The 115,343-nt window shown below is 46.4% G+C and carries 96 protein-coding genes and 1 tRNA gene; 51 read left to right on the forward strand and 46 right to left on the reverse strand.

What is annotated here, in order from left to right:
* Nucleotides 1–25: 25 nt before the first annotated feature.
* The 6 genes from JWG88_RS00925 to ispH all read left to right on the forward strand — a co-directional run bounded on the left by JWG88_RS00925 (nucleotide 26) and on the right by ispH (nucleotide 7,842).
* On the forward strand, nucleotides 26–1,873 hold the full coding sequence (locus JWG88_RS00925; RefSeq protein ID WP_205231806.1) for a sensor histidine kinase: 1,848 nt from the start codon (nucleotides 26–28) through the stop codon (nucleotides 1,871–1,873).
* Nucleotide 1,874: 1 nt separating this feature from the next.
* The gene (locus JWG88_RS00930) at nucleotides 1,875–3,230 is read left to right on the forward strand and encodes a sigma-54-dependent transcriptional regulator (protein WP_205231807.1); all 1,356 of its coding nucleotides are present in this window, start codon (nucleotides 1,875–1,877) and stop codon (nucleotides 3,228–3,230) included.
* 368 nt (nucleotides 3,231–3,598) lie between these two features.
* Nucleotides 3,599–4,594, forward strand: coding sequence for a TRAP transporter substrate-binding protein (locus JWG88_RS00935; protein ID WP_205231808.1), 996 nt, complete (start codon nucleotides 3,599–3,601; stop codon nucleotides 4,592–4,594).
* A gap of 114 nt (nucleotides 4,595–4,708) precedes the next feature.
* Nucleotides 4,709–5,248 carry a TRAP transporter small permease gene (locus JWG88_RS00940; RefSeq protein WP_205231809.1) on the forward strand — a complete coding sequence of 180 codons (540 nt, stop codon included), beginning with the start codon at nucleotides 4,709–4,711 and terminating at the stop codon, nucleotides 5,246–5,248.
* Nucleotides 5,245–6,642 carry a TRAP transporter large permease gene (locus tag JWG88_RS00945; RefSeq protein WP_205231810.1) on the forward strand — a complete coding sequence of 466 codons (1,398 nt, stop codon included), beginning with the start codon at nucleotides 5,245–5,247 and terminating at the stop codon, nucleotides 6,640–6,642. Before JWG88_RS00940 ends, JWG88_RS00945 begins: the two co-directional genes overlap by 4 nt.
* A 270-nt stretch (nucleotides 6,643–6,912) precedes the next feature.
* Nucleotides 6,913–7,842 (forward strand): 4-hydroxy-3-methylbut-2-enyl diphosphate reductase, encoded by a 930-nt coding sequence (gene ispH / locus JWG88_RS00950; RefSeq protein WP_205231811.1) that lies wholly within the window; start codon nucleotides 6,913–6,915, stop codon nucleotides 7,840–7,842.
* 75 nt (nucleotides 7,843–7,917) lie between these two features.
* Here ispH and JWG88_RS00955 read toward each other — a convergent pair whose 3' ends face one another.
* On the reverse strand, nucleotides 7,918–9,141 hold the full coding sequence (locus tag JWG88_RS00955) for an LL-diaminopimelate aminotransferase (RefSeq protein WP_205231812.1): 1,224 nt from the start codon (nucleotides 9,139–9,141) through the stop codon (nucleotides 7,918–7,920).
* A 245-nt stretch (nucleotides 9,142–9,386) separates the two neighbouring features.
* Here JWG88_RS00955 and pepN point away from each other — a divergent pair, with 245 nt between their 5' ends.
* Nucleotides 9,387–12,002 (forward strand): aminopeptidase N, encoded by a 2,616-nt coding sequence (pepN, locus tag JWG88_RS00960; protein WP_205231813.1) that lies wholly within the window; start codon nucleotides 9,387–9,389, stop codon nucleotides 12,000–12,002.
* 175 nt (nucleotides 12,003–12,177) lie between these two features.
* On the opposite strand, the gene JWG88_RS00965 is transcribed toward pepN, so the two are convergent.
* Complete coding sequence (locus JWG88_RS00965; RefSeq protein WP_205231814.1) at nucleotides 12,178–12,441, reverse strand: hypothetical protein; 264 nt, start codon at nucleotides 12,439–12,441, stop codon at nucleotides 12,178–12,180.
* Nucleotides 12,442–12,726: 285 nt separating this feature from the next.
* On the opposite strand from JWG88_RS00965, the gene JWG88_RS00970 reads away from it, so the two are divergent.
* Complete coding sequence (locus JWG88_RS00970; RefSeq protein WP_205231815.1) at nucleotides 12,727–14,421, forward strand: long-chain-fatty-acid--CoA ligase; 1,695 nt, start codon at nucleotides 12,727–12,729, stop codon at nucleotides 14,419–14,421.
* Between the two features lie 170 nt (nucleotides 14,422–14,591).
* Here the strand turns inward: JWG88_RS00970 and JWG88_RS00975 are convergent, their stop codons facing one another.
* On the reverse strand, nucleotides 14,592–15,185 hold the full coding sequence (locus JWG88_RS00975) for a helix-turn-helix domain-containing protein (protein ID WP_504152892.1): 594 nt from the start codon (nucleotides 15,183–15,185) through the stop codon (nucleotides 14,592–14,594).
* A gap of 471 nt (nucleotides 15,186–15,656) precedes the next feature.
* On the opposite strand from JWG88_RS00975, the gene JWG88_RS00980 reads away from it, so the two are divergent.
* The 12 genes from JWG88_RS00980 (at nucleotide 15,657) to JWG88_RS01035 (ending at nucleotide 31,262) form a co-directional block, all read left to right on the forward strand.
* A complete protein-coding gene (locus JWG88_RS00980; protein ID WP_205231817.1) occupies nucleotides 15,657–17,627 on the forward strand; it encodes an ASKHA domain-containing protein in 1,971 nt (656 codons plus the stop codon).
* Nucleotides 17,628–17,804: 177 nt separating this feature from the next.
* Nucleotides 17,805–19,358 (forward strand): acetyl-CoA decarbonylase/synthase complex subunit delta, encoded by a 1,554-nt coding sequence (locus JWG88_RS00985; RefSeq protein ID WP_205231818.1) that lies wholly within the window; start codon nucleotides 17,805–17,807, stop codon nucleotides 19,356–19,358.
* A 67-nt stretch (nucleotides 19,359–19,425) separates the two neighbouring features.
* Complete coding sequence (gene cooS, locus JWG88_RS00990; protein WP_205231819.1) at nucleotides 19,426–21,456, forward strand: anaerobic carbon-monoxide dehydrogenase catalytic subunit; 2,031 nt, start codon at nucleotides 19,426–19,428, stop codon at nucleotides 21,454–21,456.
* A 53-nt stretch (nucleotides 21,457–21,509) separates the two neighbouring features.
* The gene (acsB, locus tag JWG88_RS00995; protein WP_205231820.1) at nucleotides 21,510–23,723 is read left to right on the forward strand and encodes an acetyl-CoA decarbonylase/synthase complex subunit alpha/beta; all 2,214 of its coding nucleotides are present in this window, start codon (nucleotides 21,510–21,512) and stop codon (nucleotides 23,721–23,723) included.
* Nucleotides 23,724–23,787: 64 nt separating this feature from the next.
* Nucleotides 23,788–25,131 carry an acetyl-CoA decarbonylase/synthase complex subunit gamma gene (gene acsC, locus JWG88_RS01000; protein ID WP_205231821.1) on the forward strand — a complete coding sequence of 448 codons (1,344 nt, stop codon included), beginning with the start codon at nucleotides 23,788–23,790 and terminating at the stop codon, nucleotides 25,129–25,131.
* A gap of 27 nt (nucleotides 25,132–25,158) precedes the next feature.
* A complete protein-coding gene (locus JWG88_RS01005) occupies nucleotides 25,159–26,052 on the forward strand; it encodes a dihydropteroate synthase (protein ID WP_205231822.1) in 894 nt (297 codons plus the stop codon).
* Between the two features lie 246 nt (nucleotides 26,053–26,298).
* Nucleotides 26,299–26,595 carry a DUF3110 domain-containing protein gene (locus JWG88_RS01010; RefSeq protein ID WP_205231823.1) on the forward strand — a complete coding sequence of 99 codons (297 nt, stop codon included), beginning with the start codon at nucleotides 26,299–26,301 and terminating at the stop codon, nucleotides 26,593–26,595.
* 21 nt (nucleotides 26,596–26,616) lie between these two features.
* A complete protein-coding gene (locus JWG88_RS01015) occupies nucleotides 26,617–27,396 on the forward strand; it encodes a nucleotide-binding protein (protein ID WP_205231824.1) in 780 nt (259 codons plus the stop codon).
* Nucleotides 27,397–27,847: 451 nt separating this feature from the next.
* Nucleotides 27,848–29,806: an anaerobic carbon-monoxide dehydrogenase catalytic subunit gene (gene cooS / locus JWG88_RS01020; protein WP_205231825.1), complete on the forward strand. Its 1,959-nt coding sequence runs from the start codon at nucleotides 27,848–27,850 to the stop codon at nucleotides 29,804–29,806.
* Nucleotides 29,807–30,113: 307 nt separating this feature from the next.
* On the forward strand, nucleotides 30,114–30,524 hold the full coding sequence (locus JWG88_RS01025) for a hypothetical protein (RefSeq protein ID WP_205231826.1): 411 nt from the start codon (nucleotides 30,114–30,116) through the stop codon (nucleotides 30,522–30,524).
* Between the two features lie 120 nt (nucleotides 30,525–30,644).
* Nucleotides 30,645–30,848, forward strand: a complete 204-nt coding sequence (locus JWG88_RS01030) for a hypothetical protein (protein ID WP_205231827.1) — start codon at nucleotides 30,645–30,647, stop codon at nucleotides 30,846–30,848.
* 240 nt (nucleotides 30,849–31,088) lie between these two features.
* A complete protein-coding gene (locus tag JWG88_RS01035; protein ID WP_205231828.1) occupies nucleotides 31,089–31,262 on the forward strand; it encodes a hypothetical protein in 174 nt (57 codons plus the stop codon).
* A gap of 60 nt (nucleotides 31,263–31,322) precedes the next feature.
* Here the strand turns inward: JWG88_RS01035 and JWG88_RS01040 are convergent, their stop codons facing one another.
* From JWG88_RS01040 to JWG88_RS01055, 4 genes are all read right to left on the reverse strand, one after another.
* Nucleotides 31,323–32,060, reverse strand: coding sequence for a phosphohydrolase (locus tag JWG88_RS01040; RefSeq protein WP_205231829.1), 738 nt, complete (start codon nucleotides 32,058–32,060; stop codon nucleotides 31,323–31,325).
* A 215-nt stretch (nucleotides 32,061–32,275) separates the two neighbouring features.
* A complete protein-coding gene (locus tag JWG88_RS01045) occupies nucleotides 32,276–33,034 on the reverse strand; it encodes an ATP-binding protein (protein ID WP_205231830.1) in 759 nt (252 codons plus the stop codon).
* 349 nt (nucleotides 33,035–33,383) lie between these two features.
* Nucleotides 33,384–34,316, reverse strand: coding sequence for a CoB--CoM heterodisulfide reductase iron-sulfur subunit B family protein (locus tag JWG88_RS01050; protein ID WP_205231831.1), 933 nt, complete (start codon nucleotides 34,314–34,316; stop codon nucleotides 33,384–33,386).
* The gene (locus tag JWG88_RS01055) at nucleotides 34,313–36,037 is read right to left on the reverse strand and encodes a 4Fe-4S dicluster domain-containing protein (protein ID WP_205231832.1); all 1,725 of its coding nucleotides are present in this window, start codon (nucleotides 36,035–36,037) and stop codon (nucleotides 34,313–34,315) included. The genes JWG88_RS01050 and JWG88_RS01055 overlap by 4 nt, the downstream gene beginning before the upstream one ends.
* 511 nt (nucleotides 36,038–36,548) lie before the next feature.
* Here JWG88_RS01055 and JWG88_RS01060 point away from each other — a divergent pair.
* The 4 genes from JWG88_RS01060 to JWG88_RS01080 are packed head-to-tail and all read left to right on the forward strand — an operon-like array spanning nucleotide 36,549 to nucleotide 41,767.
* On the forward strand, nucleotides 36,549–39,584 hold the full coding sequence (locus JWG88_RS01060) for an FAD-dependent oxidoreductase (protein WP_240194213.1): 3,036 nt from the start codon (nucleotides 36,549–36,551) through the stop codon (nucleotides 39,582–39,584).
* A 56-nt stretch (nucleotides 39,585–39,640) separates the two neighbouring features.
* Complete coding sequence (locus JWG88_RS01070) at nucleotides 39,641–40,129, forward strand: hydrogenase iron-sulfur subunit (RefSeq protein ID WP_371927030.1); 489 nt, start codon at nucleotides 39,641–39,643, stop codon at nucleotides 40,127–40,129.
* A 40-nt stretch (nucleotides 40,130–40,169) separates the two neighbouring features.
* Nucleotides 40,170–40,832, forward strand: coding sequence for a methylenetetrahydrofolate reductase C-terminal domain-containing protein (locus JWG88_RS01075; protein WP_205231835.1), 663 nt, complete (start codon nucleotides 40,170–40,172; stop codon nucleotides 40,830–40,832).
* A 2-nt stretch (nucleotides 40,833–40,834) separates the two neighbouring features.
* Nucleotides 40,835–41,767 (forward strand): methylenetetrahydrofolate reductase, encoded by a 933-nt coding sequence (locus JWG88_RS01080; protein ID WP_337833092.1) that lies wholly within the window; start codon nucleotides 40,835–40,837, stop codon nucleotides 41,765–41,767.
* Nucleotides 41,768–41,878: 111 nt separating this feature from the next.
* Here JWG88_RS01080 and JWG88_RS01085 read toward each other — a convergent pair whose 3' ends face one another.
* From JWG88_RS01085 to JWG88_RS01100, 4 genes are all read right to left on the reverse strand, one after another.
* Nucleotides 41,879–42,907, reverse strand: a complete 1,029-nt coding sequence (locus JWG88_RS01085; protein WP_205231836.1) for an NAD(P)/FAD-dependent oxidoreductase — start codon at nucleotides 42,905–42,907, stop codon at nucleotides 41,879–41,881.
* A 90-nt stretch (nucleotides 42,908–42,997) separates the two neighbouring features.
* Entirely contained in the window at nucleotides 42,998–43,753 is a 756-nt protein-coding gene (locus JWG88_RS01090; RefSeq protein ID WP_205231837.1) for a succinate dehydrogenase/fumarate reductase iron-sulfur subunit, read from the reverse strand.
* Between the two features lie 38 nt (nucleotides 43,754–43,791).
* Nucleotides 43,792–45,720: a fumarate reductase/succinate dehydrogenase flavoprotein subunit gene (locus tag JWG88_RS01095; protein ID WP_205231838.1), complete on the reverse strand. Its 1,929-nt coding sequence runs from the start codon at nucleotides 45,718–45,720 to the stop codon at nucleotides 43,792–43,794.
* A gap of 139 nt (nucleotides 45,721–45,859) precedes the next feature.
* A complete protein-coding gene (locus JWG88_RS01100; RefSeq protein ID WP_205231839.1) occupies nucleotides 45,860–46,507 on the reverse strand; it encodes a succinate dehydrogenase cytochrome b subunit in 648 nt (215 codons plus the stop codon).
* Nucleotides 46,508–46,761: 254 nt separating this feature from the next.
* Between JWG88_RS01100 and JWG88_RS01105 the strand changes: the two genes are divergently transcribed.
* Together JWG88_RS01105 and JWG88_RS01110 are read left to right on the forward strand one after the other, a co-directional pair.
* A complete protein-coding gene (locus JWG88_RS01105) occupies nucleotides 46,762–48,369 on the forward strand; it encodes a DUF445 family protein (RefSeq protein ID WP_205231840.1) in 1,608 nt (535 codons plus the stop codon).
* A 41-nt stretch (nucleotides 48,370–48,410) separates the two neighbouring features.
* Nucleotides 48,411–48,686, forward strand: a complete 276-nt coding sequence (locus tag JWG88_RS01110) for a DUF3781 domain-containing protein (RefSeq protein ID WP_205231841.1) — start codon at nucleotides 48,411–48,413, stop codon at nucleotides 48,684–48,686.
* A 174-nt stretch (nucleotides 48,687–48,860) separates the two neighbouring features.
* On the opposite strand, the gene JWG88_RS01115 is transcribed toward JWG88_RS01110, so the two are convergent.
* Nucleotides 48,861–49,028, reverse strand: a complete 168-nt coding sequence (locus JWG88_RS01115; protein ID WP_205231842.1) for a hypothetical protein — start codon at nucleotides 49,026–49,028, stop codon at nucleotides 48,861–48,863.
* Between the two features lie 127 nt (nucleotides 49,029–49,155).
* On the opposite strand from JWG88_RS01115, the gene JWG88_RS01120 reads away from it, so the two are divergent.
* Nucleotides 49,156–49,827: a dihydrofolate reductase family protein gene (locus tag JWG88_RS01120; protein ID WP_205231843.1), complete on the forward strand. Its 672-nt coding sequence runs from the start codon at nucleotides 49,156–49,158 to the stop codon at nucleotides 49,825–49,827.
* A 181-nt stretch (nucleotides 49,828–50,008) separates the two neighbouring features.
* Here the strand turns inward: JWG88_RS01120 and JWG88_RS01125 are convergent, their stop codons facing one another.
* On the reverse strand, nucleotides 50,009–52,309 hold the full coding sequence (locus JWG88_RS01125) for a nitric-oxide reductase large subunit (RefSeq protein WP_205231844.1): 2,301 nt from the start codon (nucleotides 52,307–52,309) through the stop codon (nucleotides 50,009–50,011).
* Between the two features lie 767 nt (nucleotides 52,310–53,076).
* Between JWG88_RS01125 and JWG88_RS01130 the strand changes: the two genes are divergently transcribed.
* A complete protein-coding gene (locus JWG88_RS01130; protein WP_205231845.1) occupies nucleotides 53,077–53,562 on the forward strand; it encodes a VOC family protein in 486 nt (161 codons plus the stop codon).
* 154 nt (nucleotides 53,563–53,716) lie between these two features.
* Here the strand turns inward: JWG88_RS01130 and JWG88_RS01135 are convergent, their stop codons facing one another.
* The 6 genes from JWG88_RS01135 to JWG88_RS01160 form a co-directional block, all read right to left on the reverse strand.
* Nucleotides 53,717–55,639, reverse strand: a complete 1,923-nt coding sequence (locus tag JWG88_RS01135) for a biotin/lipoyl-containing protein (RefSeq protein ID WP_205231846.1) — start codon at nucleotides 55,637–55,639, stop codon at nucleotides 53,717–53,719.
* A gap of 33 nt (nucleotides 55,640–55,672) precedes the next feature.
* Nucleotides 55,673–57,115, reverse strand: a complete 1,443-nt coding sequence (locus tag JWG88_RS01140) for an acetyl-CoA carboxylase biotin carboxylase subunit (RefSeq protein WP_205231847.1) — start codon at nucleotides 57,113–57,115, stop codon at nucleotides 55,673–55,675.
* Nucleotides 57,116–57,528: 413 nt separating this feature from the next.
* Nucleotides 57,529–58,587 carry a dual-specificity RNA methyltransferase RlmN gene (rlmN, locus tag JWG88_RS01145; RefSeq protein WP_205231848.1) on the reverse strand — a complete coding sequence of 353 codons (1,059 nt, stop codon included), beginning with the start codon at nucleotides 58,585–58,587 and terminating at the stop codon, nucleotides 57,529–57,531.
* Entirely contained in the window at nucleotides 58,588–59,454 is an 867-nt protein-coding gene (locus JWG88_RS01150) for a radical SAM protein (protein ID WP_205231849.1), read from the reverse strand.
* A 15-nt stretch (nucleotides 59,455–59,469) separates the two neighbouring features.
* Entirely contained in the window at nucleotides 59,470–60,555 is a 1,086-nt protein-coding gene (gene serC, locus JWG88_RS01155) for a 3-phosphoserine/phosphohydroxythreonine transaminase (RefSeq protein WP_205231850.1), read from the reverse strand.
* A 59-nt stretch (nucleotides 60,556–60,614) separates the two neighbouring features.
* Nucleotides 60,615–61,088, reverse strand: a complete 474-nt coding sequence (locus tag JWG88_RS01160) for a tRNA (cytidine(34)-2'-O)-methyltransferase (protein ID WP_205231851.1) — start codon at nucleotides 61,086–61,088, stop codon at nucleotides 60,615–60,617.
* 202 nt (nucleotides 61,089–61,290) lie between these two features.
* Between JWG88_RS01160 and JWG88_RS01165 the strand changes: the two genes are divergently transcribed.
* The 7 genes from JWG88_RS01165 (at nucleotide 61,291) to JWG88_RS01195 (ending at nucleotide 69,115) form a co-directional block, all read left to right on the forward strand.
* Nucleotides 61,291–61,731, forward strand: coding sequence for a ComEA family DNA-binding protein (locus JWG88_RS01165; RefSeq protein WP_205231852.1), 441 nt, complete (start codon nucleotides 61,291–61,293; stop codon nucleotides 61,729–61,731).
* Nucleotides 61,732–61,823: 92 nt separating this feature from the next.
* Nucleotides 61,824–62,729, forward strand: a complete 906-nt coding sequence (gene miaA, locus JWG88_RS01170; RefSeq protein ID WP_337833093.1) for a tRNA (adenosine(37)-N6)-dimethylallyltransferase MiaA — start codon at nucleotides 61,824–61,826, stop codon at nucleotides 62,727–62,729.
* A gap of 50 nt (nucleotides 62,730–62,779) precedes the next feature.
* Nucleotides 62,780–64,531, forward strand: a complete 1,752-nt coding sequence (recJ, locus tag JWG88_RS01175) for a single-stranded-DNA-specific exonuclease RecJ (protein ID WP_205231854.1) — start codon at nucleotides 62,780–62,782, stop codon at nucleotides 64,529–64,531.
* A 595-nt stretch (nucleotides 64,532–65,126) separates the two neighbouring features.
* Entirely contained in the window at nucleotides 65,127–66,569 is a 1,443-nt protein-coding gene (gene purB, locus JWG88_RS01180; protein ID WP_205231855.1) for an adenylosuccinate lyase, read from the forward strand.
* 6 nt (nucleotides 66,570–66,575) lie between these two features.
* The gene (locus JWG88_RS01185) at nucleotides 66,576–66,800 is read left to right on the forward strand and encodes a DUF4911 domain-containing protein (protein ID WP_205231856.1); all 225 of its coding nucleotides are present in this window, start codon (nucleotides 66,576–66,578) and stop codon (nucleotides 66,798–66,800) included.
* Nucleotides 66,801–66,821: 21 nt separating this feature from the next.
* Nucleotides 66,822–68,180 carry a tRNA (N6-isopentenyl adenosine(37)-C2)-methylthiotransferase MiaB gene (miaB, locus tag JWG88_RS01190; protein ID WP_306793030.1) on the forward strand — a complete coding sequence of 453 codons (1,359 nt, stop codon included), beginning with the start codon at nucleotides 66,822–66,824 and terminating at the stop codon, nucleotides 68,178–68,180.
* Between the two features lie 569 nt (nucleotides 68,181–68,749).
* A complete protein-coding gene (locus JWG88_RS01195; protein ID WP_205231857.1) occupies nucleotides 68,750–69,115 on the forward strand; it encodes a cell wall hydrolase in 366 nt (121 codons plus the stop codon).
* Between the two features lie 214 nt (nucleotides 69,116–69,329).
* Here the strand turns inward: JWG88_RS01195 and JWG88_RS01200 are convergent, their stop codons facing one another.
* The 4 genes from JWG88_RS01200 to JWG88_RS01215 form a co-directional block, all read right to left on the reverse strand.
* The gene (locus JWG88_RS01200) at nucleotides 69,330–70,532 is read right to left on the reverse strand and encodes a DegT/DnrJ/EryC1/StrS family aminotransferase (protein ID WP_205231858.1); all 1,203 of its coding nucleotides are present in this window, start codon (nucleotides 70,530–70,532) and stop codon (nucleotides 69,330–69,332) included.
* Nucleotides 70,533–70,561: 29 nt separating this feature from the next.
* The gene (gene panD / locus JWG88_RS01205; RefSeq protein WP_306793031.1) at nucleotides 70,562–70,912 is read right to left on the reverse strand and encodes an aspartate 1-decarboxylase; all 351 of its coding nucleotides are present in this window, start codon (nucleotides 70,910–70,912) and stop codon (nucleotides 70,562–70,564) included.
* Between the two features lie 146 nt (nucleotides 70,913–71,058).
* A complete protein-coding gene (panC, locus tag JWG88_RS01210; protein ID WP_205231860.1) occupies nucleotides 71,059–71,904 on the reverse strand; it encodes a pantoate--beta-alanine ligase in 846 nt (281 codons plus the stop codon).
* Nucleotides 71,901–72,596, reverse strand: a complete 696-nt coding sequence (locus JWG88_RS01215) for a YfgM family protein (RefSeq protein WP_205231861.1) — start codon at nucleotides 72,594–72,596, stop codon at nucleotides 71,901–71,903. The genes panC and JWG88_RS01215 overlap by 4 nt, the downstream gene beginning before the upstream one ends.
* 201 nt (nucleotides 72,597–72,797) lie before the next feature.
* Here JWG88_RS01215 and xseA point away from each other — a divergent pair, with 201 nt between their 5' ends.
* Nucleotides 72,798–74,156 carry an exodeoxyribonuclease VII large subunit gene (gene xseA, locus JWG88_RS01220; protein ID WP_205231862.1) on the forward strand — a complete coding sequence of 453 codons (1,359 nt, stop codon included), beginning with the start codon at nucleotides 72,798–72,800 and terminating at the stop codon, nucleotides 74,154–74,156.
* Nucleotides 74,157–74,379: 223 nt separating this feature from the next.
* Here xseA and ndk read toward each other — a convergent pair whose 3' ends face one another.
* From ndk to JWG88_RS01285, 13 genes are all read right to left on the reverse strand, one after another.
* Entirely contained in the window at nucleotides 74,380–74,793 is a 414-nt protein-coding gene (ndk, locus tag JWG88_RS01225; protein WP_205231863.1) for a nucleoside-diphosphate kinase, read from the reverse strand.
* Nucleotides 74,794–74,913: 120 nt separating this feature from the next.
* A complete protein-coding gene (locus tag JWG88_RS01230; RefSeq protein ID WP_205231864.1) occupies nucleotides 74,914–75,297 on the reverse strand; it encodes a hypothetical protein in 384 nt (127 codons plus the stop codon).
* A gap of 409 nt (nucleotides 75,298–75,706) precedes the next feature.
* Complete coding sequence (gene cbiB / locus JWG88_RS01235) at nucleotides 75,707–76,714, reverse strand: adenosylcobinamide-phosphate synthase CbiB (protein ID WP_205231865.1); 1,008 nt, start codon at nucleotides 76,712–76,714, stop codon at nucleotides 75,707–75,709.
* A gap of 36 nt (nucleotides 76,715–76,750) precedes the next feature.
* Nucleotides 76,751–79,333 (reverse strand): cobyric acid synthase, encoded by a 2,583-nt coding sequence (locus JWG88_RS01240; RefSeq protein ID WP_205231866.1) that lies wholly within the window; start codon nucleotides 79,331–79,333, stop codon nucleotides 76,751–76,753.
* A gap of 10 nt (nucleotides 79,334–79,343) precedes the next feature.
* Complete coding sequence (gene cobS, locus JWG88_RS01245; RefSeq protein WP_205231867.1) at nucleotides 79,344–80,096, reverse strand: adenosylcobinamide-GDP ribazoletransferase; 753 nt, start codon at nucleotides 80,094–80,096, stop codon at nucleotides 79,344–79,346.
* Between the two features lie 21 nt (nucleotides 80,097–80,117).
* Nucleotides 80,118–81,185, reverse strand: a complete 1,068-nt coding sequence (gene cobT, locus JWG88_RS01250; protein WP_205231868.1) for a nicotinate-nucleotide--dimethylbenzimidazole phosphoribosyltransferase — start codon at nucleotides 81,183–81,185, stop codon at nucleotides 80,118–80,120.
* A 112-nt stretch (nucleotides 81,186–81,297) separates the two neighbouring features.
* Nucleotides 81,298–81,849 (reverse strand): bifunctional adenosylcobinamide kinase/adenosylcobinamide-phosphate guanylyltransferase, encoded by a 552-nt coding sequence (gene cobU / locus JWG88_RS01255; protein ID WP_205231869.1) that lies wholly within the window; start codon nucleotides 81,847–81,849, stop codon nucleotides 81,298–81,300.
* Nucleotides 81,842–82,432, reverse strand: coding sequence for a histidine phosphatase family protein (locus JWG88_RS01260; RefSeq protein ID WP_205231870.1), 591 nt, complete (start codon nucleotides 82,430–82,432; stop codon nucleotides 81,842–81,844). Before JWG88_RS01260 ends, cobU begins: the two co-directional genes overlap by 8 nt.
* A 232-nt stretch (nucleotides 82,433–82,664) precedes the next feature.
* Nucleotides 82,665–84,419: a YcaO-like family protein gene (locus JWG88_RS01265; protein ID WP_205231871.1), complete on the reverse strand. Its 1,755-nt coding sequence runs from the start codon at nucleotides 84,417–84,419 to the stop codon at nucleotides 82,665–82,667.
* An 86-nt stretch (nucleotides 84,420–84,505) separates the two neighbouring features.
* A complete protein-coding gene (locus JWG88_RS01270) occupies nucleotides 84,506–85,762 on the reverse strand; it encodes an EAL and HDOD domain-containing protein (protein WP_205231872.1) in 1,257 nt (418 codons plus the stop codon).
* Nucleotides 85,714–86,196, reverse strand: coding sequence for a tRNA (adenosine(37)-N6)-threonylcarbamoyltransferase complex ATPase subunit type 1 TsaE (gene tsaE, locus JWG88_RS01275; protein WP_205231873.1), 483 nt, complete (start codon nucleotides 86,194–86,196; stop codon nucleotides 85,714–85,716). The genes JWG88_RS01270 and tsaE overlap by 49 nt, the downstream gene beginning before the upstream one ends.
* A 558-nt stretch (nucleotides 86,197–86,754) precedes the next feature.
* Entirely contained in the window at nucleotides 86,755–86,970 is a 216-nt protein-coding gene (locus JWG88_RS01280) for a cold-shock protein (RefSeq protein ID WP_205231874.1), read from the reverse strand.
* Between the two features lie 218 nt (nucleotides 86,971–87,188).
* A complete protein-coding gene (locus JWG88_RS01285; RefSeq protein WP_205231875.1) occupies nucleotides 87,189–88,994 on the reverse strand; it encodes an extracellular solute-binding protein in 1,806 nt (601 codons plus the stop codon).
* Nucleotides 88,995–89,232: 238 nt separating this feature from the next.
* On the opposite strand from JWG88_RS01285, the gene JWG88_RS01290 reads away from it, so the two are divergent.
* Together JWG88_RS01290 and JWG88_RS01295 are read left to right on the forward strand one after the other, a co-directional pair.
* Complete coding sequence (locus JWG88_RS01290; RefSeq protein ID WP_205231876.1) at nucleotides 89,233–90,519, forward strand: 3-isopropylmalate dehydratase large subunit; 1,287 nt, start codon at nucleotides 89,233–89,235, stop codon at nucleotides 90,517–90,519.
* A 149-nt stretch (nucleotides 90,520–90,668) separates the two neighbouring features.
* Nucleotides 90,669–91,205, forward strand: coding sequence for a 3-isopropylmalate dehydratase small subunit (locus tag JWG88_RS01295; RefSeq protein ID WP_205231877.1), 537 nt, complete (start codon nucleotides 90,669–90,671; stop codon nucleotides 91,203–91,205).
* 118 nt (nucleotides 91,206–91,323) lie between these two features.
* Here the strand turns inward: JWG88_RS01295 and JWG88_RS01300 are convergent, their stop codons facing one another.
* The 4 genes from JWG88_RS01300 to JWG88_RS01315 all read right to left on the reverse strand — a co-directional run bounded on the left by JWG88_RS01300 (nucleotide 91,324) and on the right by JWG88_RS01315 (nucleotide 95,390).
* Nucleotides 91,324–92,262 carry a DnaJ C-terminal domain-containing protein gene (locus tag JWG88_RS01300; RefSeq protein WP_205231878.1) on the reverse strand — a complete coding sequence of 313 codons (939 nt, stop codon included), beginning with the start codon at nucleotides 92,260–92,262 and terminating at the stop codon, nucleotides 91,324–91,326.
* Nucleotides 92,263–92,716: 454 nt separating this feature from the next.
* Complete coding sequence (locus tag JWG88_RS01305) at nucleotides 92,717–93,154, reverse strand: single-stranded DNA-binding protein (RefSeq protein ID WP_205231879.1); 438 nt, start codon at nucleotides 93,152–93,154, stop codon at nucleotides 92,717–92,719.
* 248 nt (nucleotides 93,155–93,402) lie between these two features.
* Nucleotides 93,403–94,536: an SPL family radical SAM protein gene (locus JWG88_RS01310; protein WP_205231880.1), complete on the reverse strand. Its 1,134-nt coding sequence runs from the start codon at nucleotides 94,534–94,536 to the stop codon at nucleotides 93,403–93,405.
* The gene (locus tag JWG88_RS01315) at nucleotides 94,533–95,390 is read right to left on the reverse strand and encodes a glycosyltransferase family 2 protein (RefSeq protein WP_205231881.1); all 858 of its coding nucleotides are present in this window, start codon (nucleotides 95,388–95,390) and stop codon (nucleotides 94,533–94,535) included. Before JWG88_RS01315 ends, JWG88_RS01310 begins: the two co-directional genes overlap by 4 nt.
* A gap of 138 nt (nucleotides 95,391–95,528) precedes the next feature.
* On the opposite strand from JWG88_RS01315, the gene JWG88_RS01320 reads away from it, so the two are divergent.
* Entirely contained in the window at nucleotides 95,529–97,061 is a 1,533-nt protein-coding gene (locus tag JWG88_RS01320) for an Rne/Rng family ribonuclease (protein WP_205231882.1), read from the forward strand.
* Nucleotides 97,062–97,081: 20 nt separating this feature from the next.
* Complete coding sequence (locus JWG88_RS01325) at nucleotides 97,082–98,458, forward strand: M23 family metallopeptidase (RefSeq protein ID WP_205231883.1); 1,377 nt, start codon at nucleotides 97,082–97,084, stop codon at nucleotides 98,456–98,458.
* Nucleotides 98,459–98,540: 82 nt separating this feature from the next.
* On the opposite strand, the gene JWG88_RS21810 is transcribed toward JWG88_RS01325, so the two are convergent.
* Entirely contained in the window at nucleotides 98,541–98,672 is a 132-nt protein-coding gene (locus tag JWG88_RS21810) for a hypothetical protein (RefSeq protein WP_306793032.1), read from the reverse strand.
* 178 nt (nucleotides 98,673–98,850) lie between these two features.
* A complete protein-coding gene (cutA, locus tag JWG88_RS01330) occupies nucleotides 98,851–99,180 on the reverse strand; it encodes a divalent-cation tolerance protein CutA (RefSeq protein ID WP_205231884.1) in 330 nt (109 codons plus the stop codon).
* Between the two features lie 187 nt (nucleotides 99,181–99,367).
* Between cutA and JWG88_RS01335 the strand changes: the two genes are divergently transcribed.
* The 3 genes from JWG88_RS01335 to JWG88_RS01345 all read left to right on the forward strand — a co-directional run bounded on the left by JWG88_RS01335 (nucleotide 99,368) and on the right by JWG88_RS01345 (nucleotide 101,885).
* A complete protein-coding gene (locus JWG88_RS01335) occupies nucleotides 99,368–100,162 on the forward strand; it encodes a type III pantothenate kinase (protein WP_205231885.1) in 795 nt (264 codons plus the stop codon).
* A complete protein-coding gene (locus JWG88_RS01340) occupies nucleotides 100,152–101,075 on the forward strand; it encodes a S66 peptidase family protein (protein ID WP_205231886.1) in 924 nt (307 codons plus the stop codon). The genes JWG88_RS01335 and JWG88_RS01340 overlap by 11 nt, the downstream gene beginning before the upstream one ends.
* Before the next feature lie 399 nt (nucleotides 101,076–101,474).
* Complete coding sequence (locus JWG88_RS01345) at nucleotides 101,475–101,885, forward strand: SH3 domain-containing protein (protein WP_205231887.1); 411 nt, start codon at nucleotides 101,475–101,477, stop codon at nucleotides 101,883–101,885.
* A gap of 81 nt (nucleotides 101,886–101,966) precedes the next feature.
* On the opposite strand, the gene JWG88_RS01350 is transcribed toward JWG88_RS01345, so the two are convergent.
* On the reverse strand, nucleotides 101,967–105,002 hold the full coding sequence (locus JWG88_RS01350; protein WP_205231888.1) for a DEAD/DEAH box helicase: 3,036 nt from the start codon (nucleotides 105,000–105,002) through the stop codon (nucleotides 101,967–101,969).
* 147 nt (nucleotides 105,003–105,149) lie between these two features.
* Here JWG88_RS01350 and JWG88_RS01355 point away from each other — a divergent pair, with 147 nt between their 5' ends.
* The 5 genes from JWG88_RS01355 to JWG88_RS01375 all read left to right on the forward strand — a co-directional run bounded on the left by JWG88_RS01355 (nucleotide 105,150) and on the right by JWG88_RS01375 (nucleotide 109,383).
* Entirely contained in the window at nucleotides 105,150–106,841 is a 1,692-nt protein-coding gene (locus JWG88_RS01355; RefSeq protein WP_205231889.1) for a prephenate dehydratase domain-containing protein, read from the forward strand.
* Nucleotides 106,842–106,891: 50 nt separating this feature from the next.
* On the forward strand, nucleotides 106,892–107,542 hold the full coding sequence (locus tag JWG88_RS01360; protein WP_205231890.1) for a zinc ribbon domain-containing protein: 651 nt from the start codon (nucleotides 106,892–106,894) through the stop codon (nucleotides 107,540–107,542).
* Nucleotides 107,543–107,645: 103 nt separating this feature from the next.
* Nucleotides 107,646–107,722, forward strand: a tRNA-His gene (locus tag JWG88_RS01365).
* 253 nt (nucleotides 107,723–107,975) lie between these two features.
* Nucleotides 107,976–108,803, forward strand: coding sequence for an alpha/beta hydrolase (locus JWG88_RS01370; protein ID WP_205231891.1), 828 nt, complete (start codon nucleotides 107,976–107,978; stop codon nucleotides 108,801–108,803).
* 73 nt (nucleotides 108,804–108,876) lie between these two features.
* Nucleotides 108,877–109,383 carry a deoxycytidylate deaminase gene (locus JWG88_RS01375; protein ID WP_205231892.1) on the forward strand — a complete coding sequence of 169 codons (507 nt, stop codon included), beginning with the start codon at nucleotides 108,877–108,879 and terminating at the stop codon, nucleotides 109,381–109,383.
* A gap of 40 nt (nucleotides 109,384–109,423) precedes the next feature.
* On the opposite strand, the gene thiL is transcribed toward JWG88_RS01375, so the two are convergent.
* The 3 genes from thiL to JWG88_RS01390 are packed head-to-tail and all read right to left on the reverse strand — an operon-like array spanning nucleotide 109,424 to nucleotide 112,495.
* Entirely contained in the window at nucleotides 109,424–110,398 is a 975-nt protein-coding gene (gene thiL / locus JWG88_RS01380; protein WP_205231893.1) for a thiamine-phosphate kinase, read from the reverse strand.
* 17 nt (nucleotides 110,399–110,415) lie between these two features.
* The gene (locus JWG88_RS01385; protein ID WP_205231894.1) at nucleotides 110,416–110,778 is read right to left on the reverse strand and encodes a hypothetical protein; all 363 of its coding nucleotides are present in this window, start codon (nucleotides 110,776–110,778) and stop codon (nucleotides 110,416–110,418) included.
* Between the two features lie 7 nt (nucleotides 110,779–110,785).
* A complete protein-coding gene (locus JWG88_RS01390; RefSeq protein WP_205231895.1) occupies nucleotides 110,786–112,495 on the reverse strand; it encodes a DUF3352 domain-containing protein in 1,710 nt (569 codons plus the stop codon).
* A gap of 410 nt (nucleotides 112,496–112,905) precedes the next feature.
* Here JWG88_RS01390 and JWG88_RS01395 point away from each other — a divergent pair, with 410 nt between their 5' ends.
* From JWG88_RS01395 to JWG88_RS01405, 3 genes are all read left to right on the forward strand, one after another.
* On the forward strand, nucleotides 112,906–113,793 hold the full coding sequence (locus tag JWG88_RS01395; protein ID WP_205231896.1) for a hypothetical protein: 888 nt from the start codon (nucleotides 112,906–112,908) through the stop codon (nucleotides 113,791–113,793).
* A 78-nt stretch (nucleotides 113,794–113,871) separates the two neighbouring features.
* Nucleotides 113,872–114,036 (forward strand): hypothetical protein, encoded by a 165-nt coding sequence (locus JWG88_RS01400; protein ID WP_205231897.1) that lies wholly within the window; start codon nucleotides 113,872–113,874, stop codon nucleotides 114,034–114,036.
* Between the two features lie 21 nt (nucleotides 114,037–114,057).
* The gene (locus tag JWG88_RS01405; protein ID WP_205231898.1) at nucleotides 114,058–115,131 is read left to right on the forward strand and encodes a cation:proton antiporter domain-containing protein; all 1,074 of its coding nucleotides are present in this window, start codon (nucleotides 114,058–114,060) and stop codon (nucleotides 115,129–115,131) included.
* Nucleotides 115,132–115,343 lie beyond the last annotated feature (212 nt).

The raw sequence follows: 115,343 nt of genomic DNA on the forward strand, positions 1-115,343 counted from the left end.
TTGATATCTCTTTGAAATCAGTATCATGAAACTGTTGAAAAAACTTATTTCTTTTTCCACGCTCTACATTATAGCCGTAACAGTTATTATTCTGATTATCCTTTACTACGCTTCTACCATCACTTATCAGAAAGGAATCGAAAATTTAGCAAATGAAGGCTCCGTTAAGCTGGAACTCCATGTGACCTACCTGGATGGAGTTCTGGAAAAATATGAAAGCCTTCCAGAACTTCTCGCCTCCGACGAACGGCTCATCAATTATCTTATCCACCCGGGAGGCCAAGACAGGATTGCCGCACTCAATAAATATCTAGAGACCATAAACCGGATCAGCGATGCCTCGGATACATATTTAATGGATCGTGATGGTCTGACGATTGCAGCCTCAAACTGGAATGAACCACGACCTTTCGTGGGCAGAAATTTCAGCTACAGGCCGTACTTCAAAGAAGCTATGAGAGGGAGGCTTGGTCACTATTTTGCCCTGGGAACCACTTCCATTCAGCGAGGCTATTACTTTGCTTATCCAGTAAGGCATAAGGGTGAAATAATAGGAGTACTGGCCATTAAGATAGGGATTGATTCAGTCGAACAGTCCTGGGGACATAAAAAGCAATCTTTTTTGGTCACCGATCCCGATGGTGTCATTTTCTTCACCACAAATCACAATTGGAGATTTAAGACCCTATTTCCACTGGCGGAAAAGACACGAAAAAGAATTGTCGAAAGCAGGAGGTATCCTAATACCACCCTCGAACCTATCAGCATGGTGTATGAGAATACAACTCCATATGGTCGTGTAGTAAAAATAAAGAATGAAAAAAATTCTCAGACGGATACGTATCTCCTTCAAAGCGTTTATATGGAACAAGCCGGCTGGAACGTGCAGATACTATCGGAAACCGTGGGGGTGGAAAGATTTGTACTTCTGGTTCTGGCGATGTTTAGTTCAATTTTTATTCTTGGCGGCCTTGTCCATCTACTGGTCCGGCAAAGAAAGCAACGTCTGCTTGAGGTAAAGAAATTTGAGGATAAATCGAGAAAGGTGCTGGAAGATGCCAATGAACGACTGGAGAGCAGGGTCAATGAGCGGACGAAGGAGCTTACCAAAACAAATCTGCTTTTGAGAGGTGAGGTAGAGGATCGGCGAAGGGCTGAAGCCGCTCTGAAAAAAACACGATCTGAATTGATTCATGCCGCTAAACTGGCAGCTCTTGGGCAGATGTCGGCAGGTATTAATCATGAATTAAACCAGCCTTTGGCGGCCATTCGGTGTTATACTGACAATTGCAAACTTTTCCTAAGCAAGGAAAGGTTTATGGAGGTGCAGTGGAATCTTGAGCAGATCAGTGAATTGACTGACAGGATGGCCCGAATCGGTGTCCAATTGAAATTATTTTCAAGAAAAACCAGCGGGCAGATCACAATTATTCCACTGCATAGTGTCATTGACGGTGCTCTGGAGATATTACGGCCTGCCCTGAGAAAAATTACAGCTGATATCCAAGTAAGCATTGAACCGGAATCATTGGAAGTTAAAGCAAATAACGTTCTCTTGCAGCAGGTTCTGGTGAATCTCATCAGCAATGCCTTGCAGGCCATTGAAAATCAAGATCTTCAGGAAGTCCGCATTTCCGCAAAACGAAGCAAAGGCAAGGTCATGGTGACGATCGAGGATACCGGCAGCGGTATAGATCCCAATCACCTCCCTCATATTTTTGAACCTTTTTATACCACCAAAAAATCGGGACAGGGACTGGGGCTGGGACTGACTATAACAGAGAGAATTCTCAAGGATATGAATGGCGAGATTCGGATTGGAAAATCCATCGGTGGAACCAGGTTTGAATTTTTTTTAGAGGAAGCTGAGTAGAATGGACAAAGGGAAAAAAGTCGTTTTTGTTGACGACGAAAAACATATACGCCAGGCCAATAAACAGACTCTCGAACTCGCTGAGTTGGAGGTAACCTGTCTTGAGTGTGCAGAAAAAGCCATGACCTATATTTCTATGGAGTGGCCTGGGGTTGTGATTTGTGATATTCGGCTACCTAAAATGGATGGGCTTGAATTCCTGCAGGAGGTTCAGAAAATTGATATGGACCTGCCTGTGATTCTCATAACCGGACATGGCGATATATCGACGGCGGTTCAAGCCATGCGTGACGGTGCCTACGATTTTATCGAAAAACCATATTCAACTGAGCGACTGGTGAAAACTGTGGAGCGTGCGCTTGAAAAAAGAGCACTAACTCTGGAAAACAGGACTCTTCGCAGAGAATTAGAAGCACATTCCACTCCGGGACCGAGGATAATCGGCAAGACTCAGGCGATGTTGAGACTACGGGAAACCATCGCTCAAATTGCCGATACCAGGGCTGATGTGCTTATTCTGGGGGAAACGGGCACAGGCAAGGAACTTGTGGCCAGATCTCTTCACGAGCAGAGTGAGCGAAGGGTCAAGAATTTTGTAGCGGTAAATTGCGGTGCTGTTTCAGAATCTATAATCGAAAGCGATCTTTTCGGACATGAGGCCGGAGCTTTTACCGATGCAAGGGAAAGGAGGATCGGCAAGTTTGAACATGCCAACGGCGGCACCATTCTCCTTGATGAAATCGAATCTATGCCGCTCCGTGTTCAAGTGCATCTCCTACGAGTCCTGCAGGAGAGATCTCTGGAAAGAATGGGCTCTAATGAACTTATATCGCTGGATGTCAGATTTGTAGCAGCCTCCAAGGTAGATCTTCTGAAGGCAGCGGAAGAGGGTGGGTTTCGGGAGGATTTATATTATAGACTTAATGTGGTTTATCTGGAAATTCCACCTCTTAGAGAACGCCGAGAGGATATTCCTCTTCTTTTCCATCACTTCTTATTGGTAGCCGGTCATAGATATCAGCAGGAAGTTCCCTTACCGGGCCCTTCTCAGATGAATTCGCTTATGTCCTACTCCTGGCCGGGTAATGTCAGAGAACTGCGCAACCTTGCCGAACGCTATGTTCTGCTTGGAAATCAATGTGGCTGGTCATTGGACCATTTGCTGGTAGGGGCTGAAAAACAACCAAAGCACAATCTACCTCAACAGGTGGAAGATTTTGAACGCAGTCTTATCGAGCAGGCTCTGGTGTCAAGCAACGGCACCATTAAGGACGTCATGGACACCCTGGCTATTCCCCGCAAAACCTTATACGACAAAATGAGAAAATACGGCCTGGATAAAAGTGATTATAAATAGCCAATGATGGTGTGGCCCAAAAAAAAACCTGATCTTCGGCGTTGCTCAATGTCTTCGTTTTTTTCTTACTTCCATCATAGCCTGGGCATTTCGGTGGAAATCCAGCCATTATGGTAAATATAAGGGTGGATATCCGCCGATTTTCTGATCCTTTTTTTTGCCGAAATTGTCCTCAACTATCAATATTCCAGCATCTTATCATAATTCTTTTTGTATTGGTCTATTTGTTGCACCTCTAAATATCGAGTTGAGAAGGAAATAATTTCTATTCTCTTTTTGATTATCCGTTCAGCTTGCGGAGAAATCAACCGTTCTTACCGACAAATATATTGTCGGTAGCACTTTAAACCGATTTTAGGAGGAAAAGTATGTTCCGTAAAGTAACTACCTCACTAGCAGCGTTCGCAATTTCAGCCGCGTTTTTAGCCGGTCCCGTTCTTGGGGCGGATCCTGTGGTAATCAAATTTGCTCATGTTGTCGCTGAGAATACCCCTAAAGGCCAGGCTGCTAACAAGTTTAAAGACCTTGTAGAGGAGCGTTTAAACGGTAAAGTTGTAGTAGAGGTATTTCCGAACTCACAGCTTTTTGGCGACAATAAGGTTCTCGAGGCAATGCTGCTGGGAGATGTTCAGCTTGCCGCACCGAGTCTGTCGAAATTCGAGCGTTATACCGAAAAATTAATGATATTCGACCTGCCTTTTCTGTTCAAGGATATGGCTGCAGTTGAAAAATTTCAAAAATCAGATGCCGGTGTTAAGCTACTTGAATCACTTGAAAGAAGAGGCCTGGTGGGCCTCGGGTATCTTCATAATGGTATGAAGCAGCTTTCCTCCAGTACAGCCTTGAGAGTGCCGGAAGATGCTGCCGGACTCAAGTTCAGAATCATGACATCCGACGTTCTTGCCGCTCAATTTCAGGCTGTGGGTGCGGTACCGTTGAAAAAACCGTTTTCTGAAGTCTTTACGCTGTTGCAGACCAAGGCAATCGACGGACAGGAGAATACCTGGTCCAATATTTATTCCAAGAAATTTTTTGAGATCCAGCCGTATATAACCGAATCAAACCATGGTGTTCTCGATTACATGGTTGTAACCTCAAAAGAATTCTGGATGGGACTGCCGGACGATCTGAGAATCGAGATCAAAAAAGCTCTGGATGAAGCCATCGTTTTCGGCAACATGATTGCGGAGAAGAAATCCGTTGAGGATCGTCAAAAAATCGTGGACTCCGGACGCAGTGAAATTATCCAGCTGACCGATGCCGAAAGGGCACAATGGGTAGAAGCGATGAAGCCTGTCTGGAAGCAATTCGAGGAGAAAATAGGCGAAGATCTCATCGATGCGGCTTACAATTCAAATATGTAAGCCAATATTAAAGAGTTGAAGAACGATGGGCGGGTCACCGTCCCATGAAGAGCTAAGGGGCCTCTCCTGGAGAGGCCCCTTAGCTCTTCCATCACAAAGAGAAGAGGTTCGTTTATGTTACGTATCCTGAATCATGCAGAGGAGGCGATAATTTCACTCCTTCTGCTGGCAACTACTCTGCTGGTATTTGCTGATGTCGTTATGCGTTTTGGTTTTGGGACCGGATTCATGTGGACGCAGGAGCTGACACTCCTTATGTCTGCCTGGTTCGTTCTGTTTGGCGCTTCTTATGGCATCAAGGTCGGCAGCCATATAGGTATGGATGCTTTTGTAAGACTCTTTCCTCCTGTCGGTCGAAGGATACTTACAGGAATAGCCTGTTTATTGGCGCTCACTTACTGCGGGCTGATACTGTACGGCAGTTTTATCTATTTGAAAAAAATGAAACAAATCGGTATCTTCCTCGAAGATATGGATGTAATGGCATGGCAGGCCCATTCCATTTTATTAATTGGTTTTGGTTTGATTACGTTTCGCCTGCTGATTGTTTTATACGATGTCGCCACCGGCAAAGCTGATGGCTTTAAGCATTCCGACGAGGCCAAGGAAAGTATGGAAATTGTGTCGGAACTTAAAAGGGAGGGGAGCAAATGACCACTGCCGCACTATTTATTCTTCTCTTTGGCTGTATGCTTTTGGGTATGCCTATAGCACTTGCCCTTGGCTTGTCCAGTATCGGTACCATTCTGATGTTTTCCAGTGACTCGCTTGCTTCAATTTCCTTAAAACTTTTTGAAGCGCTTTCGGAACATTATACCTTGCTGGCTATTCCTTTCTTCATTCTGTCGTCAGCATTCTTGTCAACCGGTGGCGTTGCCAAGCGGATTATTCGTTTCGCTTTAAGCGTCGTTGGACATGTTCATGGGGGTATCGCCATGGCATCCGTTGTTGCCTGTATGATATTCGCCGCCGTCTCCGGATCCTCGCCGGCCACGGTTGCGGCAATCGGCACAATTGTCATTGCGGGTATGGTACGGGCCGGATATCCCAAGGCATTTGCCGCAGGAGTTATAGCCAATGCAGGAACCCTTGGAATCCTCATACCACCGTCGATCGTTATGCTGGTATATGCAGCAGCAACTGAAGTATCTGCAGCCAGGATGTTCATGGCCGGCTTTCTGCCTGGATTGATGATGGGCCTTATGCTCATGATCGTTATATACATTGTTGCCAGAATCAAAAAAATACCCTGTCAGCCGTGGGCTGGTTTCAGCGAAGTTCTAGCTTCCGGAATCAGTGCATCGGGCGGATTGATGCTGATTATCATCGTTCTGGGATCAATTTACGGTGGTATCGCCAGCCCTACGGAAGCTGCCGCTGTTTCGGCGGTCTATGCGTTTATGGTAGCCGTCTGGGGGTATAGAGATATAGGTCCCTTAAAGGATTCACCCTGGCGAAAAAAAGGTGAAGGCGTGGGACAGATGCTTTTCAGGAATGGATATCGGATTGTATATGCAGTGCCTCAATGCTTTTTAGACAAGGAGGTTCGTAAGGTAGTTCTCGATGCCTCGAAGGTCAGCATTATGTTGCTGTTTATCATTGCCAACGCCATGCTCTTCGCTCATGTCTTGACGACGGAACGAATACCTCATACGATAGCAGCGCTCATTATTGAGATGGGCTTGTCACCTTGGATGTTCCTGGTTGTCGTCAATATTCTGCTTCTGATAGCAGGAAATTTTATGGAGCCCTCGGCTATTTTGCTGATAATGGCTCCGATTCTTTTTCCAATTGCCTTACAGCTTGGTATAGACCCTATTCATCTTGGCATTATCATGGTTGTCAACATGGAGATAGGTATGCTTACTCCTCCGGTTGGCCTCAACCTTTTCGTAACCTCCGGCATTACAGGAGAGAGTATGGGCTGGGTAATAAAAGCCGCATTGCCATGGCTGTGCGTCTTGCTCGTCTTTCTGATGTGCATCACCTATATTCCGCAGATTTCACTTTTCCTCCCGGAATTGATAGATAAGATTAAGGGGTACTAACAACTCTGCTGAGCAGCATAAGCAACAATCTGTAAGGTAGATACATACATATTTTATAAAAAGCCGGCCTCACATTGAAGCCGGCTTTTTCTGTTTTTCCTTATAACTCAGAAGCAAAATATCCTTTAGTTCGATTACGATTATTTCAAAATCCCAAAATAGAGTATAGTAAGCACAAGCTGATCTCAGAAAGTGTTACTACAACTCTCAGATGGACGAATGATAATGAACGTTAGACGATCCGTTCTTCAAGAAAATGCGGTATAAAAAATGGACAAATTTGCAAAAGAAATAATTGTCGCTTCTCCCAGAGGCTTCTGTGCTGGAGTTGTCAGAGCCATTGAGACTGTGCGCAACACCCTGGCAAAATATGGAGCTCCTGTATATGTGCTCCATGAAATCGTGCATAATAAGCATGTAATCCGTGAACTCGAGGAAAAAGGTGCTGTTTTTGTAACAGGGCTCGAAGATATTCCCGTAGGTAAGATATGTATATTTAGTGCCCATGGAGTATCTATCTCAATTGAGGAAAAAGCAAATTCTCTGGGTCTAAGGACAATAGATGCAACATGCCCGTTGGTCAGCTCGATTCATAGAATTGTTGAACGTTATAACAGACAGGATTACGATATTATTATTATCGGCCATCATAATCACCCTGAGGTCGAAGGCACCTCCGGCAGGATCAGCCGGAATGTCCATATAATTGCCAGTGAATATGAGGCAAAAGAACTGCGCCTCGAAAGACCGGAGCGATGCGCTTATGTAACGCAAACTACATTGAGTCAAGATGATATAGTAAAGATACGGAATATTCTGATTGAAAGGTTTCCCCGGATAGAAAGCTCAAAATCAAACACGTGCTATGCCACCCAGAATCGACAGGATGCCGTTAAGCGGCTGGCGCGAAATACAGATGTCATACTTGTAGTTGGATCGAAAAACAGTTCCAATTCGAACAGGTTGAGGGAGGTTGCTATTCAGTCTGGAGTTCCTGCCTATCTGATAGATGATAAAAATGATATCGAAACAGATTGGATGGAAGGACGCTACTCTATAGGAATAACGGCAGGAGCGTCCGCACCGGAGAGGCTGGTCGAAGGTGTTGTCGACTGGATCAGCAAGCGCTGGACTGTTACTTACAAAGAGATGGAAGGCAAAGAAAAGAAGATATATTTCAGGCCGGCTGACACTCGTTAATTACTGCCGACGACCTGATGCCGCTCCAAAAACAAATGCAGGGCAACAGGTCTATTCGAGCGAGCTGTGATAAGCTCAACCTAACTCACGGCGGATTCGCGTCATTGCTTCTGCAACATTTTCATAACTGTTGAAGGCCGACAGCCTGATGTAACCTTCCCCGCAGCTACCAAACCCTGCACCTGGAGTACAAACCACTCCCGTTGAATTTAACAGCAGATCGAAAAAGTCCCAGGAATTTCTTTTGCCGTCTATCCAGATGTAAGGAGAGTTTTCGCCCCCATCATATTCGTACCCCAGTGCCTTTATTTCCTTGCAGATGAGATCGGCATTGCGAAGATAATACCGGATAAGCTCCGCTGTCTGCTGCTTTCCCGATTCGCTGTAAACCGCGGCCGCGGCGCGCTGCACCGGATATGAGACACCATTGAATTTAGTACAGTGCCTTCGATTCCAGAGATCATGAACATGATGAATATTTCCATCTTTGTCAAATGCTCTGCATTCTTTTGGTACAACAGTATAGGCACAACGTGTTCCTGTGAATCCGGCGCTTTTCGAAAAACTTCTGAACTCGATGGCTACTTCCTTGGCGCCTTCAATTTCATAAATGGTTCTTGGCAGGCTTTCATCCCGGATAAAAGCTTCATAAGCGGCATCAAAGAGAATCAGCGCGTTATTTTCTTTTGCATATTCAACCCAGGTTTTCAGTTCATCCTTGGAAATTGTCGAACCGGTGGGATTGTTGGGAAAGCAGAGATAAATAAGATCAACTTTCTGTTTGGGCAGTTGAGGAACAAATCCGTTCTCTTTGGTTGCCTCAAGATACACTATTCCTTCATATCTTCCATCTTTGTATTTTCCGGTGCGACCAGCCATAACATTGGTGTCTAAATAGACAGGATAGACAGGATCCGGTATGGCAATGATGATATCCTGGCTGAAGAGTTCCTGGATATTGCCGGTATCGCATTTTGCGCCATCGCTTATGAATATTTCAGCTGAAGAAATATCTGCCCCTCGAGCACGAAAATCGTTTTCGGCGATGGCCTGACGGAGGAAGTCGTATCCCTGTTCGGGACCATAACCTCGAAAACCTGTATCTGAGGCCATCTCATCGACTGCCTGATGAAAAGCCTCCACGCAAGCCTGGGGAAGGGCCCGGGTGACATCTCCGATGCCGAGCTTGATGATATTTTTTTCGGGGTTCATTTCCTGAAATGCTGTAACCCGTCGAGCGATATCGGAAAAAAGATATGAAGCCTGGAGTTTTAAATAATGCTCATTAATGGTTATCATAGTTGATTCTCGTAAGTAATGGTGTTTGACTGCGTTGGTTTATGAGTGTAATTTAACATGAATAGTTGAAATATAATTGAATATCAGCACATGTCAACGGCAGAGTCCATCTCGGCAGCTAGCTTCGTTGATATCCATTACAATGGGAGATTGTCGGTCTTCGTTACGGCATCAGGAATCTCGTTGGTAAAACGCAAACTGCTTATTTTGAAATTTTTGCTGTAAATAATATCAAGGAAACGAGTATGAAAAAAACAGATCACCGAACTGTGTACAGGAAAGACTATCGACCATCTTCCTATCTTATAAGTACCATACATTTGCTGTTTCGACTCAGCCCCGAAAAAACGACCGTGGTGGCTACTACGGAATTTTATCGAAATGCTGCTGCCGGCAAATGCAATCGGCTGTCTCTGGACGGTGAATTCCTCAAATTGATCGATATTACCATGGATGCCGCCTCTCTGGATGATGAAATGTTTGCAGTCAGTGCAAAAGATCTGACACTCTATAATCCGCCGGAGAAATTTACTCTCAAGGTAACAACTGAAATCAATCCGCAAAGCAATACTGCCCTGAGCGGTCTGTATAGAAGCGGCGGCAATTATTGCAGCCAGTGCGAAGCTGAAGGCTATCGCAGAATTACCTACTCTCTTGATCGTCCTGATGTCCTGGCCTCATTTACCACCCGAATAGAAGCGGACAGGGATGAATGCCCGGTCATGCTTTCAAACGGCAATCTCATGGAACAGGGAAGACTTGAGAATAACAGGCATTATACAAGCTGGCATGATCCCCACCCGAAACCAAGTTATCTCTTTGCCCTTGTGGCTGGAGACCTATCTTCTATTCAGGATCATTTCTTAACACAATCAGGCAAAGAAATTCTACTGCAGGTCTTTGTCGAGCTGAAAAACATTGAAAAATGCGAATTTGCCATGGCTTCCCTGAAAAAGGCAATGAGGTGGGATGAAGAACAGTATGGCCGTGAGTATGATCTTGATAATTATATGATAGTAGCCGTTGATGACTTCAATATGGGTGCAATGGAAAATAAAGGTCTGAATATATTCAACTCCAAATATGTCTTAGCTTCACCGGAAAGTGCAACGGATCAGGATTATACCGGGATAGAAGGGGTAATCGCCCACGAATATTTCCATAACTGGTCCGGCAACAGGGTAACGTGTCGAGACTGGTTTCAATTAAGCCTGAAGGAAGGGTTGACTGTTTTTCGCGATCAACAATTTTCCGCCGCTATGAATTCTAGAGCCGTGCAGAGAATACATGATGTAAATATCCTCAGAAATAGTCAGTTTCGCGAAGACGCCGGCCCTATGGCACACCCGGTACGACCTGATTCCTATGTTGAAATCAACAATTTTTACACTGTCACGGTGTATAACAAGGGAGCTGAAGTGGTTAGAATGCTTCATACCATCCTTGGTAAGAAAAAATTCAGGCAGGGCATGGATCTGTATTTCTGCAGGTACGACGGAAAAGCAGTAACCTGTGATGACTTTGTTGATGCGATGGCGGAAGCCTCAGGGCTTAATCTTGAACAATTCAAGCTGTGGTACTCACAGTCCGGCACCCCTGTGCTGGAAGTGACGGAAGAGTGGAATGAGGACAAAAAGGAATATTCGCTTAAAATTACCCAGAAGTGTGATCCGACACCGGGGCAGCAGGACAAGATGCCTTTCCATATTCCGGTTGAGATTGCTTTGCTGCAATCCCAGCCCGAGCATGATGGAGGGGAGTCTCATCTACTGGAACTAAGAGACAGGGAGCAGGAATATATCTTTCCAGGTCTCCGGGAAAAGCCTGTTCTTTCATTTCTTCGCAATTTCACCGCACCGGTACAGGTTAAGATAGCCCAAAGCCGTGAGGAACTTTGCTTTCGCATGGCTCATGACAATGATCTTTTTAACAGATGGGATGCCGCTTTTCAGTTATCTGTACAAATCATAAGAGAAACTTACGATATCCTCTCCCGGGAGGAGAAACCTTGTGTGAATAAAAGGTATATGGATGCATTTTCCATTTGTCTGCGGGATTATACAGATGCGGCTCTGACTGCCCAGGCTCTCACCCTGCCAACAGAATCATATCTTGTTCAGCAACTGGAGGTCGTCGAACCGGAAGTGCTCCATCGTGCTGTAAATGAAGTAAAGAAATCATTAGCTGTCCACCTCCGGGAAGATTTTCGAAAAATATACACTGTCTGTAAGGGTACTGGTGAATATTCAATATCTCCGCTCGCCATGGGGAGACGGAGTTTGAAAAACCGTTGTCTCGCCTTTTTGATGACTCCGGATGTTGCAGATCAGGAAAGTATCCGAACCTGTTTGGAACAATATCAACGCCAGGAGAATATGACGGATGTCATTGCAGCATTATCCGCTTTGTCTCATTTGGATTGTAGCGAGAGAGAAGATGCATTCTCGGATTTTTACAATAAATGGCGCGATGATTCTCTCGTGGTTGATAAATGGCTGTCCCTGCAGGCTCTATCGTCTCTCCCCGGAACCCTGAAAAACGTCAGGAAATTAATGAACCATCAGTCCTTTTCCCTGGAAAACCCAAACAAAGTGCGTTCGCTTATCGGCTCTTTCTGCAGTTTGAATCATGCCCGTTTTCATGATCATAGCGGAGATGGTTATAAATTTCTGGCAGAGCAGGTCCTGCAGCTGGATCGAATAAATCCCCAGATAGCCGCAAGGCTGCTGACCCCCCTCAGCTCATACAGACGATACACCCCCAGGCTCAAGGTAATGATGGAGGAGGAGCTCCAGGCTATTATCTCCCATGAGGGTCTATCTGCCGACGTTTATGAAATTGTGGAAAGATGCCTCGATTAGGCCTTAGTGAGAGCCATCTCGGCAACTTTGATTTTTTACGAGTTTCATCTGTCAAAAAAAATAAGAAAATCGAAAGTACTTCAAAAGCTGACACCTGATTATACCCACACGATACTTATTCAGCTCTGCTGAGTTGGTACACCATGTTCAAAATGTGCGAGGTAGGCGGACAATATCAGGCATCCCTCTTATGACAAAAGAGGCAGCGATATTCCGGAGGGTGGTTTTCCGGCAAAGGCGCTTCTTTGCCGGAAGAGTGACACTCCGTGCAGAATTTTTCGGCTTCTTTTTTACTCTCAATAGAAAATAACCGTAGGTGATTATCATCTTTTGGGAGCTTGGCAGTTGTTTCTTCAGGGGCTTTGAGCAGAAAAATCAATAAAGCCGCACTCGTCAGGACAAAGGCAACATTCAAAATGGTAACGATAGATTTTTTCATAACTTACATCCTCTTCCTTTTTCAATTTCAATACCATTTCCATGGTGCGGTGACAAACTCTCACAACCATTTTAGATTTCTTGTAAAAGTAGAAATGCTCACCTATAATGAAAAAAAACTATTGAAATGCAAGCATTAATTTTCGCTTGAGCATTCCGGTTCGGGAAAAACGACATAAAAAAACAGAGAGATTTTATATCAGGGGTGTCGCCAAAGGAATATAACAGGAGAAGGTAAGCTGGCCGAAATACCTAACTTAAACTAATTGATACAGAAGAGGTATTTATGAACAATCCCGAAGAGCTGAATCAGGAATATCCCTGGTTGAAATCGTATGATTCCGGAGTGCCTTTTTATCTGAATTACGAAGATCTCCTCTTGCCTGATTTCCTCAAGAGAAGTGCGTCGCAATTTCCAGATACGGTAGCCCTTCAGTTTCAGGGATATGAAATGAGTTATAGGCAACTCGATGAGAGAGTCAACGCCTTTGCCGTTGTACTGCTCGATTTCGGTGTCAAGAAAGGCGACAGTGTTGGAATACTGCTGCCAAATACCATTCCCTGCGTTATCGCCTATTATGCAATTCTGAGGATTGGAGCGATTGCAGTCATGAACTGCCCTCTTTATTCCGACAGAGAGCTTCTGCATCAGTTTGGAGATAGTGGGATCAAGGTTCTGATTACCTTGGATCTGCTGGGAAACAGAATGATCGACCTGCGTGAGCAGACTCAAATTAAACAGATTGTAATAACCTCGATCGGTGACTATCTGCCATTCCCCCAAAATTTCCTTTTCCCGCTGGTAGCTAAAAGGAAAAAACTGGCAGCCAGCGTCAAAAAAGCCAATGATGTCTATATGTGGGGCGATGTAATGAACTCCACACAAAAAGGAGAAATTCGTGGTGACATTGGTTTCGCGGATATTGCAATGTATCAATATACCGGTGGGACTACCGGCCGTGCCAAAGGTGTGATCCTCACTCACGAAAACATGAGCAAGCAGGTGCAGCAGATTGCCGCTTGGTTCCCGGAGCTCAAGAAAGGCGCGGAAACATTGCTTGGAGCGCTGCCGTTTTTTCATGTCTTCGGCCTCAGCGGAGCAATGAATTTTTCGATCTACATGGCTTGGGGAAATATTCTGGTACCCAGGCCCGAGCCCGACAAGCTCCTTCAGACTATTAAGAAATACAGACCTTCGTTTGGGCCTTTGGTTCCAACCATGTATATCGGCTTGATCAATCATCCGGATATTAAAAAAGTGGATATGACCTGCTTCAAAGGGTTCTTTTCCGGAAGTGCTCCTTTGCCTCTTGAGGTTTTGCGGGAATTTGAAGAAATGACAGGGGCAGTTATTGCCGAGGGATACGGATTGACTGAATCTTCGCCGGTGACCCACATCAATCCCTTCAATGGACAGCGGAAGGAGGGCAGCATAGGCATTCCCATACCTGATACCCTGAGCAAAATTGTCGATGTAATCGACCCGCAGCTGGAAATCAGCTCTGGAAATCCGGGTGAGCTGCTTGTCAAAGGCCCGCAGGTAATGAAAGGATACCTCCACCTCGATGAGGAGACACACAATGTTCTCGAGGATGGCTGGTTGCGAACCGGCGATGTCGCCACTATGGATGAAGATGGCTACTTTTTTATAGTGGATCGGATTAAAGACATGGTTATTTCAGGTGGATTTAATGTCTATCCTCGTGAAATTGATGAAATTATTTATCTCCACCCGCAGGTGAAGGAGGTTTCCTCAGTAGGTATTCCGCACCCGACACGAGGAGAGCAGGTTAAAAGCTTTGTTGTACTTATGGAGGGGGCCGATGTCACGGCAGAGGAGCTCCTCGATTTATGCAGAAAGAACCTGGCAAAATACAAGCTTCCTACCAGCATTGAATTTATAGATGAATTGCCAAAGACCATAGTTGGTAAAATTCAAAAGGGTGCGTTGAAAAAGCGTTCTTTCAACATCCTAGAGTAAATAATAAGCAAAAAACTTCAATCAATTGTGCGAATTGTTCTGCCAGTCATGCATTTGTGCATAAGTTGGAAATAAATATAATTTATGAAAATTGACGGTGTTTCTTATATTGAGTTGCGTTCAAAAAAGAATATACTCCTGCGGCTGGATAGATCTATTTCTTAATAGCCTCATGATGATTCCTTCATGATCATGCTGTTAAGCGTGCTGTTGAGCCATTGCTGTGAGATATTACCTGTACGTTCAGGATGAAGCACCTGAGAGCAGCCCTCTATCCAGTACTCTTTCATGTTGGTTTTAGTGCTGTCCTGCTCACCTTCCGCGGTCGCCTTTCCAGGTTGCCGTTTCCAGCCGTGCCTTGAAAGTAATCTGTAAATAGTTGATTTTGGTACTTCCTTTCCGATGTGTTCCTGGTAGGCATCTTTGATCTCGGCAACTATCAATACCTTGCCTTTTTCTGCCTTTTTAAAAAACGGAGTCAGAAAAAGCTTTTCTTCCTCCTTGCTTAAATGGCTGTTTCTGCGGCCGCCGCGGTCTTTACCGATCAGGGATTTTTCACCCTCTTTGGCGAAGGATGACCAGATTTTTCGAACCGTACCGGGCTGCAGACCGGTAATCTTTGCCACCATAGATGCTTTCATGTTAAATTCAATGCGTAGCCAGATGCACTGTACTCTTTGAAAATCTGACTTTTTTTTAGTTGAAGAGAGCAGCTTTTTTAGCGCTGATCTTGCAGTATGATCGGCAAATGTTGGTGTTTTCATAGTTGAGTGCTTTCTGTAATGAGTTGGCTAATAAAACAATATTGTGAATTATTGAATGCTACTATTTTCAAAATATACAAGCAAGTGTCAATTTTAACATAAAAGCATTGATTTTTAGACGGAGAAAAGGTTATAGCTACTTTGTATCTTTCAATTAATGACTATGGAAGATGCACTCTTACATCTGATCAATGAAAACCACCATAAGTACTTTAAATTCGGGCGAGTATCAAGTGGAGATCAATGTTAAAAATAATGCTCACGGAGAAAATGCTGTGAACAATGCCTTCTCAAAAGGACTTCGTTTTTCGTCCTGTCTCTTACGTTCTGATGATTCACATGGTATCTCTGGTCATTTTTTTCTTAGAAAAAAATACGACAAGGGGCTGTCATCAAAGTTCGGAATGTGCTGTTGATAATTCAGAATGCACCGCCAGTATTTGCCGATAGACATAAAACATATAGGATGATATGCAAAAATGTGTAGTAAAATTCCTACCTCATGAGCGTGAGATTGAGGTTGAAGCAGGAACAAACCTGATCCGTGTTGCCATGGATGCCGGTATCCATATCAATGCCTCCTGCGGAGGAGAAGGGGTGTGCGGTAAATGCCGGGTTGTGCGGGAAGACGGCGAACTTGAAGGCGGTATCACGGAACGGATCAGTCAGGAAGACGTTGAGAAAGGATATCGTCTTGCCTGTCTTTCCACAGTTGTTGAAGACGTAACGATCATAGTACCTGTTGAATCCGCGGTAGATTCAAGCATCCTTAACATGCAGGCGGCGCCCAGAAGCACTGCGGCGACGCAGCATATGGACATTGAGAGTCTCAAAGAACAGGGGTTGTTTATCAACCCGGTTAAGAAGACTTTTCTTGAAATTCCTCCGCCGACCAAGGACGATAATCTCTCCGATGTCGGCAGGCTGGTGCGTTCCTTGAAAGAAAAGGCGGATTGGCATAAGCTCGAGCTTACCGTTCCGGTTATACGAAAGCTTCCTGAAATACTACGAGAAAATGATTTTAAGGTGACAGCTACCCTTGTCAGACCCGTCAGAGATAATGGCAAAACCAGAATTACCAATATTCAGTCAGGAGATACCACCGCAGAAAATTTTGCCATTGCCGTTGATATAGGGACTACTACCATTTATGGACAGCTGGTCAACCTGCAGACCGGCAAGGTTCTGGCCGAGAATGGACTCTTCAACGGCCAGATCAGTTATGGTGAGGATGTCATCAGCAGAATCATTGTTGCTGAAAAACCGGAAGGACTGAAGAAACTGCAGAAAGTTGTAGTGGCAACAATCAATGAAATTCTGGACAATATCTTTAATGAATCGGGAATAGACAGAGAAAACATTTCCACCATTACCATAGCCGGGAATACAACAATGACGCAGTTGCTGCTGCGCGTCAACCCTAGTTATATCCGGCGAGCGCCGTACGTACCCGCGGCAACACTGTATCCACCATTCCGGGCCGAGACCATAGGCATTGATTTAAACGAACACGCTATCGCATTATTATACCCACAGATATCAAGTTATGTCGGTGGTGATATTGTGGCGGGTATCATGGGTTCCGGACTCTATCGTTCAGAAGAACTTACCATTTATATGGATATCGGCACCAATGCCGAAATAGTCATTGGCAACAAAGACTGGCTTGCCTGTGCCGCCTGTTCGGCCGGACCCGCTTTCGAGGGTGGCGGTGTGGAATTCGGTATGCGCGCAGCCAAGGGAGCCATTGAAGATTTTCTCATTGATCCAGTGACGTATGAGCCGATGATCCTCACCATAGGTAATATGCGCCCCAAAGGTATCTGTGGATCGGGATTAATCACCATGATCGCGGTGATGTTTGAAATGGGAGTGATAGACAACAGCGGGAAATTGAACAGAGAGATGAAGACACCACGCATTCGTCAGCGCAATGATGTCTGGGAATATGTGATTTCCTGGAAGGATGAAACGCAGATAGACAGGGATATTTCCTTGAGCGAGGTCGACATCGATAATCTGATCCGGGCCAAAGCCGCCATTTACAGCGGCTGCATGACCCTCCTGGATGAAGTTGGTCTCTCCATGGATATGATGGAACATATTACTCTTGCAGGCGGTTTCGGCAGCTATATCGATCTTGAGAAAGCCATGACCATTGGGCTGTTGCCGGAAATAGATCCTTCCAAAGTAACATACCTCGGTAACGGTTCACTGCTGGGAGCCAAGATGAGCTCGTTGACCAACAGGATTCGAAAAGATGTAGTCGAGGTCACCAGGAAAATGACGAATTTCGAACTGTCGGAGACGCCTTCATACATGGATAATTATGTAGCTGCCATGTTTATCCCCCATACGGATGTCAACAAATTTCCGAAACTGAAGCAAAGGATGGAGGGCAGAAAAAGCAAATTGGAATCAATCCGGGGAATTGCCGATTGATCTTGAAGTTAAAGAGAAGGAAAGATATTGAAAAAACGAAGAACATTTTTCACATTGAATTTATTGGCGAATTAAAAAAAGGGAAGGTCAGAACCGATCTTATCGTTACCTTTACGTGAACGTTACATCGGCTTAGCGACCTTCAGGAGACTAATTTTCACTTTTAAGGAGGCTAAAGTGGGATTTGAAATCAAGAAGGAATCCTTAACCGGAGGCATAAAGGAAATTTCCATCGGTAAGGGGGATAAAGCTATTACCGTGGGCGGAGAAACCTGTTATCCTTTTTATACATTCGAAGGGGATATGCCTAACAAACCTATAATAGCCATGGAAGTCTGGGATATGACGCCCACCGATTGGCCTGAGCCCGCTGTTGAGCCTTTTAAGGATGTTATTTCCGATCCTGCGGCCTGGGCCAAAAAATGTGTTGAAGAATATGGCGCGCAGGCCATTTGCCTACAGCTGAAATCGACCGACCCCAATGACCAGAATGCAAGTCCTGCTTCTGCCGCGGAGACTGTGAAAAAGGTGCTTGAGGCCATAAGTGTCCCGCTCATCGTCTGGGGATGCACCAATCCTGCTAAAGATGAAGAAGTACTTAAGGTTGTCGCAGAAGTATGCCAGGGAGAGAACTTGCTCCTCGGGCCTGTTGAAGAGAAAAATTACAAAGGAATCGGTGCAGCCGCCATGGGATATGGACAGAGCCTGATTTCTTCATCTCCCATTGATGTCAACCTGGCTAAGCAGGTGAATATCCTGCTGGAAAACCTGGGAATGCCGATGGATCGTATCATTGTCGATCCGACTACGGGTGGTTTGGGTTATGGCCTGGAATATACCTATTCGGTTATGGAAAGGCTCTATCTGGCCGCTATGGGGCAGGGTGATGACAAACTGCAGTATCCGATGATCAACAACGTCGGCAATGAGGTATGGAAGTGCAAAGAAGCAAAATTGAAGGTCGATGAAGCGCCTGGTCTGGGTGATCCGGAGCGACGCGGAATTCTGATGGAGGCTGTTGCCGCCGTCACTTATCTGATGAGCGGAAGCAATATCCTGATAATGCGCCATCCCGAATCAATCAGACTTACTAAAGAATTTATCGACGTTATGATGACAGGCGGCAACGCCATGGACTCCAAAGCTATAAATAAACGAATGGCCGATGTCGAGATCGATTTTGCCGCTCTTGCCCCCGAACTCGATTTAACCATTGAAGAAGAGGAAAAAGCAGCAGCACCGGCGAAGAAGGCTGCTCCGGTGAAAAAAGAAACTCCGGCAGCGGCCAAAGCCGAAACGCCGAAAGCAGAAGCAAAACCGGCAGCGCCAGCCAAACCTGAAGCAACCGCAAAACCGGCCGCAGATCCGGAAGCGGAAGCCAATGCCAAGGCAGACGCTGAGGCCAAAGCCAAGGTTGAAGCAGAAGCTAAGGCCAAAGCCGATGCCGAGGCAAAAGTAGCAGCTGAGGCGAAAGCCAAGGAAGATGCTGAGGCAAAAGCCCTGGCTGACAAAAAAGCCGCAGAAGACGCCAAAAAGAAAGCCGAGTCAGATGCGGCTGCCAAGCGAAAGGAAGAAGAGGCTGCTTTGCTGGCTGAAAGAAAGAAAGCTAAAGCTGCACAATCATCGGGGCAGAAGGAAAAGTCCCTTGAAGAAACCGTTACTCCCGCTGCTATCCAGTATACCCAGCAGGAAAAGATAATCCAGATGCTGAACAGATTTCATAAACGGTAGAGCAACGACCGTCTGAGCTGAAGTTCAGTATGAGCTATATTTGAAACAATATGAGGAGGAACCTCAAATGTCAGAAGAAAAAAAAGTACCCGCTGCAAAGACACCCAAACTTGCAGATCCAATGGAAGCATCCATTGATGTAGCAACACAGGAAATGATCAGACGTGCACAAAGGCTGGAGATCGAAACGGTTTTTGATAGAGCGGTTACCATGAAGCCATGTGCGATTGGCCTGCAGGGTATTTGTTGTAAAAACTGTGCCATGGGACCATGTCGTCTCCCTCTGCCGAAAAATGGTATAGAAGGGGAAGACACCAGAAAAGGACTTTGCGGTGCTACGGCAAATACCATTGCAGCACGGAACTTCGTACGTATGATTGCCGCAGGGGCGGCAGCGCATTCAGACCATGGCCGCGGGGTTGCCGAAACATTTTATGCGGCGGTCACCGGGAATGCACCCGACTATGGTATCAAAGATCCGGCAAAACTGGTGCAGATAGCGCCATACTTTGATGTTGCCACCACAGTTGAAGTTGATGGCGTTGTCAAAGACAGAGAGATTAAGGAAATCGCCCTCGCGGTTGCCGAGAAGGCAGTTGCCGAATGGGGCAAGCCGGAAGGAACCTTGAGGTATCTCAAAAGGGCACCGCAGCCTCTCCAGGACAAGTGGGAAAAAGAAGGGGTTAGGCCTCGCAACGTTGACCGGGAAATCGTTGACATCATGCATCGTACCCATATGGGAGTTGACCAGGACTACAAAAACCTTATGAAGCAGGGCACTCGCTGCTCGCTCGCTGATGGCTGGGGTGGTTCCATGATCGGTACCGATCTTCAGGACGTCATGTTCGGATCTCCTTCGCCGCTGCAGTCAGAGGCCAATCTCGGTATCATGAAAGAAGACCATGTCAATATCATCGTTCATGGCCATGAACCTCTGCTCTCCGAGATGATAGTCGCCGCCGCTCAGTCACAGGAAATGATTGATTATGCCAAGGAGCAGGGAGCCAAAGGAATCCAGCTCGGCGGCATCTGCTGTACGGCAAATGAGCTTTTACAGCGTCACGGTGTACCACCTGCGGGAACATTTCTCCAGCAGGAACTCGCTATCATAACAGGAGCCTGTGATGCCATGGTCGTCGATGTCCAGTGCGTCTTCCAGAATCTCGCCAATGTTGCCAAATGTTTTCATACCAAACTTATCACCACCCATCCTATTGCCAAGATGGAGCAGGAAAACGTCATTCATATCGAATTTGACGAGCATTATGCCATGCAGGATGCCAAGCGTATCGTCAAGATGGCAATCGACAACTTTAACAACCGTGGAGCAGATGTCATGATTCCTCAGCACAAAACCACGCAGATTGCCGGTTTTGGTGTTGAGTCAATCCAGTATCATCTTGGCGGCTCATTCCGTGGTGATTATTTCACCTTGAACGACAACATCATTAACGGCCGCATCCGCGGTATTGCCGGTGTAGTCGGCTGTAACAACGCCAGAACCAAACATAATGAAGAGCACATTACTCTGATAAAAGAACTGATAAAGAACGATGTTATCGTTCTTACCACAGGATGCAGTGCAATAGCCGCGGGTATGCATGGCCTTCTGACTCCGGGTGCCGCAGCAGTTCATTGCGGACCAGGTCTTGCCGAGGTATGCGAAACCGTAGGTATTCCTCCTGTTCTCCATCTGGGATCCTGTGTTGATAACAGCAGGATTTTGCTTGCCGCGACGGAAGTTGTCAACGCGGGCGGTCTCGGAAAAGACATTTGCGACCTACCCGCAGCAGGAAGTGCACCGGAGTGGATGAGCGAGAAGGCTATCTCCATCGGACAATATTTTGTCGCTTCCGGCGTATATACGGTCTTTGGTTATCATATGCCTGTAGAAGGTGCGCCGGAATTCAAGAATCATCTCTATAATGATATGGAGAAGATCTATGGTGGTAAATGGGATTGTGAACCGGACCCGATCAAGCATGCCCATAAAATGATTGCCCATATCGACAAAAAGCGAGCTGAGCTTGGTATCGACAAGGCACGTGAAAGGGTTCTCATGGATATGGCTGACAGACAAGCCCTTGGAATGGAATAATATTTCAGCCTGGTTGTGTTAATGAAAATAAATCCTCAAAGAAGGAGGAAAGCATGTCTAGATTAGTAGCGTTCGCAGCAATACAGGGCGGCTATAAGGTTGTCTCGCAGGTGGAAGGTGAACTTGAAAGAGCCTTGCAGTCATATGATGCCAGTACACCAATTGGCTTTCCCAATACAGCGTATTATCTGCCGGTAATTTATTCTCTTACCGGCATGAAATGTGAGACCCTTGAAGATTTGAAGAAGCCCATGGAGTTTGCGCGCGGCCTGCTGCCGCCGCATATGAAAGGACAAAACCATCTACCCTATCTCGGACCGCTTCTTGATGCCGGTATGGCCGGTATTTTTGCCTATGAAGTCAAAGAGGCAATTCGGATTCTCAAGGAACCTGATTTCTATATATCTCAAGAAGATCCCGATATCGAAGCGGGAAAAATCTGGGTAGGGCCTGCAGATGATACTATTTTGCGAAAACGTGGTGTCGAATTTGTTGATGGTTCCGCACCGGGTTTTGCAGCTATCGTCGGTGCTGCCCCTAATGCTGAAATCGCAAAAATGATCGTTGAAGATTACCAGCGTAAGAGTCTCTATATTTTCTGTGCTGCCAATCATTATGGCAAGACGGTTATTGAGCAATGTCTTGAGGCCGGTATGCAGGTAGGCTGGAATACCCGTATCGTACCTTTTGGACCAGACATTTCCTCTGCGGTTTTTGCCCTTGGTTTTGCCAACCGTGCTGCTATGGCGTTTGGTGGAGTTCAGCCGGGTGATTATCGCAAGATGCTGCTTTACAACAAAAACAGGATATTTGCCTTTGTCAATGCTCTCGGCGATATCGGTACCGAATGGGCTGTTGCCGCAGCAGGTTGCGTTAACTGGGGCTTTCCTACGCTTGCAGACACCGATATTCCAGAGATTCTACCTACCGGCATCTGCACATATGAACACGTTGTCGCCAATGTTCCTCATGATGAAATCTGCCAAAAATCGGTTGAGGTACGCGGTCTCAAGATCAATGTTACTGAGATCGATATTCCCTGCGCATTCGGACCTGCTTTTGAAGGCGAGAGAGTACGTGGAGCCGATCTGCACTGCCAGATGGGCGGGGGCAAGACTCAATGTACCGAGTTGGTAAAAAAGGCCGAGATGGGTGAAATTGAAGACGGTAAAGTCAATATTGTCGGCAAAGATATAGGCGATCTTAAAGAAGGCGATACCCTGCCGCTGGGCATTTTTATCCAGATAGCCGGACGTGAATTCCAGGATGATTTTGAACCGATCCTGGAGCGCCAGATTCATCATCTGATCAATTATATTCAGGGCATCATGCATATTGGACAGCGTGATATCTCCTGGGTCCGGGTTGGTAAGGCAGCGGTCGATAAAGGTTTCACCCTGAAAGATCTCGGTGTTGTTCTGCACGCAAAATTCCACCAGGATTTCCAGAAGATAGTCGACAAAGTTCAAGTAACACTTTACACTAACAAAGAGGATGTGGATAAACTTACCGAAACTGCCAGGGCTGAGTATAAGATGCGTGACGAGCGCGTTGACACCATGACAGATGAACAAGTGGAAACATTTTACTCATGCACCCTTTGTCAGTCATTTGCTCCTGCTCATGTCTGCACCGTAAGTCCTGAAAGAACAGGTCTTTGCGGCGCCTACAACTGGATGGACTGTAAGGCTTCTTTCGAGATTAATCCAACAGGCCCTAACCAGCCTATCGAGAAAGGAAAGGTTCTCGATCCTGTGCTTGGACGTTTTGAAGGGGTTGATAAGTTTATTAAATCGGCCTCTAAAGGCGCTGTTGAAACCTATAACTTTTACTCACTGGTCAATGCACCGATGACCACCTGTGGTTGCTGTGAGTGTATCGCCGCCATGCTGCCCAGCTGTAACGGTGTCATGACAGTAGGACGCGACTATTCAGGAGAGACTCCTTCCGGAATGAAATTTACCACCCTTGCCGGCGTGATGGGTGGCGGTGCATCTTCTCCGGGTTTTGTCGGTCATTCCAAATTCAACATTACTCAGAAAAAATTCATCCTTGGCGATGGCGGGCTTCTGAGAATGGTGTGGATGCCGAAGATTCTCAAAGATGAGATCCGGGATCGTCTCAATGCACGCGGTGAACAAATGGGTGTGAAGAACTTCGCTGATATGATCGCCGATGAGACCATTGGTATTACCGAAGATGAGATTCTACCATTCCTTCAGGAGAAAAATCATCCTGCGCTCAGCATGGACCCACTCATTGGCTAAGATAATCTAACGCAGGGGGCGGTTTTTGCCGCCCCCTGATTGTATAACAGAGGAGACAAATACAATGGCGTTAACTGGTATTCAAATATTCAAACTCCTGCCTAAAACTAATTGCAAGGAGTGTGGGGTTCCGACCTGTCTTGCTTTTGCTATGAATCTTGCTTCCGGCAAGGCCGAGCTTGATGCTTGTCCTTATGTATCCGATGAGGCACGCGCTCAATTAGCTGAAGCTTCCGCACCACCAATTCGACCGGTTTCCATCGGCAAGGGCGTCAGGAAAACGAAAGCCGGCGGCGAAACCGTTATGTATCGACACGAGAAAACCTTTTTTAATCCTACACTCTTTGCCGGTATCATCACTTCCGATACTCCCGAAGCTGATGTGGATGCAAAAGTCGCTGCCTGGAATGCCCTGCAGTATGAGCGGGTTGGACTTAACCTGCGCCCTGAGCTTGTTGCCTTAAAAGATGTTAACGGTGACAAAGTCGCCTTTGCCACACTGGCCAAGAACATCTCCGAAAAATCTGAATTCAATCTGATTTTGATGAGTGAAGATGCCGATGTCATCTCAGCTGCAGTTGAGACTGCCGGGTTCAAACGACCTCTAATTTACGCGGCAACCGATGCCACAGTTGATGCCTTCGGCAAGATTGCTTTGGATAATAATCTGCCTCTGGCGGTGAAAGCCGATTCAATCGATGGTATTGCCGCTTTGACCGATAAACTGGTGGGAATGGGAGTTAAGGACCTGGTAATAGATACCGGCAGCAGAGACCTCAAGCAGGCTCTGGAAGATCAGGTCGCCCTGAGGAGGGCCGCGCTCAAGGACCTGAATCGTTCCCTGGGCTTTCCAACCATAACATTTCCTGGCGAAATGACTTCCAATGGCGACATGGAAGCCTTGATCGCAGCGATGTTTGTGGCCAAATACGGCGGCATCGTGGTTCTTTCCGATTTATCTACGGAAGTGATATTCCCACTGCTTTTGGAGAGACTCAATATCTTTACCGATCCCCAACGACCCATGACCGTAACGGAAGGCATTTTCGAAATAGGCACTCCCGATGAAAATTCACCTGTTCTGGTTACCACAAACTTTGCCCTTACCTATTTTATCGTTTCCGGTGAAATTGAAGCAAGTAAGGTTTCTGCCTATCTGCTTATCAAGGACTCCGAAGGTCTTTCCGTTTTGACAGCCTGGGCTGCAGGGAAGTTCGGCGGCGATGATGTCGGTATGTTCGTTAAGAAGAGCGGCATCATGGATAAAGTCAAACATAATGAACTGATAATACCTGGTTATGCCGCTGCCATAGCCGGTGATGTTGAAGAGGAATTGCCGGGCTGGACCATTACGGTAGGTCCTCGCGAAGCCGCACATTTACCTGGTTTCCTGAAAGCTCGCGTGTAACTTTTATAAATTTACGGAGGAAGGATCATGATTTTATTTGGAGAAAGCTTGAATGTCATTTCCAAGGTTATAGGGAGGGCATACAAGGAGCGCGACCCCAAACCAATTCAGGAAGAAGTTCAGGATCAGCTTGACAAGCGGATGGACTACATCGATATCAATCTGGGACCAGCCAAGAAAGACGGTCACGAATTGATGCCCTGGGTTTGTCAGGTAGTTCAGGAAGTTGCAGGCGATGTGCCGCTTCTTCTGGATACATCAAATATCGCAGCAATTGAAGAAGGCCTGAAGGTACTCAAGCCGGCAAGAAAGCCGCATATCATCAATTCAATTATGGCACGCCCGGAGCGGTATGAAGTTATGTTGCCCATGGCTGCCAAATATGATGCTGATTTTGTCGCCTTAATGTGGGGACCGGACGGACTGCCCAGAGATGAAAATGAACGTGCGGCACTGTGTGTTGAGCTGGTTTATGCAGCCAATGAAGCTGGTATCCCGAATGAAAAAATCTGGGTGGATGGCATTGTCACACCTGTTAATATTCAGCAGCAGCAATGTGTCAGCCTGCTGAACTTTCAGATGATGCTCGAAGATATCGCACCCGGAGCCATGAGCACTTGTGGGCTTTCCAATATTTCCAATGGACCTCCCGTCGAGTTGCGTCCCATACTCAACACTACCTATATGGTAATGCTTGATAGATACGGCATGAAGTCGGTGATCTCCGATCCCCTGGATACTAATCTTACCGCGGTTGCCAAGGGTGAGCGTCCGGAAATTGTCGAAGTCATTCATCAGGCAATGGACGGCACCGCACCTGATTTGAGTACGCTCGATAAAGAACTTGCGGACTATGTAAAAACAGTTCGGGTTATCACCGGTGAGTCACTGTTCTCGGATTCTTATCTGGATCTTATGTAAAACAACAGTGTTCTGTTAAAAAGGCCTCATCCTGCTGGATGAGGCCTTTTTTATTTGATTGAACTCGTGTGTTTATCATTTCAGACTATTGTAATTTATCCCAGTATGTTTATTACTTTTGATACGTTTAGCCGAGATGCATCCAGTATTTTAATGCATACGAAAAGTACTTCCAGGGGTACTGAAATGAGTGGCAGTTCATCGGGAAGGCATCAAAAAACATCTTGCTTATATTAGAGGTTAGTCGTGACTGAAAAAGCCAGTACCAAAGGATGGGTTTATGTTGTTGTTTGCGAGCCGGAAAAAGAAGCCACTTTTTTAGGGCTCCACAATAAGGAAAAAAAGATCGATTTTATCCCGGCTTTTGAGTCGAAGGATGCGGCAAATGATTGCTTTCTTTCCTTGCCGCGTGAGAAGGGAAAAAAATACGAAATCCAAGCTGTCCACATTGAAGAGCTCTATGAAGATGCAGAAAAAAATGGCTTTGTAGTGGCTATGGTCGACAATGATGGTAAAGTCATTGGCGACGACCAGGATGACTGATTTAAACATGGAGAATTATTTGTGAGTCTTAAAGTTGCCTTTGGCGGAAAGGGCGGAGTCGGCAAAACCACAGTAACATCGCTGCTGGCTCGCTGTCTTGCCGCAAGAAATGAAAAAAATGTGATTGCAATAGACGCAGACCCGGTTACCAATCTGGCTGCCGGTCTGGGCATACCTGAAGATGAACCTATAACCCCGATCTCCGAACTAACCGAATTGATAGCTGAGAGGACGGGCGCCGAACCAGGCACCATGGGAGGATTTTTTACTCTCAATCCCAAAGTTGACGATATCCCCGATCGTTTTTCTCTTGAAAGAGATGGAGTAAAGCTTCTGGTAATGGGCACTGTCAAAAGTGGCGGATCCGGGTGTATATGTCCGGAAAGTACTATCCTGAAAGCCTTGATGACCCATCTTGTACTCTATCGTGATGATATTGTTCTGATGGATATGGAAGCCGGCGTTGAACATCTGGGAAGAGCTACTTCAAGCTCTGTTGATGCCCTGGTTATTATAGTCAATCCCGGAGCCAGGAGTAGGGTGGCTGCAGCCCAGATCAAGAAACTCGGCAGCGATATAGGCATCAAAAATATTATTATTCTCGGCAATCGTGTTCGTAGCGAAGAAGATAAATCGCTTATCAGAAACACTTTGCCGGAATTTGATATTCTTGGTTTTCTTCCTGAGATGGATGAGATTGTCCAGGCAGACCGTGACGGGGTTAGACCTTTTGAGAATATAGAAGATGCTCCTCAGGTCTTGTTTGAAATTGCTCAAAAATTATCCGACCTTCAATCCTGAATAAAAGTTGCCACCAAACTTTCAGACGGCTAGATAAGAGGGTTAAATAGAGAAGACCCGGCACGATGTTTTTTGCAGGCTTGCGATGTAACCTTTAGTACGCCCTAAAACTGTCGAAAAACTTGCAACACAGATCAAGCTTTTCCCGGTGCCGCCTATCCTGATATTTTTCCTCAGAATTTGCCATCCCGCCTATCCCAAAAAATCATTGGTAATCTGAATTAAGTGAAATAATTTCGCCACCATACCACGTTGTGGTATGGTGACTTTTCACATCAAACTCAACGTATTTGTTTGTCATTCCGTGGTTTTTTCCTCCAGTATTCTTGACTTTGAGTCATTGTAGGAATAATATCTATTCACGGCAGTAACTCACACTGTATTTTGAAACCGTGGAATTCCGGCTGGTATGACATTCAGCCGTAATCGTGTATTAACACCTGGAGGGAGCATGGCTAAGCTTAGGGAATTACAAAAAGTAGAAGATATCACCACCTGTGAATCGACATCGCAGATGATCATCAAGGCGAGACAAGATGGAGTCGAACTCTTTTTCGATAGAGCCAATGATATGAAGGCCTGCCCGATTGGTGCCCAGTCGGCATGTTGTAAGCACTGTGCCATGGGCCCGTGCCGCATGAATATTAACGATCCTTATGACCGGGTGGGAATTTGCGGCGCGACTGTGGACACCATCGCCGCCAGGAACTTCGGGAGAATGGTTGCAGCCGGAACTGCTGCTCATACAGATCACGGTATGGCCATGCTTGAACTGTTTAAAGGAGTTATTGACGGAAAAGTCAAAGACTTTTCCATCAAAGATCCGCAGAAGCTCTACGAGGTTGCCGAATCACTTGATATTGAAACAGAAGGAAGGGGTATCAAGGAAGTGGCCCTGGATCTCTATCGTGAGCTCGAGCTTACCTATACTCAAGTAAATGGTGAAATCCCTCTGGTAAAGAGGGTACCCTTAAAAACACTTGAGTCATGGCGAAAGGAAGGCATCGTCCCACGGGGAGCAATGCGCGAGATCATGGAAATGATGCACCGCACAGCTATAGGAGTGGATCAGGATTACGAAAACATCACCAAACAGATATCGAGAACGGCGTTGGCCGACGGTTGGGGGGGATCAATGGTTTCCACAGAAATCTCTGATATTCTTTTCGGTACGCCTTCCCCGATCGAAGTTCAAGTTGACATGGGGGTGTTGAAGGAGGACCATGTCAATATCATTGTCCACGGACATGAGCCGATTCTGCTTGAGGCCATGATGGTATCCGCGGCAGATCCTGCGGTTCTCAAAATGGCAACCGATGCCGGGGCAAAAGGGATAAACCTGGTAGGCATGTGCTGCTCGGGACTTGATGTTCTCTCCCGGCACGGCATTCCGCACGCCGGTAACTTTTCCTCTACCGAAGCCGTACTTGTCAGTGGTGCTGTCGATGCCATGACCGTCGATATACAGTGTATCAAGCAGGATCTTTTCAAGGTGGCCGAATGTTATGATACTGCGTTCATTACCACTAATTATAGAGCAAAGATCGAAGGGGCCACGCATATCGAATTGGATGACCATGATCCTACAGTCTGCACCGAAGAGATAATTATCAAGGCTGTGTCCAGGTTCCGAAATCGCAGTAAAAGAATCCAGATCCCTAAAAAAGTGGCTCGCGGCATTCAGGGTTTCTCAGCTGAGTATATAAAATATATGCTTGGCGGAGCTTTCAGAGGAAGTTATAAGCCTCTCAATGATAATATCATCAACGGCAGAATAAAAGGAGTTGCCGGTGTAGTTGGCTGCACTAATCCGCGATCGAAGCAGGATTTCTCTCATGTTGAACTCGTTAAAGAATTGATCAAGAATGATATTCTGGTCTTGCAGACAGGGTGTTCTCAAACTGCCCTTGCCAAAGCGGGCTTAACTGTACCCGGTGCAGCTGCTCTGGCCGGTGCTGGTCTGGCTGAGGTCTGTGAAACCGTAGGTATGCCTCCTGTATTGGGCTTTGGCTCCTGTGTCGACAACAGCCGGATTCTGGTGGCGGCTTCGGAAATGGTAAAGATGGGAGGATTAGGGGATTCCCTTGCCGACCTTCCTGCCGCGGGATGTGCTCCGGAGTGGATGAGTGAAAAGGCAATTGCTATTGGCCAGTATTTTGTTGCCAGCGGCATATATACTGTCTTCGGTCATACTTTTCCTATTATCGAGGGAACCCGTTTTGAGAAGCATCTTTTTGAAGAACTTGAATCCAAAGACTTCGGCAAGTGGGGTTTTGCAGACAATCCCTATGATATGGCAAGGCTCATGATCGCACATATTGAAAAGAAACGTGCTGCTTTGGGAATTCAGGACAAAAAAGAGCGTGTTCTTGCCAGCATGGAGGATCGGAGATCACTGGCCATGGTTTAACCTCTGACAAGGGGTGTAGTGCCGAACTGCTTGCACTATACCCCGGCTGAACTGGATAAGACCTCTGAACAGACTGTTTTCTTGCAATAACAAGAAAATAATCTGTAAGGTGATAAAAAGGCAGCCGCAAATCGTAAAACTTATGATTACTTTTTCTAAAAAGAAATTCTCCGACCTTTTTGCAGGCAGAACCTCTCTCACACAGGTTGCGAGAAATTAATCCACCTCCGTTAATGGTCGGAACAGTTCCTGCAATGTGTACAGGAGCGCTGCAGTGTGCATTTTTTTTTACGTTTAAGAGGTTACGATGGCTATCTTCAAAGGTAGATATAGTTGGGATGGCAAAAAATCGGAAAATAAGGAACCTATATCATGGTTTCCAGGTGCCTATGACTTGAGTATTTCCAACCTGACAAGGACTCAGGAGTCAATATCATATATCCGGCCTTACCTGTGTATCTTTACAAATACCGGATGGGGGTATTCTGTTTCAGCAAATCCTGAAAAATTTGCAAAAAGAATTTGTGAAGATTTTGGCTTGCCGATTGAGAAGGTACTCTGGGTCGAACAAACAGAACCCGGTTCGCACTCTTTTGAGATAATTACCTTTCGTAAGAGGGGACAAATGGGCCATCAGGTATTTTATTCAATTGAGAAAAGACGACCGTTGGAGAATGAATTGAAGCTCATCGAAAAAGAGCTGAGAATGAGCAACTAACCCAGCTGAGCTGGATAAGTACCTTGGCAGTAAGTGTAAGTTAACGGATTTTAAAATAGTTCCATTTTCTTGTTTTTTGTGTCGGCTTTTGGGGAGTAAGGTACTAATGGTATATTGTGCATGAACAAAAAGATTAGTCATCTTCGAGATAAGATCCATCGGTTGGAGAAGAAGATCAAGGAAACAAAAAAGAGATTACCGGCTCACTCGGTCAAGCCTCCGATTATGATGGAGCTTCTCGATTTGGAAGATGAGCTTTTTGAACTCAACAGGCAGCTGAAGACACTGATAGATTTAGCAACTCGTGAAAAAGAAGAGAGTTAGAATTTTTTAAATGGCAAAGTGCAAAATTCATACCGACAGAGAAACCGGCTATATGTGCCAAAAACATAAGTATTATCTCTGTGACGAATGCCTAAAATGCAGTGATTCTGAGATATATTGCAAATTTCGCAGTTCCTGTATTATCCATTTTATGGAAAAAAAAGATGGCGGAAATCTGGATAAAAAATGAACTGTTCAAGCTCGTCGTTATAAAGCATCAGCACCATTAAGGAGAAGAATATGTCCGACCAGCAGCACTGTCCAGGTTTTGAGAGCAATAAGTCGCTGAGTGAAATTAAGGTGAAGTGCCCCGAATGCGGAGTGGAGGTTGAATTGTTCTCCGACGAACTTCAAAAATCCGCAAAATGTTCAGCCTGCGGCTCGGAATACCAGCCCAAGGACAATCTGTGCTAATGATTTGAATTATTTTTATAAGGAGAATGCTCGTCGCCTCTCCTTATAGAAATTGCACCATTATGAAGCAACTGCAGCAAACACGGCTGTTGCTTCTTCCCGGCCTTTCTCTGAAAAAATCGACTCAAGCCTTTTCTCAAAATCTGCTGATGTCACTTTCCCATTTTTGAGCTCGAGGTCAAGTCGCGCTACCTGATAGGCATCGTTTACAATACGGTGAGCGATGTCATTATCATCGGCAGCAGGCGGCATTGCTTTCCCCACTATGTTGCAGACCTGGGAGATAAGCTCTTCATTCGCCCTCAGTCTGTGGAGGATTTCCGAAGCCACAGCCGGTCCTTCTCTTTCCAGATCTTTTTTTGACGTAGAGCCTGTTTGCTCAGCAAGCCTCTGTCCGATGTTGAGAAGATATGCTGAACAGAGAACGGCGGCAAGATTTGCTCCTTCAGTTGCCCTGCCGATTCTTTCAGCCAAATTAGCTACTTTCATCGCAAAGCCAATGCTTTTAAAGTCGTTTTTAAAATATCTTTTCATTTCTACTGCAACTTTGTCTTTGAGTAGATTGTCCTGTTGCATGACGAATTCTTCCGGAAGGGTTCCCAGGCACTGCTCAGCAAACTGACAGTAGGTCGCGCAGCCAAAATCCATTTTGGGATTGACGAAGCGGTGCTGACAATGGTGGCACTTCCTGGTGGTATCATCTTTGTAGAACTCTACCATTGCCTGACACTCAGGACATTTTACTTCGTAAATGGCGTCTTCGTTCCAGTACTGTGTGTCTTGTCCCGGACATTTCATGGTGTTATCCTCCACGTAAAATAAACGATCATCTGGCCATCAGACGACAGCAGAGACCGGTTCTTGTGCTTTCTTTCTATATTTTAAGCATATCACCTGCCGAAATAACAGCATTGACTTAGATCAAGTAAGGTAGGAAAAAGGTGTAGGGCAGGAGAGGATGTGTGAAAAGGAGGAGCAGGAAAAGCTCCTCCTTTGAAAACGGTTACCGAAGATTATGCAGGAACAGCCTTCTTGAGCATCGCCTCAATGGCCACAACCGAAGGTGAATCATCTGGTAGATCAAGGAGTGATTTTCGCGCCATATCAAACTCGAGTAAGGCTGGATCGTCGGGAATAATGGCCGCCATCGGAATGCCGATTTCCGCAACTTCTTGGAGAAAAGCCTCCCCTAACTGTGCAGGGCCGCGACTGACGATGATTCCAAGTTCTCCGATATCCAGTTTAAGGCTGTCCAGCATGGAATAAATCCGCTTTACTGCACGCAGACCCCGTAGAGAATAATCTGTTACCAGATAAAGCATATCGACTTTTCCGCTGGTTCTGCGGCTGAGGTGCTCCATACCGGCTTCGTTATCAACAACCAGATAGTTGTAGCTCGCTGCAAGTTTATCGCTGAAATTATTTAATATATTATTAACCATACAGTAGCATCCCTGTCCCTCCTGACGCCCCATGACCAGAAGGTCAAACTCGGGTCTTTCAATAAGCGCCTGTTCGACCAGCATTTCTAGATAATTCACCTTATCCATACCGGAGGGTACGCCCTGAGGATCCTTCATATACGTTTCACGGATATCACCAATGGTCTGAGGAACTTCAAGTCCCATGGTTTCACCGAGATTACTGTTCGGGTCTGCATCGACTGCCAGTATGGGAGTTTTGCCGTTACGCGAAAGATGCCTGACCACAAGCGTTGCCACCGTTGTTTTTCCAACCCCACCTTTGCCAGCAAAGGCAATAACTTTACTCATAAAAATCTCCAATATTAAAATGCATCAGATTATTAGCTGTACCAAGTCCAGTATAAGCACAAAAATAAATAATTAAAGGAAGAACAAGCGGATTCAACTATGAAACCTGATTTACCCCTCAGCTCAAGGTCGGGACTGCTCTTTCCACGGCTTTCTGCAGCCCCGGATGGCTGCAGCGACTCCCCCATAGGCGGGTTTATGGCGCCCCGATGAAAAGAGCAGCCCGGCCCAGGCCAGAAGGTGCTGATTTTCAGGAGTAAATCAGGTTATGAACGAAGTGCCGTCACAAAAAAAAGACGGCAGTCCAACTGCCGTCTTCATGGTTTTAGATAAGGTCTAAAAGTTCCTGTTATGCGGCTTGCTTCACCTTTCCTTTTTTCTTTTTATTTTTCTTGTCATCTACCGGAGAGCCAAGGGTGGATTTCACCTTTTCAATATCGTCGGCGCTTATTGTCCTATTCAGGCCGATACCAAGTTCCTCTGCACTTAGGCCAAGGCAGAGCCCAAGTATCTGAGGGTAGAGTAGTACGGGAAGAATATCCTTTTCTTCCTGGACAATGTTGGGCTGATTTGTGTCAAACTGCAGGTGACAGTAAGAACAGATCGGAGTTATATATTGGGCCCCGGCTTTTTTGGCGCCTTCTGTTTTTTCCAGCAGCAGGGTATGGCAAAGGTTATCGTTAATGCCTGCCAGGGCGGCTCCGCAGCATTCAAGTTTGCCCTGCCATTCCAGGTTTTCAGCACCGGTACAATTTACCAGAGCGTCGGTTATCTTCGGTACAAATGAATTGTCGAATCCGGTGATCTCCCGGGGCCGCAGCAGATGACACCCCTGAATAACCGCGATATTGAGATCTCTGACCTTGTAAACCAGTTTGGCAGCAATCTTCTCTGTGCCGATATCAGAGTAGAGAATGTCAAGGTAATGCTTGATTGCTGCCTTGCCGCTGTAGTGCAGGTCTTCCTTGGCCAGAACGGAATTAATGTCCCGGAGCAGCTCCTGGTCATTCTCGAGAACATTTTTTGCTTTCATCAGGCTGGCAAAACAGCAATTGCAGATCACCGCTATATCAAGATTTTCCTTTTCAGCGATGGCCAGATTCCGAACAGAAGGCAGAATGTATGATTTTTCATCAACATTGCGGACAGGATATCCGCAGCAGTTAAACTCGCGCAGTTCAACAAGCTCCACACCAAATTTATCTAACACCGCCCGGGTTGAATCGGCATATTGCTCAATTCGTACAGGTATATTGCAGCCTTGGAAAAATGCGTATTTCATTGTCTATCTCCTGAATCGATTCGGTTGATGGCAATATTCTTGAGCCTGTAGAAAATGTCGGTCAATTCAACCTTATTAGGGCAGTGTTCCTGACACAGGTAGCAGGTAGAACAACTCCAGATCATTTGCGCTCCCAGTGCCATATCGGCCTTGCCGATTCCCAGACTGTAAATGATTTGATGCGGCATCATGTCCAGAGCCTCCGATGGGTTTTCGTAACTTCTGACCACGGGGCATATATTGGTGCAGCGCTGGCATGAATAGCAGCTACGATAGGTGTCATTGTCGATTGTGCCCTGTTTGGACAAGGTAAGCGGACCCAGAAGAGCGGGAAGGGATTTGAAGCTGCTGCGGAATATCTCGTGAACGGACTTCAAGGCCTTCAGATGATTGCCGGCGAATTTCCGGTTCAGTGCCAATGGAAAAGAGAAGTGGCTTAACATTGAAGTTTCAACCATGCCCTCCTCAAGCAGATAGTACCTGGAATTTACGAAAAGATCTCTGAGGTTTATACCGGAAGGGCAGATATCGGTACAGCGGTCGCAACTGGTACAGATATACAGGCCCTCCTGCAGTCTCTTCAGGGTTTCCCTGTCCACTTTCTCGCCGGCAGCTATCTTTTTGAGAAACTGTACTTTTTCCGAAGGAAGAATGAACTCGTTCTGAAAGGATTCAAAAAACATCTTCGAAGAGCATTCCACGGTGCAGGCCCCACAGTGAGTACAGGCGGACAAACCTATCATCTGCCGATTCAGTTCATTAACCGGATCGTCGCTTTCTTTCCCCATTACCCTGTTGATGGCAAGACTAACGGGTGCGGAAACCATATGGAACATTTTGCTGAAGGGGAGCCAGGCTAGAAAGGCCAGAGAGGCCGCTATATGCAGAAACCAGAGGAACGAGACTGTCCTCTGATCTCCAAGAGCGGCTGCAACAGGGCCTATCACTTTGCTCAGGGAAAAACTGGCGAAGGCATTTTGCGTACTTGCATGGCATTCTATGCAGCTGCTTTCCTGGTTCAGTTCGCGGCCCGTCTCCACCAACTCATCATCGATGGAACCTGTGAAATTGGGGGATTGCACGCCATATTCGGCAACCCAGAAGGCCTCCAAGGCCCTGGCCTCTTCTTCTTCATACCAGCCGTACTCCTCAACCATTTGCTCATAGACGGTATACGAGGAGATTTTGGCGCCCTCCAGAAAAAATCCGGAGAGTATGATTACCGCTACAAATGTAAGCGCTGTCCAGTCACTCAGATAGGACTTCAGCCGCCTGGATCTTAATTGTATGCGCCGATACACCGCCAGAGCGATGCCGATGACGACAAGCAACCCGAGAATGTTTCGCAAAGCCAGGTCGGGATTAAGTGTGGGAACATACTCGCTCCCAAAAAGATCATAGGTGAAGTCGCCAGTGACATGAAGAAAGAAGAGCAACACAAAACCGAAAAAGATCAGGCCGTGCATTATCCAGCGGTAGAGGCTTTTGTTGAATATTCTTTTTTGGAAAAGTATATCGGCGAAGAATGACTGAAAGATGCGGAGTATTTTGGTGCTGAAAACCACTTTGAAGATGCCGGTCGCCCCCTTGGCGATTCTGGTGGAGAGCGGTATTTTTTCCTTGGTGGGGTCGATGCTCTGACTGAACCAGATAAAGAAGCGAATAAAGAGACCTATTAGACAGACAATAAGTGATAAACCCAGAAGAATATCGAAGCTCATAGAATTTATATTTCCTCAGCTGTAGTTTATTCGAAACGTTCGAATCTATTGTTTGTAGCCTTTTCTCCTTTTACTCAGTGCGGCATCGGGTGTTGTCTCACAAAAATTATACCTGGATTGTGGAAGAATCAGCATATTCCCTTTATCAGCAACGTTATGATTATAATAAAAAATACATTCCTTAACAATGTTTATCTCTTTTCATTTAATAGATGAAGTCATATTGGATGCATATTATTGAAAATAAGTTTCAATCTTTTGAATATTCTGTTAATCTTCACGCTGAAGTGAAAAATCTTCAAGGATGTCGTTACTGCAAAAGTAACAATGTGAAAAACGCTTTCATGTGCTCTTTCGCATGCTCATCGAAATCAGAGATGATGATAATTCTGCTGGATGAGCTTTGATGGTACTTATTGTAATATTCTGAGTAATGCCCGACATTCGGCTAATTAGCGAAAATGGCCGGCAATCCTAAATTGTCGGGGCTGATCTGATGGAGGATCTTCTTTTGACAAGAATTACCCCCGGACAGGAAAAAAAAGAAAGAACAGGTTCCGTACTGGTCGTTGGTGCGGGTATTGGAGGAATGCAGGCATCTCTTGATCTTGCCGACAGCGGTCTGCTGGTCCATCTGGTCAGCGATGAACCGTCTATCGGCGGGACGATGTCTCGTCTTGACAAGACCTTTCCCACCGGTGACTGCTCCATGTGCATGATATCCCCGAAAATGGTGGAAAGCAGCCGCCATCCCAATATCAAAATGCACACCATGTCCACCGTTCAGAAAGTAGATGGAACGGAAGGAAATTTTACGGCATCCATACTGCAGAAAGCACGATATATCGACGCTGACAGGTGTACGGGCTGCGGGGCCTGCGAAGAAAAATGTCCCACCAAGGTCTTAGATGTTTTTAACCAGGGACTTAATAAACGCCGGGCAGTCTATGCCCTTTTTCCCCAGGCTGTACCCAACACGCGCGCCATCGACCCGGACTATTGCCTGTACCTTACTAAAGGAGTGTGCCGGAAATGTGAAAAGGTGTGTGATGCCAAGGCCATTAACTTTGAAGATACCGACAAGGAATTTGATGTCAAGGTCGGCTCCATAATTCTGACCCCCGGATTAAAGACCTATTCTCCTGAAATACGTGAAGAATTTGGCTATGGCAGGATTAAAAACGTGGTCACATCGCTCCAGTTTGAGAGACTGCTTTCGGCTTCCGGCCCCTGCGGAGGAGTCGTTGAGCGGCCATTTGACGGCGCCCACCCAAAAAGGCTTGCCTGGATCCAGTGCGTCGGTTCAAGAAACGAGCATAATTCCAACGCCTGGTGTTCGTCGGTGTGCTGCATGTACGCAGCAAAACAGTCGATAATTGCCAAGGAACATGATGCGGAGGTGGAAGCCTCTGTTTTTTACATGGAGTTGCGGGCATTCGGCAAGGATTTCGACAAGTATATCGACAAGGCAAAAAACCAGAGCGGGGTTCTTTATAAAAGAGCTATGGTTTCAGAGGTCGTTGAAGATCCTCAAAGCGGCGACCTTACTCTGCATTATGTCGATGAGAATGGTAAACTGGTCAATGAAATATTTGACATGATCATCCTCTCCGTTGGCTTCGAACCACAGTTGAATGCTGCGGAATTCGCGAAGGTTTTCGGTATCGAAAGCGATGAATATGGTTTTGCCCTGACTTCCAGGCTGCGTCCTGTCGAAACGAGCCGCAAAGGAATTTATGTCGCCGGCATCTATCAGGGGCCCAAGGATATACCTGAAACAGTGATACAGAGCAGTGGTTCTGCGGCTGCCTCCATGGCTTTGCTTGGCGAAAGCAGAGGGTCCGAGGTGGAAGAAGTCATCCTTCCTCCCGAGAGGGATGTCAGCGCTGAAGAACCGAGAGTCGGGGTAATCGTCTGTCACTGCGGCGTCAATATTGCCGGAGTCGTGGATGTGCAAAAGGTTGCCGAGGAGTCTGCCAAAAATGAGGGCGTAGTTCATTCCGAGACAATTATATATGCCTGTGCTCCTGATGGGCAGCAGAAAATCCGTGATGTCATCAAGGAAAAAGGCCTGAACAGGGTGGTGGTGGCTTCCTGTACGCCCAGAACACACGCTCCGCTTTTTCAGGATACCATCCGCGAAGTCGGCCTGAATAAGTTTTTGTTCGAACTTGCCGATATACGAGAGCAATGTTCCTGGTGCCACTCCGATAATCATAAAAAGGCGACAGAGAAGGCAATCGACATTGTCAACATGAATATTGCCAAAACCAGGCTTCTTGAGCCCGTCCAGTCCGCTTCGGTTGGGGTAACCCATTCCGTACTGGTCCTCGGAGGCGGTTTAGCCGGAATGACAGCCGCACTTTCCGTGGCCGATCAGGGATATGGGGTCTACCTGGTAGAAAAAGAAAACGAACTGGGGGGCTTGTTACGCAGAGTACGCACCAATCTAGAAGGTGACGATGTCCAGAAGCATCTCCGGGAGACTATAGAAGCAATCAAGGAAAATCCCGCCATCAGTGTACACCTAGGTACCACTGTCAGCGAAACTGACGGTTTTGTCGGCAATTTTCATACCAAGTTGGACAACGGCCAGGTACTTGAGCATGGCGCTGTTCTGATCGCAACGGGAGGTATGGAATACAGCCCTGAGGAATACGAATATAAGCAGTCCGACAACATCATTACCCAGAGGGAACTCGAGGATCTCCTTGCCGAGAAGATCCCAGCCGCCGATGAAACCATTGTGATGATCCAATGCGTCGGCTCCCGTGAAGAACCAACTAATTACTGCTCTCGTGTATGTTGCCAGGATGCCTTGAAAAATGCGATTTTTATAAAGGAAAAATCCCCAGAAACGCAGGTAGTTATACTCTATAGAGATATTCGCTCCTACGGCCTTAAGGAAAAATATTACAAGAAGGCCAGGGATCTGGGAGTGTTGTTCTTTTTGTTTACACCTGACGATAAACCCCAGGTAACGCCAACAGAAGAGGGCCTCAAAGTCAGCCTGAATGACAAGATCCTTGGCAGAGAGATGCAGCTGAACGCGGATTATGTCGTTCTTTCTACAGGCTTGCGCCCTCATCCGGAGACGGAGGCTATTGCCAAGGCATATAAATTGACCTGCAACATTGACGGATTTTTCCTGGAGGCCCACGTTAAGCTCAGGCCCGTGGATTTTCCAAGTGAAGGATATTTTCTTGCCGGACTTGCCCATGCGCCCAAAAATATCGAAGAGACCATAAGCCAGGCAATGGCTGCAGCGGGTAGGGTAGGGGCGTTGCTCTCCCATGAAAAACTCACGGTTTCAGGTATTATTTCAAAACATAACAGAGATATCTGCATGTCTTGTCTGGCGTGCTTCAGAGCATGTCCTTTTGGTTCGCCGTTTATCGACGAAGACGGTCGTGTCAGCCATAATGAAATCAAGTGCACCGGTTGCGGAATTTGTGCCGGTGTCTGTCCGGCAAAAGCCTTTCAGGTCAACTGTTTCAGAGATGACCAGATAAAAGCAATGGTCGATGCCGCAACGGAAATCCACTGATAACGAAAAGGGGCGATATAGATATGTCACCTGGTGAAGAAAAATCAGCAGAAAAAATACATCCGGAAAAACCTCAGCAGACCCCGCAGGACTGGCAGCCCAATATTATAGCCTTCGCCTGTCATTACTGCGCCTTTGCCGCAGCAGATCTGGCCGGGGTCATGCGGTTGACCTATCCATATAATGTCAAGGTTGTCAGACTGCCATGCACCGGCAAGCTTGACCAGTCTCATGTTCTCCGGGCGTTTGAACGTGGGGTGGACGGTGTTTTTGTGGCAGGCTGACTGGATGGTCAATGCCATTTCCTGGAAGGAAATCTAAATGCCAAGAAAAGAGTAAAAAAGCTGCACGCTCTTCTGGAAACAGTTGGAATCGACAGTGAAAGACTAGAGTTTTTCAATCTTTCCGCAGCGATGGGGCCACGGTGGGCAGAAATTTGCACAGAGTTTACCGAAAGAATCTCCAAATTGGGACCCTCTCCCATCTATATCGCCTTGAAGAAAAAGGCTGAAAAACAACTGGAAAAACCTCAAAAGGCTTTATGAGCTTTACCATTGGCTTTATTCAATAAGGAGTACATCAACTATGATCGTAGGTGAGCAGAAACCATTTGATGAAATATGGGAGATGGTCAAGGGTCACAAGCAATTGACAGTATTCGGCTGTAACACCTGTGTCGCCGTATGTCATCAGGGCGGCAACAAGGAAGCTGAAATTTTAGCCTCCCTTCTGCGGATGAGGGCGACCCAGGACGATATCGATCTGGAAATCAGGGACAGCGGTATTGAAAGACAATGTGAACATGAGTTTTTTGATTCCGCCAGAGAGCTTCTGGAGAAATCGGAAGCGGTTCTGAGCCTGGCCTGTGGGATAGGTGTACAATTTATGGCAACAAAATACCCCACTACTCCAATCTATCCTGGGTTAAACACTACTTTTTTAGGAGATGTTATAGCCAAAGGCCTCTATACTGAAAAATGTCAAGCCTGTGGAGACTGCATGCTTGGTGTCACCGGAGGGGTGTGCCCGGTGACCAGGTGCTGCAAGAGATTATTTAATGGTCCCTGCGGCGGGTCGTCAAATGGAAAATGTGAAATCTCAAAAGATCTCGATTGTGCCTGGCAGCTTGTTGTTGATCGCCTTGAGGCTTTAGGGAAGTTAGATGATTATGAAAAGGTTACACCTATAAAAGACTGGTCAAAAGACAGAGCCGGTGGACCACGATCATTTAAACTGGAGGATTTTTAATAGTGGAATTGCATACTGAAAGTAAACTGGAAAAAGTTCTTAAAAGCGGCCAACTGGCAGTTACCAGTGAGTGCGGTCCTCCCCGTTCGAGCGATGCACAGGGCATAATCGATAAAGGAAGTTTATTGAAGGATCATATCGACTCCATAAATATTACCGACAATCAGACCTCCGTGACTCGTTTATGCAGTCTGGCTGCTTGTGTGCATTTAAAGCTGTTAGGGATGGACCCTGTCCTGCAGATGGTGGTGCGCGACAGAAATCGGATTGCCCTGCAGAGCGATTTGCTTGGGGCCGCTTCTTTTGGGATCAACAATGTTCTCTGTCTGTCTGGTGATCATCAAAGCTTTGGCGACAACCCACAATCTCAGAATGTCTTTGATCTTGATTCAATGCAATTGCTGCAGACCGTCAGATTGATGCGCGATGAAGGAAAATTTCTCTCCGGTGACGATATAAAAGTGCCGCCTAAGTTTTTTGTAGGTGCCGCAGCCAATCCGTTTGCCGACCCATTCAAAATACGTGTTCCGCGGCTTGCCAAAAAGGTGGCATGCGGAGCCGAGTTCATCCAGACACAATGCATTTACAATATACCAAAATTTGAGAAATGGATGGAGGGAGTCAGAGAGAGGGGTCTGCATAAGGAAGTGTATATTCTTGCCGGCATCACCCCTATGCGCTCCCTGGGTATGGCAAAATATATGAGAAAGGCGGTACCCGGCATGGACGTCCCCGATGATCTGATCGACAGGTTGGCCGGAGTGGAAAAGAGCAAGCAATCGGAAGAGGGGTTGAAATTCGCCGTCGAAACTATTCAGCGTCTCAAAGAAGTGGAAGGAGTAGCCGGATTCCATATTATGGCTATAGAATGGGAAGAAAAGGTTCCGGGGATAGTTGAAGCAGCAGGTCTTTATCCGAGACCGGTGTTTGATTAATTTCGATAACTTTTTACGAGATTATTCTAGAAAAGGAAGATTTTTTTCTCTCTTCCAAAGAGACAGCTAGAGAAACCAGTGGCCTTGCCGTGAAAATGGCAGGGCCTTTTTTTATTTGCCCATTTCGAGCATGGTAAAATTGATCATGTTATTGCGTAGGGCAAATACCCCGACCTCGGCTAAGATCGCCGAGAGAATTCCACTTTTAGAAGTGAGCGATACCATCCCGGCAAATTTCCGCTGCCGGCGAATTACCTCGTCAAGATCGGACAGATCGCTGTTTGGATCTATAATTTTCGATGCCACAGATTCACCCGTGATAATTGCAGGATAAATTCCCTCGCCTGTCAGTGCAGAGGCAAATCCGCCGGCATCACCAATAAGAAAAGTACGATTGAAGTGGTGGCCTCGGTAATCGTAATTTATATAACCGGCTTTGCAGGGATGCTGTGAAAGATCATAACCTCTGCCTAATGACCACTGACACAGTCTTTTTTTGAGATGAAGTGCCGCAATTGCCGTCGGGGAGTAGGCACCTATGGAGGTGGATTCTTTGTGAGGAAAAATCCAGCCGTAACCATTGCCGAAATATCTGTTGTTTAAGTGCCACTCCATCTTTGAACCGGTACACGGGAGCTGATAATTGATGCCAATACCGACTTTGTTTGTAGGAATTCCAAGATGCCGACGCACTGAACTTGTGGAGCCGTCGGCGCCAATCAGGTAATCAAAGCTCACGATGCTCCGTTCACTTGAAGGGTGATGAAACAGCTCTGCACCGCTGTCGGTTAGATGGCGAAGCGAGGTCGAGGTATGTATTTTAACGCCAGCGGCTTTTGCCGCGTCTGCCATATAGCGGCCGAGATTTTTTCTGTCGACTGTGGCAATGATCGGTGTCTCACTGGAAACACATATATTTTGCAGACGCGACCAAACATGCTGACAGGGAAAGGCTTTCTCAATTAATTGTTCCGGGACGGTTTTGAGGAGCCCGCTCCAGGTGATTCCGCCGGCACAGACCTTGGGGCCGATATGCGGCTTTCTTTCAATTACAAGGGTTGAAGCCCCGTTTTGGGACAATCTAGTGGCACAAGCCAGTCCTCCCGGACCGGCTCCTACTATCACTACATCATAATGCATTGCTGCGCTTTCCGCCAAAAAACTGCAATGCGGGAGAATGGACTTTCTCGAAGTCGGAGTTTATGCCCGTACGGGTGTTTCGCGACGCTATCATCCTTCGGAAAAGGATGCTTTGATGAATTCCCGGTTAAGTCGGGCGATATTCCTAATAGAAATACCTTTAGGACATACAGCCTCGCATTCTCTATAATTGGTACAGTTGCCGAAACCCTCCTTGTCCATGGTCTCTACCATGGAAAGGGCGCGCTGCTTTCTTTCGGCGTGGCCTTGGGGAAGGAGACAGAGCTGTGAAATCTTGGCGCTTGTGAAGAGCATTGCCGATCTGTTGGGACAAGCGGCAATGCAGGCGCCGCAACCAATGCAGGAGGCCGCATCCATGGCAAGTTCGGCGATCTGCGAGGAGACGGGAATGGCGTTGCCGTCCGGAGCCCCACCAGTATTGACCGAGACGTAGCCACCGGATTGGATGATCTTATCCATAGTTGAGCGGTCGACAACCAGATCCTTCCTAATCGGGAATGCCCGTGACCGGAAAGGCTCGATCACAAGGGTGTCGCCGCTTTTAAAATGGCGCATATGAAGCTGGCAGAGGGTGGTTTCCTTCTCCGGACCATGGGCTATGCCGTTAATTATTGCTCCGCACATGCCACAGATACCTTCTCGGCAGTCATGGTCAAAGGCAACGGGTTCTCTACCTTCGTGGGTGAGCTTTTCATTCAGCACATCCAGCATTTCCAGAAATGACATGTCCGTGGATATTCTCTCCAGGGTATACGTTTCAAGTTGCCCTAGCGCGTCACTGTTTTTCTGTCTCCAGATTTGTAGACTAAGATCAATGGTACTCATAGTGTCTCTTGTTGAGTTAAATTATCGCTGGAATGCTGCTATTTATAGCTTCTCTGGCTTGGTGTAACAAATTCGAAGGTGAGTTCTTCCTTGTGCATCTCAGGCTCGACCCCATCTCCCTTGTATTCCCACACCGAGACATGAGAATAGTTTTCATCGTCACGTTTGGCTTCATTCTCTTCAGTCTGACTTTCTTCTCTGAGGTGGCAGCCGCAGGACTCCTCACGACGGAGTGCATCATGGATCATGATTTCACCAAACTCGAGGAAATCCGCGACTCGTCCGGCGCGCTCAAGAGTCTGGTTAAGCTCACTGCCGCTGCCGGGGATATAAACCTTATCCCAGAATTTGCGGCGGATTTCAGGAAGCTCCTGCAGGGCTTTTTTAAGACCTTGTTCATTCCTTGCCATGCCGCAGTTATCCCAGAGCAGTTTTCCAAGCTCCTTGTGGATCTCATCGACGGTAACCTTGCCGCTGCTGCTGCCTGTGCTGTTTTTCATTATCCTGCTGAGCCGGTCACCGACATTTTGCTGGGCACTCTTGAAAGCGGAGTCGGAATCGGAGACCTTTTGAAGCTTATTATCAGCCAGATAATTGGCAACCGCTGTGGGGATGACAAAATAGCCGTCAGCGAGACCCTGCATGAGCGCGCTGGCCCCAAGCCTGTTGGCACCATGATCGGAGAAGTTGCATTCTCCAAGGGCAAAAAGTCCTGGAATGGTGGTCATCAGATCATAATCGACCCACAAGCCTCCCATGGTATAATGTACTGCAGGAAAAATCATCATAGGTTCCTGCAGAGGGCTGGAGTCGGTAATTTTCTCATACATCTGGAAGAGGTTACCGTATTTTCTCATAATAGTAGCTTCGCCATCCCGCTGTATGGCATCGGCAAAATCAAGGTAGACGGCCAGCCCCGAGGCGCCGACGCCTTTGCCGAGGTCGCATTGTTCCTTGGCGTTTCTCGAAGCCACGTCTCTAGGCACCAGATTACCAAAGCTGGGGTATTTATTCTCAAGGTAATAATCCCTGTCGCTGTCGGGAATATCTGCAGGAGACCGTTTATCGTCCTTGTTTTTAGGAACCCAGACCCTGCCGTCATTGCGCAGACTTTCACTCATAAGGGTGAGTTTAGACTGATAGTCGCCATGAACGGGAATGCAGGTTGGATGTATCTGCACAAAACTGGGATTGGCAAAACCGGCACCATGCTTATGCGCGCGCCAGGCTGCGGTCACATTAGAGGCCATGGCGTTGGTCGAAAGAAAATAGGCATTGCCGTAGCCGCCGGTACAGAGCAGTACCGCATCAGCCCAGTGGGACTCCAGAGCCCCGCTTATCAGGTTTCTGGTGATAATGCCTCGGGCACGTCCATCGACAATCACCAGATCCATCATTTCCCGGCGGTTGAACATGTTGACGCCGCCTCCATGAATCTGGCGGGAGAGGGCACTGTAGGCTCCCAACAGAAGCTGCTGCCCGGTCTGTCCTCTGGCATAAAAGGTTCTGGAGACCTGGGCACCGCCAAATGACCGGTTGGCCAGGCTGCCCCCATATTCTCTGGCGAAGGGGACGCCCTGAGCGACACATTGGTCGATAATATTGTTGCTCACCTGCGCCAGCCGGTAGACATTGGCCTCCCTCGCCCTGAAATCCCCACCTTTTATAGTGTCGTAAAACAGACGAAAGACGGAGTCTCCGTCTGTCTGGTAATTTTTAGCAGCATTTATACCGCCTTGAGCAGCAATGGAATGAGCTCTTCTGGGGCTGTCCTGGATACAGAAAGCATCCACCTTATAGCCCTGCTCTGCCAGGGTGGCAGCTGCTGATGCCCCCGCGAGACCTGTGCCGACAACAATGATTTTAAATTTTCTTCTGTTGGCGGGGTTGACGAGCTTGTCGCTGAATTTATGGTTATCCCATTTTTCGGCTAAAGGACCTGAAGGGATTCGAGCATTGAGTTCCATATTGTAAACCTTATAATGTAGAGTAACGGTTTATGCGTGCATAGTAGAAAGTGAATATCGGTATACTCTCTACCCTGGGAGCTGCATGGTACCACAGGTATGTTTCCGCAGATAAAAAACAGGAAAAATTCCCTGGAGACTAATAATTAGCTCCGATTCCCGTCATAAAATAGAGCACGATGGAACCAAAGAAGACGAGAAAGAATCCCGGAACAATAAAAGTCAGTCGTGCGATCCCCTCGTTATATCTTGGGTGATTAACACCAAAAGTCTGCAGCATGCTCCAGAATCCATGACTCAGATGCAGCGCTAAAACACAGAAGGAAAAGAGATAGAACAATCCATAGAAAAAGTTGCCGAGCAGCTCACTGACTAAAACGGAAATTTTAGTGTCCCCGGGATTTATGCCGAAGCCGAAGACATGGATAAGAACAAAAACAAAGATGAAAAGACCGGTGTAGGGCATAGTCGAGGACGCAAAGGTATTTTCACGAACCTTGTTATAAACCGCATACTGGGTCGCCGCACTTTTACGATTCTGTAAAAAAAGCTGTATTCCAATGGTGATATGGACAAGAAAGATAACCAGAAGCCCGAGACCGAAAAGGAAAACTACCACCGGCAAACCGTGCAGGGCATCCGCATAGGCCTGAAAAGCAGCGCTGCCGAAAAAAATCGCGGCATTGCCAACCGCATGAGCAACCAGAAAGAGCATCAGCAAAAGGCCGGTAGCGGCCATGAGAATTTTTTTGCCGATGGAGGATGTAAAGAATCTGAATAGCCACATAACTAATATCCTTGGATTGAATGGTAGATGATGTATTTATCGCCTCTCATATTTATATAATTTCAAGATAAATTGAAAGAAAAGTTTTGCAAAAAAAATAGAATACGTTAATAAACACACCGCTGCACAGGTCATACAGGGAATAATAGGAATTATTATATAGTGTTTTTCTCTAATTATCTCAAGCAGAGTCACCCGCGGTTGATCCAGCTATTTCTCATTCAGTACTATTCGTTGCAGAGCCGGAGTATATAATGTTTGATGTCTCACATTTTTCCATCTATTTGCCATATATTGCTCCTCCCCTGATAGGAGCCTTTATTGGATACCTTACCAATAAGGTAGCTATCCGGATGCTTTTTCGCCCCCTTAAGCCATGGTTTTTGTTTGGCATACGGTTGCCGATGACACCAGGCGTCATCCCCTCTAAGAGGCATCAGCTCGCCATAAATATAGGAGAGATGGTCGGCAGTCATCTGCTGACCAGCCGGGAAATCGGCAAGGCCCTGCAGAGTCAATCCTTTCAAAAGCACCTCGGCAGTCTGATACAAGAGCGTGTCGGAGCAATTCTCGACCGTGATCTTGCTCCTCTGCCTGCGCTTGTTCCCAAGCGCTACAGCAGTTATTTCGGTATAGCGGTTAAGACCGTCTCTTATCAATGTAAACAGCAGATTTACAAGTACCTGCAAACCCAGGAGTTTGAACTCCTCATAACCACGGTCGTCAGAGATGGCTGCGAGCAAATCCTGAACCGGGACATAGACGAACTCATTGATGGAGAAAAGCGGGAAAAGCTCTATTCATCCCTGGATCAACTCATAAAGACAGTGCTGGCAAGCAAGAGCATGGAGCAGTGGCTTGAAGATTTTCTCTACGTGCAGACCAGCAGGATTCTTAAAAACAATAACAGTCTTGACCAGGTACTGCCGCATACGCTCACCGAACTTATCGTTGATATCGTCGAATCGAAGACCCCTGATCTCCTGGAGAAAATAGCTGAAATAACAAAAGATCCGGAAATCCAGAAAAGGATAATCGAGGCCGTCAAGAAAGGAGTTGATACATTTTCAGCAACGCTTGGTCCCATGGGAGGAATGGTTCAGAATTTTCTCAAAATAGAAACCATAGAAAAGGCAGTAAAGGATTATCTGAACAATAATGAAGAAGATATTGCCAAATGGCTGCAGGATAAGGAAGTTCAGGAGAGAGTTGCCCGATTGCTGGTTGAACGTGTTCGACATTATCTGCATGTCCCGATTTCCTCCTTTCTCCCAGAGAGTACGCAGATGAACACCAGAAAAATATGCAGGACCGTGGCGGAGCAACTTGCAACCCTGCTGCGGGAAAAGGGGACAGCCAAAGCCGTTTCTACCCTGCTGCGCGAAAATATTGAAATATATGTTGGCGGTGGCCGTGATATTCGCACCATTTTTCTGGATACAGTCGGTGAAAGTGGCCTGGAAAATCTGAAAAAAAGTGCCTCTGCCGAGGCAACTGCGCTGCTGCGATCTTCAAAGGCAAAAAATCTGGTCGATGCCACTGTAGAACAAATGCTGACAACACTGCTGCAAAAGCCTGTGGGTAAACTGACAAAACTACTGCCTGCCGGAGTCAGAGAGGGGATGTACACTTCTTTTCAAAAAATGTCATTGGCTATGCTGGCAACCGAAGTTCCCGGTCTTGTTGCTTCCCTGAATATCCAAGGCATAGTTGCCGAAAAGGTCGACTCTCTCGATCTGCTGCGCCTGGAGCGGCTCCTGCTCTCCATCATGGAGGAACAGTTTAAATATATCAATCTCTTCGGTGCGCTGCTCGGCTTTCTGATTGGCACCCTTAATGTGCTATTTCTTTATGTATTATGATACTGAAATAAGGAACCTTCTATGGTCGGCCTAAGAAAAAAATGAATGAATATCTAAGAGGACTGATTGCCAATCAATTTAGAAATACCCCTTTAGGGTTTTTGAGAATCAAAAGAAATCTTGGCCTTTACCATTTTGGAAATAATGAATTAGAAGCATTTTTAAGAAAGATTATTTTATCTGCGCCTCTGGAGGAGATAGAGGCAAACGGGAAAAATTACTACTTCAAATGTTTCGAATATAATGCAATTTTAACTATAAACTGCAGAACCTTTACTATAATAACAGCAAAACAAATTAAAAAAGCGCTGGGTTAGACGGCTTTCATCTTTCATGGAAAATGAGTCTATTAACAAAAGCGAGTCCTGCACCAACCACTTATTGAAGAGGTTCGACCTTAAAGAGACTGCTTGATCTTCTTCCTCTGTAGAAAAATGAGTTCCTGACCATCTGTAGCCTTGATCCTTGATAATTTATCGAACGATACTATTCTAGTCATTGAGGATCAGTGAAATCAGGGGAACCAGCGGAGTAGCAACGAGTTCACTATGTCTCTCTCCGGATGTTGCCGCGTTTGTGCAGGTGAATCGATGGCTAAGATTAATTAACCTGGCGTCTAGCATCGAAAGCGGTTGAAGCAACTCACAAATATCTATCATGTATCAGTGCTCCTCAAAAGATTTTTGCGTTCAGCCGGTTTCTTTATAGATTACAGAGTTCCGTTGGAATGTGCCCTCATCGATTTTATAATTTTTTTGCTATGAATCAAGAGAGGAGTGTAAACTAATGAGAAGAATAATAATCGGCGCCTTCGTTTCTCTGGACGGAGTTATGCAGGCTCCCGGCGGTCCTCATGAAGATCCATCCATGGGTTTCAAACACGGCGGTTGGGTAGCACCGCTAAGGGACGATGTTCTTGGCGAAGAAATTGGCAAGATGTTCAGCGAGCCGTTCGACTTGCTACTTGGGCGGAAGACTTACGAGATCTTCGCAGCACACTGGCCCTATGCCGAGAATGGGCCAGATGATTTCATCGCCAAGACCTTCAATTCGATAACCAAGTATGTAGCGACCAGGAAGGGCTTGGATCTGAAGTGGAAGGGGGCGTTGGCCCTCAGTAATGCATCTTCCGATGTCGCCAAGCTGAAACGAGGGGACGGGCCGGCACTCCTTACACAGGGCAGCACCGACTTGATTCAAACGCTTCTTGCGGATAACCTTGTCGATCAGATCAATATTTTTACGTTCCCGGTCGTACTCGGGCAAGGCAAGAAGTTGTTTGGCGCAGGCTCAAGAGCTGCAGCGTTTCGATTGATCAGCAGCCGAGTGTCGCCCAACGGCATTATAATCGCCAAATATGTACGCGACGGCGAGATAAAGACCGGGGATTTCTCCATGGACCCTCCCACGCCGCCAGAAGCCGCACGTCGTGAGAAGATAAAGCGAGAGGGCCAATAAATCTTCTCCAGATCGCGGGTTATGGTTGACTGGTTCATTGTCTTTAGGTTGCTGCGCCGTTCGAGGTTGGTGGCAGTTCATGAATATCTCTGGTCCGGCCATACAACAAACTGATGCAACCAATGAACAGCTTTCTTTTCACCCATTTCTCCCGAAGCCGCTTTGCCGAAGATAGATCGGCTCAAGCGGTGAATGATTCGGCCACCCCATTGGTTGGTTTTTCGCCGCGATTGCGGTAGAGAAACATGAGAATAGCCAGGTAGACCACGGGAAAGATGCCGCCGACAATGAACAGCGTATCCCCGATCATGCGCAGCCATTCAAACAGATGCACCGTGGTGCTTTGAAAAAACTCCGGCTCGCGTGCATGCCAATAGCCGTTGGCCACCGCGTCGTAAAGCTGCAAAGTCCCTATGGGAATGAGATTGACAAAAAGCATCAGAAGCAGACCGATATTTAGACTCCAGAAAGATATCGCCATGGCGCGGCCGCCGCGATCCGCCGGAATGAAATAGCGGGCCACGAACACCAAAAAGGCCACCGCCAGCATGCCGTACACGCCCATCATGGCCCCATGCGCATGGTTGGCGGTAAATTGCGTGCCGATTTCATAATAGCTGACGATAGGCAGGTTGATCAAAAAGCCGAAGACACCGGCGCCTAAAAAGTTCCAGAATCCCACTGCCACCAGGAACATGACAGCCCACTTGTGTGGAAAATCCACCGTCGAGACCTGCAGTACACTGCCGTTGGCAGTATCAGAGGGCGCTCCCAGGCGCATAAAACGCCATGCTTCCAGGGTCAGCAGTAGCAGCGGAATAACTTCCATGGCCGAAAAGAAGGCCCCAAAGGCCATATACATCGAACTCGTGCCACTGAAGTAAAGATGGTGCAGGGTACCGATGACCCCGCCGATGGAATAGAGGATGATATCCAGGTAGACGATGCGGGTGGCCACCGTCATCCGGACCACCCCGAGCAGCACGAACAAATAGGCGACCATGATGGTAGTGAACAGTTCCAGGAAATCTTCGACCCACAGATGAACTACCCAGAAACGCCAGAATTCCATGACGGTAAAATTGACATCCTTCCAGAAGGCCAGTCCTGCCGCGTAGAAGAGCGGAATGGAGAGCGCGCTGTAGAAGAACAGCCAGGGCATGTTTCCGGGGTGTTCCTGGCGCAAACGGCTTCTGAGGGCGCGAAAAACGATTACCACCCAAAAAAACATGCCGGAAACCAGCAGGATCTGCCATAACCGGCCCAGATCAAGATATTCCCAGCCCTGGGTACCCAGCCAGAACCAGGGGCCTTCGCTGGTGATCAAATTTTTGATGCCGCCTGCCTCGCCCAGCAGGCTGCCCACAACTACCACTACGAGCGCACCGAACAGCGTGATTGCCAGGGCCGACTGGTGGCGGGGTTCGCTGCCGGCGACCATGGGCGCCAGGAAAATGCCCATGGCCAGAAAGGCCGACGAAGTGAAGAAGAGAGCCAGCTGCAAATGCCACATGCGCGAAATATTATAGGGAATCCACTCATCCACAGGAATGCCGTAGAAACTACCAGGTTCAACATGGTAGTGGGCGTTCAGACCCCCAAGCAGACCCTGAGCCAGAAACAATCCGGCAACAACCAGGAAGTACCAGGCCGTGGCGCGCTGGGAGGGGGTAAGGCGGACCTCACCGGGTGGCCGGAAGGCAAGCTCATAACCTTTGGGGTCTGCGCGGTGCCAGCCTAGAAGATCATACCGGCCGATAAAGAAAAACAGCAGGCCTGCTCCGCCGAGCAAAGCAATCAGGCTCAGCACGCTCCAGAGCAATGCATCAGGCGTGGGTGTATTGGCTGCCAATGGCTCGGGAGGCCAGTTGTTGGTATATGAATATACTTCCCCGGGACGCTCGGCCGCTGACACCCAAGCCGCCCAGGTAAAGAAAACTGTCAGCCGTCGGATTTCATCGAGCGCCGTGATAGCTGGTCGTTTCAAGCCGCGTTGCTCATCAGGCTCAGAGAAGTAGTCCGTGTAAAACCCTGTCAGACCTTCGAAGGCCGCGACCTGGGAGGCCGCCAGCGTGAGTCGCTCGCTTTGCGGGTCATAGCGGTTCTGCTTGAATTCTTCTCGGACTGTGGCAATTGCTTCGTTCTCGGAGCGACCGTTCTGCTGGTGGAAATCCACCATGCGCAATCCCGCGCGATGAAGGTATTGGGCGGTGAAATCCGGCCCCAGGTAGGCGCCGTGACCGAAAATAGTACCGTACTGCATTAGACCGTATTTCTGAAAAATATGCTGCCCGGCCATAATGTCGGCACCTGTAAACAGGATCCGCCCGTCTTCGGAAACCACTTCGGAGGGAATGGGTGGGCTTTCATCGTAGACCATGTAGGACAGGACTCCGAGAATTGAGAATCCGAGCACAAAAGTCAGTATCGCCGCCCCTAACCACTTAGTAGATATCACCATGCTTTTTCCATCTTTGGACATATTCGAATCTCCTGGCTGATGGGTGGGTCCTGCTAGTATGGGTTAGCCTAAGATAATCCTACCTTGTTGTTGCTGCATATACCAGAATATTTTTAGCGAATGCCTCATCCAAAGGGGGGCGATTTCTGGATATGGAGGTACAAGCAGGAGCCACCACTCGATCAATGGGTTTTTCAGTGAGTCAGCAATAAAAATAGTGATCAACGCGGCGCCAAAGAGAACTGTGATAGAAGTGATCAAGGTTTAGTGAGCTTCACCGATTTCAGAGGCTCCATGAATTACCAGAGGCAAACTGACTCCAAGGAGCATCAGGCCATGAAATCTAAGCCTCGATCGGTTTTCAAAGAGCCAGCTGCAACGAATGTTATTTGAGTTGGCTCGGAGGTACTGCAGCTGGAAATCAGCTGCTTGAGAAACTTTTCTGGCACCTCGTGTTAATAGGTTTTGGGGCGAAAATGTCTTAATTCCATTATCTGATTACCCTTGAAACTCAGCATCTCCAGGCCTTGAGTTGAGGATTAGGGGCAATCATGTTTGTCGGGGAATAGCTCAGGAAACATATCAATTTGACTTGAAAGACATTCATCTTACATTACCAATAAGCACAATGACGCACCACAAAACCGATCCTGTTAAGGAGGCGTCAACAATGCGCACGTTAGTCGCTCATACCGGCGGTATAGTGGCTGGATGGACGGGTCGTAAATGGAGGTCAAGACACACATGGGATGCCTGCGGCGTCGGGGTCTTCACTAAGGAGAGGTGACATGGTTAAGCAAGCTAAGAACACGATCTGTCTTTGGTACGATGGCAACGCCGAGGAGGCGGCGCGGTTTTATGCCGAGACCTTTCCCGATTCGTCCGTCGACGCGGTGCATCGCGCACCTGGAGACTTTCCGTCGGGAAAGAAAGGGGACGTGCTGACCGTCGAGTTTACCGTGATGGGCGTTCCGTGCCTCGGGCTTAATGGTGGACCTGCATTCAAGCACAGCGAAGCGTTCTCATTTCAGGTCGCAACCGTTGATCAAGCCGAAACCGATTGTTATTGGAACGCAATCGTCGGCAACGGCGGCCAGGAAAGTGCATGCGGCTGGTGTAAGGACAAATGGGGAGTGTCCTGGCAAATTACGCCGATTGCCCTGACGAAAGCGGTCACCAATTCCGATCCCGCTGTCGCTAGGCGCGCGTTCGATGCGATGATGCAGATGACCAAGATCGACATCGCTGCAATCGAGACGGCGTGCCGCGGTTGAGGCTGCAATCTTTGCACCGTCCATCCAGCGCAAGGCGCGATATAACAGCCTGTTTTTGCTGGACCTTGGCTGCATCGCCTGCAGTGGTTCAACTGGTCGTAGGTCCGGCCTTGGCCAATGAACGGCAGCCCGTTACCTTAAACAACCATGCAGCTCACTCTACCGCTGCCTGTTGATCCACATCTATCTTGAGTATCTTCGCACCGGGCTGCAGCGCATCTCCCTTGCGGGCATAGACGGCAGTGACTATGCCGTCTATTTCACTAAGAATAGGGGTCTGCATTTTCATGGCTTCCATTACCGCAACTCTGTCGCCGGCCATTACCTCTTGTCCCTCATTTGCTGAAATTTCGACCACGGTCCCTGAAAAGGGTGAGCGGACATCACCAGCTTGGGCCAGATCAAGGATCTCTTCCTTGCTAAGTATCGGCATGCTTCCGGCAGCAGTGTTCTGCTGCTCTGAGAGAAAGGTGAAGACCGTGGGATGATGATCAACCGTCAGATAGACACTGGTCTCTCCGGTATCATTAACAGGGGAGGGGCCAATCTCCACCAGATGTTCTTTGCCGCTGTTGTCGCGAAATGCCAACTTCTCGCCGATATCAAAACCTCCGCGGCGAAAGAAGATGGCAGGAGACAGGACATGGGTCTTGCCGTATTCTTCTTCGAATTTGAAAAAATCAACGGCATCATTCGGATGCTGCAGGTAGAGCACCAGCTGTTCATCCGTCGGTTCTATACCAATCTGTTCAGCAAGAGCATAACGCTCCTGACCTAAGTCCATGTCAGCAATTTCTTCTGTCCCGCCACCCTCTTCCAGAATTTTACGCCAGTCATCGCCGAGAACCTTCCTGTAAATCCATTCATCCGGTTCATAAAACGGAAAAGGACCATATTTTCCCAAAAGGAGGTTGCGCAGGTCTCCGGAAGGGGTGCCGTATCGTTCTTCGCCGAGAACATTAGTTACAGCGGTAGTCCATAAAATCTGAGAACCGGGAGTGACCGACCAGAAGTTGCCGAGCTCTTTCTGAACCCGAGGTAGTTCCTTGTGCAGAATGTCGGGCATTTTATCGAGGAAATCTCCATTTACCGCCTGCTCAAGACTTGATCCCATGGCACCTCCCGGAAGTTTGTGAATCTGCACGGTAGGCTGAAACCCTTTTATCTGGGACTCGAACTGCTCATAAAATTGGCGTTGATCACGCAGGATTTCGGAGGTATCAATTATGGCCTCTTCGTGAATTGAAGGCGACTCAAATCCAAGTTCCCCGAGAGCCTGGATAACACTGAGAACGGGCGGGGGTCCGTAAAAACCGGTAAAGGCGGAATCGGCGGCATCAACTATCTTGGCACCGTTTCTCACGGCCTCGGTTATCCGGCCGATGTCGTTGCCATCGGTATTGTGGCCATGATAATGCAGAGGAACCTGCGGCAGCGACTGTTTGAGACTATTTACCAGTTCGCCTATCCGTGTTGGCGTGCCGAGGCCACCATGGTTCTTGATGCAGAGGACAATATCCTCTCCGGTAACTGAAACAATTTCTCTGGCCTTGTTAATATAGTATTGGTCGGTATGCTCCTTACCGGTGGAAAAGCAGAGACAGGGTTCGTTCAATTTTCCGGCATGGGCCACTTCCTCCAATACCGCATACATATTAGGAACATGATTGAGAAAATCGAAAGTGCGCCAAACATCGATATATTTAGCAAAATTCTGTACCGTAAAACGGATAACGTTTTGAGGATAGGGACGATAGCCAAATAAATTGACGCCGCGGCAGAGCGTTTGAAACATGGTATTGGGCATCTCCTTGCGCAACAGTTTGAGTTTGGTGAAGGGGTCAACCTGCTTGCGCAGCATGTCGACATGAATGGATGCGCCGCCGCTAATTTCCAGAGAGAAATAGCCGGCCTTATCCCGAGAAGGTGCCGCAAGCAAATCGGTGTGGAGGAGAATTCTGTTTTTGAAATCCGACTGGGAAAGATCCCGTGCGGTATTGGTGATATAGTATCCTTCCTCGCAGCGCAATGCCTCGAGGATATCTTTTACCGGTGTGTTGTGATAGATGACAGCCATAATTTATCCTGTTCTTCTGTGGGATGAGATAGATTAAGCCGCAAAGGCATTGGTTTTCTTATAATGAATTTCGGCAATAAATTTAGCCAGCTTACCGACCTCACTGCTGTCTTCGTCATACACGAAAATGAGTGGATGGGTATCGATATAGGAAGTATCGAAGTTACCGCTGACAAAATCCTTTTCTGTGGCGATATTAAGATAGAAGGGAATAGTAGTTTTCGGTCCCCGGATATGAAAATTACGCAGACAGCGGATCAACCTGCCTACCGTCTCATCCCAGGTGAAACCGTGGACGGTAAGTTTTACCAGGAGTGAATCATACACTTCCGGTATTACATAGCCCTGATAGACAAAGCCGTCGAGACGTACCCCGAACCCGCCGGTAGATCGGTATACCTCCACTGTTTTTCCCCCTTCAGGCATGAAATCATTCTTGGGATCTTCTGCGTTGATGCGGACTTCAATGGCATGTCCGCGGATTTTAACATCTTCCTGGGAGAAGGGCAGATCCTCGCCGAAAGCCAGATTTATCTGGTTGCGCACGATATCGATGCCGGTGATCATTTCGGTGACAGTGTGTTCGACCTGAACCCGTGTATTGATCTCCATGAAGTAGTAATTGAAGTGTTCATCGATGAGGAATTCCACCGTTCCCGCATTAAAATAGTTGGCGGCCTTGGCTGCCTTAACGGCTGTAATACAAATCTCATCGAGAAGATCCTGATTTTTAATCATGGACGGTGCAATCTCGATCAGTTTCTGATTTCGCCTCTGTATGGAGCAGTCCCTGGTGCCCAGGTGCACGGTATTTCCGGATTGGTCGGCAAGAATCTGGACCTCCACGTGCTTAGGATTTATCACTACTTTTTCCAGATAAATGGAATCATCGTTAAATGCCGCCAGAGCTTCGGAGCGTGCCATCGGAATCTGTTTCCGCATCTCATCATCGGAATCTATCCTTCGAATACCACGGCCTCCGCCACCCGAAGTAGCTTTGAGCATAAGAGGATATCCATGAGTGTCGGCGAAATGCAGCGCTTGCTCTATCCCCTCCTTTCCCTGGGCAAGATTTGAGGTCCCCGGTACCATAGGTATTTTGGCATCGGCCATAATCTGTCGGGCAATGACCTTATTGCCGAGGTTGTGTATTATTTCAGAGGAGGGGCCGATAAAGAGAATGTCAGCTTCTTCACAGGCTTTAGCGAAGTAGGGATTTTCTGCCAGAAAACCGTAGCCGGGATGTATGGCTGCAGCGCCTGACATTTTGGCAGCCCGAATAATCTTATCAATGTCGAGATAATCCTTTCTGGGGCCATCTCCGAGCAGAATGGCTTCATCGGCTATGCGAATATGCCTGGACATTTCATCAGGTGTTTCAAAAACGGCTACTGCCAGACAGCCTAGTTCCTGAATGGCCCGTATTAACCTGATGGCAATTTCTCCACGATTGGCTACAAGAATCTTTTTTTTCAAAATATTTCCTCTCTAAAATCAGTTCCTGTTCTCTGATAAACTTTAGTGCCTTACCCCTAAAAACTGCCACATATCAAGAAAACGAAAAACATATCAGAACTCGAATCCGCCTCAACAGCCAAGGGACTTATACCCTTCAAGGAAGTACTGTAAAGAGTCCAGTTCAGCTGGGTTAGGTAATTTTTAAGGTATTATGGAAAACGGAGAAGTCGTTTCTCAATATTTAATAATTAAATTGTATTAATCAAGTGTATCAATCAAATTTATCAGAATCTTTGGTCTTAAGGGAATATTTTGATGATGATATGAAAACAGGCCAACAGGGGGAAAAAAGATTCGGCAGGAAGGGTAATATCCGGAACGGGAACCACCTTGCAGGGCAAGGTAGAGTGAAGACGGGAAGGAACCAAGGATTAGTTGTGTTTTCCGGCAAGCTGGCCACAGGCAGCTGAGATATCAGCTCCTCTGCTGGTCCGTATAAAAACGGAATAGTTGTTTTTCCTTAGAATTTCCTGAAATGCCAGCATTCTCTCGAATGTTGGAGCTTTGTAAGGGAGATCTTCCGATTCATTATAGGCAAGCAGGTTGATCTTACAGGGGATGGACTGCAGTTGATGTGCCAGCTTACGGGCATCCCTGTCGCTGTCATTAATATCCCTGAGCAGAGTGTACTCGAACATTATGCGGCGGCGTTTAGGCATAGGGTAGGTTCTGCAGGCCTCAAGAAGCTGATCCAGAGGATACTTTTTATTAATGGGCATAAGCATATCTCTGGTTGCGTCGTCGACGGCGTGCAGTGAAACTGCCAGATTAACGGATGAGTTTTCGCCAAGCAGCCGCATTTTGGGAATTATGCCGCAGGTCGACACGGTTATGCGGCGACCAGTAAAATCAAGGCCTTTCTGTTCAGTGAGAATGGAAATAGAGGTTAAAAGATTCTCAAGGTTGTTGAGCGGTTCGCCCATACCCATAAAAACGATATTAGTTACTTCCTGTGGTCCTATACGCTGCTCTTCCGGTTCATCGAGAAGGAAATCCCGTACTGCACAAACCTGGTTGACAATCTCGGCAGGCTGAAGATTACGGATAAACCCCATTGTTCCGGTAAGGCAAAAAGAGCATTGCATGGCGCAGCCAACCTGTGACGAAACACAAAGCGTATTGCGATCAACTTCGGGAATCAATACTGCTTCGATCATATAGCCGTCATCCAGGCGAAAGCCGAATTTTACGCAGCCGTCACCGGATCGTTCTACAAGAGGATCAGCAAAGGTGGAAATAAGGGCATAATCGCCGAGGATTTCCCTGAATACTTTGGCGAGATCGGTCATTTGTGCGAATTCATGAATACCTGGTTTGTATAGCCAGGCCATGAGCTGGCGACCTCTGAAAGCAGGCTGATTGAGGCTTTCGACATATTCTACAAGGCCTTTTTGATCGAGATTCTTAAGATCTGTTTTTTTCATTTCCATCTATAAAGCGCGGTGCTCCTCGGCTATAAGCTGAATGGAGCCTGAAAGAGCAGCATCGATCAGGGAAAGCATTCTTTCCTTATCCTTTTGCAACCGTCCGGATAACTGCAGGTAATTAGAAGCGTGATTGGCATAAAACTGGACACGATCCAGAGATATGAACTGTATGACTTTTTGAAGTTCCCGCAAGAGAGAATGTGAATCCGGCAAAAAGAAGCGCTCTTCCTGAATATCGATAAACAATTTTGTGCCTGGAATAGGCATTACGGTGAGGGCTGCAATCTGTCCTGGTGCCATTCGAGTGAGTACCTTGCCTGTATTTTCGGCATGTACCGCAGAAAGTTCCCTGCCGGCAATGCCTAAAAGCAGGGTGACCGAGAGAAAAAGGGCGCACTCTGTTATCCTGTCTGCCGCCGCTATCATCGAGCGTGAGGTTTCCCCTTTTCTGATACTGCTGAGAATCCTGTCGTCTCCGCTTTCCAGACCAAGATATACCCTATCCAGACCCAGGGATTTAAGGTGCAGCAATTCTTCTTTGGTTTTTGATCGAATCGCACGGGCATTGGCATAGAGTGAGATTCTGTTGACCCATGGAAGCTCATGCCGGATTTTAATAAAGATGTGCAGCAATTGCGCAAACGGTAGAATAAGGGCGTCACCATCGGCGAGGAATACTCTCTTTTGGCGCCGGCAATACTGCGCTGCAAACTCAATGTCGGCATCAATGGATTCATGACGAATTCTGAAAGGCTTATCTTTGTAGGCTCCGCAAAACGTGCATTTATTATAGGAACATCCGGCCGTCACCTGAAGAATGATCGAATTTGCTTCACTGGGAGGCCGGATGATATTGCCTTCATACTGCATAGTTTATATTAGCGCTTAGGCGGGATTATTCTTCTGGAATTCCAGCATAAAGCGGCTGAGTGCAACGACGCCTTCATGTGGGAAGGCATTGTAAATTGAGGCCCGGCAGCCACCAATGGAGCGATGTCCCTTGAGCCCGTTCAAACCTTTTGCGGCAGCCTCTTGTATGAAGGCGGCTTCCAGTTCCGCTGTCGGTAGATTAAAGGCGATGTTCATCATTGAGCGGGAATCTTTCAGAGCATGGCCGCGATAGTAATCACCTGCATCGATTACATCGTAGATAAGCATGGCTTTTTCTTTGTTTTTCTTCTCAATAGCTGCGATTCCACCATTATTCTTGAGCCATTTCAGAACGTTTCGAATAATGTATATCGAGAAAGTAGGGGGGGTGTTGAACATCGAGTCCTTATCGGCATGAGTTTTGTACTTCAGCATTGTCGGAGTGTTTTCAGGAACACGGTCAAGCAAATCATCCCTGATAATGACTGTTGTCGCTCCTGACGGTCCCATATTTTTTTGTGCCCCGGCAAATATAAGACCGAATTTGCTGACATCGAAATTGCGGGAAAGGATATCGGAGGACATATCGCTGACCAGCATCTTCTCAGACTGGGGAATGGGATCGAACTGGGTGCCGAAGATGGTATTGTTGGAAACAAAATAGAGATACTCGGAGTCAGCGGAAACGGCGTACTCATCGTCTGTGGGGACCCTGTTGAATTTCTCGTTCTCACTTGAAAAGGCTACCTCGATATTGCCGAAAAGCTGTGCCTCTTTTATCGATTTCTTGCTCCAGGTGCCGGTGTTGAGATACGTTGCTTTTTTACCGCCGCCGAGAAGGTTCATCGGCACCATAAAAAATTGGCTTGATGCTCCTCCCTGGAGAAAAAGGACTTTATAATTTCCTGGAATTCCAAGTAATTCACGCATAAGTTCTTCTGCCTCGGCGGCAACCCGCATGAACTCCTTGGATCGGTGGCTGATTTCACAGATGCCGATGCCGGAATTATCAAAATTAATGATATCTTCACGTGCCTGCTGCAGAACTTCAAGAGGGAGTGTGGCAGGTCCCGGACTGAAGTTATAAATTCTCTCACCCATTGGCTGGTTCTCCTTGTATGTGTTCTTTAATATATAGGACAGCGATCTATTGTAGTTTTTCAGATTCCCCTGACTTGCTGACGAATAGCTTCATAGACAACGATACCTACGGTCATCGCAAGATTGAGGCTTCTGATATTGGGGTTTGCCATTGGTAATGTATAGCTTCTTTCCTGATAGAGTTGAAGAATTTCTTGCGGTAATCCCTTGGTTTCTTTTCCAAAGATCAAGAAATCACCAGCTTTGAATGTCGCTGAAGTGTATGATTTACTCGTTTTAGTCGTAAAAAAATAGAGATTTCGTTCATCCTGCTCTTCGAGGAACTTCTCCAGATTCGGCCAATGGACTATTTGTACATGCTTCCAATAATCCAGACCGGCACGTTTGAGGTGCTTATCGTCCGTTGAAAAACCAAGTGGATGGACAAGATGGAGGACGCAATCCGTAGCGCCGCATAATCTGGCAATTGACCCGGTATTAGGTGGAATCTCGGGTTCAACCAGAACAATATTAAATGAAGGTATTGCAGGCATAGTAGGGGTGCACTTTATTCATAACTGTGATAAAAAGTAGAATTTTATACCGGTCAAACAGATATAAGACAATAGAAAAGGTATCGAATTCTCGGGTATTGCTGGGAGGAATAGGTAATTAATTGTATTTATGGTACAATTTTGGACATCTTTTTCAACTTAAAAACTTTATCAACCGCAGTTTACGGAATAATGCACTGCCATGACAAATTGCCGCTCAAAAAATGACGATACAAATCTATGCAAGATTCACATCCTCGCTCTGCTTGCAGTATGTATCGGTGCCATCATGTTCTTCAGAGGCGGAGGGGGTGAGGATTTTTTTCAAAGCCAGGGGGAAACTTCTTTTCTGACCTGGAAAGAGTCACAACTACTACTGACCTCCGCAGACAATAAAGAGATAGACGACAATACAGCCTTGCCTATTAATCTGCGGCCTATATTTTTTCAACCGATACCTTTTAACGATGCCGGCTATGACCTGCTTCTTACCATTCCGGGCGTCGGTCCCAAAACCGCAGCAGACATGCTTGAAAAAAGATCAGAATTTGGAAAATTCAACAGAGCGGAAGAACTTGTGGTGATACGAGGAATAGGAGCCAAGAAAGCCGAGTTTTTAAAGAAATATTTAACTTTTGAGTAAATAGGGTTTAGTACCTGGACAGAGAGGAGAATTATGATAAATAAAAAAAATTGCCGCTAATGACTTCGAGTAAATTTCCAATAAAAGCCCCTGTGATTGTGCTGGTCGGACCAACGGCAATAGGCAAGACGGCCCTCTCTCTTGAAATTGCCGACAGGTTCGGCTGCGAGATAGTCAGCCTCGATTCCATGCAGATATACCGTCACATGGACATTGGTACTGCAAAGGTTTCCCCACAGGAAAGGGAACATACCACGCATCATCTTATCGATGTTGTCAATCCTGATGAACACTATGACGCCAGTGATTACGTGAGAGATGCCCTTGAAGCAATTGTCGGGATTCATCAAAGAAAAAAAATTCCAGTGGTAACCGGGGGCACCGGGTTATATCTTCGTGCATTAATCGAAGGTTTATTTAAGAGTGGTGCAAGTTTTCCGGAATTACGTGAGGAACTGCACAGAAGACTGGAGACGGAAGGGAGCTCGAAATTACATGAAGAGCTTCTGTCAAAAGACCGAATTACTGCACAAAAAATCCATAAAAACGATACTCACAGACTCATTCGGGCTCTGGAGATTTACCATGGAACCGGAAAGAGTTGGAGTGATCATATAGCGGGGCATGCCCGGGAAAAAGGTAAGATAAGATTCGAACACATTATCCGACTTGGCCTAACCTGTGAACGTGAGCTTCTTTATCGCAGGATAAATGAGCGGACCTCTTTGATGCTGCGGCAGGGACTGCGAGAAGAGGTACTCAAGCTGCTGGCTCACTATCATCGTGATCTCAAGTCCATGCAGTCTATTGGCTACCGCCATATGGCCGAACATTTACTCGATGGCACCCCGATAGAGAAGACAGAGGAGTTGTTGGCCAGAGATACCCGCAGATACGCAAAACGGCAATACACCTGGTTTAAAAAAATGAATATCGAATGGTTTGAAACTGCTTCTCACCGGAAGATAATTACAAGAATACAGAATTTTCTCGGCTAGAAGTGTGTCGGAGAAGTGCAATTTTTCCTCAGATTTACTTAAAACCCATCATGAAATCTTTGACAGAAAGATATTGGCGCCTTCCTCTGCCGTACATCGCCTCAGCGGACGAAAAAACATTAGCCGGGAAGTTCGGGGTAGAACCGGAAATTATCAAAATCCTGAATAATAGAGGACTTAGCGAGAAGAAGGAGATCGAGAAATTTCTCTATCCAACTCTGTACGATCTTGAGAATCCTTCAGAACTGCTGGGGATGGCGGAGGCCTGCGCCCTTGTTTATCAAGCATTGATTGAAGAACAGGAGATTATCATCTGGGGAGATTATGATGTCGACGGAGTAACAGCAACCTGTGTGCTTGTTTCCTTTTTTCAAAGCCTGCAGATCAAAGTACGTTGGTTTATACCCAACAGGTTTACGGATGGATATGGCCTGGAACTGCAATCACTTAAAGTGTTACTTGAAGAATGTTCATCGTCCAATCCCTTGTTGATCACGGTGGACTGCGGCATTTCCAATGATGAGGAAGTTGCGTTTGCACGGTCGCGAGGCTGCAGGGTCATAGTGACGGATCACCACGAACCGGGGGAGGGGAATTGTTCAGCTGACGCAGTCATCAATCCTAAACAACGTGGTTGTCAATTTAAGGATAAGAATATCGCCGGAGTAGGCCTTGCCTTTTATCTGGCTATGGGGATACGGGCCTTTCTTGAGAAAAAGATGTTTTTCAATAGGGTGGTCATTAAGCCTAATCTAAAACAATTACTTGAGCTCGTGGCTATTGGTACCATTGCTGATATGGTGTCTCTGACCAACTGTAACAGAATTCTGGTTAAAGCTGGTTTTGAAGTTCTCAACATCAGTCCCAGTCCGGGAGTTGCTGCCTTGCTGGAAGAATGCGATATTCGCTCAGCCAACATTACTGCAGAAGATATAGCTTTTCAGGTGGCCCCTAAGATAAACGCAGCCGGCAGACTTGAAGAAGCAGGCTTTGCCGCACATCTCTTACTGGAGAATGACCCAGCAATAGCTAAAAAGCTGGCGAGGAAATTATCAAATCTTAACAAGAAGCGTAAAGAATTGTGCGAAGAATGTCTAGAAACAACATTAACTAATATAGAATATAGTTTGAATTCAAATGATCATTGCTGTATAGCGAAAGTCGATTATTCCATAGGAATACTCGGAATTGTAGCATCTCAGATCGGAGAGAAAACAGGAGTGCCGGTTATATTGGTAACATCGGCAAATGATAAAAAACTGGGCAGGGTGCTCAAAGGCTCATGCAGGTCAATTCCAGGCATAAATATTCACCAAGCATTGAAAAATTGTAAAGATTTCCTGATTAAATACGGGGGGCATCCAATGGCCGCCGGAGTAACTCTGCACGAAGAAATGTTTGACGATTTCAGAAATGCATTTTCGGCACAGCTATCCGAACTCTCTTCCATGCCGGCAGAACCTAGGGAGGTCGATCTGGAAATGGAGATGGAAAAGGTTCTTTCGGCAAAGATAATACAGCAGATGCAGATGCTGGAGCCTTTTGGGGTAGACAACGAAAAACCGATTTTTATCGATAGAAACATAATCTTGCAGGATATCAACAAGCTGGGCCGCAATGGTGATCATTTATCTTTTCGCAAACGAGGCAGGTTCAAGAGTTTGAAATGTGTCGCATTCCGGTTTGGTGAATATGAAAACATCATTAAAAACAGTCCTGAATTCAATATGATCTATACCATTTCCATCTCAAGATATAAGAAAGCGGCCAAGTGGCAGGCTCAACTGGTGGATTTTCTTTAATGATGAAATCATTCCCGGCTAACGCAACTTAGAAATCCTTGCTTTCGTTCTAAATATCATATATTTCTAGATATTTAAGTATTCACTAGTCGAATTTTCCCTTTCTCTGGCTGCAATATTTTGATCTACAGCTAATTCCTTCCTGCAGAATTACACCCAAAACTCGGCTACGTCGTAAAAATAGGCTAGTCAGCCTGAATAGTAATTATTCCCCAGCAGGCGAACCGGAAAACCTGCCGGATCGCCGAACATTAATTTCGAATGAACTCCATCAAAACCTGGAGAAAGCGAAATCAAAAATAAGATGAGCGGGGAGAAACAGGAATTACATTAAAAATGTTCCTATGTAACTGTATTAACATATTATGCAAATACTATACATAATATATATTATGCGACATTGTATATATATCGATTCCAATTATAAATCTGGATGATCTTTTGCGGTTTCTCTTTTTAGCCAAAAATGGTAAGTAAAAACGCTCAGGTTGATTACAGGTGGAGATTTTTCCAATGCAATCTAATTATTATATTTGCTTGATTATGCGGAATAACAATAATATATTTTCCAGCGCTAAAGTTATTTGGAGATTTCATGCGTAGAGATATTTACCAGGAACCACTTGTGGGACGCTATACGAGTACTGAAATGCAGTTTCTTTTTTCTGAAGAGTTTAAATTTACTACTTGGCGGAAATGCTGGACTGCATTGGCGGAAGCGCAATTCGAGTTGGGCCTTGATTTAATAGATGGTGAGATGATTCGCCAGATGAAGGAAAATCAAAGCAACATCGATTACGAAGCCGCCTCACAAAAGGAAAAAGAGATTCGGCATGATGTTATGGCCCACGTCTTTGAATATGGTACTAAATGTCCTAAAGCTGAAGGTATTATTCATTTAGGAGCAACCTCGCAATTTGTTGTCTGCAACACCGATTTGATTATCCAGAAAAAGGCCCTGGAACTTATCCGGCGCGGGCTCCTCCAGGTAATACAGAATCTCTGCGATTTCTCGTATGCTCACAAAGACTTGGCCACTCTGGGATTCACACATTACCAACCTGCCCAACCTACCACTGTCGGCAAGCGAAATACCCTCTATATCCAGGACCTTATTTTGGATCTCGAATATATTGATTCTTTTCTCAAACAGATACGTGCTCGTGGCGCAAAAGGAACAGTCGGTACACAGGCGACTTTTCTGGAGCTTTTCAAAGGTGATCACAAAAAGGTTCGAGCGCTTGATCAACGAGTTGCTGAAAAGCTTGGATTTAACAAGACATTTGCCGTCACCGGTCAAACCTATAGCAGAAAATTGGACTGTAAATTAGTCGAATCACTAGCCGGAATTGCCACAACGGCACATAAGTTTGCTGTTGATCTGCGATTGCTGTCTAATCTCAAGGTCCAGGAAGAACCTTTTGCCAAAAACCAAACCGGCTCTTCTGCCATGGCTTACAAACGGAATCCTATGCGATCAGAACGGATGACCGGACTATGCCGGAAACTTATGGGACTCCCGACAAATTTTATGGGAACCTATGCCAACCAGTGGTTCGAGCGTACTCTTGATGACTCCGCCATTCGCAGGATGGATATCCCTCAAGCTTTTTTATTAAGCGATGCAATATTGAAGCTTTTTGTGAATATTACCTCGGATATGGTTGTATATCCGAAACAAATAGAAAAGCATTTACGTGCCGAACTCCCCTTCATGGCCACTGAGAAAATATTAATGGCGGCAGTGGAAAGAGGCAAAAGCCGGCAGGTGATGCATGAAGTGGTCAAGGAACATTCTATCGCCGCAGGGAAAAAGGTAAAGGAAGAAGGTTGCGAAAACGACCTTCTTCTTCGCCTTGCCAATGATCCAGCCATTCCGTTTGATCTTGCCGAGCTCGAAGAATTGATCTCGCACTATGCTTCTTTTACCGGACGAGCCTCAGAACAGGTGCAGGAATATCTCGACGAAGTCGTTCTGCCGCTTCTAGAGGAAAATAAAAATCGTATGGCAGCCATTGACTCCTCCTTGAGTGTCTGAGAAATTATGCAGCCAACACAAAATTTGGAAGTGATATATCTGCAAATTCGAACGGATAAGTTTTATTATCTCAAATTTATTCTCGAGGCTTATGATGGTCTGGCAATCCTGTCCAGTTCTGGGATTCGTAAAGATATTGTTTTGGTGAGATATCCTGGTGAATTGCGGCAAACAGTGTTTGAACTCCTCGCTTCAATCGCCGCCCAAATAAACCCTTACGGGAAAAATTAAGCCCCCTACTTTCTCTATATTATGTCCTCGTCATTTTTTATTAAAACCTTTGGTTGCCAGATGAACGAACGCGATTCTGAAATCATTGCCCAATCCTTGCAACAGCATGATTACGTTGAAGCTCTGGATATGGATTCTGCCGATCTTATTGTCCTCAATACGTGTTCCATACGCGCAAAGGCAGAGCAGAAGGTCATGAGTTTGCTTGGCTATCTCCGTAAAAATAAAAAGCGGAATCCAAAATTGAAAATTTGTGTGGCTGGATGTGTTGCTCAGCAGGAAGGCAAGGCTTTAATAGAGCGAATGCCTCATGTCAATCTGGTAGTCGGAACTCAGCATATCAACCAGATTCCGGCATTAATTGCCAACACCGACAAACACAGCCAGGTGGCAACCGAACTCAAAACTGATTATCAGATCCCTCGGTTCATTCCGGAAACGGAAACACACGATAACTGGGAAGCACCTCAATTCTCGGGCGGTAAAAGACCTTTTAGTAAATTTGTAACCATCATGCAGGGCTGCAATAATTATTGTACGTATTGTGTTGTTCCGCATACACGCGGGCGAGAAGTGTCTCGAATGTTCAAAGACATAGTTGATGAAGTTAAAGTATTGGTTGAATCAGGTGTGCAAGATATCACCCTACTTGGCCAGAACGTCAATTCCTATGGATTAACCAATCAGGTAAGCGATGATGGTTCCGCGTGCTCCTTTCCGCAGCTTCTGAAAAAGGTCTCTCAGGTGCCTAATTTGAAAAGGCTTCGTTTTACTACTTCAAATCCCAAAGACCTGTCCCATGATTTGATGAGATGCTTTAGGGATCTCCCCAACCTTTGTCCGCAGTTTCATCTCCCTGTCCAATCCGGCTCCGATAAAGTACTTAAACGGATGAATCGTAAATATACCATGGAGAAATATATACAACTCGTCCAGGACCTACGAGAATATTGCCCTGAGATCATTCTGACTACGGATATTATAGTTGGTTTTCCCGGGGAAACGGAGGACGACTTTCAAAAGACCATGGAACTACTGGAGATTGTCCGATTTGATGGCTCTTTCTCGTTTAAATATTCCGACAGACCGGGTACTTCGTCCGTCAAGCTCGCCGGGAAAGTTGATGAAGAAGAAAAATCTCGCCGATTACGGCTTTTTCAAAATAGGCAGAACGAAATATGTCTGGATCAGAATAACAAGCATATAGGCAGGATATATGAGGTAATGGTTGAATCTGGAAGTGCAGGAAAATATCAGTGCCGATCCATCACCAATCATATCGTCCATATAGAGGCTCCTTCCATCTTTGAGCCAGGCAGCCTGATATCAGTCAAAATCCATCATGCAGGGCACCACTCTCTCCAGGGAAAAGTTTTATAGTTGCTGGCCCCGAATGTATTTTGAACATTCAAGGCCTCCTTCTGATTGTCCTATCTTTTTTATTGAGTTATTTTCTCGTATAACTTTCACTCCTTAGATCTTTCTGGGATTTTTTTTTATCTCCGGCATTGGACAAAAATTTTTCTTTTATATAGAATATATTTAACCCTGATGACTTGGATAAGAACATTTGACTGATTATTTTCCTATAATTGCAATAAGAAAACGATCTGTCTGGAACGAATTAACATTTCTGCTATAACAAAATTCTTGACGTAGTCACACAATAATATACAATGGTCGCTTTTTTCGTCTGCCTGGTAACCCGGCGTGGAAGTAGAGTTCTGCGGGTACTTTAGCTACCTTTGCAGGCTTTTTTGCCTGGTATTCATGGTTTTTAAATTCCTGGTACTCCCTAGATTTAACCTTCTGAACAGATACATGCCTCAGGTTAAACTCAGTGAGTAGTATTGCAATCAGCAAAAACCTTCGCTGGCGAAATTTCGCAGTATTGGTAAATAGTCAGATTTCTGATCTTTTGCTTAATATGGCGTGTGAGGAGGGAAAGTATGACAATTTTAGAAGGAATTTTGTGGCTGACTCTCAATGTGTACCACGAAGCGCGGTCGGAACCGCAGGTAGGTCAGGTTGCTGTTGCTCATGTTACCCTTAATCGGGCCGAAACTCTTAACTTATCGATAAAGGAGGTTGTACGGCAACCATATCAGTTCTCCTGGACATTTCAAAAAAAATCATATATCCCCGATGATCCGCAAGCTTTTTTCAAATGCATGCATTCCGTTTATCTTGCCCTTCAAACTCATGATTTCACTACGGGGGCGACTTTTTACCATCTTGATAAGATTGATCCCTATTGGGCATCTGAACTCCAGTATGTCAATCAGTACGGCTCCCATAAATTTTATAAAAAATAATGTTTGAGTCGTAAAAAGCTCGATATACATCATTGTAGATCCGAAAAGGCGTTACTGCGTATCCACACGATGCCCCCAAATCGTCATTTCAGGCTCTACGCCTGACATCTCGAAAGTTCTCCAAGCCTGCGCCAAGCAGAGTCACATCCCGGCAGGAAACTTAAGCCAATACCCATTACGAGGAGTAAAAAAATACTCCTCGTGATTTTTTCTTCTAAACGGCAGCGGCACCTTGCAGTGCTTCGCATATATTTTTCAACCTATCGTCATCCATTTTTACTGAGATCGGAAATACCAGAGTGCGCTCCAGGATAGCGGTGGATTTAGGCAGGAGTTCAGGGCTGTAAACCACCCTTCTCTTTCCCTCCGGTGTAGAAAAAGGCCATCCCGAAGAGGTAAGCGTCGAACCAGCGAGAAGATGTTCCCATTGAGGATAGAAATGCCAGGTGTTTTCCGAGAAATTAATGGCACCGGCGCCCTTTTCTCTGAGATGTCGGTTCACTCTTTGACACTGTTCCTTATCTGCCAGCAGGAAGGCAAAGAAAGTAGCGGAGTCCCCTTCTGCATCGATGATTTTTCGCAGAGTTACACCTGGGATCGATAAGGCCGCCTGTTGCAGTTTAGCCTTGTGCTGTTTCTGCTGCTTGATCATGAAATCCAGCTTGGCGAGCTGAGCAATACCTATAGCTCCCTGCAGTTCCATCATTCGGTAGTTAAAACCGATAAAATTTCTGCCTTCGCCTCCACGAGTGCCGGGATTAGGAATATGATCATGGCCATGGTCATGATATTCAGACATGTTCCGCCACAGTTGCTCGTCGTTGGTAATGATCATTCCCCCTTCTCCGGTGGTCATGGTTTTTACCGGATCAAAAGAGAAGGTGCCGCATCTGCCAAATGATCCCAGGGACCTGCCGTTGACTTTTCCTCCGGCAGCCTGTGCAGTATCTTCCAGAACAGGAATGCCGAACTCCTCTGCAATAGAGATAATCTCACTGATTTCGGCAGCGGAGCCGAGCATATGTACAGGAATGATACACTTTGTTCTGTCGTTGATCTTTTTTCTCAGATCCGCAGGATCCATATTCAGGGTTTCATTGACTTCCGTAAAAACAGGAATAGCGCCGACATCGAGGATTGCCTCCCAGGTTGCGACAAAAGTAAAGCCCTGAGTTATTACCTCATCTCCAGGTCCAACTCCCAGAGCCATAAGGGCTACTTTTAACGCAGCAGTTCCTGATGTTACCGCCTGGGCATGAGTCACTCCGCAATACGCGGCAAACTTATCCTCAAGCTCTTTAACCTTATAAATTCCTTTTCTCTGCTCGGGGAATTCATATCTGAAGAGAACGCCTGTATCAAGGACATCCGCAATTTCTTTTTTTTCTTCTTCTCCAAAAAGCTCAAAACCCGGCATTGCAAGGCCTCCTTCCATGAAGATTGGGTTTATTTGGTTAACATCTGTTTTATCGTGTTATTTTGGTCGATCAAGGCAATTCTGGGATGGTATCCTTCCAATTCAGTGCTGGAAAAGTGAGCAAAAGTGGCGATGATGATTCGATCTCCGACCATCCCTTTTCTGGCCGCGGCGCCGTTCAGGCCGATCATTCCGGACCGTCTTTCGCCGGCGATAGCATAGGTTTCAAACCTTTCACCATTGTTGATGTTGTATACCCTGACCATTTCGAACGGAATGATGCCGACGGCGTCCATAAGATCTCTATCTATGGTCAGGCTACCCTCGTAGGTAAGATCAGCCTGGGTTATTGTTGCCTTGTGAAGCTTGGCTTTCAGCATTTCTATCAGCATAAAAATAGTAATCCATTAAATATTTTTTAAAAAGTATTCAGGCAGGTTCGAATGAGCAAATAACCAAACCTCATTAAAATTTTCGACAGTGCCCGGAAGAGGAGGATGGCTGCTGCCGATAAGTAACAGTATATCTAGAGAATAGCATTGTCTATGAGTCGCACTTTGTCGTTGATAAAAACGGCCAGCGCTACAAGAGCACCTTTTTGGGCAACTTCCTGTGATTCCAGGGTTGCCGGATCGACAACGGCTATATAATCAGCTCTGCATCCCTGCCCTTCATTGACAATGTCTTGCAGTTCTTCTATGAGCTTAACTACCGGGATTCTTTGTGATTCAGCTATTTTCTTGATTCCATGCTGCAATGCCTTATAAAGACATACAGCCGTTTTCCTCTCATCCCTATCAAGATACTGGTTCCGGGAACTCATGGCCAGTCCGTCTTTTTCTCTTACTATAGGATGACCAATGATATCAACGCCAAAGTTTAGATCAGCATTCATCTGTCGTAGAAGAGCAAGCTGCTGAAAATCCTTTTCACCAAAAACGGCTGTATCAGGTTGGACCAGATTAAAAAGTTTTGCCACGACAGTGGCAACGCCATCGAAGTGACCGGGACGGCTTTGGCCGCAAAGACCCTTAGAAAGGTTTTGTACCGAAATAGAGGTCTGGTATCCTCTGGGATACATCTCTTCAGGCGTTGGAGCAAAAAGAAGGTCCACTCCTGCTTCCTTTGCAAGTTGCGCATCCCTGTCAAAACTCCTGGGGTATTTCTCCAAATCCTCCCCTGGACCAAACTGGCGCGGGTTGACGAAAATACTGACCACAGTTTTGTTGCATTGCTTCCCCGCCTCCTGCATCAATGCCAGATGACCGGCATGAAAAAACCCCATGGTAGGCACGAGTCCAATGGTCTTTCCTTCTCGTTTCCATTGGCTTATCTGTGGGGCAAGATGCGAGGCATTCTTAACGATTATCACATTGATGCCTTTAATCTCGATATTTTTTCAGTTATGTAGGCATGTTCACCGGTACCAGTTGAGTCACCGCTCAATGTACCTCGATATTGCTCATATTCGTTGATTGCCGATTGAATGTTCCCCTGGATTTCGTGGATACGGGCCGTGCCGTTATAGCCGATACTTTCATATCCGGTGATATTTTTCAAAGTTGTATAATGCTGTATCGCCTCGTCGTAATGTGCAAGGGATTCCTGAACCTGGGCCAGGCCGAAGGTGACCAGGGGATAGAGAGGATTTGTGGTGCTTATGTCCTCGCTGACTTCGCCATACTGCTGCAGTGCTTTTTCCAGATTATCATTTTTAATTGCATCTCTTGCCAGTTCTATTTTAGCCCAGTTAGCAGCATCTGTTCCGGAATAATCAGTGGCAACCTGCTCCAGTGCCTTCATCCTTTTCTCGTCTTCAAGGTTTTGCGCTACTGTTAAAGCCGTACTGCTTTCGGCACGTCTGTTATCCTCATAGGATCCATACAGCGCCCAGACAACGACAATAACCGTAACCACACCAATAATAATGAATATGCTTTTCTGGTTTTTCCGCACAAAATCTATAACAGCCGGCGGCAGGTTCAACTGATCAAGGACTCCGCCCAGATCGGCCTTGTCTCTTTCATCTACATGAATTTTTTCAAACGGACTCCGTTCTGACATATATTCCTCCGAAACAATTGACAATGAGTATTGATTTTGTAGAAAATAACGATTTAAATCTTCCTTTATAATATATAGAATAATTACTGTCTATTCGTAATATAGACTTTATTCGGCCAGTGACCGTTTCTAAACTTTTTGTCAAACTCTCTGAGATGTTTTGCAGCCTTTTCGAGCCTATTGTATGTCCATGCATAAATTATGAACTACGCAGACACCATCAACATTCTCACCGTATCCGAACTTACCCAGTCCATTAAAAGCAGCCTGGAACTGCAATATAGGTTCATTCATATCCAGGGAGAGATCTCAAATCTGCGTATCCCCTATTCCGGACATATGTATTTTACTCTGAAAGACCGCGATGCCCAGATAAAGGCGGTTCTCTTCAAGGGACAGCAGAGATATCTGCCCGGGAAAATCAAGGAAGGTCAATCCATTATCTGTCATGGTAAACTCTCGGTGTACGAACCGCGCGGGGAATATCAAATCATTGTTGATACCATGGATTTTACCGGCACCGGAGATCTGCAGATACAATTTGAGAAGCTCAAGAGAAGGCTTTCAGCAGAAGGTCTTTTTCATAGTGACAATAAAATAGCGATCCCTGCATTCCCTGACCACATAGCCCTGGTCACTTCTCCCACCGGGGCCGCAGTTCGGGATTTTTTAAAAATAGCCTCAATGAGAAAATTTTGGGGAAAAATTTCCATTATTCCCGTAACCGTACAGGGCAAAAATGCCTCCGCTGAAATAGCCGCCGCCATTGAAATGGCCTGTTGTTCAACCGATGCAGATGTCCTTGTTCTAATACGAGGCGGAGGCTCACTGGAGGATCTCTGGTCTTTTAATGAAGAGCGGACTGCTCGGGCAATCCATGAGGCCACCCTTCCCGTTGTCAGCGGAATTGGTCATGACACCGACATCACCATTGCCGATTTATGTGCAGACCTGCACACTCATACACCAACCGCGGCGGCGGAAGCAATTATAGCGGACAGCGGTGCCCTTGCGAAGGTTTTCAGTAATTATAAACAATTTCTGATGGAAAAGATGCAGCGTCGCCTTGGAGAAAATGAAGAAAAAATTAGCAATCTGCGCAGAATAATCGGTGATCTGGATTTATTTCTGGCAAATTACCATCTTAAGCTCGATTATCAGACTATTTCTCTATCCAACTGTATTCAACGCAAGATATCACATCTGACTGCCAAGCTTGAAAATACCGTCGACAGACTGCGCAACCAGGCGCCGCTTCAAAAAATAACCCATCAGGAACAGAAGCTTCTCCATCTTCGCCATCAGCTCTCCGCCAGAATACATCGAACTATTGAACGTAAAGAGGAAAGTTTCATCAGGCAGGCTGCCCTGCTGGATTCGGTGAGCCCGCTTTCTATTTTATCTCGCGGTTATTCAATAGTGAGCAAAGAAGGAGTTCCGGCAGGGGGCAAAGTGATAATAACCAGGTCTGATCAGGTAGAAAGAGGAGCCGTCATCAATGTGCACCTCCATCAGGGGGAATTGGAGTGCGAAGTGTTGAATAAAAAAAATGGCAACTGATTTTTCAAGTGAAAGCTTTTACGAGCCCCTCAATTACCATTTTTTATTCCTGATTACCCTGAATCCTCTGCTCAGAATCGGGACTGCTCTGTTCACGGGTCTCTGCAGCCCGGACGGCTGCAGAGAAGCCCTCGTGTACGAGTTTATGGCTTCCCGCTGAAAGAGCAATCCCGTTCTGAGCCGGGATGCTGAGTTCAGAGGTAATCAGATTTTTATTTAACAACTAGAGCAGTTCCAGGCCGGAAAAGAAATACCCTATTTCAAATGCCGCGGTTTCCGGTGCATCGGAACCGTGTGTTGCATTTTCTCCGACAAAAGTTCCAAATTGTCGCCGCAGAGTCCCTTCCTCTGCGTCGTCCGGGTTAGTTGCCCCCATCAGTTTCCGCCATTTCCCTATGGCGCCATCCGCTTCAAGAACCATGACCACACATGGTCCGCTGCTCATGAAATCGGTAAGTTCGGCAAAAAACGGTCTATCCTTGTGCACATAGTAAAATCCCTCAGCCTCAACCTTACTTAGATAGAGTTTTTTTAATCCCCTTACAGTAAAACCTTCCTCATAGATGCGTGCCAATATTTTTCCGGCGTTGCCGGCACGGAAAGCATCGGGCTTTATAATTGCAAATGTTCGTTCCATAATTCTTCCCTCCGAAGTTAAATCAAAAAAAATTGTGTATGACCGGAAAACCTCTAGCATCCGACCTCCTGGAAGTCAAGCTTAATAACAGGAAAAATGGAGCATCAGGTTAAGGAGTTCTTATGGAGAGTCCGAGGCGATATTTTCATTGAAACCCGGGTCGAGAATATCATTTACTTCGATGGTGATTTTGTTTACCGTATCCGCGAGCTGCTGCGCCCCACTTTTACGTGCCTCACGTAATTTGTCGCCCCAAGTCTGGAGTTGGTCGGTATCTATTTTTCTTTCAGTATTGTCCTTCGACCATTCCGTTCCGATACGTATGCCCAGTGTCTCTAGTAGACGTTGCGCCTCCGGCCTTTCTTCCATGGGAAGGCAGGTAAGAATCTCTTCAGAAATTTCTTTCCAGCCGGAAAAGAACATAAGACCGTTTTGAAACTTGTTATACCACTCCTGCTCTTCCGTGGACAGTTGTTCGACCAGTTCTTTATCAATTTTTGTCACATCAAGACCTTCTTCCTGTAAATCATTTTGAGTTTTTTCAGAAAAATCCTCATTATCCTCAGCAAATACCGAGGGACAGTACATACAAATACAGATGACTATAAATATGCGAAATAATATAATCATGTTAAGAAAAATAAGGAAAACAGGATGAGTGGTAATTCATTGTGGAAAATCTTTCAGGCAGATTAAAGCACCTATATAATTATATCCTTATGGACAAATAGTTCAAAGCTTATGGATTAGTTTAAAATATCACCCAGCTGAACTGGACTCTTTACAGTACCCCGTTGAGGGATATTAAGACCTTTAAACAAATGTTTTCTTGCAAGATGCTGAGTTTACAGAAGATCCAAAAAGGCAACGTGAGAGATAATCTTTCATTTTTAAAGCCCAAATATGCCGCGCATCATAAAACCATCGTTGCCCAAATGCAAATATTTCTACCGAGCAGAAGAAAAAAAATACATACAAATGACGCAGTCAGAATAATCCTGTTCGCCTCGATAATGTGATGCGGCAAAATTCTTTCTGTGTCGTCGCCGATGAATGGTTTTATCACTATCTCACCAAAATAGCTTAAGGGACCGCCGAATTGAAAACCGAGGGCGCCGGCAAGTGCGGCTTCGGTATGACCGGCATTCGGGCTGGAATGATTGTGCCGATCGCGAAAAAAAATTCTGCAGCTGTTTTTTCCGTCATACCCCATCAGAAATGAGGTCAGGACAACGGCCAGCCCACTGAGGCGTGCCGGTATGAAGTTAGCTACATCGTCAAGCCGAGCGGGCGCCCAGCCAAAGTAGAGATATACCTCATTTTTATACCCGAACATGGAATCCATGGTGTTGATCGTCTTATACATTGTCATACCTATTGCGGCCATTGCAATTTCACTCAGGGGTGTGAAGGCGGCGAACAGGGAGAAAACAACGGCCCAGAAAAGAGGCGCGGTTATTCCATCAACCATATTTTCCGCGACCGTCTCGATGCACGCCCTGCACACTTCTTCATTCTGCAGGTATTCAGTATCCCTGCCGACGATACGACCCACTGCATTTCTGGCATCCTCTAGATTTTCCACAGGGGAGAGCGAGGCATAGACCGCCTGGCTGTGCACCAGCAGATCCTTCACCGCTATAAGAGAATACATAATAAGAACGGCAAATACGGCCTGAAGCAGGATTGAATACACTCCAGCAAGATAAAGAAGAGATGTCATCGTCGACAGTGTGACGAGCAGAGTTAAAAACGTAACCGCCAGACCTGCCGACCTTTCATCGGCAATAATCATGCGCAACACTTTTTCCAGGGATTGCGCCAGTGCTGCTATGATTCTGACCGGATGTGGATACCATCTGGGATCGCCGAGAACACCGTCCAGCAGTAGCGCTATAATAAAAAGAATTTCAAAAATCATAAGGTATGAATAGAAAAATATATGTTCAGGCAATTCTCAGAGACCCAATAGACGGTAAACCCTGTCCATATCAATAGAGCTGCGCACTACTTTGGCCAGATTATCAAAGGCATCTTCCAGATTATAAGGAGCAACGATTTGCTCCACCCTTGATAATCCGGCTTTGCTTCGTAAGTTATCAATAAACCAGCGCCTGAAGAGATCGGAATCAAAAACGCCATGAAGATAAGCGCCCCATATAGGTCGTTCACTATGCCGATTTCCACAAATCGATCGATCGTCGAAGCGAAGCAGAGGAGTTACCGAACCGGTTGAAATACCATGGTGGATTTCATATCCATGAACCTCGATTCCCGTAAGGATGTGTTTTCCACTGCGGCGTACAAGTGTCTTTTCGGCGGCAAGGGAAGTTGTAATATCAAGGAGACCGAGGCCCTGTCTGGTCTCCTTGTCTGATTCAACTGAATGCGGGTCTTCAACACTTTTCCCTAATATCTGATAGCCTCCACAGATTCCTACAATCTCGCAGCCCTTTGCGGCTCTTTCTTTAATCTCCTCCGCCAGCCCGGTCGAGTGAAGATATTCGATATCCCCCATCACGTTTTTTGATCCCGGCAATATGATAGCCAGAGGCTCACCGAGATCGTCTTTCGAGTTGACGATGTTAAGAAAAACATCGGGCTCTTCCAGAAATGGTTCGATGTCGGTAAAATTTGATATATGAGGCAGATTAATCAAAGCTATCTCGACATATTCTCCCTGCGGCCGCACTTTCTGCAACTTTCCTTCCTTGAAGGAAACCGAGTCCTCTTCGGGAATATTCAATTCTCTGATGTATGGTATGGTACCCAGAACCGGTTTACCTGTATGGTCGAGCAGATAACGGTGAGCGCTTTCAAGCAGGGAGGCATCTCCACGAAAACGATTCACCAGAAATCCGGCTATCAGTTGTCTCTCCCACTCTTCCAGAACCTCCATGGTGCCGACAAACGAAGCGTAAACTCCTCCCCTGTCAATATCACCAACCAGCAAAACCGGAGCTTGGGCATAATGCGCCATCTGCATATTGACAATGTCATGATGCTTTAAATTTACCTCACCGGGAGACCCGGCACCCTCGAGGATGACGGCGTCGAATTCTGAAGCGAGTTCATCATAACTCCTGCAGGCCGCACTTCCTGCCTCTTTTTTATATGCTACATATTGAGAGACGCTCATATTGCCTACCGGTTTTCCATGAACAATAATCTGGCTGCCGATGTCCGAGTTCGGCTTGAGCAGGACCGGGTTCATGCGCACATCGGGATCCAGTCTGGCGGCCTGAGCCTGGACTACCTGGGCACGTCCCATCTCCAGGCCGTCATACGTCACAAAAGAATTGAGCGACATATTCTGTGCCTTGAAAGGGGCGACACGCACACCATCCTGAATGAGAATTCTGCACAGAGCAGCGACCAGTACTGATTTGCCGGCATTTGAAGAAGTTCCCTGGATCATCAGGGAGGAGCGATGGGGTCTTCCTTTGCGGCCCTTTTTGCTCTTCCCGAAAAACACCTCTAAACCATTTATGAGTTGAGCGTTCTCTTCAGGAGTCTTTACGGCAATGCGAAAATATTTTTTACTTAAACCTGCGTAGTTGCTGCAATCTCGTATAGCAATATTGTGGTATTGCAACAGGTGCTTAGCTAGAATCCGGACGTTGCTTTTCGTCTCGATCCTTACCAGGAAATAATTGACCTCCGAGGGAAATACCGTAATTTCCCTGAAGGTCGAAAGTGTATCGAACAACTCTGTTTGAACACCCCGCAGATAATTTAAAGTTTTCTCACGGTAGTCGGTATCGGCGAAGAGTTTTGCTCCAACCGCCTGGGCAAGTGAATTGACCGTCCATGGAGGCAGAACCTGCCTGAGTTTCTCTGCGATGGATACTGGGAAACTGCCGAAGCCGAGACGCAGTCCCGGAATGGCATAAAATTTAGTAAGGGAGTTCAAGGTAATGATGTTTGCCGATATACCGGCAACGGACGTTCTTCCTGGAACAAAATCCAAAAAAGCTTCATCAATGAGAAACCAGGAATGAGGAAATCTTTCGGCAAGTCTGGCTATTGCCGCAGGCTCGACCAGGCCGGCGGTCGGATTATTGGGGGAGCCGATGATTACAATATCGTCGGGCTGAATGACCTCTGCAAGAGCATTCATATCGAGCTGAAAATTGTTTTTCGGTGACAGGGGAAATTGTAGGATTTCCAGGCCATTCAGTTCCATCACCTTCTGGTAATCGATATAGGAAGGAACCGGGATAACCGCCCTGCGGCACTGCAAAGCCCCAGGCAAGGCATAGAGTAGTTCGGTGGTACCGTTGGCTGCGATGATGCTGTCTTTGCTTATCTGGTGAAAGTCGGCAATTGCTTCTATAAAGGTATAACAGTCAGGATCGGGATAATGAATGATACCGGAAAGCTCTTTACTGATGGTGGCGCGCAGCCAAACCGGTGGTCCTTTGGGGTTTATATTTGCACTGAAATCAATAATCGGATTCTGTCCCGATGCCTGCCGTGACAATAGATGGATATTGCCGCCATGTCCGTTATTCAGGGTGACGGTGTCATTCTTTCCCATTTGATGCTCATTAAAGGTTGAGATATATAGCAAAAAACATAGCTACAGCTGTTTCTGTGAGTTCGCAGACAGCTCCAAGCGTATCACCGGTCGTTCCGCCCAATACTTTTCTGCACCACATTCCAAACAGAAAAACGGTAGACAGAAGCGCAGCCAGAGTCAGAAGCGCGAAAAGAAAATTGCTGAACACACCGGTAACGAGGATGACCAAAATTGCCAATGCCGGAGTAAGCAGGTTCTTCGTGACAGAGAAGAGCCTGCCCAGTCCACCCTCTCGTGCACAGGGGAGATAGGCCATGGAAATTACCAGCGCACATCTTCCCCCAAGCGGCATGAAAAGAACTGCAGCAGCGACCTTCTCAGTGGGGATAGAGAGCAGAGCGGCAAATTTAAAGAGCAGCAGCAGCACCAGGGCGATAACTCCCATCGCCCCGCTTCTGCTGTCATGCATGATAACCAGAATCTTTTCTTTCGGTCGGGCGCTGAGAAAGCCATCAGCCGTATCGGCAAGACCATCGAGATGGAGAAATCCTGAAATAATTGCAAGGTAAAGGATAATTACACAGGAAAAAAGCGGCGGCGGTAAAAATTGGGCCAGCAATGAAGTGAGAATAACTCCGCCAATACCTATGAGCAAGCCGACCAGGGAAAAATAATTACCGCATTTGGCGAAATATTCGCTATCCCTGTCGGCGTACCAGGGCAGCGGCAGGATGGTGAGAAAGCGCAGTGCGGTTAAAAAACAGATCAGATTGCTCTTCATAATCGAGAGACTCAAGATTTCCTACTTGTCGGCATTTGCCACTGCAGCTTCTTCAAAGGTGGAAACTTCCGTCAAGATCGCAACCGCAGCCTCAACCAGGTTCATGGCCAATGCACCACCTGTTCCTTCTCCAAGCCGCAGATTAAGATCAAGAAGCGGTTTGTTGCAGCCAAGATAAGTCTGCATGGCTTCATGTCCAGGTTCTACTGACTTATGGGAAAAAATCAGATAATCCCTGACAAAGGGTTCGATGGATGATGCAATCATCGCCCCGGCTGTAGAGATAAATCCATCGACAATGACAGGTTTGGAGTTAGCGGCCGCCCCCAGGATCAATCCGGCAATCCCGCCAATTTCAAAACCACCTATTTTGGCCAGAACATCCAGCCCCTTCGCAGCGTTGGGATTGTTGATCGCGATGGCCTTCTCTACTATTTTTATCTTGTGGAGAAGCTGTTGGTCATCGAGACCGGTCCCCCTACCCGTCAGTTCGGCCACATCTTTTTTGGTAAACACCGCAGCAATGGCTGTAGAAGGAGTGGTATTTCCGATCCCCATATCTCCGGTGCCGAATATATCGTAGCTTTTCGAAAGTTCATCGGCTATCTCGATTCCGGATTCGATTGCGCGTCTGGCCATGGCATGGCTCATGGCAGGACCCCGGGCAATGTTATCAGTCCCTAAGCCAACCTTTTTATTGATAATCTTTCCGGAACTGGCCAAATTGTTGAGGTCGGCATTTACGCCCATATCGACCACAAAGATGTCCGCGCCTGCCTGGCGGGCAAGAGCATTAATTCCTGCCCCTCCATTGACAAAATTGGCAACCATCTGAGGTGTGACCTCACTGGGAAACTTGCTGATGCCTTCAACGGTCACACCATGATCCCCGGCCATGGTCACAATGGCCTTTCGCTTTACGGCCGGTTTGATCGTACGCGTCATCCCGGCTATTTCAATGGCAAGATCCATGAGATCTCCGAGGGCCCAATACGGTATGGCGAGCTGATCGAGTCTGTTTTTTGCCTCCTCCCGACTAATGCTGTCCTGAGGGAAGATCCTCTTGAGAGTTTTTTCCAGTGTGCTCATGAATCAATCCTGTTCTTAGTATCTTACAGATCTCTTTCTGGTATTTTTTTTGCAAGAAATTAATCTGTCTAAAGGTTCTTGTACCCCAAGGGGGTGCTGTAAAGAGTCCAGCTCAGCTGGGTTTGTATTTTTTCAATGTGAGTGGAAGACCGCAACAGACCAGTACCACTTCATCGGCGCCTTGAGCGATGTTTTGATTGCATCTGCCGACAAGATCCCGGTAGTGTCTGGTCGCGGGAGACTCCGGCACAATACCTGATCCAATTTCATTTGTAACAAAAATAATAGTGGCGGGATGGCTACTGCCTACTCTTAGCATTTCTTCACAGAGAAGGGACATCTGGGCTTCGTCGATGCTCCGGCATGTCTCGCGGTCTTTGTATATAAGGTTGTTGACCCATAACGTCAGACAATCGACAAGAATAACATCAACATCACGATGAGACCGCAGTACAGTGCTGATCTCCACCTCTTCTTCAATGGTAAACCATCCCTTTCCCTGTCTGTCCCGCTTATGTTTTGTTATCCGATCATCCATCTCCGGATCGATTTTGGGACAGGTGGCGATAAACATCCTCTTCCCCTCTATTGCTTCGGCGCGTTGTTGGGCATAAAGGCTTTTGCCGCTTCTTGATCCACCGGTAACGAGAATAATATCAGACACGTATCACTCCATTGTTTAATCCTGTCAAAATTCCGCCATCGCTATGCAGGTCAAGTATGGTAAATTTTCCGCACTCGACCTTAAAGTATAAATACGAGTCAAAAGATAAATTCAGGAAACGGCAAACCAGGTGTCGAATTACCCCCCCATGGGAAATGATAAGAATTTTCCCGGCTTCGGCGGCGTGAACCGAAGAGGCAAAATCATTGATGCGCTCATAAAAATCAGCTAGCTTTTCCCCTCCGGGAAAACAAAATGAACTGCCGGCACAACGCCATTCCTCTACCAGATCGGGCGACGAGCAGGCAATTTCAGAAAAAGTTTTCCCCTCCCATTTTCCGAAATTGATCTCAGCTATTCGTTCATCGTAAATTACATCCCGATGAAGCCCCAAAGCCTCTCTGGTTTGTCGGCATCTTCTCAAGGGGCTGCAGAAAATTATCGGAAAGGAATGCCGGGCAACATATGGAACTTGAGCGAGAATCTCTTCTATTCCATTTTCTGATAATTCTATATCGGAAACACCTACATATCTGTCGGTGAGCGTTGTTGAGCCATGTCGCAGCAGAAAAATCTTTTTCATGAAGAGTTTCTCGTGTCTCAGGAAATCAAAAAAAAATGCACATTTTTGAAGCCGAAAATTTATGATAATAAAGATGACCCCACAAATTATCAAGTGATTTCAGGAATGGGCTTTGAACAGGTCAATAGATGGAAAGGCAGGATTTCATCTTATAATACCTTACATTGCTTGTATTTTCTGTAGCACAGGTAAGTGAGGGAAAAGTCGATGCCATGCCATTTCCCTCACTATCTCATTTTTGCTTTTCCGCTAGAAGCCTATCGAGATAATCCTGTGCAAAATCCAGGGAGGAATCCAGAGTCAGTGCAAGGGTGAAAAATTGTACAGCCTCATTATCTTTTCCTAATTTGGCGTAATTTACCCCAAGATTGGCGTAGTCCATTGCCGAGGTCGGATTAAGATCGACTGCGCGTTTGAAACACTCAATGGCTTTCTCGTACAGTTCTTTTTTAAAGTAACATACGCCGAGAAGATTATAAAGATCGGGGCGTTCATCATCTTCATGACATCCCTTGATAAGAGCGGCAATAGCAGCATCATATTGACCTATCTTGGAGAGACAGTTGCCTTGATAGGAATAGATATATGGCAGATCCTCTTTTTCCGGATCAAGCAACAGAGATTTCTCAAAATGTGGCAGCGCTTCTTCATAGAGCTCGAGGTTAAATAGATTCCGGCCTCGATAAAATTCAACATAGTAGGTATCCGGCGACACTTCGCTCATCCGGTCCAGAGCTTCCTCAATTTCACCTGGATTGTCAATAAGTTCAACCACCAGCTTGGCGGCAAATAATCCCACTGAACGGATCATCGAACGCTCACGAAAATGGGCTCCGGGAATGATGGTATAAAGAGCTGGAATTTCAAGATCTTCATGAGCCACATCAATCATGAAAATGTCCATTCCGATTTTCTCAAGGGCGGCTGTACAGTTTTCAACCTCAACCTTGATATTATTGTGAGAGAGATCGTTCATCCTGGAAACAGTTGTGTGCAGGCCCGGATTGGTCACATATTCAACTTCGGCAAGCGAAAGTGGTTTGGGAAGGCCCGAGGCAACGTAATTTGAATTGGAGTTGAAATCACCGGCAAGCTGGGCAACCTCGGTTATCGCCCTGATTATGGCCTTCTCTGCATCAGGGGTTGTCCCGGCTGTGTAAACTATTTCACTCTTCTCCGGAAATGTCGCAGGATCAACAGCAAGAGCTCCTACCGTACAGATTCCAGTATTCAGTGAAAAATCATTAAGATAAAGCTGAATTCCATTTTTTTCGAATGTGTCAATAAGCTTTCGTGCGACTGGATCTTGCACAGAGTCAGGATCTATTGTCGGTGTCGCCATTTGGTTGTGGGTAATTACCGAGCAGACATGTCGTTCAACGATCTCACTGATTCCCTGCAGAGCCGCCTCTTCGTAAGTATTACCGGCCGAAGGACCGTTAAATTCATTGATCGCATAGAACCAGGAAAAGGGAATCAGAACCTCTTCGTTCTTGGTAATATTGGTGGCCCAGGTCCACTGCATGGGAATTTCGGCAAGAAGTCTTTCCAGGGTTGCCTCGTCGGTTTTTTCATCATGGACAGACTGCAGGAGGTAATGAAGCTCCATCACCGGATATCCCTGAGAACGCATAGCGGCATAGTCCCCTGTGATGAAGTTGGCGGCAGAGTTCTTAAAGGAGAAGAAGGAAAAACGTTCAGCAAGTTCCATACAGGCGGATGCCTTGGCCTGCATAGGGGAGGCCCCTTTGCCCATCTGTTTTTTGGTACCGATTATATTGACCGCATCTTCCCCGCACACGCTAAAGTAAACCGGGATATCAAGTCTGCCGTTATCGATCCGTTTCACTTCACTCAGGATTTTGATATTTGGTTTTTCCAGTTTAGCGTAGAAACGCTTAACTGTTTCTTCAGGCGAAATTGCCTTATCCTGATCTATAGTAAAGGTTTTGAGACAGTCCGAAAATGTAACTTTTTGCTTTTTCATAATATAAAAGATGTAATAAATTTTATGAGAACAGTCACTGAGCATGATGCTTACTGCTCTCTTTTGCATTCAGATTGAGATAAAAATCATTCCTGGTTGAATGATTCGGCCCACCTGAGAGATTCGAGGTAAAATTCTACTACTTTTCCACTATCAATTGCAGCTTTTTTATGGGCATATTTAAAAGCTACCCAATTGCCGGTTTCATAACTTTCCAGAAGGCGCAGAAAAAAGAACAGCTCACCCTGCCGGTGCAGAAGGGCCGACTGGATGTTCCATGACAGAGGAAGCTTGCTGAAAATCTCTTCCATATTCTTATCGAGCATTGCGTCAATGAGGGAGAACAACCCCAACAGGAACATCTCACTGCTGTCTCTACCGGTTTCAATGCCGACCAGTTCAAGGAAACGGGCACGGACGATGGAGAGGCGGATAAGCTCAAGAGGCTTGTTTTCAGCAAGTTTGCTGGTGACGATGAGACTTACGAAAAGCTTGAAACTTTTCTCCCCGAGAAAGCTTATAGCCTGTTTGATCGAAGATATCGGCTGCAGCCTGCTGAAATGAGCAGAGTTGAGATAGTTTAACAGCTTATAAGATATGGAAACATCCTGGATAACCAGTTCTTCCAGTGTGGATATATCGAATTCCGCAGAATTGAGCTGGGCCAGCAGCTGCAGCATTATCAACTGAGATGCAGAGAGTTCTTTGTTTTTGAGGATCTCCGGTCTGGAAAAAAAATATCCTTGAAAATATTGGAACCCCAGAGAGGCTGCGGCGTTAAACTCTTCATATGTCTCTATCTTTTCCGCAAGGATTTTACAGCCTCTGGATAACAGCGAGGTGATCATAGTTTCGATAGTTTCTCTTGAGGTCAGGCGAAAATCTATCTTTACGATATCGACAAGCTCGAGCAACTCATCGAATGATCCGGAATAGACGAAATCATCGAGGGCCAGCATATATCCCTGCTCCTTCAACTCCCTGCAGGCCTGTATGGTCTTTGGATCCGGTGAGACGCTTTCCAGTATTTCAACCACCAGTTTATCTTGAGGAAAGAGGTGCGGCGTTCCTTCTTTAATCAAATCTTCTGTGAAATTAATAAAAGCTGGCTTACCTACGGCAATTCTGTCTATTCCGACGGTGAAAAACGAAGAAGACAACAGGCTGGTTGTCGCTGTATCTCCATCTATGTCCGGAAAAACATTGGAATTTCCTTCCCGGAAGAGAAGTTCGTATCCAAAGAGTATTTTTTCTCTGTCGAATATTGGCTGACGGGCAACAAAAACGTCCATCATTATGACCTTGAGACAGTTTTCAGTAATACAGTAACTCTTTCCTGCCATAAGGCTTCCGGGTATGTACAAACAGCAACTCTTGCATTCTGACCACTGCCGGTGAGAAAAATTGACAATCTGTCCTGCGGCAGAATATCCAAGGCTTTGCCGGCCCATTCAATCACCGTCACACCTGATCCGTAAAAATATTCATCAAGTCCCATTTCCACGACATCATCGCTGTTCGACAGTCGGTAGAAGTCCATGTGATAGAGTGGTATAATGCCTGGATATTCGTGGAATATATTGAAGGAAGGACTGGTCACATAGCAATTTTTGTCAATGCCCATTCCCAAGGCAATAGCTTGGGTCAAGGTCGTTTTTCCGGAACCCAGCTGACCGTCCAGACAAATAACATCCCCTTGGCCGGCGAGTTTTCCGAGACCGATACCGAATTTCTTGGTTTCTGTTTCTGAATCCAGTGTAAGTTTAATGGTTTTCATGTATGATCTTGTAAAAAGTCATGAATTTGCCGGGATGGTCTCTGCGATAAGCACCCGTACGGGCATCAACTCCGACTACGAGAAGGTACGATATACCAGGCGTAGTAACTGAAACGGCGATTTGGCAGTACATGTGGTCCGGCGAATGGCATTTTCAGATCTACAACGATGCAGGACCGGGCATTACGAATCCACATATGCATCTGAAGGATGTATTCCAGAATTTTCATCAAGGGAGAGAAGGACTACCAGAAATTGAGCGGAAATGAAAGGAATAAAAAAAGCCAGCCCGGATATTTCACGAGCCTGACAGGCTCGCTCGAAGGGTGAAAAGTTGTTTTTCATTTATGGTTACAACTTTGTGCTCTGGAAAATTTTCCATACTTATGTCAAAACTCATTGATAACGGTAATTCTTTTTAAGAAATGGTTCTTCATGTTCGGGCCGGTGCTGTCAGGCTTGATGATTTGGTCTGTCTGCGGCTGAATAGGAAAATTAAAAAAAAAGCCCGCCGGTACAGAGAACGGCGGGCTTTTAGGCATGATGACGAAGAGACGGCTACATCATTTTAGCGACATTTTCAGCCTGCAGACCTTTATCGGTTTTTGCTACGGAAAACTCAACGTTTTCACCTTCCTCCAGGCTGCGAAAGCCTTCGCCCTGAATGGCGCTGAAGTGCACGAAAACATCGGCCTCTCCATTTGGTCTCTCAAGAAAGCCATACCCTTTGCTTGCATTAAACCACTTCACCTTTCCCTTAACACGATCTAACATACTCAAAACCCTCCATTGAACGACAGTATTTCTGTCAACCTTAAACCTTGGCATCCCTTTTCCCCGAACAGCTGCGAAATGCCTAACCCAATAGAAGGTTATCAAAATTCAAAACTCCTAGTCAAGGAAAAAAGGCCGAAATACTTCAATAGAACAATAATTTAAGAAAATTAAAAGGTTAGTAAAATGAAAAGCCACTCAGTTATAATAACACTACTTTATTTGGCCCACCAGGTCATCAGCAGTTGGAAATAGTTATAGTATTTAGGCAAAGTCCGTGGGTGTTCAAATTTATCGTAATAGGCCAATCTGTGCCCGCTCACATGCCAGTTGGGAACGACGTAAAAACCGTACCATAGTACTCTGTCAAGAGCCTTGGTGGCTGCTGTCAGTTCATCCTGGGTTGTTGCGTAGATGATTTTTTCGACCAGGGCGTCAACGGCTGGAGAACGTATTCCTGCAATATTACCTGATCCTGGCTTGTCGGCAGCTTCAGAATGCCAGTAGTTCTTCTGTTCATTTCCAGGGGATTGGGACTGGCTGAAAACACTAATGATCATATCAAAGTCGAAATTCTGTACCCTTTCAGTATACAGAGCCTGATCCAGGACCCTGTAATCTGCCCTGATTCCAAGCCTGGAGAGATTCTTTACATAGGGCGCCATTACCCGGCTGAAACTGGGCGAAACCAAGAGAATCTCAAACTCAAACGGCTGCCCCTTGTCGTTGACCAGCCCCCCATTCTCCACCTGCCAGCCGGCTTCATTGAGCAAGGCTTTGGCTCGCAGCAAATTTTCGCGACGGTCGCCCTCCTCTTCATTAACCGGCGGTTGCAGTGGAGTCGTGAAAATTCGTTCGGGGAGTTCGTCTTCAAACTCCTTCAGATATTGCAGTTCAAGCCCCTGCGGTTTATCCGTTGCGGCAAGATAGGAATTACTGAAAAAGGAATCACTTCTGGTGTACTGATTGTAAAAAAGCGATCTGTTGGTCCACTCAAAATCGAAGGCAAGAGATAATGCTTCCCGGACCCGAACATCGGCAAAAAGAGGATTTCTCAGGTTCATGACCAGCCCCTGCATCCCGGCATTATTCATGTGGGGAAACAGTTTTTTTACGATGGTGCCGTTTTCAAATTTCGGTCCGGTCATATCGCGGGCCCACTGTTTGGCAATATTCACAAAGAGCACGTCAAATTCACCTGCCTTAAATGCCTCCACCGAGACGGTCTGATCTTTGTAGTACTTTATGGTAATAGTATCGAAATTGTACATCCCTCGACGTACACTCTTCTCCTTTGCCCAGTAGTTGGGGTTTCTTTTGTAGACGATGGTCTTTCCCTGAACGATCTTTTCCACGATATAGGGACCAGTACCCAGAGGCGGAACACGTAAATCTTCCTGACCGAACTCATGTTCTGAATAAAAGGCCTTGGAAAAAATTGGTATTGACAGAGCGATCAGTGGCAATTCTCTGTTTTTCTGGCTGAATATGAACTTTATGGTATGTTTATTCAGTATTTCAGCACCTTTGATATCAAAATAATAATCTGCATAAAGGGGGTGAACTTTGTTGCTTTTCATAATGTTTAATGAAAATAGAACATCTTCAGCGGTAACTTCACTCCCATCTGAGAAGGCGGCGCCCTCATCGAGCACCAGGGTCATGGAAAGTTTATCCTCAGCCACCTCGATATCTTCGGCAATGAGACCGTATTTAGCAAATGGTTCGTCAAGGCTCGAGATCGCAAGAGGCTCAAAGACCAGTTCCTCAAGACCAAAGGGAGTGATACCTTTAAGTGTATATGGGTTCATTTTATCAAAACCACCTATACTGTGAAGAATGAGCCGTCCACCCTTGCGGGCCTCTGCAGAGGTATACTCGAACTGTTTAAAACCTTTCTCGTATTTTAAAGTATCGTCAATCGATAGGCCATGTGCACCATAAGAGATTTGAGTGCCATGGAAAAAGAAAGAGATTATGGAGAAGAAGAATAGAATCTTCGGAAATGTAATAATTTTTATCATCCGTATTTAACCTGATTAAGAGATAGACACTCTGGCTATATTGCCAAGGATCCTGTTTTTAGAGGTTGATTATATAATGGCAATATTACCATTAATCGGGTAAATTGTCAGCCCTTCCTGACTCGCTTGGCTCAATATTCTGGTGAGCGCAGAGAGGTAATTCATCAATATCCGGCAACATTTTTATATACATTCAAGGTGTTGGTTAATAGCTAATGAAACGTACTGGAGTTAACGAATGGGAAAAACCATTGCACAAAAAATATTCGAGGCCCATCTCCGTGATAATCCCACCCCGGAAAATATGGTTCTCGATCTTGATGTGGTGATGTGCCATGAAATTACCACACCCATCGCCATTATGGATCTTGTCGAAAAAGGTATGGATTCAGTCTTTGATCCCAATAAGATCAAGGCTGTAATCGACCATGTGACACCTGCAAAGGATTCCAAGACCGCTACCCAGGGAAAGATCCTGCGTGATTGGGCAAAACGGCATAATATTAAAGATTTTTTTGATATTGGGGCCAATGGAGTCTGCCATGCATTGTTCCCTGAGAAAGGATTTATACGTCCCGGTTACACTGCCATTATGGGAGATTCCCATACTTGTACGCATGGCGCTTTCGGAGCATTCGCCGCGGGCGTCGGCACAACCGACCTGGAAGTTGGCATCTACAAGGGCGTCTGTTCTTTCAGGAAACCGAAAACCCTCAGAATCTACCTAACCGGCGAACTTCGAAAAGGAGTCTCTGCAAAGGATGTCATTCTGGCCATAATAAAAAAGATTACTGTAAACGGCGGCACGGACAAGGTAATCGAGTTTGTTGGACCGGTTGTCGATGCTTTCAATATGTCGCAACGGATGACACTCTGTAATATGGCGGTGGAGGCTGGTGCTACCAGCGGAATCTGCATGCCAGACAGAGTTACGGCAGAATATCTCTGGCCATCCATCAAGGATGATTACATCTCTCTTGAGGCTGCCGTCGAGGACTTCCTTAAATGGCATTCAGATGAAGATGCCGTCTTTGAGGATACCATACATATTGATGTCAGCACCCTGGTTCCCCAGATGACTGTTCAGTTTAAACCGGACCAGGTGGTGGATATAGAATCGATCGAAGATACAGCCGTCGACCAGGTCTATATCGGTTCCTGCACCAACGGGCGCATTGAAGATCTGCGCGAAGCCGCTCAAATACTGAAAGACAGATCTCTTGCACCCGGTGTCCGGGGAATAGTGACTCCTGCCACCCCACATATTTACAGCATGGCTCTCGATGAAGGTCTGATAAAGATTTTTATGGACGCGGGTTTCTGTGTTCTCAACCCGACATGCGGTGCCTGTCTGGGCATGAGTGCAGGTGTGTTGGCCGAGGGTGAGGTTTGTGCCTCTACCACCAATCGAAACTTCAACGGACGTATGGGCAAAGGCGGCATGGTGCACCTGCTGAGCCCCTATTCCGCGGCTGCCGCAGCTGTAACCGGCAGGATCACCGATCCTCGCACCTTACTTGATTGATAGAATATAAAAAAAAGCTTGATCCACATCGATGTAGATCGAACTTTCTTGAAGTCGGAGTTTATGCCCGTACGGGTGCTTGTCGCAGATTCCAACCCGGCAACTTCGATGATTTTTGACGAGATCATCTTGATTAACGAGGAATACATATGAAGACATTTGGCGGTCCAGCTCTTTTTCTGGACAGAGACGATATAAATACCGATGAGATAATACCCGCGAAATACCTCACGGAAATCACCAAAACAGCCTTAGGTCCTCATCTTCTTGAGGATCTCCTGGTAGACGATCAGGCTTTCGATAATCGATCGCAGCAGATGAATGAGGCGAAGGTCATTGTCACCCGGGCAAATTTTGGCTGCGGTTCTTCACGCGAACACGCCGTCTGGGTTTTTGAAGTGAACAATATCAACGTAATTGTTGCTGAAAGTTTTGCCCGCATATTCCGGCAGAATATGTTCAACTGCGGGATTCTTGCCATCGAGCTGCCCAAAAAGGATATAGACAGAATTCTTGCCATGACCGGCAAGGTCGAGATTCAGGTCGATCTGGAAGGGGAAACACTGCAGGCTGAATCATCCGACGCCGCCTGTGATTCGGTGACCTGCAAGTTTGAACTTAATCATTTTGACAGGGATCTGGTTGGAGCCGGCGGCTGGCTGGCCTACGCCGACCAACGTTATTAAGTTCCCGATCTTCATTTTCTTGAGAGGTGGGTACTTTTCAAGGAGATGTCTTAAGGGTAAAAAATCAAGGGCAGCAGGACACTGGTGTGTGTCTGTTGCCCTTGATGGCTACCTGTAATCACATACCGTGTTCTTTCAACTGGTTGACCAGTTCCTTTTGGGCTTCGGTCAATTCATGGGGTACGCGAATCCCTACTTTCACATAAATGTCGCCTCGATCTCCTAACGGGCCGTGAGGCAGACCGTGCCCCTTAATCCGAAGTCTGGCATCGCATGGAGTTCCGGGTGGGACTTTTACATTAAATTTTTTCCCTTCCAGGGTGGTTACTTCCACCTGTGTGCCCAGGCAGGCCTCACTGAATTGTATCTGCACCGCCATAATAAGATCGTCGCCATCACGCGAAAATATTTCATGCGGCATCACATCTACTTTTAAAAAAAGATCTCCCGGTACACCGCCCGCCGGGGCAACGCCGCCTTTACCTTTTAAACGAAGCTTTTTGCCCGCTTCTATGCCGGCCGGGACTTTTACCGAAACATTTTGAATCTCGCCGTTTTTTCTCAGGGAAATATTTTTATTTGCTCCTTTCATGATATCATCAAGAGAAACGGAGAGTTGATACACCATATCCTGGCCTTTGGCCGGCTGTGCATACCCTCCGGAACTGCGGCCCTGCATATCTTCCGCCCCCATCTTGAAGAAGGAAGAAAAAGGATTGCTTTGTGATCCTCCTCTGCCGGTATGGAAGGTAGCTCGGCCGCTCCCTCCGTCAAAGCCGAACTGTCTTAATATGTCATTGAGATCAAAGTTTCTGAAAATATCTTCTTGAGAATATCGCTTATGGAAATCGGTTGAACCATATGTGTCATATTGCTTCTTTTTTTCAGGGTCCGACAAGACCGCATATGCTTCGCTTATCTCTTTGAACTTTGATTCGGCTTCTTTGTCACCGGGGTTCTTGTCAGGATGATACTTAAGAGCGAGCTTTCGATAGGCTTTTTTAATCTCGCTTGTACCGGCATTTTTGGATACACCTAATGTTTGATAATAGTCCATACCTTTTCAGATTCGTAACCATGTGGTGAAATTTTTGATGAGGAGAACAATCGCATACTTATCGTGCTAATCTTATGGTTGCACAATATGGTCTCTTGTCCCCATCGTCAACCCCCTCTTTTAAGGTCTGTAGCAGCTTCGCGGAAGATATCTTAAGCGTATTGATGATATCGAATAAAGCCCAATCACATGTATCGCTCATTCCCCGGCCAGATACTATCTGAGCCATCCCGGACCTACGTGGCAATTATTTAAAGGAGTCCATCTAATAAAAAAACCTCCCGCCACAATGCCGCAGCATATCGGAGATGAAGCAACCACATCTCGCCGGACTGCGGCATTGGAATACTCTATGTTTTTTCCATCGAAGCCCTAATCACACTGTTATGAACAACACCGGACATTAATAAAACCGGCAGCAAGCCTCAGCCGTGACTTTCTTTTTCAAGAACTGCTAAAAGGGTACGTCTTCACCTGTTCCGCCATAGCCTGGAGGGGGCTCCGGAAAAGAATCCTGGCTGGATCCATAGCTGCCGCCACCACCGGCCCCGCCGGATTCAACACCTCCTCGGGGAGAGAGCATTTTCATCTCTCTTGCAATAATTTCAGTTGTATACTTATCGTTGCCATTCTGGTCCTGCCATTTTCGGGTTTGAATTTTTCCCTCTATATAAACCTTTGAGCCTTTGTTCAGGTATTCGCCGCAGATCTCGGCGAGCTTGGCCCAAGCCACGATCCTATGCCATTCGGTTTTCTCTTGAGAGTTACCATCCCGGTCTTTAAATCTTTCGGTGGTTGCTATATTAAATGTAGCCACTTGTGTTCCCGACTGGGTATAACGGATTTCCGGATCAGCTCCTAAATTGCCTATCAGTATTGCTTTGTTTACCATTTCTTTCTCCTGTTGGATGGCTGCGGTTTCACCTTAGTGGTTTTATGCTTGGATTTTCCTGGTTAGAGACAAGCTCGTTAAGGCGCTTATGCCGAGGGGCTATAAGCCCCGTGTATATAGGTTTGTGCTGCTGGGAGTCTGCCAATAAATTGCTCCTTCGCGAACATAACCGGGAAGCTGTGAGAGATTCCCGGGCAACCTCTCAGAAAACAGCCGCAAGTATATTACAGTTTTTCTAAAGAACAAGTTTAATATTTTGCTATTGCCCTGAGAGCGGCTTCATCCAGCATGGCGGCGATTCCCCCTTTGCTGTCCGGGAGATGACCACAGACTTTATCCCATATTTCATCACTTTCCATACAGAAATAGACGCAGGTATCAACTCCTGCCTTTGCTCGCAGAAGAGTATATATATGCGTATACATTTCTTCGCGCAGAGTTCGAAAGTAACGTGATTTCCCATCGAGCCCCGGTATGAACTCCTGATGGAAAATTCGAGAGTGATGAAATCTCCTGGTGCTGATGATTTTCAGAGTAGGGAGAAAGCGCAGGGCACCGAGGGATATCCAGACGATGGCCTCCCTGGGAACCTTTTTGAAAAGTAGATCAATGGTTTCTGCATAACCCTCACGCCAGCCCTGGTGGTAGATTATCGGGTCGAAATGGAAACTGAGACCATAACCCCAGCGTGCTGCACGGGCGGCGGCATCGAGCCTTTCTGCGAGAGTAGCGGAACGTATCTCCTGGGTTTTCATGATCATTGGACTGTTGAGTGACCAGGAAAGAATGGTTTTGCCCTGATGGTTGCAGTTTTCCAGAGTAGCTATAGAGCCGCTCTTGGTTTTCAACTCGAGAATACCATTGGAATGGTGCCCGACAATCTCGATGAGTTTACTGCTTATGCCGGTAATTCTCTCAAGCGCCAGAGAGTCGGTGAACTCCCCTGTTCCGATGCGGAAAAAACGATCAGGCTTATTTTCAAGAGCCGAATTGACCTCGTCGAAGAGCTTATCGATATTAACGAAAGCGGTTATCCAGGGCTGGTTCAGATATGCCTGGAGGATACAGTAAACACAGTCTATGGGGCAATTCATGCCGATATTGAGAACATGATAGCCGCAGCAGCGATATTCGGAGGTTCCCGGGCAGGGTTTGAAGAAGTTTCCTTTATTTTCACAGAGAAAGAGGTGTTGTTTTCCTCTGTAAAGCTCTTCGGCAAACTCCCCGTTCAAGTTAGCAGGATTTTCGCCTGAAGGGACAATGGTTACGGGAAGATTCGCGCGGTGCAGCATTTCCTGAGTGTACTCAAGCGAGAGTATATCTTCGCTCACATGTATATGTTTGAGATAGATTGATGGATCTACCCAGCTTTTATTCTTCATGGTGTTGAAATCTCATATTTACCGGGCAGATCAAGATATTTCCGTCCTTCTTCCCAGCGTTGATGCTTGATGCAGCCGTTGCCGTAAACAGTGCACTTTTTTCGCAGTTCGTCGACGGCACGCTGATATTGGTCAACTCTCAGACTGCATTGTGTTAAAAGTTTTTCCAGGGCATAAATACGATATTTATCCATACCCACCCTATATATGTATGAGAGCTGATCGGGTCGCCCTCCTTCTTTGACGGTTAACGGTTCTGGAACAAGAAGAAAATGATGCCTGCTGCTGACTCGCAACCAGAAATCATAATCCTCACAACAGGGCAGGTTCGCATCAAATCCTCCAAACTCTTCATATATAGCTTTTTTCATAACCACCGTGGACATACCGACTGCGCAGAGCAGCAGGCAATGATCAAAAATGTAGCCGTGCCGGGGGCTATGAATTTTTCTCTGGTTGAGATGTTGTCCTCTGCGCAGCCACTTCTCTTGTGTATGGCTGATGGAAAACTCCGGATTGCGACGCAGCAATCCCATCTGCTTGAATAGCTTGTCTCCGGCCCAGTGATCATCGGAATCAAGAAAGGCGATGAAAGAATGACTGGATAATTCCACACCCTTGTTGCGCGCTGCTGAGGGTCCATCATTGTCGGAAAAATAATATCTTATGTCATGATCCTGTGGTAATACATTAGCTTTCAATACCTCAACTACTTCCTTTGTGTTGTCATCCGAGCCATCATCAATAATGAGGATCTCACCAACAAAATCCCTCTGCCGCAAGACAGATTCAACGGCTCGCCTGAGAGCGGTAGCCCTGTTGTATGTAGGTATTATGACGGATACCGGCTCCATAAAGCGTCTCAACTATTTCCTTGATTTTTGGATTACAACTGGCTTTTTTCCTGATGAATACTGTATAGTACCCTGTTCGCCATATACTAACAGAATGAGTGTAATCATTCATTACACTATTTCATATATTTTAAGATAATGAGCACTGAAATTCTCATAAATTCGAGGAGATATGAGGTAAGAATTGCCATCGTTGAAAAAGGCACTCTTAGCGAATTTCATCTCCAGAGGCCAACTGAAAAAGGGCTCATCGGCAATATCTACAAGGGAAAGGTCGTCCGTGTTCTACCCGGCATGCAGGCAGCGTTCGTCAATATAGGTCTGGAGCGAACCGGATTTCTTTATGTCGATGATGTCTACCTTTCCCAGAATGAACTGGACAGCAGGATGCTCATCGGAGAGCATGATCCTGAAGAAAAGGTTTATTCCTCAATCATTCCCGAGAGTGATCTGCGCCGCACCCAGGGCATGAATATAGAAGATCTTCTCAATGAAGGACAGGATATTCTGGTGCAGGTCAGCAAAGATCCCATCGGCTCCAAGGGTGCACGATTAACCTGCCATATAACCCTCCCCGGCAGAAATCTTGTTTTCATTCCTCTCACTGAGCATATCGGTATTTCCAGAAAAATCGAAGACGAAGAGGTTCGCCGTAAACTCAAGGAACAGATAGAGAGGCTCCGCCCGGAAGGGACGGGATTCATTGTTCGTACAGTTGCCGAAAACGCCTCAGACGAGGAGCTTGAAGCGGATATGGAATTTCTACTCCTGCTCTGGGATGAAATTCAGGATATTGCCATCGCCTCCGAAGTCCCTTCTCTGGTCTATGAAGATTTGGATATCACACTTCGTTCGGTACGCGATCTTTTTACCCATGAAGTTGACAATCTGATAATTGATGACAGCGAAACCTACAAAAGGCTCAGGGATTTTGTAAAAACATTTGCTCCGCAACTCACTGATAAGATATCTCTTTATCAAGATGATACGCCGCTTTTCGAAGCACACGGCATCGATGCCGAGATAAACAGGGCAACAGAGAAAAAGGTATGGTTGCGTTCCGGGGGATACATTATTATAGAGAGTACCGAGGCTCTTTCCGTGATCGATGTCAATACCGGACGTTTCGTGGGCAAGAACAATCTCAACGAGACCATCTTCAAAACCAATATGGAGGCAGCGAAAGAGATTGCTTATCAATTGCGTCTGCGCAATATTGGAGGTATCATAATCATCGATTTTATCGACATGGACAACGAGGAGCATCGCGAGGAGCTTTTTGCCCATTTCAAGGAGGCCGTCAAAAAAGACAAGAGCAGAATTAACATTCTCAAGCTTTCCGAGTTCGGCCTTGTGCAGATGACGCGCAAACGCAGCTCCGAGAATCTGACGCAGATGATGTGTGAGCCCTGTCATTATTGCGCTGGAGAGGGAATCCTCAAGTCAAGAAGAACAATCTGCTATGAATTATTCCGCAAGATATCCAGAAATGCCGACAGAACCGGTGGATTCTCCATAACCCTTCGTGTCCATCCCCGTATAGCGGATATGCTCAACAAGGAAGAAAAAAACACTCTTTCACAACTAGAAAAAGATACCCATAAAAAGCTGGTGGTTGTTCCTGTAAAGGATTTGCATATCGAGAAATATGACATCATCTGGCATCAATAAAACTCTATTTCACAGGTTTCATGCGACTTAACAAAAAATCAAAAAACAGCGGTATTGGTAAATTTTTTCTCTTCTTACTTTTAGGTATTGTCGTTGCCGGAGGGGCCTATGTCACCCTGGTTTTCTTTGAAAACTCTCCTCCAACTCTGCAACTCACCGGTGATACGGAACATATCGGAAAAACGGCGGATTTCTCTATAATAGCTGGTGATGACAACAGCGGTCTGCGTTCAGTCCGGCTAATTCTCCGTCAAGACGACAAAGAATACGTACTAGCCGAGGAGTCTTTTCCCAGAAATGGCTATACCGGCAGAATTGGCCCGGCCTCTTTCAGTAAAGAAGTAACCTTTGATACCGATGGGAAAGGTATTTCGGACGGTCCCGCCGAGCTGGTTGTACAGGCCGCGGATTATTCTTTGCGCGGCTATCTATCCGGCAATACGGTAGATATGACAAAAAATGTCACTGTTGATACCGTTCCACCCAAAGTGCTGGTGTTGCATTCAGAAAGATATATACAACCGGGAGGCAGCGGACTGGTGATTTACAAAGTAGACGGTGAGGCTACCAGGCATGGTGTTCAATTCGGCGGTCATTTCCATGCAGGTCATCCGGTGGAAGACGGCAGAGAAGACATCTTTGTTGCCTATATCGCACTGCCTTACGATGCCACAGAGATGGGCAAGGCTATGATTCAGGCGGAGGATGCCGCCGGTAATCTGGGGAGCCAGCCCTTTTCCCCGGTATTTCAAAAAAAGCCGATAAAACGTGACCGCATCAACGTCGGAGACGGCTTTCTATCAGCAAAGGTTCCTGAGTTTGAAGGGTATTATCCTGAAATGCAGGGAAGCATGAAAGAAAAGTATCTGTACACCAACCGAGAAGTGCGTAAAGCGAACAATGACAAGATCTTTCAACTTTGCCAGAACCCGGTATCCCAGCGTCTGTGGAAAGGTGGATTTCAGAGAATGGCCGGAGCATCGCGAGCTGGTTTTGCTGATTACCGGACCTATTATTATCAAGGTGAGGAAATAGACAAGCAGGTTCATCTCGGCATGGATATAGCTTCAACTCAGCACGCCGAGGTTCGTGCTGCCAATACGGGTGAAGTTGTCTTTGCCGATTATCTGGGGATTTACGGCAATATGGTCCTCCTTGATCATGGCCAGGGCGTCTTCAGCCTCTATTCTCATCTCAGCAGTATTCAGGTTGCCGCCGGTGACAGTGTTAATATCAACGATACCCTCGGCCTAACCGGTACGAGCGGTATGGCGGGTGGCGATCATCTCCACTTTTCCATGCTTATCAATGGCATTTTCGTGACGCCGAAGGAATGGTGGGATGAGCATTGGGTAGAGGTGACCGTCTCGGAGCCGCTGGTAGGTTCAAAATTTTGATCAAAGTTATCCATCAGGCGGCGTAATTTCATCGCCGCCTGGTGACCATAAAGCTCAAGCACCTCAGGTCATTCGTATTCTTTCACAATCCGGACATATCCAGGTAGGACCATTGCTTATTCCCCAGCGATTCTCTCTGAAGCATTCGTCGCAGATCTGAAATCCACAGGGACAACTCCAGCAGAAGGCTTTCGGCTCCTTGCAGCAATGACATTTGTATTCTCCGATCTTTCTTCGTCTATAGCCAGATTCTCTCTTTTCATTCATGATAATAACGTAAAAAGTCATTGAAGGTGCCTGGATGGACTCTGCGATAAGCACCCGTATGGGCATAAACTCCGACCTCGAGTAAGCTTGAATACCAGGCGTAGATCGAGTTTTTTACGAGTCCATCATTCATCCCGTATTTGTATTTCCGTTCTTAACCATTGCAGATAGTCCGATTCAACCTGTTCTACGGCAACAGCCACAATTTCGGGGGTCTCGTAGGAATGCAGTTTTTTGATATATCGTTCCAGCATTCCATAACTGTCCGCAGTGGTTTTCATAGTCAAAACGTATTCAGGGCTCTGCTCTATAACATCATTCCACCAGTAAAATGACTCTATGCCACCGGAAAGCTGGGCACAGGCGACAAGTCTTTTCTGTAAGAGCTTTTTTGCTAGAGAGACAGCTTCCTCTCTCTCCGAGAAAGTAGTCTGCACTATAAGCATTTCTTTCATTTTTTGAGAACTCCTAAAATATAGTTTAAAAATCTACTCATTCTTCCCCTGATCATCTTAAAAGCAGCACCGCCAGAATATCACAACTACTAAACTCTATTCTTTCCTTTTTAAAGCTATTCGAATATTTTATTAATTACGCAAAAATTTTTAAACCCCCGTGAAAAATAAAAAAAGAGAGTCTGATATGCTTTTTGTCATAGACATTGGGAATTCTCATACGGTTATAGGACTTTATGAAAAGGATAATCTTCAAGGTCACTGGAGAATTAAATCCGACCGAAATCAAACTCCGGATGAGATAGCTATACAATTCAATGCTCTCTTCGCCATGGCCGGGCTTAACCATCTAAAAATATCAGGTATTATAATATCCAGCGTTGTCCCCTCGCTCGAAGCAGCATGGATTGACTGCTGTACCAAGCATTTTTCAGACAGCCGTGGTTCCCGTCCTTTCATTGTCAATAGTGAAAGCCTGAAAGATCTGATCACTATCAAAACAGATTATCCCGCCGAGGTGGGTGCGGATCGACTGGTCAACGCCATAGCTGCGTGGTCCCGGTATGGATCGCATCTGATCGTCATCGATTTTGGAACGGCCATTACCTTCGATTGCGTGACCGATAGCTGCGAATATATCGGCGGGACTATATTACCGGGCGTTGCCATTTCCCTGGAGGCATTATCAAACAGGGCTGCCAAGCTGCCTCATATCGACATCTCTACATCACCCGAAACCATAATCGGTAAAAACACCGTAGATGCCATGAAAAGCGGGGTTCTTCACGGATATGGGGCAATGATAGACGGATTGGTCGATATACTGGGAAAGGAAATGTGCAGTTCTTCGAAAATCAATGTAGTAGCAACCGGTGGTATGGCCGAACTCATAATTCCCTACAGTCGTAAAGTCGATCATGTCGAGCCGATGCTGACACTGCAGGGTCTGCATTATATATATACAAAGGTTCATGAAAAATAAGAGCATAATCCCGCCTCCGCTCAAAACCGGCTCGATCATCGGTATCATTGCGCCTTCTGGAAACCTGTCTTGCCGGAATTCCTTTGAAAAAGGAATTCGAATTCTTCATGAACTCGGCTTCAGGACCAGGTTTCCCCGGAGTCTGTGGCCAGGGGCCGATTATCTGTCGGATACTGACACCAATCGCCTTCGAGAATTACGAGCACTTTGGAATGACAGCGAAATAGACGGTATCATGGCGGCACGCGGTGGGTATGGCTGTCTGCGAATTGTCGGTTCGCTGAGCGGTGATGATTTTAGATCCTCTCCTAAAAGATTCATAGGTTTCTCCGATATCACCCTGCTCCACCACACCCTGAATTGCGATCACGGCCTGGTCACCTTGCATGGACCCGTGGTCACTTCGCTGGATCGGTTATCCCGAAAAAGTCTTCTTCATTTTAGAGAAACGCTTTTACATCCAATAGAAAATTGGAGTTTCAAATCAGATGTGGAAATATTAAAAGGTTCCGGAACAGGAAGAGGCATTGCTACGGGAGGCAATCTCAGCACCATTGTTTCGACCCTGGGTACAGCGCAGCAGCCTGTTTGGAAGAATAAAATAGTCTTTCTCGAAGACACAGGCGAAAGCCGTTATCGTGTTGACCGAATGCTCACCCAATTGAAGCTCAGCGGCCTGCTCGATGATCCCGCCGCCATTGTCTTAGGTGATTTTTCTCACGGTCTCGGCCTTGACGAAATTGGAACCATGCGGCATCATGAGTCTATCTGGAACAGGGTTCTTGAGCTGACAGCCAAATCCACAGCGGTGTGGGCGAATTTTCCTATGGGCCACGCCGATAATAACATGACCATTCCCTTTGGATTGGAAATGATTTTCGATAATAGTCGTGGAGCGTTGTTTCACGGGTAAAGCTTTTGAAGAAGTCCATTTACCACTTTTATAACGGTGCTGTTTGATGGACCTGTAAAAATTTAACACATACAAGGTGCAGTGCCCTGGGCAGGATTTTGACAATACAGGTAGTATGTCGAAGGTCTGCAAAAAACCTGCAACGCCAGATATCGGGCTTTTTTCGACGCCATCCTGTTTGACAAATTGAATCAAAATGGTATTGTTACGAGCCTGACCCAGCTGAGCTGGACAAAAACCTTTAGATAGTGTCCGTTATTTCTGTACAGACACTAGATAGATTATTTTCATGCACAGAAAACTTACTTCATACCCTCAATAAAAATAGATAATTATACAAAAATGAAAGCAGATATTGTAAAGATGATCAGAACTGTTTCAATCGCGGGATCGCTCCTAATGGCAACCTCTATCCCTTCTTTCTCCGCAGAATACGTCAGTGTGGTTAAGGATGGAGTAAATGTCCGTACCGGCCCAGGCACCTCTAATCCTGTGTACATGGAACTCTTCAAAGGGTATCCCCTCATGGTTGCCGAAAAGAACGGCGAATGGATTAAGGTTCAGGACTTTGAAAAGGATAGCGGCTGGATTCATTCTTCCCTCGTTGAAAATGGAAACACCGTTATCGTCAATGCGGACAGCCGTGTAAATATGCGATCCGGCCCCGGAACCAAGAATGCCATTGTTGCCAACCTTGAAAGAGGGGTTGTTCTCCAAACGATCGAGCGCCAGGACAAATGGGTCAAGGTAAAGCATCTCAGCGGCACAGAGGGATGGATTTACGCCCCTCTGCTCTGGCCCGGGAACTGAGAATTTCTGAGGAAAATACGGCAAGCCTGCCAAGAAGCCTGACGTTTACAGGCTTCTTCAGTTTATCGACCAGATAGATCTTCAGCCGGGTCGAAAGTATTGGATACCCCCCACATCGACTGCTGAGTTTCCAGTTGGTTCCTTGGGAGCACATTGCGCTGCTATCGTCTTTGCCAGTGACAACGGCAGGCGAACTGTTTTACCTGCTTTATTACGGAACAGGAAAAAGCCGTTTTCCAGGCCGAAGATCAGTAGATCCCTGGTGATTTCAACATCCTTTTTGCAATACTTGCTGAGCATCTCGAAGTTTTTCTCCCGATACCACTGCAGCGCCATCAGACCATCGCCGCTCTTTTTTATCGACAGAGTATGCTCGGCAATACCATTAAGACTCAGGCGGTAGCCCAAGTGATTCTTAACCTCTTCGAGCAGATCCAGGGTCGGTAGGCCCGTCAGGTCGACCGTAGTGTAGGATGCCAGAACCCGGTTGTCGAACTGTTTGTTGTTAAAGCCAACAACAAGATCCAATGACTGGAGATGGGCAACAAGCTGCGCTGTTTCATGTTCCAAATACGTTACACATCCATCAAGAACAGAGTCGTAAACAACACCCACTGAGATTCCCATTTTTTCAGCCCGGTGCCAGCCGCCGACCTCATCCGCTGAAAATTTTGTCTCCAGATCGAAAACCCCATAATGTTCCGGTAAAGCCTCCAATCCATTTTGGTAATATGCTATTTCCCCGCCTGGCGCCGGGCGAGGTATGTAATCTTTTGTCTGGGGCGATTCTCTATTGACCACGGCCATTGGCGGTATCTCTTCGCTGGAACTCACCATCACGCCTTCGATCAAATTCAGACAGGCGTTCTTATCGATGGGTCTGTTGCCGGATCCGCACTTCGGTGAGTGGACACAGGATGGACAGCCGTTATCGCAATCACAGGTTTTGACGATTTCGAGTGCTCTTTCAATGAGTTCTTCCGCTTTACGGTAGGCCTCGGCAGAGAGGCCCGATCCTCCGGCATGCCCGTCATAAATGAATATGGTTGCACCCTCCGTTTGCTCATGGTGAGGGCAGGAGATGCCGCCGACATCATTTCTGTCACAGAGAACCAGCAGGGGAAAAATGGAAATCATCACATGTTCAAAGGCATGCAGCCCACCCATAAAATGGAGCTTTTTATCCTCCATCAGGGTGACGATGGGTGCTGGAATGTCAAGCCAGAACCCTTCCGTCTCCATGGTCTGCACGGGAAGTTCCAGAGGAAGTGTGGTTATGAGTTTATTGGTTCCATTATTTCGTTTTTGATAGCCGGTGACATGTTCACTCACTTTGAGATTGCCATGGGACAACCGGCAGCCATAAATATTACGCGTTGCAGTAACTGTTAAAATTTCGGTATCCTTCGTTGCCATCGCCCTGGTGTAGAAGGTTGCCCGCTTTTTTTCCGTTACCACGATCTCAGCGGCTTGAAGATCAAGCTTTTCGACAAACCAGGTTTTCACCCTGTGCAGATAGATCGCCCCCTCATGACATTCTTTTAAGGCTCGGGCCGCATCAACCTCACCCATAATGACCCCGGTCTCTCCGTTTATTATGGTCAGCGCATTCCCGGTCCCGCGCAGATTGACATTTCTCTGCGGTCTTTTCCTGGCTGCATAGTATTCCAGTCCGTCGGCAGAGAGCAGCAGCTTTGCTTCTGCTCTCAATTCTTCCGCACCTTTGCGGACCGCTTCACTGCCAAGAATACTGTCGGATTTATGCAGAGGAATCTCGGCGGCAGCGCATATCAAATGCTCTTTAAGTATTTTGATATTACCGGGATTGAGCACGGCCGATTCAACGTCTTTGGAGAAAAACCGCTGCGGATTGTTCATATAGTACTGGTCGAGGGCGTCTTCACTGCCCAGCATGATTATGGCGGACTCCCGGCCACTTCGCCCTACCCTGCCGCCTCTCTGCCATGAGGCCATAATCGATCCAGGATATCCCACCAGAATGCAGATATCGAGATCTCCGATATCTATCCCAAGCTCCAGGGCGGAAGTTGATATTACGCCCAACAATGAGCCATCCGCCAGCTTCTGCTCAATCTCCCGACGTTCTTCGGCTAAAAAGCCGGCTCGGTAAGAACTCACTTTATCAGCCAGGGCACCGAGCCGCGGCTGGGTCCACAGGGTAATCAGTTCGGTCATCTTGCGGGATTGTGTGTAGACAATGGTTCTCAGCCCTCTCTTCAGGGAAGCTTCCAGCAGCTGACTGGCCGTATATGCCGGACTGTCCCAGGGGTTGAGAAAGAGAAAATTCTTTTTGCTCAGCGGAGCTCCGGTCCGGGTAATGACCTTCACCTTTTCGCCGATGAGTCTTTCTCCAAACTCTTTGGGATTCCCGATAGTCGCTGAACTGAGGATAAATTGTGTCTTTTTCCCATAGTAATCGAGAATCCGCTTTAGCCGGCGAATCAGCCAGGCCACGTGCGAGCCGAAGACGCCGCGATAGGTATGGACCTCGTCGATGATGACATAGTCGAGATTTTTGAAAAAATGCACCCAGTTCTCGTGGTAGGGCAGAAATGACAGATGAAGCATCTCCGGGTTGGCAATGAGTATCGGAGGCGTATGCTCCCGGATCTTCCTCCTCCGGTAAGGAGAGGTGTCGCCATCATAAATTGCGGCCGGGCCAAGATCATATCTGCCATGGAGCCCTGGCATATCATCATAAAGTTTATTCAAGGTCCGCAGTTGATCCTGGGAAAGTGCCTTGAGAGGAAAGAGGTAGAGCGCATGGCTGTTTCTCTCTGCAAGTATTTTTTCAAACACCGGAAGATTATAGACCATGCTCTTGCCCGAAGAGGTCGGGGTCGAGACAATTATATTAGCCCCACCGGCAATTTGCGCAAAGGCCTCTCCCTGGTGGCAATATAAGGTGTTTATCCCTGATTTCCGCAGAGCTGCGGCAAGGGGGGACGACAGCAATCCGTTTTCCTGGAAAAATATCGGCTCGGTTTCCTCGAATATTTTATGACAGACAACCTGGGGACCGAACTTTGATGATTCTTTTAAAGATCTCAGATATTCGCTCACCAAAGGTTGGTATTGCCTGCAGGGAAGTTCCATAAATCTGATTTAGGTTGCCTAATTCCTGAAGAATGTATACTCTGTATGGCTTATTAAAGTAAAAATGTACAGCCACTTTCTCTGTTCTATCGCACTATACACCAACAATTAATTCTGGAAACCCACTGTAAGGATCTTTTACACAACATGGTATCAATTGCGACTCTTGGGCCGGTAGGATCTGACAGTTATCTTGCCGCCAGGCAATATAACCCGGATGCTGAACTGGAATGTTTCAACAGCATGTATGAGCTTGTTTCGGCCTATGCAGCCGGCAAGTCCACCCTGGCATTTATTCCGGTTTATAACACCAGAGAGGGTGAGATAAAAGAGTATTTCAGGTTTCTTGTTGAGTTGAAAGGTTATCATTGGATCGATAATGTAGTGCTGCCCATTCACTTATCAATCGGTACGATTGATCCTGCTGTTTCGTCAATCAGCACTATCGTCGGGCGCAGCACCGTATTCAATCAATGCAAGGACTACCTTAAGGCGAATTTCCCTGATGCCACCTTGGTAGCTGTAAATGACATCGAGGCCAAGCTCTCGGAGATAAAAGAACAGTCTCTCACCGATCATGGCATTATTGAATCGGAAGAACTTCTGAAGCGTTTCGAATTTTCTCTTCTTGACCGGGAGGTGGTATCGCATAATAAAACCCGTTTTGCGGTGTTGAGTTCCGAACCTGCGGCAGTAACCGGCTACGATGCCACAACCGTGATTACCCGTCCCTTAAAGGATAGAGTCGGTATGCTGGTCGATATCCTGGGGGAATTCACCCGTAGAGGCATCAATATATTGGACTTGCGTTCGGATAACGATATTGAAACGCAAAAGCTGCAGATTTATCTGGAAATAGAAGGCCACTGTCGGGATTTCATTGTCCAGGAGGCCCTCAAAGCTGTTGAGAAAGGAGTCATACAGGAAGAAAACGCGCTGAAAGTGCTTGGGTCTTTTCCTCGTGTCGACATGCGGGTTAAGCGAATAAAATCATTTGGCTTTATCGGAACTGGCGAGATGAGTAAGTGGTTCTCCCTACGATTACAGAACGAAGGATATACCACCTATCTTACAGGACGTTCCACTCCTGTGTCCCCGGAACAGATGATCCCCTTAGTCGATGTCGTTGTTCTCTGTGTTCCCATATCGGTCACCTCGGCTACGATTCGAAAATACGGTCGCCTCCTCAGACAGGGACAGGCCTTGATCCTTCTGGCCGGAGAATCTGAAAATACCCTCAAAACAGCATTCGACTATACGAAAGAAGGTGTCGAAGTCATGTTGGTCCACAATCTCTGGGGACCGCAGGCTGCAACAATGAAAGATAAAAATGCTGCGGTAGTGAGAACCAAAAGAAGCGGAAGCTTATGCAGTGAGTTTGAATCTTTTCTGTATAAACACGGCGCGGAAATTTATCAGGACAGTGCAAGTCAGCATGATCTGCTCATGGGCTTCGGCCAGAAACTGCCGACTATAATTTCCGTGGCACTTGCATCGACCCTGGCCAAGCATAATATTGACTGTAATGATATAGGCAGTCATTCAACGCTAACTTCCATTTATGGAATACTTGCTATGGCGCGTACGCATAATCAAAACCCCAGAACCTATGCGGAAATTATGTCCACCAAAGGAGATGGCAGAAAGATTGTGAAGACTTTTGCCGCCACTCTGCAGCAGATCATCGATCTTACTGAAAAGGAAGATATCAATGCACTCTGCGAACAGATGGAAGCAAATCGCCGCCACTTAACGCCTGAGTTTCTCGAATCCCGCATGAAACAGGCAAAATCAGTTGATGAGGTTCTCAGCGAGTCAGGGGTCAATTACCATTTTTAATACAGCACTCGGCAAATTAATTTGCAGATAATTTACATAAGGAGTTTCGAATGCGAAGTCGCGATTTAAGCTATCTGGATGAGGTTCACAACTGTCCTCACTGTAATCAGAAAATGTCCTGCTGCGAGGCACCGCCGGTTCATGTCGGGGATGGCCTCGGTTGGGGTTCGGAGGTGCTTTTCATCTGTCTGAATGATCACTGCTCGCTTTTTCTCAACGGTTGGGAAACCGTTGAGTTGAAATATGGCCACCATGCTTCCTATAGATATATGGAACTGCCCGACAGTAAAGAAGGAAACGTGATGATGGTAGGCAACTCCGATGCCTTTAAAGCCAGCGTTATAGATCCCCAGGAATTGAAAAGGCAGAATGCGAGATACAAACTTGAAAAAAAGGCGGTGGAAGATCTGGAAACCTGCGTGGCAAGGAAGGATCTCGGTCCCGTCCTTCAGCTGATTTTAGATGAAGGCGCGGATATCACCGGCAGAAAAAAAGCTGCCGGCCTGCTTCTCGAATTAAACGATCTTGAATGCATTGATCCGATCCGAAATCATACCTTCCGCGACACATCTCTTGAAATGGCTTGTAATCAGATGCTTGAACTCCTCCTCAAAAAGAATTTCAAGAAAGAATGCCCTACATGCGGAAATCTTGTTAAAATGCAGGCGAAGAAATGCATGCATTGCAAAGAGGAATTATAAGGTAATTTGTCCTTGCAAATCCCATATTGAACGAGTATAAGGTATACGTTTTTAATACCTTGATAGTGCCCTGCTCCTCGGGGTAAACATTTTTGAATCGATGGTGGACGTGGCTCAGTTGGTTAGAGCACCTGGTTGTGGCCCAGGAGGTCGTGGGTTCAAGTCCCATCGTCCACCCCATTGATACTCATGAGCCCTGATAAACTTTATCAGGGCTCATTTTTTTATGCTCTCTTCCTGCAATAATTCCGGTTTTCTTCTCTAAGATTTGCCTGGATGCGTTAAAACTGTAGACCTGGCGTACACGGTTGCATCCATTATCTTACAATGGTATATACATATATCCGATTTTCCAGTATGATCCACATCTGCAATTCACATTCAGAGGTACTCTAACTCTAACAAGGCTCACATTATATATCTAAAAATATACATGAAAATTTATACTAAACTCGACCAGACGGAAGTGCTTGAATTTCTTTTCCATCCACAAAAGGAGGAAAAGAGGACTTCGACCGGCTATTCCAACATAGACGTAACCTTGCCGGACAATACCGTGCTTGGTTGCCGTTTCTATATAGATGATACCGCAGCACCAACGATTCTTTTTTTCCACGGCAACGGTGAGACGGTTTGCGATTACGATGACATAGCACCGCTTTTCAATCAATTGGGAATGAATTTTTTCGTCGCGACCTATCGGGGATATGGCTGGAGTGGAGGAAGTCCTACCGTCGAATCTATGATGAGCGACTGTTGGCAGGTTTTGTATTCGTTACAGAAGACCATGAAAGATATGGAAATGAGCGGAGCCCTTTTTGTGATGGGAAGATCAATCGGCTCAGCCTCCGCTATTGAATTATGCACCGATTGCCCTGAATCGATAAAAGGCCTTATTATTGAAAGCGGCTTTGCCGATACACTTCCGCTTCTCAGCAATCTCGGCTATGATCCGAACCTTAATCTGCTTGATGAAAAAGACGGCTTCGGCAATCGCGATAAGATCGGAGAGGTCACAATGCCGACCCTGATTCTTCATGGTTCTAAGGATTCAATTATTCCAGCCCATCAGGCAGAGCGTCTGCAGGCCTTCAGCGGTGCCAGGACCAAAAAGTTTTTTATAGTACCCGGCGCGGATCATAACACTGTTCTTTCCCAGGGGGGCGAGCTATATTTCAGCACCATCAAAGGCTTTATCGATGAAGTTACGGGAAAAACCTCATGGCGCAACAGAAGAAGAAAGTCCAAGAGCAATGAATGATGGTGTAGTTGAAAGCCCCATTTTCCCGCTCCCGAAGGATTAGCTGTATCTACCCAAAAAACAACGATCAGCAATGACTACCAAAAGAACTAATTATCTCAGCTGGGATGAGTATTTTATGGCAGTGGCCCTTTTGTCCGCTCAGCGCAGCAAGGATCCAAATACACAGGTAGGCGCATGTGTGGCCAATAAACAGAATAAAATAGTAGGCGTAGGCTATAACGGCTTTCCCTGGGGCTGTTCCGATGATGACCTGCCCTGGGCGCGCCATGGGAATTATCTGGACACCAAATATCCATATGTTTGTCATGCCGAGCTTAATGCGGTTCTCAACTCAATTTCCAGGGACCTGCGGGGATGCAGAATTTATGTGGGGTTATTTCCCTGTAATGAGTGTACCAAGGTCATAATCCAGGCAGGGATAGAAGAAATTATTTTCCTTTCGGATAAATATCTCGACACCGATTCAGTGAAGGCTTCGAAGATTATGCTGGATAAATCGCCTAATATCAGTTACCGGCAGCTCATGACCACAAGGGAATCTCTAACAGTCAGCTTCGCACTTCCCGAAAATATGTAGAAGTCTGAGCTTTGGCAATTCAATAAGCTGATATTTTTGTCTAATTGTGCTCAAAACCGCTAAAGGTAATATCTCGGGATAATCCGTTCTCTTCCAGCATAACCCTAACGGGCGGCGGCGTTACCTTTCCGATTCTTACAAAAGTTTGTGCCTGCTGCTGCGCCAGGAGCTCGAGCGCTTTCCGGTTGGAGGGTGCCGCGGTAAAAAGCAGTTCATAATCTTCCCCACCACCTAAAACAGTATCACACAAATTCCATCCAAAGCTGCTGCAGAGACCCTTCAATTCCTTCTCATACGGCAGCTTATCAGCGTAAATGACTGCACCGACCTCGCTTTCCGTACAGATATGGCTCATATCAGTGGCCACACCGTCTGAAATATCCTGCATCGCCGATACCAGTCCGCTGCGCCCCAACAAAATACCGGTTTTCACCTGTGGCTGCGGGTCGAGGTGAGCTCTAGTGAATTGAGGATATTTTGAGACCTGCTCCTCCCTTTTCAGCAGTTCCAAGCCGGTAACAGATGAGCCCAATGGTCCGGTGACATAAATATCATCGCCGATTCCGGCACCGGAGCGGTAAAGCACCTGATCAGGGCGCGCTGAACCGAGTACCACCACATTTATAGTGATAACAGACCCTTTAGTGGTATCACCGCCTATAAGCAAACAATTATGTTCCAGCAGCATGCTTTCCACACCGTCTTGCCAACTATCCAGCCATGATTCAAGGAGGTATGGAGGGACTGCCAGCGAAACAAGTGCAAACCTGGGCTCAGCTCCCATTGCCGCAATATCACTGAGGTTAACGGCAATTGATTTCCTGCCTAACAGATAAGGATCATGCAGCCCTCTAAGAAAATGAACATCATCAACGAGCAGGTCGGTGGAAATCAGCCAGCAAAAATCCTTGGAATCGGCGAATACCGCGCTATCGTCCCCTATTCCTTTAAGCAGATAATCGGATTGGCAAAGAAATCGGCTTTTAATTTTTGAAATGAGAGCTCTTTCCTTCATGTCAATATCCTGGTATGTCACTTTATCCGCTTAATAAAGCCGGATGTTTTTTTCTCGATATCAGGTGTCTTTCCAGCCTGGGGTTTTTTATTGAAATCCAATGCCTTCACAAATCGTTCTTCTCCCCCCATTGTGAAAATTTCCAAACCTGTCATTTGCGCCGTCCTCAAGGTCCAGGTCAAATTTTGCGGAGGCAGGGAGAGTACGCTCAGGCCAATATTCCACCACTCGTCTTTTCTGCTGGTATCACGCTCTATCTCTTGAACATAAGCATAAACCAGCATTTGGGGTTCTTTGGCGGCAATTAAAACAACATCTCCGACATCGGTGGTGTCTTTGAAATTGATGATTTCCTTCAATTCAGCAACAAGCTTTTCCATAATATCACTATTCTGACTGTGTTCGAATTATATTTGATTCAATGGTGATTTTTCCGTTTTCAATATAACTTCTGGTGATGATCGTTGCATATATCTGCAGGCCGTCAATCATAGGAAGAATGAGATCCTCTATGAGCTTATTTGATATATAGGCGGCTCTGCGGTTTTGCAGGGCAATCATAGTGCCGCTCCACTTCACCAGTTCTCTTATACTCGCCAGCAGTCTGGAAACCTGGATATAGGCCGTCGAGTTGTTTGGCGAGAGGAGAGATTCTCCATAACGCTTGAATGACGGTGATTCGACGATGCTGCCGCCATCCATGATGGTGTCGACAATGTCCATCTGCCGCTGTATGGAACTTGAGATATACAGCGCATCACCATAAAGTGCATATACCGGTTGCAGCCCTTTTTGCCGCCCCTCCCCCCAGAAAGTCATGGGCACTCCTCTGTAGGATGCATTTTTATGAGGGATCAGATTCTTGGTGATGAAGCCCTGCAGGGTTGATGCGGTTTTAGCTCTTTCCAGAAGACTGAAAATAAGAGTGAAATTGGGAATAGGTACAAAATCGACAGGTGACGGTTCGCCCACTAAAAGATGAGCACTATTTCCGAAAAGGCCGAGTATTTCCTCAAAAGAAATATTCGTCAACGAAGCGATACCCTCTTCAATTTGAGAAATTATTGCAGGATCAAGACCGGATTCATTTACATACATTCTCCACATTGCGGACAAATCAAAGGTATTGGTCCAGTAATACAGAAGAGTCTGTTGTGGTGCCTGTGAAATTGCAACATTCTTTTCCGGCCTGATGCCTAGAAAATGAGCGGCGTCACTGTTTATTTCAGCTGGATTGAAATGCAGGGTTATGATATCCCGACTGTAATTTTCTTTTCGTGATGCACCATAGGCACCGGAAGTGAACCCTCTCCAGTCGTCAAGGTGTGACAATAACAGATTTTGCGAAAATGACTGAGGATTGAGAAGATTATCTAAATGGAGCCGAAGATTGTCAATTGAAAAAAAACAGAAGAGACTCGACTCCCGGTGTTTTTTGCTGAGATTTTTGAAATAATGTTCTTCATTCAAACTTGGCAGGTTTTCGTCAAATCTGTCCAGAGCCCGGCGCAGGGTTCTCTCTTCAAAGGCAGCCAGGAGCAGCCCGCCGGCGGAAACCAGGGATATTCTGGTTTCCATATCCAGCGGTATTCTATAAATCAGATATTGTCCATATTGCGACGAAGTAAACTCCAGTTCTCTGGGCAGCAGGGAACCTGTCAACTCCAGCAGTGCCGTCGAATGTCGCGGCTCGGAAAACATAATCAGGTTATCATGCAGGAATTGCTTGAAATCAGTACCTTCCTGTGCCAGAAGCGCCACCGTAAAATTCGTGCTGAGAAACTCATCGAAGAGCAATGCCGCTTCTTCGGATTCGATAAATTCCTGAATCTTTCTTACCTTATATACGGTCTGTAGAGAAAGATCGACATCCAGGGCAAGTCTGACAAAATTTATGGACGCTACAGCATCGGCAAGAGGCGTGGTGCGCATCTCCGCCAGTATCTCCCCAAGATCCTGCTGATTGAGATAAACCAGGACATCCTCGGGAAGAAATTGGGAGGGATGAACTACATTTCTGTCCCAATAAAAACGATAAAAAACCAATCCCCCTGCTATGCAGATGAGAAGGATAACTGCCAAAAGTATTCGTTTCATCGTAAGTGAATTATCCTAAGCGACGGTATTGTAGTTCGACAGATGCATCAGTCAGGTCTTTTGTTACACCATACCGGTTTTAACTGCCACGAGATTCATAGCATAAATACTCAATTGGTTATAATAGCCTGATAGGATAGATTTGCAAGCGTTGCAAATTTGCAAGAATTGCATTTTGGATTGCAACTTTTAAAAGAACAATACCAATGGACTGCTGGTACACAATCTCTTATAATCTGTGCACCTCTTGCACTAATATCTAACAAACAACCTTTATACCAGCACTTGCTTTGCGTCTGAATTTCTGTACCTGCAGTTTGTCCAACGGTGTGGTGAAAGTCTTCTCCCATGGATGTGCCTTTTGCTTTCTTTAACGCTGGTATTCTTTCTGCATTGTGGAGAATCGTCCTGTGAAAAGGGATGATTCCGATAAGACGGGACTGCGTGAGGACTGGGGATTCAGGCCATCCTGCGGAACATTATGTACGTCATCTGCTATCTTCTGCTCCTTTTGTCTGCCTACAAAGAATATTTATGCCAGAAAAATACTGGTACGAAAGTTGCTAAATTTCCACCGATATATAGGTAAGTTTGAGGGGCCTGGCAGAGGACATGATGCAGTAGCCACGGCAATAAATGAAGACAGGGGGGGCAATCAGGTGCATCTGGGGGAATTAGATTATAGATTAATTTCGTCCGTTGCCAGTATAGTAATGGCCATCGTCTGGATCGTTTATCTGCACATCGCCCTGGTCCAGTACAGGCGCGCTAATCGGCCCTATATGATTATCCACTATGCTCATGAAAATGATACCGATGCTCTTTGTCTCTTTGTCAATATGAGCAGTGAACCGGTTCATCTCCAGACTGTTATCGCCCGTATCGAAACGGAAAGCAGCCGCTTCAGCCGTTATCTCACCGATTATGACAGGATAACGCCGGATGATCGCAACGTACTGTCGAGACTGCGGCAGGGCCCGATTCAGCCAGGAGGATATCTCGTGCTGGGGACATTCGAGGATATACTGATCGGCCGGCAGATAAAGCATAAAGATGAAAAAGATAAAGAGCATGTTCCGCCGGCCCTTAACGAAATCCGCAGTCTTGAGCTATGCATCGCTGTTGTTCATGGCCCCAGTAAGCATTTTATCGGAGTTCGGCGGCATTTTTTTCTGGTATGTGAAGAGGAAAAAGTTCACATCCACCCCATGAATATTCATACTGAACAGCTGGTTAACTGGCGAAAAAGAAAGATAGTAAGGAAATGGGTAGAGGACAGGGTGTATCCTAAATACTGATTGGAAAATCAGCATGATTACGACGTGATTGATCTTCAGGAGGAAAATCTGTAACAGGCGCGAAAGGGAGAAAGGACGATGAACGAATTCAACCTGGCTGTTTTCATTGTTTCCCTGGCCATCCTCATTATGGGGGCTATCTTCGCCAAGATTGAGCGCTGGCCGATTTCCGAACCTTTGATAGCCATGACCGGAGGTATTATCTGCGGTCCTTTCTTCCTTGGTCTTCTTAATCTGCACTAGTGGGGCAAGACCGGCGACATAATGCTCATCGCCACCCACATGACTATCGCCATGGCCTTAATGGCAGCGGCCTTGCGTCTTCCCGCCAATTTTTTCCTGGAAAATCTCTCAAGCCAATCCATCATCCTGATGGGAGGCATGATGTTGATGTGGCTCTTCAGCTCCATCCTGTTTGTCGTCCTTTTCGACATCCCGTTTTTGACAGCCGCACTGGCAGGCGCTATTGTTACACCTACTGACCCGGTGGTGGCATCCTCCATCGTTTCCGGAAAATTTGCCCAAAATCATTTTTCAAAGAAGATCCGCCTGCCCCTGTCATTCGAATCGGGTGCCAATGACGGCTTAGCTTCACCGCTCGTCTCTCTTCCTCTCCTGCTCCTTATCCAGTCGAACCCGATAGGCACATGGCTGTTCAAATCTCTCCTGTGGGAGACGATGGGCGGCATAGTTCTCGGTTATATCGCCGGCAGTCTCGCTGGAAAACTGATCCATACGGCATACCACAAAAACTGGATGACGGAAAAATCACTGCTGGCTTCATCATTGGCCTTGGCTTTCGCCATTACCGGCGGATTTGAGCTGCTCCAGATGAACAGCATTATTGCCGTCTTCGTGGGAGGTCTGGCCTTCAATGGTCATATCGGCAAGGAAGACGATCTATTGGACGAGAAAATTCAAAAGGTCATGGAAAGGCTTTTCATCATTCCGATCTTCTTTTTCATCGGCCTGATACTTCCTTTTCATCACTGGATCAGGGAAGGCTGGATTCTGGTACTGCTGGTGGTGGGTGTTTTGTTGCTGCGGCGCATACCGGCATTTTTTCTCCTGAAAGTTCCCCTGCAGCATTATTCGAAGATCGACACACCGGCCCTGGGCTGGTTAGGACCCATGGGCGTCACATCTGTCTATTATGTCTTTCATGTCCAGGAGAAAGTATCAAATGAATTTCTCTGGACAGCGGCCAGTGCCGTCATTTTCGGCTCCACTGTCGTCCATGGCATCACCTCACCCTACATCGGCCGGTGGTATAAAAAACACAGCAATGCTGTTGCGGAAAACAATGACGATCTGACCTCTCCACGACTCGATTCCTGAGAGGGTATAAAGGAAATAAAAGGAAATAAGTGGCAGACAGATTAGCGCGAGTTCAGGGCCGGCTCTTTTTCTGCGAATTATGTTTCAATTGCGCAGAATTAAAACGGCGGTGAGCTAATATAGTGCATAGCAAGAAGGACAAATTAATTGGATATACTCAAAGACGAGTTTTAACCCCTGATACCTGATTCCGGCCCCTAACTGATAGCGCT

This window comes from Desulfopila inferna (genome assembly GCF_016919005.1).
Taxonomy (GTDB): Bacteria; Desulfobacterota; Desulfobulbia; order Desulfobulbales; family Desulfocapsaceae; genus Desulfopila_A; species Desulfopila_A inferna.

What these genes read in the sequence shown, in the direction of transcription:
- JWG88_RS00925 (WP_205231806.1), top strand. Translation starts at nt 26, where the DNA reads ATGAAACTGTTGAAAAAACTTATTTCTTTTTCCACGCTCTACATTATA.
- JWG88_RS00930 (WP_205231807.1), top strand. Translation starts at nt 1,875, where the DNA reads ATGGACAAAGGGAAAAAAGTCGTTTTTGTTGACGACGAAAAACATATA.
- JWG88_RS00935 (WP_205231808.1), top strand. Translation starts at nt 3,599, where the DNA reads ATGTTCCGTAAAGTAACTACCTCACTAGCAGCGTTCGCAATTTCAGCC.
- JWG88_RS00940 (WP_205231809.1), top strand. Translation starts at nt 4,709, where the DNA reads ATGTTACGTATCCTGAATCATGCAGAGGAGGCGATAATTTCACTCCTT.
- JWG88_RS00945 (WP_205231810.1), top strand. Translation starts at nt 5,245, where the DNA reads ATGACCACTGCCGCACTATTTATTCTTCTCTTTGGCTGTATGCTTTTG.
- ispH (WP_205231811.1), top strand. Translation starts at nt 6,913, where the DNA reads ATGGACAAATTTGCAAAAGAAATAATTGTCGCTTCTCCCAGAGGCTTC.
- JWG88_RS00955 (WP_205231812.1), bottom strand. Translation starts at nt 9,141, where the DNA reads ATGATAACCATTAATGAGCATTATTTAAAACTCCAGGCTTCATATCTT.
- pepN (WP_205231813.1), top strand. Translation starts at nt 9,387, where the DNA reads ATGAAAAAAACAGATCACCGAACTGTGTACAGGAAAGACTATCGACCA.
- JWG88_RS00965 (WP_205231814.1), bottom strand. Translation starts at nt 12,441, where the DNA reads ATGAAAAAATCTATCGTTACCATTTTGAATGTTGCCTTTGTCCTGACG.
- JWG88_RS00970 (WP_205231815.1), top strand. Translation starts at nt 12,727, where the DNA reads ATGAACAATCCCGAAGAGCTGAATCAGGAATATCCCTGGTTGAAATCG.
- JWG88_RS00975 (WP_504152892.1), bottom strand. Translation starts at nt 15,185, where the DNA reads ATGAAAACACCAACATTTGCCGATCATACTGCAAGATCAGCGCTAAAA.
- JWG88_RS00980 (WP_205231817.1), top strand. Translation starts at nt 15,657, where the DNA reads ATGCAAAAATGTGTAGTAAAATTCCTACCTCATGAGCGTGAGATTGAG.
- cooS (WP_205231819.1), top strand. Translation starts at nt 19,426, where the DNA reads ATGTCAGAAGAAAAAAAAGTACCCGCTGCAAAGACACCCAAACTTGCA.
- acsB (WP_205231820.1), top strand. Translation starts at nt 21,510, where the DNA reads ATGTCTAGATTAGTAGCGTTCGCAGCAATACAGGGCGGCTATAAGGTT.
- acsC (WP_205231821.1), top strand. Translation starts at nt 23,788, where the DNA reads ATGGCGTTAACTGGTATTCAAATATTCAAACTCCTGCCTAAAACTAAT.
- JWG88_RS01005 (WP_205231822.1), top strand. Translation starts at nt 25,159, where the DNA reads ATGATTTTATTTGGAGAAAGCTTGAATGTCATTTCCAAGGTTATAGGG.
- cooS (WP_205231825.1), top strand. Translation starts at nt 27,848, where the DNA reads ATGGCTAAGCTTAGGGAATTACAAAAAGTAGAAGATATCACCACCTGT.
- JWG88_RS01025 (WP_205231826.1), top strand. Translation starts at nt 30,114, where the DNA reads ATGGCTATCTTCAAAGGTAGATATAGTTGGGATGGCAAAAAATCGGAA.
- JWG88_RS01030 (WP_205231827.1), top strand. Translation starts at nt 30,645, where the DNA reads ATGAACAAAAAGATTAGTCATCTTCGAGATAAGATCCATCGGTTGGAG.
- JWG88_RS01035 (WP_205231828.1), top strand. Translation starts at nt 31,089, where the DNA reads ATGTCCGACCAGCAGCACTGTCCAGGTTTTGAGAGCAATAAGTCGCTG.
- JWG88_RS01040 (WP_205231829.1), bottom strand. Translation starts at nt 32,060, where the DNA reads ATGAAATGTCCGGGACAAGACACACAGTACTGGAACGAAGACGCCATT.
- JWG88_RS01045 (WP_205231830.1), bottom strand. Translation starts at nt 33,034, where the DNA reads ATGAGTAAAGTTATTGCCTTTGCTGGCAAAGGTGGGGTTGGAAAAACA.
- JWG88_RS01050 (WP_205231831.1), bottom strand. Translation starts at nt 34,316, where the DNA reads ATGAAATACGCATTTTTCCAAGGCTGCAATATACCTGTACGAATTGAG.
- JWG88_RS01055 (WP_205231832.1), bottom strand. Translation starts at nt 36,037, where the DNA reads ATGAGCTTCGATATTCTTCTGGGTTTATCACTTATTGTCTGTCTAATA.
- JWG88_RS01075 (WP_205231835.1), top strand. Translation starts at nt 40,170, where the DNA reads ATGATCGTAGGTGAGCAGAAACCATTTGATGAAATATGGGAGATGGTC.
- JWG88_RS01085 (WP_205231836.1), bottom strand. Translation starts at nt 42,907, where the DNA reads ATGCATTATGATGTAGTGATAGTAGGAGCCGGTCCGGGAGGACTGGCT.
- JWG88_RS01090 (WP_205231837.1), bottom strand. Translation starts at nt 43,753, where the DNA reads ATGAGTACCATTGATCTTAGTCTACAAATCTGGAGACAGAAAAACAGT.
- JWG88_RS01095 (WP_205231838.1), bottom strand. Translation starts at nt 45,720, where the DNA reads ATGGAACTCAATGCTCGAATCCCTTCAGGTCCTTTAGCCGAAAAATGG.
- JWG88_RS01100 (WP_205231839.1), bottom strand. Translation starts at nt 46,507, where the DNA reads ATGTGGCTATTCAGATTCTTTACATCCTCCATCGGCAAAAAAATTCTC.
- JWG88_RS01105 (WP_205231840.1), top strand. Translation starts at nt 46,762, where the DNA reads ATGTTTGATGTCTCACATTTTTCCATCTATTTGCCATATATTGCTCCT.
- JWG88_RS01110 (WP_205231841.1), top strand. Translation starts at nt 48,411, where the DNA reads ATGAATGAATATCTAAGAGGACTGATTGCCAATCAATTTAGAAATACC.
- JWG88_RS01115 (WP_205231842.1), bottom strand. Translation starts at nt 49,028, where the DNA reads ATGATAGATATTTGTGAGTTGCTTCAACCGCTTTCGATGCTAGACGCC.
- JWG88_RS01120 (WP_205231843.1), top strand. Translation starts at nt 49,156, where the DNA reads ATGAGAAGAATAATAATCGGCGCCTTCGTTTCTCTGGACGGAGTTATG.
- JWG88_RS01125 (WP_205231844.1), bottom strand. Translation starts at nt 52,309, where the DNA reads ATGTCCAAAGATGGAAAAAGCATGGTGATATCTACTAAGTGGTTAGGG.
- JWG88_RS01130 (WP_205231845.1), top strand. Translation starts at nt 53,077, where the DNA reads ATGGTTAAGCAAGCTAAGAACACGATCTGTCTTTGGTACGATGGCAAC.
- JWG88_RS01135 (WP_205231846.1), bottom strand. Translation starts at nt 55,639, where the DNA reads ATGGCTGTCATCTATCACAACACACCGGTAAAAGATATCCTCGAGGCA.
- rlmN (WP_205231848.1), bottom strand. Translation starts at nt 58,587, where the DNA reads ATGGAAATGAAAAAAACAGATCTTAAGAATCTCGATCAAAAAGGCCTT.
- JWG88_RS01150 (WP_205231849.1), bottom strand. Translation starts at nt 59,454, where the DNA reads ATGCAGTATGAAGGCAATATCATCCGGCCTCCCAGTGAAGCAAATTCG.
- serC (WP_205231850.1), bottom strand. Translation starts at nt 60,555, where the DNA reads ATGGGTGAGAGAATTTATAACTTCAGTCCGGGACCTGCCACACTCCCT.
- JWG88_RS01160 (WP_205231851.1), bottom strand. Translation starts at nt 61,088, where the DNA reads ATGCCTGCAATACCTTCATTTAATATTGTTCTGGTTGAACCCGAGATT.
- JWG88_RS01165 (WP_205231852.1), top strand. Translation starts at nt 61,291, where the DNA reads ATGACAAATTGCCGCTCAAAAAATGACGATACAAATCTATGCAAGATT.
- recJ (WP_205231854.1), top strand. Translation starts at nt 62,780, where the DNA reads ATGAAATCTTTGACAGAAAGATATTGGCGCCTTCCTCTGCCGTACATC.
- purB (WP_205231855.1), top strand. Translation starts at nt 65,127, where the DNA reads ATGCGTAGAGATATTTACCAGGAACCACTTGTGGGACGCTATACGAGT.
- JWG88_RS01185 (WP_205231856.1), top strand. Translation starts at nt 66,576, where the DNA reads ATGCAGCCAACACAAAATTTGGAAGTGATATATCTGCAAATTCGAACG.
- miaB (WP_306793030.1), top strand. Translation starts at nt 66,822, where the DNA reads ATGTCCTCGTCATTTTTTATTAAAACCTTTGGTTGCCAGATGAACGAA.
- JWG88_RS01195 (WP_205231857.1), top strand. Translation starts at nt 68,750, where the DNA reads ATGACAATTTTAGAAGGAATTTTGTGGCTGACTCTCAATGTGTACCAC.
- JWG88_RS01200 (WP_205231858.1), bottom strand. Translation starts at nt 70,532, where the DNA reads ATGCCGGGTTTTGAGCTTTTTGGAGAAGAAGAAAAAAAAGAAATTGCG.
- panD (WP_306793031.1), bottom strand. Translation starts at nt 70,912, where the DNA reads ATGCTGAAAGCCAAGCTTCACAAGGCAACAATAACCCAGGCTGATCTT.
- JWG88_RS01215 (WP_205231861.1), bottom strand. Translation starts at nt 72,596, where the DNA reads ATGTCAGAACGGAGTCCGTTTGAAAAAATTCATGTAGATGAAAGAGAC.
- xseA (WP_205231862.1), top strand. Translation starts at nt 72,798, where the DNA reads ATGAACTACGCAGACACCATCAACATTCTCACCGTATCCGAACTTACC.
- ndk (WP_205231863.1), bottom strand. Translation starts at nt 74,793, where the DNA reads ATGGAACGAACATTTGCAATTATAAAGCCCGATGCTTTCCGTGCCGGC.
- cbiB (WP_205231865.1), bottom strand. Translation starts at nt 76,714, where the DNA reads ATGATTTTTGAAATTCTTTTTATTATAGCGCTACTGCTGGACGGTGTT.
- JWG88_RS01240 (WP_205231866.1), bottom strand. Translation starts at nt 79,333, where the DNA reads ATGGGAAAGAATGACACCGTCACCCTGAATAACGGACATGGCGGCAAT.
- cobS (WP_205231867.1), bottom strand. Translation starts at nt 80,096, where the DNA reads ATGAAGAGCAATCTGATCTGTTTTTTAACCGCACTGCGCTTTCTCACC.
- cobT (WP_205231868.1), bottom strand. Translation starts at nt 81,185, where the DNA reads ATGAGCACACTGGAAAAAACTCTCAAGAGGATCTTCCCTCAGGACAGC.
- JWG88_RS01260 (WP_205231870.1), bottom strand. Translation starts at nt 82,432, where the DNA reads ATGAAAAAGATTTTTCTGCTGCGACATGGCTCAACAACGCTCACCGAC.
- JWG88_RS01265 (WP_205231871.1), bottom strand. Translation starts at nt 84,419, where the DNA reads ATGAAAAAGCAAAAAGTTACATTTTCGGACTGTCTCAAAACCTTTACT.
- JWG88_RS01270 (WP_205231872.1), bottom strand. Translation starts at nt 85,762, where the DNA reads ATGGCAGGAAAGAGTTACTGTATTACTGAAAACTGTCTCAAGGTCATA.
- tsaE (WP_205231873.1), bottom strand. Translation starts at nt 86,196, where the DNA reads ATGAAAACCATTAAACTTACACTGGATTCAGAAACAGAAACCAAGAAA.
- JWG88_RS01280 (WP_205231874.1), bottom strand. Translation starts at nt 86,970, where the DNA reads ATGTTAGATCGTGTTAAGGGAAAGGTGAAGTGGTTTAATGCAAGCAAA.
- JWG88_RS01285 (WP_205231875.1), bottom strand. Translation starts at nt 88,994, where the DNA reads ATGATAAAAATTATTACATTTCCGAAGATTCTATTCTTCTTCTCCATA.
- JWG88_RS01290 (WP_205231876.1), top strand. Translation starts at nt 89,233, where the DNA reads ATGGGAAAAACCATTGCACAAAAAATATTCGAGGCCCATCTCCGTGAT.
- JWG88_RS01295 (WP_205231877.1), top strand. Translation starts at nt 90,669, where the DNA reads ATGAAGACATTTGGCGGTCCAGCTCTTTTTCTGGACAGAGACGATATA.
- JWG88_RS01300 (WP_205231878.1), bottom strand. Translation starts at nt 92,262, where the DNA reads ATGGACTATTATCAAACATTAGGTGTATCCAAAAATGCCGGTACAAGC.
- JWG88_RS01305 (WP_205231879.1), bottom strand. Translation starts at nt 93,154, where the DNA reads ATGGTAAACAAAGCAATACTGATAGGCAATTTAGGAGCTGATCCGGAA.
- JWG88_RS01310 (WP_205231880.1), bottom strand. Translation starts at nt 94,536, where the DNA reads ATGAAGAATAAAAGCTGGGTAGATCCATCAATCTATCTCAAACATATA.
- JWG88_RS01315 (WP_205231881.1), bottom strand. Translation starts at nt 95,390, where the DNA reads ATGGAGCCGGTATCCGTCATAATACCTACATACAACAGGGCTACCGCT.
- JWG88_RS01320 (WP_205231882.1), top strand. Translation starts at nt 95,529, where the DNA reads ATGAGCACTGAAATTCTCATAAATTCGAGGAGATATGAGGTAAGAATT.
- JWG88_RS01325 (WP_205231883.1), top strand. Translation starts at nt 97,082, where the DNA reads ATGCGACTTAACAAAAAATCAAAAAACAGCGGTATTGGTAAATTTTTT.
- JWG88_RS21810 (WP_306793032.1), bottom strand. Translation starts at nt 98,672, where the DNA reads ATGTCATTGCTGCAAGGAGCCGAAAGCCTTCTGCTGGAGTTGTCCCTG.
- cutA (WP_205231884.1), bottom strand. Translation starts at nt 99,180, where the DNA reads ATGAAAGAAATGCTTATAGTGCAGACTACTTTCTCGGAGAGAGAGGAA.
- JWG88_RS01335 (WP_205231885.1), top strand. Translation starts at nt 99,368, where the DNA reads ATGCTTTTTGTCATAGACATTGGGAATTCTCATACGGTTATAGGACTT.
- JWG88_RS01340 (WP_205231886.1), top strand. Translation starts at nt 100,152, where the DNA reads ATGAAAAATAAGAGCATAATCCCGCCTCCGCTCAAAACCGGCTCGATC.
- JWG88_RS01345 (WP_205231887.1), top strand. Translation starts at nt 101,475, where the DNA reads ATGGCAACCTCTATCCCTTCTTTCTCCGCAGAATACGTCAGTGTGGTT.
- JWG88_RS01350 (WP_205231888.1), bottom strand. Translation starts at nt 105,002, where the DNA reads ATGGAACTTCCCTGCAGGCAATACCAACCTTTGGTGAGCGAATATCTG.
- JWG88_RS01355 (WP_205231889.1), top strand. Translation starts at nt 105,150, where the DNA reads ATGGTATCAATTGCGACTCTTGGGCCGGTAGGATCTGACAGTTATCTT.
- JWG88_RS01360 (WP_205231890.1), top strand. Translation starts at nt 106,892, where the DNA reads ATGCGAAGTCGCGATTTAAGCTATCTGGATGAGGTTCACAACTGTCCT.
- JWG88_RS01370 (WP_205231891.1), top strand. Translation starts at nt 107,976, where the DNA reads ATGAAAATTTATACTAAACTCGACCAGACGGAAGTGCTTGAATTTCTT.
- JWG88_RS01375 (WP_205231892.1), top strand. Translation starts at nt 108,877, where the DNA reads ATGACTACCAAAAGAACTAATTATCTCAGCTGGGATGAGTATTTTATG.
- thiL (WP_205231893.1), bottom strand. Translation starts at nt 110,398, where the DNA reads ATGAAGGAAAGAGCTCTCATTTCAAAAATTAAAAGCCGATTTCTTTGC.
- JWG88_RS01385 (WP_205231894.1), bottom strand. Translation starts at nt 110,778, where the DNA reads ATGGAAAAGCTTGTTGCTGAATTGAAGGAAATCATCAATTTCAAAGAC.
- JWG88_RS01390 (WP_205231895.1), bottom strand. Translation starts at nt 112,495, where the DNA reads ATGAAACGAATACTTTTGGCAGTTATCCTTCTCATCTGCATAGCAGGG.
- JWG88_RS01400 (WP_205231897.1), top strand. Translation starts at nt 113,872, where the DNA reads ATGAACGAATTCAACCTGGCTGTTTTCATTGTTTCCCTGGCCATCCTC.
- JWG88_RS01405 (WP_205231898.1), top strand. Translation starts at nt 114,058, where the DNA reads ATGCTCATCGCCACCCACATGACTATCGCCATGGCCTTAATGGCAGCG.